A 115,343-nucleotide genomic window follows, 5' to 3' on the forward strand; every position below is an offset into this window, starting at 1 on the left:
GCGTCTTCCGGAATCGTTGTCCACCAACGATGTCGACGCGTTCCTGGCGACACTGGCAACGCACCGGGACCGGGCGATGGTGCTGGTGATGCTACTCGGAGGGCTGCGTTCGGCCGAGGCGCGTGGCCTGCTGCTCGCCGACGTCGATATGGGCCGGCGCCGGCTTCGGGTGATCGGCAAGGGCGGCAAGGAACGTCATGTCCCGGTCGATGCGGCGTTCTTCACCGAGCTCGCCGCCTACCTGCGATGGGAGCGGCCGCCGGGGTTGGCGACGCCGCAGTGCTTCGTAGTGCTGCGCGGCCCGACGACCGGTGCACCGGTCAGCGAGGCCGGGCTGCGCAGCCTGTTCCCGTCGGCACCGGGAGACCTCTGGCGCCACAAGAAGTCCGCCCGCACCGTTTACGGCATACCTACGGCACCGAATTGTCGGCGGCCGGAATCGATCTGCTGGCGTTGCGGGCGTTGATGGGGCATGTCTCGCCGGAAGACCACGGCCCGCTACGTGCATTTGTCGATCGAGCAGCTCGCCGCCGAATACGGTGCTGCTCGTGCGACGTTGGCCGGAGCCCGGCAGTGACCACGGTGTTGGTCGGCCAACCCGTAGGCGCCGACGAGGGTGGTGGCGGATTATCTCGACCACGTCGCCACCCTGGGTTTGAGCGGGCGGGCGGTACCGCGACCGGATTCGGATCGCTCGCGACTTCACCGCACGCCACCGCGACCTGCACGCCTGGATGACGCTGCCGGCAGCCGAGCGGATCGCCGAGATAGTCGGACAACCGGGCGTGGCCGCTGATCCTGTCACACGATCGGCACCGGCGTTACGGCTGGACGTCGAGCTGGCCGCGGTCAAACAGTTGACCGGGCTGGGCCGCGCAGTGGAGGACCGGGATCCGAGCGGATTCGCCGCGTTGCGGAATGCGGGAATTCGGTTGGGCTGGAGGAGTTCCTGGGTCGAGACGGTCCTCGGCGAATGTCTGGCGGTAGTGCTGGCACACCACGGCGGAATGGTCGCCGACCTGACCGGCGACGCGCTCGACGACTTCGACGCCGCGCTGTCACGTACCGTGGTGCCCCATCGTCGCGGCGGGCATACAGGGGGCGGCTGGCCAGCCTGCGGCAGCTGTTGTTCGAGACCGCGGTCATCGACACCGCGCCGAAACGCCGGCGGTGGGCCCGTAGCCTCGAGCAGCGCTTCACCGAGGTGGAGATGCCCGACCCGATCCGTCAGACGTTGCTGCGCTACATCGGCGTGCGCGCGGCGGTGCTGCGGCCCAAATCGGTCGAGTCGCTGATCAACGACCTGCTGCCCTTCGCCGAATACCTCACCGCTCACCATCCCGACGTCATCAGCCTGCGTGAACTCGACCGGAGCTGCATCGAGGGCTACCTGAAATGGAATCGCACCCGGGGCTGGCGTGGTCAGCGCGCCGCCGCGGGCGCCGGGCGCACCGTCTCGGCCGCGGTGGCCCAGTCGGCAGTGCTCAGTCTGCGCAACCTGCTCGACGACATCACCGCCTGGGGCTGGGCGCAGGCCCCACCACGGCGGTTGGTATTCGCCGCCGACGTCCCCAAACTCGACCAGCCGTTGCCACGCGCGCTAGCACCCGATGTGGACGCGGCAGTGATGAACGCCGTTGCCCACCTGCAGGATCCGTTCGCCCGCATCGGCCTGACCGTGCTGCGTGGTGCCGGCCTGCGGGCGGGGGAACTGCTCGACCTCGAACTGGGCAGCATCATCGACTACGGACCGGCCGGAACCTGGCTGAAGGTGCCACTGGGCAAGCTCGCCACCGAACGCATGGTCCCGCTCTCCGCCGCGACCCTCGCCGCGCTCGACGAGTGGGTCGCCCTCCGCGGCACGCACCGGCCGCTGCCGCACCCACGCACCGGCGTGCTCACCGACTTTCTGTTCACCCGGCACGGACGCCGCCTGGGCTACACCCGGCTGCGCAACGGGCTGCTCACCGCCGCTGAATCCGCCGGGTTGCACCGTCCCGACGGCGGCGTCCTGATGGTCACTCCACATCAGTTGCGCCACACCTGGGCCACCGAACTCGCCAACGCCGGGATGAGTCTGCAGGCCTTGATGTCCTTACTCGGGCACGTCACTCCACAAATGACGATCCGCTACGCCACCCTGGCCTCGCCCACCCTGCGCGCGGCCTACGACGAAGCGATGGGCAAGATGCGCCGCCAGTTCACCCTCACCCCGGTCGGCAAACCGATCCTGCCCGACAAGGTCGGCTGGCTGCACAGTGAAATGCTGAAAACCCGCGTTGCACACGGATACTGCGCTCGCCACGAATCCGCGGGCGCGTGCCCTTATGCCAACATCTGCGAAACCTGCGACAACTACGTCACCGCCCCGAATTCCGCGACACGCTCACCGACCAACTCGCCGACGTCCAGGCCTCAGAACCGACGCGAGTGCCGCGGCTGGACCGACGAAGCCGCCGCCACGACCGCGTCGCCCACGCCCTTACCGACCACCTCCAGCGCCTCGATCGATGAACATCCCACCCCGACGGGTTGACCCGCCCCCGAGGGCCGGATAAAGGAGCGGCTCAACAAGGAGATTCGCCGGCGCACCGACGTCGTCGGGATCTTCCCCGACCGCGACGCCCTGATCCGCCTCGTCGGCGCCGTGCTGGCCGAACAGCATGACGAATGGGCCGAATCGCGGCGCTACCTCGGCCTCGACGTCCTCAGCAAATCCCGCGCCGACCACACCCCATCAACAGAGCAGGAGGACACCCCCGCGGCACTAACCGCCTGAACCATCACCCCGAAGAATCACACGACGACGACGTACACCACGTCCCTGGACTTGACCTGGGGCGCAATTACTCAGTGTGACAACATGTTTCGCGATCTGTTTCTCGCGCGGACCATCGGTCCGACCAGGCCCGTGCGGACGTTTCAACGGCCCCGGGGATGGTTCGACACTGCAGTTGAGTGGGTGTTCGGCTGCCCAGTTTCGACCGATTATGCGATGCCTTCTCTGACCATCTGCTCGGCGCAACGCCACGTGTGCTCGAGACGCATCGGACCTCGACCACGTCACAGATCCGGTCACGCCGGAAGTCCCGCAGTGGGTGGCATTGGTAGCCCCCTCGCGCGGCGGGCCGCGGAATCGGCGTTTACCACACGATCAGCTGGGCTCACCCGTAATCAGCCGCTCGATCTGATCCACCGATTTATCGATCAGATGGCTGAAGATGGTGGCGTTCACCTCAGACAAGATGGCGCAATCGTTACCTGAGCAGATTTTGTATTTCGTGTCGATTTTGGATACTTCGATTTTCGGGGCGAATCCTTGCTTGGCAAGGTCGGCGCCCAGACGGCCAGATGCGAGGTCCGAACGCGCCGTCGTGGCCCAGTCCCAAATGAGATACTTTTCGGCCAACTCGAAATTCGACAGTTTGGCAGCCGCGTTGCGGCGCTGCCCACGGTCATTAACCGTATCGACTACCCACCAAGTTTGTTCTTCACGGACGTGGACAGAATAGTCGGTACTTGTGAAGCGAATTGCACAGTCTTCGCAGTCTGTGGTGACGCCGATATTACCGCCACCTATTGCGGGCCCCCAACGATGCCAATTGACTGACAAGCGCGAGAAATCGACCATTAGTTAATCCTTCTCAAGTAGCCCCACCTGACCAATTCCGCGACATCGCCCGTCGCTCCCTCTTCGTTAATAATGCGGTACTGCTGACCGCCGCCGGGCTGATGAAACCACGGCGCCACCTCCGACTGCTCAATGTGCCACCCGGGCGGAAGGCGGGTCGGGTCGTCGACCACATATTGAAAGTACGGCTTGCCGGCGCTTCCTGGTGGGAGGGCCAGTTCGGCGAACGGTGTTCCTTCGGGGGCCAGGTATCCGCCACCGGGAAACCCGAATCGGCTCAGAACTGTCCCAGCCGACAACTGAGCATCCGGGACGACCGTCCCGGGTACCGCGTACGGCTTGGTCGGCAACGTGTCGTCGGGATATCGCAGGCTGCCGTCGGCGTTGGTGAATTCCGGGCCGGGATCGATCGGATGGTATCCCTCGAAGAGCGGATGGTCCGAGGCAAGCGGGGGTGGCGGCGGCTGTTCCGGCGGTAAAGGCGGCGGACTGTCGGGCACGGCGACGTGCGGCCCACCGGGCGCATGTTCGACGGGTGCATCGGCCGGGGGAGTGTGCTCCACGGGAGGAGGCTCAAGCGGATGGGTACTGGGAACGGGCTCGCCGCCGATGCCGCGCGGGTACTCGGCCTCAGCGAGCGCCGCACGCACCTCAGCCCCCGTCATCGCCCGGGAGATAACGTTCTCGCTCGTCAATCCCTCCAACATCTCCCGGCTGAATAGCGTTTTCAGGCCTTGCCAAGCGGCAGTACCGCCCACCTTGAGTCCGTATCCGCCTACCGCGGTCGTGATGGCGGTCCACAACGGCTCGGAGGTGGCTTCCACCTTCCCCGGATCGGGCGTGCGCATTCCGGTCAACTTGCCGCCGTTGAAGATGTAGTACGTGCCGGTGGCCTGGTCGAAGAATTCGCCCGTCCCGTTCTTGAGCTGGCCGACAACCTGTACGGGCTGCCCGTTGACGTTGTAGGTGAACATGAAGTGGCCATCGGGCGTGACATTCACCGACGCGGGGTCGACGCCGGTGTAGTCGGGAATCTTGCCCAGGTCGTCGAGCGCATGGGCGAGATCGGCCTTGAGCTTGGGTAGCTGGGCGCTGGCGGCCTCGCCTTCCGGCGAGCCGGGCCCGTGGGCATAGACGTCGGCTATCGCCTTGTCCAGAGCCCGCTGCGCGGCACGCACCTTGGCCATCTGGTCCAGGACGGCCTGATTGGTGGCCCGGCGAATGTCATCCAAGGCGGCCTGTTGGGCCGGAGAGGCCGGGGCGACGCCGTCGGCGTCGACACCATGGAGGGGCGCGCCGTCATACCCTTCGGCGTGCAGGCTGTTCAACGACTTTTGCAGCCCATCGGCGTAGCCGTTGCGGATCGCTTGCAGATCAGCCAGGGCCGCCTTGGTGTCGCGCAGGGCGTCGTCCTCGCATGTGTTGATGAGGGCATGCAGCGCATCCCGGTCAGCCGGACTGAGGCTCTTGTCGTTCAATAGGGCGACCGCCTCGACCACCAGGTCGGAAATGTTCTTCAACTGGGCATCCAGAGTGGCGATCCGCGCCGCACCCGCTTTCTGCGCCTCGGCCAGCGCGGCGGCAATGCCTTCCAGGTCGGCGCCGATCTTGGGCAGCTGCAAGGACTGGGCCCCAAGGGCTTTCGTGACGCGTTGCACTTCCTCGGAGTCGTTGATGGGATGATCGCCGTCCTGGTGATTCCAGGCCGCGTCGAATCGTGACCGCGCCTGCTGGAACGCGTTGTCGGCTTCCTGCGTGCAGCGGCCCGCGCGGTGGAAGGCCCCGGCCAGGTTGGATATCTGTGACGGGCTGCCCGCCTGCAGGCTCGCATTGATCGCCCACGGGTCACCGCCGGCTTCGGCGATCAGCGCCTGCTTATCTATGTACGGGAGTCCCATGGCACCTTCGCGGCCGAGCGCTCATCGCCACACCGGCGCCGCGTGCTGACGCGCATCTGCAACCCTCCCGAACTGCTCATGAGGGTACTGGCGCGGGCGCACCGGTCAATTCACTACAGCCGAACAACCGCCGGGTCGGCCGAAAACCGTCCGCTCAGCCCAGCAGTTGGCGGCGCACCTCGAGTCGCCTGAGTTTGCCCGACGACGTGCGCGGCAGCGACCCCGGCGGCATCAGCACGACGTCCGCCGGTGTCACCCCGCAGACCGAGATGACCCGCTTGATGACGGCGCTGCGCGTCACATCACGGTCCGCTCCGACGAACTCGGCCGCGATCAGCAATCGGGATTGCGCCGCACCGGATTTGGATCCCACCGCGACCACGCCGCCGTGCCGCACGCCGTCCACTTGCGCGGCCACCTGTTCGATCTCGGTGGGAAAGATGTTGCGGCCGGCAACAGTGATGACCTCTTTGGACCTACCGCAAATGACCAGCGCGCCGTCGACCAGATAGCCGATGTCCCCGGTCGGGAACCAATCACCGTCGGATCGGCCCGTCGTGTCGCCCAAATAGCCGGTCATCATCGACGATCCGCGGATCTCGACCTCCCCGACGCCCTCGCCGGACGGCTCGTCGGTCGCAGCTATGCGTAGCTCCATCCCGGCGATGGCGCCGCCCAGCAGGGCATACCGTTGGCGGACACCGGATTCCGTTCGCTCGTCGATCTGCAATCCCTCTCCGCAGAAGGGCATCGTCACCGCACACGTCGCCTCGGCCATCCCGTAGGCCGGAGTGGCGGCCGCTGCCCGAAAGCCGGACGGCGCCATCGCCGTTGCGAACCGCTGGAACCCCTCGCAATCCACCGGTTCGCCCCCGTTGATCGCAATCCGCAGCGCCCCGAGGTCAACGTCGCGCACCCTCCCCGAGTAGCGGCCGATCATCGAGTAGCCGAAATTGGGGCCGGCGGTGAACGTTGCCTGGCTGTCGGACAGCCACTCCGCCCAGCGCAGCGGCGCCGCCGAGAAGACGCCCGTCGGCGCCTGCCACAGTGGCATGCCGCTGAGCACGGAGGTGAGCAGGAACGCCAACCCCATGTCGTGGTAGAGCGGCAGCCACGAACATGCCCGATCCGAAGCACCGTCGAGCCGCAGCGGCTCGATGAGGCCGCGCATATTGCTCAACACCGCGGCCGGCGACAGCACCGCCGTGCGCGGGTTCCCCGTCGAGCCCGCCGTGCCCTGCAGGATCGCAACGCCCGAATCATCTTGGTACTCAAGGCCGGTCGACGACGGGGTGCGAGCCGCCTGGGCCAGGTCGCAAACGGAAACGGCGGAGTCGGCGGCGGCCAGGGTGCGCAGCACACCGCCATGACTCAGCACCGTGTCGACGCCGATCCCGCCGAAGCGCTGCAGGGTGCTGTGCGCCCATTCCGACGGGTCGGCGCCCCGCCGCGGCCGGGGGAGAAGGGACACCGCGACGCCGGCCAACCACGCGCCCTGGATGGCGGCGATCAGTTCGACGGTCGGCTCACCGACGAGGCCCACGGCTCCCAGCCGGTCCCGCTGAAGCAGACGCGCGGCGATGCTTTCGGCCATGCCGTGCACCTCGGGCCAAGGGCAGGACCGCCATGTGTCGGAGTCTTTGTCCAGGACCACCAGGTCGTGCGGTGATCGGGTCATCGCGTCGCGTATCGCGGCGGCGAGGACGTTCATGCGTTGACCCTGGCGGCGATCGCGGACTGCAGGTCGCCGACGGTTGTGCAATACAGCAGGTCTTCCTCGCTCAACTGCGTACCGAAGCGTTCTTCGATGGCGACCAGGCTGACGGCGAACGCGACCGAGTCCATTCCCCGGTCGTCGATCAGACGCGTTGTGGGACTGAGTGATTCGAACTTGAGGTCCAGGTCGTCGCGAAGGATGCTGACCAACCGATCATCGACGGCGCGGGGCAGTGGTGGATTGGAGGAGGTCATTACCCGGACCATATCCACATGATTTAGGTAAGGCTACCCTCAGCACACGGGTGTGGTGTGTGTCACCGCCAACCACGACGCGGCGCGCCGGCCGTCGCCCAAGGCCAAGACCAAACCAAGACCAAGACGTGCCCAGACCGGCGTGACTTGCCCACGGCGCCAACCACTTCGGAAGCGGTCGGCTGCTCACGGCGCTCGGACGCCCGGCGACCAGGTCTGCCATCATGTGCTGGTGACCGATCCGTGCCGGGAATGCGGTTTCGCTTACGACCTGCGGCAGGCCCCAACCGCCGGCGATGACGTCCGCGCGCGAGTGGCCGAGGTCGTCACGATCTTGTGCGACAACACAATTGACGTTCGCTCTCGGCCACGTGATGGTGTCTGGTCGCCGCTCGAGTACGGTTGCCACCTGCGGGACGTATTGCTGGTGCAGCGCGAGCGGGTGCTCGCGGCGCGGCGGACGAATGGGGTCGACTGCGTCTCGATGGGCCGCGAGGACCGCGCCGTTCATGATGGATACAACGAGCAGGAACCCGGCACCGTGGCTCGCCAACTCGCCGACGCCGCATTGCTGTTCGGCAATGTGCTGGCCCGGTTGACGACGGCGGACTGGGACCGCACCGTCGTCTACCACTACCCGGTGACCGCCGAGCGGTCGCTCCGCTGGGTCGCGGTGCACACCGCACACGAAGCCCAGCACCACCTGCTCGACATCCGTCGCCAACTATAACGGGAGGCCGCGCGCACGCCCGCGCCGCCGATCCCCGGACAGCACGAAGGTCACGACCTCTTTCGAGGCCGTGACCTTTCGTCGAACCGCTCAGTGTGGGCGAAGGGGGACTTGAACCCCCACGTCCCGAAGGACACTGGCACCTGAAGCCAGCGCGTCTGCCATTCCGCCACTCGCCCGGAAAAACAACCGATGGACCATACCACTGTAATGGCCCGATTCCCGAACCGCCGCAGTGGGGCCGTGGCCCGCCGTCCATTATGCCCAACCCCGCGGGCGCGCCCCTGAACTGCGTGGATGCGGTTCTCACGATTTCGGAAGTGCCGCGGCGTCGTGCTGTCCCGATACCATGCGGGAGTGAACCAGCACCCGGGTGATTCGTTTGCCGCGCACCGGCAATACCTGAGGGCAAGTGCGGGCGAACGGTAGAACATGAGTAGCCAACGGGGGCTGGTTGCGCGGATCGAGCGCAAACTCGAGGCGACGGTCGATAACGCGTTCGCCCGCGTGTTCGGCGGGCCCATCGTCCCGCAAGAGGTCGAGGCCCTGTTGTGCCGCGAGGCCCGCGACGGTGTCCAGAAGCTGCACGGAAATCGCCTTTTGGCCCCCAACGAATACATCATTACCCTCGGTATGCACGACTTCGAGAAGGTCAGCGCCGATCCGGATCTCACGTCGAGCGCTTTCGCGAGGTACTTGGCTGACTACATCCACGAACAGGGGTGGCAAACGTATGGTGAGGTGGTCGTTCGGTTCGAGCAGTCGTCGAGCCTGCGCACCGGCCAGTACCGCGCCTGTGGCGCTGTCAACCCTGATGTCCAGCCCCGCCCGACGGTCGACGACCCCGTCCGGCCACAATCAAATAACGCGTTCGGCGAAGAACGAGGAGTAGCACCAATGACTGACAATTCGAGCTACCGCGGGGCCCAGGGGCCGGGACGGCCCGGCGACGAGTACTACGACGAGCGCTACGGGCGTCCCCAGGACGACGCGCGCGGTGGCTCGGAGCCGCAGGGTGCGCCGGACCAGCGCGGCGGCTACCCGCCTGAACAGGGCGGCTACCCACCCCAGCAGGGCTACCCGCCGCCCCGCCACCCCGAGCAGGGCGGCTACCCCGAGCAAGGCGGCTACCCGCCGCCGCAGAGCTACCAGGAGCACGGCGGATACCCCGACCAGCGCGGCGGCTACCCCGAGCCGGGCCAGGCCGGCTACCCGCCCAGCAGCACGGCTATCCCGACCTGCGCGGCTACCCCGAGCCGGCGCAGGGCGGCTACCCGCAGTCCTACGAACAGCGTCCGCCCGCACCGCCGGGATACAGCGGCCAGGGCTATGACCAGGGCTACCGCCCACCCGGCGGCGGCTACCCCCGCCCGGCGGCCAGCCCGCCGGCGGCCCGCAGGGCTACGGCGGTTACGGCGACTACGGTCGCGGCCCGGCCCGCCCGGACGAGGGCGGCTACGCCCCGCCCGAGCAGCGGCCCGCCTACCCGGAGCAGGGCGGCGGCTACGACCAGGGCTACCCGCAGGGCGGAGGATACGGCCGCCAGGACTACGGGTCCGCCGAGTACACGCAGTACGCCGAGCACGCCCAGGGCGCTACCTACGCCCCACCGGGCGGCGGCTACCCCGAGGCGCCCGGCTCCGAGTACGAGTACGGCCAACCCGCCGACTACGGCCAGCAGCCGGAGTACGCCCAGCCGGCCGAGTACGGTCAGCCCGCCGACTACGGGCAACAGGCCGGCGGCTACGGCGGTTACGGCCAGGGCGGCTACGGGTCCACCGGCACCACGGTCACCCTGCAGCTCGACGACGGCAGCGGCCGCACCTACCAGCTGCGCGAGGGCTCGAACATCATCGGCCGTGGCCAAGACGCGCAGTTCCGGTTGCCCGACACCGGCGTCTCACGGCGGCACCTGGAAATCCGCTGGGATGGACAGGTGGCGCTGCTGTCGGACCTGAACTCCACCAACGGCACCACGGTGAACAACGCACCCGTCCAGGAGTGGCAGTTGGCCGACGGGGACGTCATCCGGTTGGGCCACTCGGAGATCATCGTCCGGATCCACTAGGCCACTGGGCTCACCGCTGCCGTGCTTCGCCCCGTGTCGACCACCGTCCAAGTATCGTGACGTAGCCGATGTGCTCGGAGTCACGGGCGCCGGAGACACGACGCTAGGACGGAAAGGACGCCAGATGCAGGGACTGGTACTGCAGCTGACGCGCGCCGGATTTTTAATGTTGCTATGGGTATTCATCTGGTCCGTGCTGCGAATCCTGCGGACCGACATCTATGCGCCCACCGGTGCCGTCATGGTGCGTCGCGGCCTGGCGCTGCGCAGCACCCTGCTGCCGTCCCGTCAGCGCCGCCACGCCGCCCGCTATCTGGTGGTGACCGAGGGCGCGCTGGCCGGCGGGCGCATCACCCTCAGCGGGCAGCCGGTGTTGATCGGGCGTGCTGACGACTCGACCCTGGTGCTCACCGACGACTACGCCTCGGCGCGGCACGCCCGGCTGACTCAGCGCGGCTCGGAGTGGTACGTCGAGGATCTAGGATCGACCAACGGCACTTACCTCGACAGGGCAAAGGTGACCACTGCGGTACGAGTTCCGATCGGAACGCCGATTCGAATCGGCAAAACGGCGATCGAGTTGCGCCATGACCGCCCCTACGGCGATGACACCGGCTCGGCGGGTTCGCCCGCCGGGATCAAGGAGCAACGCCCGTGACCCTGGTCCTGCGGTATGCCGCGCGCAGTGATCGCGGCCTGGTGCGCTCCAACAACGAAGACTCCGTCTATGCCGGCGCCCGGCTGCTCGCGCTGGCCGACGGGATGGGCGGCCACGCCGCCGGCGAGGTGGCTTCCCAGCTGGTGATCGCCGCCCTGGCGCACCTCGACGACGACGAGCCCGGCGGCGACCTGCTGGCCAAGCTGGACGAGGCGGTGCGCGCCGGCAACGCCGCGATCGCCGCCCAGGTGGAAGCGGAGCCAGAGCTGGAGGGCATGGGCACCACCCTCACCGCGATCCTGTTCGCCGGCGACCGCATCGGGTTGGTGCACATCGGCGACTCCCGCGGCTACCTGCTGCGCGACGGCGAGCTCACCCAGATCACCAAGGACGACACGTTCGTCCAGACCCTGGTCGACGAGGGCCGCATCACCCGGGAGGAGGCGCACAGCCACCCGCAGCGCTCGTTGATCATGCGCGCGCTCACCGGGCACGAGGTCGAGCCGACGCTGACCATGCGCGAAGCCCGCGCCGGCGACCGCTACCTGCTGTGCTCGGACGGGTTGTCCGACCCGGTCAGCGACGAGACCATCCTCGAGGCCCTGCAGATCCCCGACGTGGCCGAGGCCGCCTACCGCCTCATCGAGTTGGCGCTGCGCGGCGGCGGCCCGGACAACGTCACCGTCGTGGTCGCCGATGTCGTCGACTACGACTACGGCCAAACCCAGCCGATCCTGGCCGGGGCGGTGTCCGGCGACGAGGACCAGCTGACCCTGCCCAACACCTCCGCCGGGCGCGCCTCGGCGATCCGGCCGCGCGACGAGTCCGCGAAACGCGTTGCGCCGCAACCGGAAACACCCAGCCGGCCGCGGTGGTCGCGGCGACGGCTGTTCATCGTCATCGCCCTGGCGGTGATGCTTGTGTTGGCCGGCCTCACCGTGGGGTGGTGGGTCATCCAGCGCAACTACTACGTCGCCGAATACAACGGCCGGATCTCCATCGTCCGCGGGATTCAGGGCAGCCTGCTGGGGGTGCCCCTGCAGCAGCCCTATCTGGTGGGCTGCCTCAACGCGCGTAACGAACTGTCGCTGATCAGCTACGGGCAGTCCGGCGGCTCCAACTGCCAGCTGATGACGCTGCAAGACCTGCGCCGCCCCGGGCAGGTCCAGGTGCAAACCGGGCTGCCCGGCGGCAGCCTTGACCAGGCCGAATCGCAGCTGCGTCAACTGCTGGCCGAATACCTGCTGCCGCTCTGTCCGCCGCCGCGCGCCACCTCACCGCCCGGGGCGCAGGCCACCCGCAGCCCTGTACCCGAAACCGGCGGCCCCGCGTCGCCCGCACCACCGACCACCAGCGCCAGCCCCACTCCCAGCACCAACGCCACCCCCGGCCCGGCGAGCTCTTCGCCGGCAGGCCCGACCACCACGTCGCAGACGTTGACCGCGCTTCCCGGGCCCCCTCTTCAACCGGGCATCGACTGCCGGACGGTGGCATGACCACACAACTTCAGCCGCCGGTCGCGGTCACGCCCCCGCTGCCCACCCGGCGCAACGCCGAGTTGTTGCTGCTGGGCTTCGCCGCCACCATCACCGTGGCCGCGCTGCTGATCGTTGAAGCCAACCAACAACACGATCTGCGCTGGAACGCGGTCAGCTACGGACTGGTGTTCCTGGTCGTCTTCGGATCCGCGCACGTGGCCATCCGGCGATTTGCGCCCTACACCGACCCCCTGCTGTTGCCAATTGTGGCATTGCTCAACGGACTTGGGCTGGTCATGATTCACCGGCTGGATCTGGTGACCAATCAGCTCAGCGGCCGTCACCACCCGAGCGCCACTCAGCAGATGCTGTGGACCCTGATCGGTGTGGTGACCTTCGCACTGGTGGTCACCTTCCTCAAAGACCATCGACAGCTCGCCCGCTACGGCTACATCTGTGGACTGGTCGGCCTGGTATTCCTGGTGATTCCCGCTCTGTTGCCGGCCTCGCTGTCCGAACAGAACGGCGCCAAGATCTGGATTCGCTTCCCGGGGTTCTCGATTCAGCCCGCCGAGTTCTCCAAGATCTTGCTGCTGATCTTCTTCTCCGCGGTGCTGATCGCCAAGCGGGGCCTTTTTACCAGCGTCGGCAAGCATTTCATGGGTTTGACCCTGCCGCGTCCGCGCGACCTCGCCCCGCTGCTGGCGGCCTGGGTGATCTCGGTCGGCGTGATGGCCTTCGAAAAAGACCTTGGCACTTCGCTTTTGCTCTACACCTCGTTTCTGGTGGTGGTGTATCTGGCGACTCAGCGGTTCAGCTGGGTGGCCATCGGCCTGGTGCTCTTCGTCGCGGGAAGCGTTGTCGCGTATTACATTTTCGCGCACGTCCGGGTGCGGGTGCAGATGTGGTGGGACCCGTTCTCCGACCCCGACGGCAGCGGCTACCAGATCGTGCAGTCGCTGTTCAGCTTTGCCACCGGCGGGATCTTCGGCACCGGGCTGGGCAACGGTCAGCCCGACACCGTGCCCGCCGCGTCGACCGACTTCATCATCGCCGCCTTCGGTGAAGAGCTGGGGCTGGTGGGGCTGGCGGCCATCTTGATGCTCTACACCATCGTCATCGTGCGTGGTCTGCGCACCGCGATCGCCACCCGGGACAGCTTCGGCAAGCTGCTGGCCGCCGGCCTGGCGTCCACGCTGGCCATCCAGCTGTTCATCGTCGTCGGCGGGGTCACGCAGCTCATCCCGCTGACCGGGCTGACCACCCCGTGGATGTCGTACGGGGGTTCGTCGTTGCTGGCGAACTACGTGCTGCTGGCCATCCTGGCGCGGATCTCGCACAGCGCCCGCCGTCCGTTGCGCACCCGCGCCCGCACCGAGCCGTCGATCGCGGCGGCCAGCACCGAGGTGATCGAGAAAGTATGAACGCCTCCCTGCGCCGGATCTCGGTGACCGTGATGGCGTTGATCGTGCTGCTGCTGCTCAACGCCACGATGACGCAGGTCTTCGCGGCCGACTCGCTGCGCGCCGACCCGCGCAACCAGCGGGTGCTGCTCGACGAGTACTCCCGCCAGCGCGGCCAGATCGTGGCCGGCGGCCAGCTGCTGGCCTACTCGGTCGCCACCGACAACCGGTTCCGCTTCCTGCGGGTCTACCCCAACCCCGCCCAGTACGCGCCGGTGACCGGGTTCTACTCGCTGCGCTACTCGAGCACCGGGTTGGAACGCGCCGAGGACCCGCTGCTGAACGGCTCCGACGAGCGGCTGTTCGGGCGCCGGCTGGCCGACTTCTTCACCGGCCGCGACCCGCGCGGCGCCAACGTCGACACCACCATCAGGCCGCGGGTCCAGCAGGCGGCGTGGGACGGCATGCAGCAGGGCTGCGGCGGCCCGCCGTGCAAGGGCGCGGTGGTCGCCCTCGAGCCGTCCACCGGCAAGATCCTGGCCATGGTGTCGTCGCCGTCCTACGACCCCAACCTGCTGTCCTCGCACGACCCCGAGGTGCAGGCGCAGGCGTGGCAGCGGCTGCGCGACGATCCCGACAACCCGATGACCAACCGGGCCATCTCCGAGACCTACCCGCCCGGCTCGACGTTCAAGGTGATCACCACGGCGGCCGCGCTGCAGGCCGGCGCCAGCGACACCGAGCAGCTGACCGCCGCGCCGTCGATACCGCTGCCCAACAGCACCGCGACGCTGGAGAACTACGGTGGGCAGGCGTGCGGCAACGACCCGACCGTGTCGTTGCAGCAGGCCTTCGCCCTGTCCTGCAACACCGCGTTCGTCCAGCTCGGCATCCTCACCGGCGCGGACGCGTTGCGCAGCATGGCGCGCTCGTTCGGCCTGGACAGCACGCCCAGCGTCATCCCGCTGCAGGTGGCCGAATCGACCATCGGCATCATCCCGGACGCCGCGGCGCTGGGCATGTCGAGCATCGGTCAGAAGGATGTCGCGCTGACCCCGTTGCAGAACGCCGAGATCGCAGCGACCATCGCCAACGGCGGGGTGACCATGCAGCCCTATCTGGTCGACAGCCTCAAGGGCCCCGACCTGACCACGATCAGCACCACCACCCCTTATGAGCAGCGGCGCGCGGTGTCGCCGCAGGTCGCCGCTAAGCTAACAGAGCTGATGGTCGGCGCCGAGAAGGTCGCACAGCAGAAAGGGGCCATTCCCGGCGTGCAGATCGCATCCAAGACGGGTACCGCAGAGCATGGCAGCGATCCGCGGCACACACCGCCGCATGCGTGGTACATCGCTTTCGCGCCCGCACAGACCCCCAAGGTCGCCGTGGCGGTGTTGGTGGAGAATGGCGCCGACCGCCTGTCCGCGACGGGGGGTGCACTCGCCGCGCCGATCGGACGGGCTGTGATCGAGGCCGCGCTACAGGGAGGACCATGAGCCCGCGAGTTGGTGTGACGCTGTCTGGCAGGTACCGCCTGCAGCGCCTGATCGCCACCGGCGGCATGGGTCAGGTCTGGGAGGCGGTCGACAACCGGCTGGGCCGGCGCGTCGCGGTCAAGGTGCTCAAACAGGAGTTCTCCCAGGACCCCGAGTTCATCGAGCGGTTCCGCGCCGAGGCGCGCACCACGGCGATGCTCAACCACCCGGGCATCGCGGCCGTGCACGACTACGGCGAGAGCCAGCTGGACGGCGAGGGCCGCACCGCCTATCTGGTGATGGAACTGGTCAACGGTGAGCCGCTGAACTCGGTGCTCAAGCGGACCGGCCGGCTGTCGCTGCGGCACGCGCTGGACATGCTCGAGCAGACCGGCCGCGCCCTGCAGGTCGCGCACGCCGCCGGCCTGGTGCACCGCGACGTCAAACCGGGCAACATCCTGATCACCCCGACGGGGCAGGTGAAGATCACCGACTTCGGTATCGCCAAGGCCGTCGACGCCGCGCCGGTGACCCAGACCGGAATGGTGATGGGCACCGCCCAATACATCGCGCCCGAGCAGGCGCTGGGTCACGACGCCACCCCCGCCAGCGACGTGTACTCACTGGGAGTTGTCGGCTACGAGGTGGTTTCGGGCAAGCGGCCGTTCAGCGGGGATGGGGCGCTGACGGTGGCGATGAAACACATCAAGGAGCCTCCGCCGCCGCTGCCCGCGGAGCTGCCGCCCAACGTGCGCGAGCTCATCGAGATCACCCTGGTGAAGAACCCGGCGATGCGCTACCGCAGCGGGGGGCCGTTCGCCGACGCCGTCGCCGCGGTGCGCGCCGGTCGCCGGCCGCCGCGGCCGAGCCAGTCCCCGCCGCCCGGGCGGGCGTCACCGGCGGCCATTCCGTCCAGCCCCACCACCCGGGCAGCAGCCGTGTCCTCCGGGCGCACCGCCGCGCCGCGGCGGACCCGGCCGGCCACCGGCGGCCACCGCCCGCCCCGGCCCGGCGCACCTTCTCGTCCGGCCAGCGCGCGCTGCTGTGGGCCGCCGGGGTGCTGGGCGCGCTGGCGATCATCATCGCGGTGCTCATCGTCATCAACTCCCGCGCCGACCAGCAGCAACAGCCCCCTACGGTCACCGACACCGGAACCCCACCCGCCTCGGCGCCGCCGCCGACCAAGACGCCGAGCGGCTCCGGGGCCCACCCGGGCCTGCGGCTGGACTGGCCGGATGACGGCACAATTGGGGCGTCTGGATTCCGCGACGGACCCGCCCGACACTGGACATCGCAATGACCACCCCGCAACACCTGTCCGACCGCTACGAACTCGGCGAGATCCTCGGCTTCGGCGGCATGTCCGAGGTTCACCTGGCCCGTGACGTCCGGCTGCACCGCGACGTCGCGGTCAAGGTGCTGCGCGCGGACCTGGCCCGCGATCCCAGCTTTTACCTGCGCTTCCGGCGCGAGGCGCAAAACGCCGCCGCGCTCAACCACCCGTCCATCGTCGCCGTCTACGACACCGGCGAGGCGGAGACGCCCTCCGGGCCGCTGCCCTACATCGTCATGGAGTACGTCGACGGCGTGACGCTGCGCGACATCGTGCACACCGACGGGCCGTTGCCGCCGCGGCGGGCCATCGAGATCATCGCCGACGCCTGCCAGGCGCTGAACTTCAGCCACCAGAACGGCATCATCCACCGCGACGTCAAGCCGGCGAACATCATGATCAGCACCACCAATGCCGTCAAGGTGATGGACTTCGGCATCGCCCGCGCGATCGCCGACAGCGGCAACAGCGTCACCCAGACCGCGGCGGTGATCGGAACCGCGCAGTACCTCTCGCCCGAGCAGGCCCGCGGCGACGCCGTCGACGCGCGCTCGGACGTCTACTCGCTGGGCTGCGTGCTGTACGAAATCCTCACTGGCGAGCCGCCTTTCACCGGCGACTCGCCGGTGGCGGTGGCCTACCAGCATGTCCGCGAAGACCCGGTGCCGCCGTCGCAGCGGCACGAAGGCATCTCCGCCGACCTCGACGCCGTCGTGCTCAAGGCGCTGGCCAAAAACCCGGACAACCGCTATCAGACCGCGGCCGAAATGCGCGCCGATCTGGTCCGGGTGCACAACGGCGAAAAGCCGGAAGCGCCAAAGGTTCTCACCGACGCCGAGCGCAGCTCGCTGTTGTCGTCCGGTGCCGGGGCCGCGGGTCCGTCGCGCACCGATCCGCTGCCTCGCCAGGTGCTCGCGGACAGCGGCGAGGACCGCACGGTGGGTTCGGTGGGCCGTTGGATCGTGGCGGTGGCCGCGCTGGCGGTCCTGACCATCATCGTCGTCATCGCGTTCAACACCTTCGGCGGCGGCGCCCGCGACGTCCAGGTGCCCGACGTGCGCGGGCAGGTGTCCGCCGATGCCATTGCGGCGCTGCAGAACCGCGGCTTCAAGACCCGCACCCTGCAGAAGCCGGACTCGGCCATCCCGCCCGACCACGTCATCGGCACCGACCCCGGCGCCAACGCGTCGGTCAGCGCGGGCGACGAGATCACCATCAACGTCTCCACCGGGCCGGAGCAGCGCGAGGTGCCCGACGTCTCGTCGCTGAGCTACTCCGACGCGGTCACCAAGCTCAAGGCCGCCGGGTTCAGCAAGTTCAAGCAGGCGAACTCTCCGTCCACACCCGAGTTGTTGGGCAAGGTGATCGGGACCAACCCGCCGGCCAACCAGACGTCGGCGATCACCAACGTCATCACCCTCATCGTCGGCTCGGGGCCGGAGACCAAGCAGGTGCCCGACATCGCCGGGCAAACCGTCGACATCGCGCAGAAGAACCTGACCGTCTACGGCTTCACCAAGATCACCCAGGTGCAGGTGGACAGCCCCCGCCCGGCCGGCGAGGTGATCGGCACCAATCCGCCCAAGGGACAAACGGTTCCGGTGGATTCGGTGATCGAACTGCAGGTGTCCAAGGGCAATCAGTTCATCATGCCCGACCTGTCCGGGATGTTTTGGACCGATGCCGAACCGCGGCTACGGGCGCTGGGCTGGACGGGGATCCTGGACAAGGGTCCCGACGTCGACGCCGGCGGCGCCCAGTCCCACCGGGTGGTGTATCAGAACCCGCCGGCCGGGGCCGGGGTCAACCGGGACGGGATCATCACGCTGAAGTTCGGTCAGTAGCGGCCGGATCGGCCGGGAGATACGGTCGCACCGCGGCGTGGACGTCGTTTTCCAGCCGGCGCACCAGGGTGTCGTCGCGCACCCAGCCGCATTCGGTGAGCCAGTTCGCCAGCATGCGATGACCACCCTCGGTCAGGATCGACTCCGGGTGGAACTGGACGCCGTGGATCGGTAACTGCGTGTGGCGCACGCCCATGATCACACCGCTGTCGGTGTGAGCGGTGACCTCGAGCACCGGCGGCAGCGACTCGGGCAGGATGGTCAGCGAGTGGTACCGGGTGGCCGTGAAGGGGTCCGGAAGCCCTTGCAGCACACCGGCATTCGTGTGGTGCACGCTGCTGGTCTTGCCGTGCAGCAGTTCCGGAGCGCGGTCCACGGTGGCGCCGAATGCCACGCCGATGGCCTGGTGGCCCAGGCAGACCCCCAGCAGCGGGGTGTGCTCGGCGGCGCAGGCGCGCACCATCGCGATGGAAGCGCCCGCGCGCTCGGGGGTGCCCGGCCCGGGACTGAGCAGCACCCCGTCGAACCGGCGGGCCACGGCGTTGTGGTCGGCGAGCCGGCTGTCGTCGTTGCGCCAGACGTCGGCGTCCACACCCAGTTGCCCGAGGTACTGCACCAGGTTGAACACGAAGCTGTCGTAGTTGTCGACAACCAGGATCCGCATCGTGCCAGGTTACCGCCCGCGGACGCTCGCGCCGCCGGTCAGTCGGCGTCAGTAGCCGATCGGGCCGTTGGGCTGGGCGAAATGCAGCCGGTCGGGCTCGAAGTGGCCGACCACCTGCACATCGGAGCGGACCTCTTCCTGATAGCCCAGGCCGAACCGGACCGCGTACTGCTTGTACAGCGTCACCAGGGGAGCCGCGGCCAGGGCGGCCTGCATGGCGGCGGCGTTGCCGATCGCGGTGATCGTGTAGGGCGGGCTGTAGGTGCGCCCGTTGAGCAGCAGCGTGTTGCCGACGCAGCGGGGCACCGACGTGGCGATGATCCGCTGGTCCTGCATCTGGATCGCCTCGGCGCCGGCGCTCCACAGCGCGTTGAGCACGGCCTGGATGTCCTGCTGGTGCACCACCAGGTCGTCGGGCGACGCGTCGCGGGGGAAGCGACCGTTGGCGTCGCGCTGCGCATCCTGCAGGGTGACCACCAGGCCCGGCCCGTGCACCGGGCTCATCCCGGCCTCGCCGGCGAGCTGCGCGGAGCGGCGCAGCATCGCGGCCAGCGCGGCATCCGACGAGCGGCCGTGCGCGGCGTCGATCTTGGCGGCGAGCTGTTCGCGCTGGGCACTGAGCCGGTTCACCGACGCCTGCGTCTCGCGCACCAGGTCCACCAGCCGGGGTGCGTCGCTGCGGCGTATCTCGGCGCCGCCGGACACGCCGTGCGTGGCCGCGAGCAGCAGTCCGGCCAGCAGGCAGACCAGCGGGACGCCGAAGCGCCATGGCGACTGGCGCGTCTGGACCATCGACTCTCCGTTTTCCTGGCCACCGCGGCCGGTGCGTTAGTCTCGTAGCCAAGCTCTGGGTGCGGCTGCGATGTCCATCGTCGCACTCCGTCCCGCTCACCGTGTTGTTGAGGTAATCCGCGAGGTAATCATGCCCAAGTCCAAGGTCCGCAAAAAGAACGACTTCACCGTCAGTGCGGTCAGCCGCACGCCGGTGAAGGTCAAGGTGGGACCGTCCAGCGTGTGGTTCGTCGCGCTGTTCATCGGGCTGATGCTGATCGGATTGGTGTGGCTGATGGTGTTCCAGCTGGCCGCGGTCGGCAGCCAGGCGCCGACCGCCCTCAATTGGATGGCCCAATTGGGGCCGTGGAACTACGCAATCGCGTTCGCTTTCATGATCACCGGTTTGTTGCTCACGATGCGCTGGCACTGAGCGTGCCCGCGTACGAAATGAATTCATTTTCGGGATGATTCGCACCTGCGCCAGCAACTTCCCGACCACCCAATCACACGCGTGTGATTTATCCCCACTGTTGATAGAGATTGTGGATAACTGCATCGGCCGTGGTGGGAGGGGCTAAGCAGCGCATGCAGCAAACACGGTGGGAGCCGCATCCGGCGGGAATCGCTGGTTGTGGAGTTGCGGGCGTTCTGATGGCTATCGCGGCTGTGACCGTGGTCACAGACCCGCCGGGGCGTGTTCTGGCCGGCGTTGCCGCGGCGGGTCTGCTCGTGTTTGCGGGGATGTCGTGGCGCGCGCGCCCGAAGCTGGCAATCACACCCGACGGGCTGGCCGTCCGCGGCTGGTATCGGACGCAGGTATTACAACGCCCCGACATCAAGATCATCCGGATCATCGAGTTCCGCCGCTACGGGCGCACGGTGCGATTACTCGAGGTGGAAAGCGCTGACGGAGGCCTGGTGGTGCTGTCCCGCTGGGATCTCGGGGCGGACCCGCTCCAGGTGCTCGACGCGCTCACCGCCGCCGGTTACGCGGGCCCGCGACAACGCTGAGAGGCCGCGTGCTACGAGATGGTGATCGACTCGATCACCACCGGCTCGGACGGGCGGTCGTTGCCGTCGGTGCTGGTCGTCGAGATCGCGTCGACGACCTTCTGCGACTCCGGGTCGACGACCTCGCCGAAGATGGTGTGCCGCCGGTTCAGGTGCGGGGTCTTGTCCACGGTGATGAAGAACTGCGAGCCGTTGGTGCCCGGCCCCGCGTTGGCCATCGCGAGCAGGTAGGGCCGGTCGAACTGCAGCTCGGGGTGGAACTCGTCGGCGAACTTGTACCCCGGACCGCCGCGGCCGGTGCCGGTCGGGTCGCCGCCCTGGATCATGAAGCCCCGGATTACCCGGTGGAACACCGCGCCGTCGTAGAACGGGCCCGAGGAGCCGCCCGACGCGTTCTGGGTCGAGTACTCCTTGGTGCCCTGGGCCAGGCCGACGAAGTTGGCCACGGTCTTGGGCGCGTGGTTTCCGAACAGGGCGACCTTGATGTCACCGCGGTTGGTGTGCAGCGTGGCGGTAGCAGTCTGAAAGGGGCTGTTAGTCACGGCATCAGAGTCTGCCACTACGCCCCGGCGTGCCCGCACGCGGCTCCGCCGATGTCCCTATGCTGGCAGTCTGTTCGGTGAACTGCGGGCTCGACAGAAAGGCGACCGATGCGCGCTAAGGCGGAAGACCGGCTGACCCCGCGAGAGCGACTGGCCCGCGGCCTGACCTACTCGACACTGGGACCGCTGGACCTCACCCGGGGAGTCGCCGGCCTGAGCGTGCAGTCCGCGCGGTCGACGGCCGAGCAGCTGCGGCGCCGGTATCGGGAGGGGCGCCTGGCCCGAGACCTCGCCGCGGCCCAGGAGACCCTCGCCCAGGAACTGGCCGCCGCTCAGGAGGTGGTCACCGGTCTGCCCCAGGCGCTGCAGGACGCGCGGCGCGCACAGCGACGGGGCAAGCGCCCGTGGATCATCGCCGGTGTCGCCGTCGCCGTTCTCGCCGGGGGCGCCGCCGCGTTCAGCATCGTGCGCCGCTCGGTGCGCGAGAAGCCGCAGGAACCGCAGTCGCGGCCGCCGAGCGTCGACGTGCAACCGCGGCCGTAGCTCAGCGCACGGCCAACCCCAGCCGTTCCCGGCGCCGGACCAGGATGCTGGGCAGCCAATCCCCGACGTCGGTCGCGTCGATCCAGCTGGTGCGCTCGAGCAGCCGGCGCAACACGATGTGGGCTTCCAGCCGGGCCAGCGCGGCACCGACGCAGAAGTGGACGCCCTTGCCGAAGCTCAGGTGGCTCTTGGCGGCCGCGCGGTCGAGTCGAAACTCGTTGGGATCCTTGAAATGCGTCGGGTCGCGGTTGGCCGCTCCCCACATCAGCAGCAGGTGTGCGCCCTCGGGCAGCTCGATCCCGCCCAGCGTGGTGTCGCGCCACACGTGGCGGTAGTGACCCCGAAACGGCGCCTCGAAGCGCAGCGTCTCTTCGATGAAAGTGCTTAGCAACTCCGGGGTTTCGCGAAGCTGCCGTTGGATCGCCGGCCGGTCGGCCAGGATCCAGGCCGCGCTGCCCAGCAGCGACGCGGTCGATTCGCCGGCCGCGCTGAACAGCGTGAGCATGATTCCCAGCGCCGGCAGCTGCTCGAGTTCGCCGGCGGCGCAGCGCGCCGCAAGATCGGCCATCAGGCTGGATTCCGGCTTCTCGCTTGCCTTTTCGAAATGCTCCAGCACGTAGCCGGACAGTTCGATGGCGGCCATGCCGGCCTGCTCGAGCTGTTCGGGGGCGACGATCCCATCCAGCAGTGTGGTGGTGGCGTAGCCGAGCCGGATGAGTTTGTCGACATCGTCATCGGGCAGACCCAGCAGCCGGCAGACCACCATCATGGGCAACCGGTTGGCGATGGCGCTCATCCACTCGATCCGGCCGTCGGACAGGTTCTCGTCCCACAGCCGGTCGGCGGTCTGGGTGGCGAACTCCTCGATGATCCGGATTCGCTTCGCCGAAAGGTGCGGCAGCAGGATCTTGCGGTGCACCGCGTGCACGGGGTCGTCGGCGGTGGCCAGCGCGTGCATCGGGGCGCCCGGCGCGCCCATGTCGAACGGGGTGACGGTGCCGTCCTCGTGGAAGACCATCGTCGCGGTGAGGTTGGACGAGAAGTCCTCGACCCGCTCGATGGCCTCGTGCACCGCGTCCCACCCGCACACGGCGTAGAAGACGGAGTCGCCGATCCGGTGCACCGGCGCCTCGGCGTGCATGCGCTCATACAGCGGGTAGGGATCCTGTATCGCCTCGCTGCCGAAGAACCGGGTCGCGCTGTCCAACACCGCCATGCGTTTCAGGCTCGACGCGCCGTCTCGCGGCGTCAACGGGCCGCGGCGAAGTTGAGGAGCGACGACGGCCGGGGACGGCGCCTGCGGATGCGGGTGACCCGCCGCAAGCAGGCGGTTCCGGTGAGAGATTTCGTCACAAAATTCTCACGCTGCGAAAGCGCTTTGCGCGTCGTGCAGCGTGGTGGAGCATGGGTGGATGGCGCGGGACGACTGGTTGGTGGGCCGGGATCGGCGCAGCGCGGCCGCCGAGCGGATCTACGCCGCGGCCGCCGACCTCATCGCGCGCCGCGGCTACGACGGGTTCACGATCGAGGCGCTGGCGGCCCGGGTGCACTGTTCACCGGCGACCATCTACCGGCACGCCGGCGGCAAGGCGACGATCCGCGATGCCGTCGTCGGTATTCAGGCGGCCCGCATCGTCGACACCACGCGGGAGGCCATCAAAGACCTGCGCGGCCCCCAGCGGGTGGTGACCGCCACGATCATGGCGCTGGAACGGCTGCGCTCCGATCCGCTGGCTCAGCTGATGCGGTCGATCCACGCGGCCCCGGTCAGCGACTGGGTGATCAACTCGCCCACGGTGACGGCCCTGGCCGCCGAGATGCTCGGGCCCGGCCACGACGACCCGCTGGCGGCGCAGTGGCTGATCCGCGTCTTCCTGGCGTTGTGGGGCTGGCCGCTCAAGGACCCGGCCGCCGAGCGCGCCCTGGTGCACCGCTTCCTCGGCGCGTCGTACCGCCCGGGCGGGGAGAGGGATTCGATTTGTGGAGCCTAGGGGAATCGATATCTCTAGGTGGCGAGTGGGTGTCGTTGACGTCCGCGACGGCGCCCCAGCGTCGGGTGGCCATGTCGTCGTGGTCGGGTTATCTCTAGGAAGTCGTCGACGGAGAGACGGTGCCCCGCATAGTTATCTGGGGTTGGATTCGAGTGTTTACGACTGTTTCCGCTTAGGCCTAGGGGCCCGCATTCACCTAATCGGGAACGGCGAGGTCGGGCATGTTTCCGTATTCAGTTCTGCCGCGGCTCTTCCTTCGGCGGCTCGCGCGAACGCAATGCGAAGCCTTCACTCATGGCGGCATCGGTACTACAGTGTGTAGTAGGCGTCTTGTAGACGGCGGAGCTCCCGTAGACCACGTCATGTGGCAAGACGAGTAGTCCGGCCTTGTCACTCGCTTTGGGGCCAAACGCCTTGGTGGTTACTTCGTCGCTTGGGGTTTATCGGTCAGCTGGGTTTCTCGATCGAGAGCAAGTTCGCAACGGAGGGAACTGCACAGATGAAGGTGGTCATCGCGGGGGCGGGCCTCGCAGGTTTGACAGCTGCAACTCGGCTGCTCGCGGCTGGGCACGATGTCGCAGTGTTGGAGGGCCGTGACGAAGTCGGCGGCCGGAGTCGCTCCCGCCGGGTGGACGGCGATGTCATCGAACTTGGCGGGCAGCACATTTCACGTCATCACCACCGCATGCGGCGGCTTGTCGCCGAGGCGGGACTTCATATCCAGCGCGACCGCTATCTCCCCGGCCCGGTGAACTGGCGTCGCCCGCACGACCCGGCCGGCCGACTGATTCCCCGCGTGACGCCACGCGAGGTGCTGGCACTTAGACGCCTCTTCTTGGGGTCACGCAACATCTGGTCGATCAGCGCCGTAGTCCGCTCGCAACAACGACGCGACGAAGTCGACGCCCTTTCGGTCGCTGATTGGTTCGATCAACTCAAACTTTCAGGTGCAGTGCGCCATCTTGTCGAGTGCTTCGTCGCTGACGGTGGTGGCGGTGTTGATCCGCGTGACATATCACTGCTTCAGTTCGCTGACTTCCTCACCCGAGAGAGCAGCATCGCACGATTCGCGCTCACCGGCATGGGACTGCACGGCCACATCACCGAAGGCACCGGCGCACTGTGCGGCTACCTGGCTGACCGGATCGGCCCACGCTTGCGGTTGTCCACGATGGTGACCGCCGTCGACCAAGACGACCGTGGCGTCGCTGTGCACACCCACGACGGAGACACCGTTCATGGCGATTATCTGATCCTCGCTATTCCCACCCCGGTCCTGGGCGACATTAGGTTCACTCCCGAAGTGCCTGAGCCGATCCGCAGTGCCAATGCCAACGTGCGTTACGGACAAGGCACCAAGGTCGCCGCCGTCGTGAGTGCACGGCGCCCACAACAAGCCAAAGGCTTTATCGGCGGAACGATTGTGCGCGCTGGATGGCGAACCGACCGCGTGCTCTACGGATTCGCCAGCACTACACGTGATGAGCCCAGTTCGGCTGTGCTGATAGAGGATCTATGCCGCGCATTTGGCGTTGATCCCGACGCGGTGCAGCGCATCGAGCTTATGGCGTGGTCACACGACCCGTTCACGCGCGGAACATACGTCTACTTGCCGCCAGGCCGGTACGCCTGCTTTCGCAGATCCTTGCCGCAGAACTACCAGCGAGTGCGTTTCGCGGGCGCTGAACGCAGCAGCTGGCCCACGTGGATGGAGGGCGCAGTGGAAAGTGGAGAAGACGCCGCCAACGCCATCATCGCCTAATCTAGCTATCGGGCGCGATCGTGGGCTGGAACCGCACACCGGTCCGCGACGAGCAGTGGAGGGCGCCGGTCCATTGGACTAAGCAGGGGCAAGCTCTTGAGCAGGACCGCGCCGCAGGCGGCCGCCATCACCGCGTGGTACGCGACAGCGCACGAGCGCTCGGACGGGTGGTCCTCCAACGCAGAAACCGGCGTCTGTACGCCGAACTGCGGTGGCAGACCAACAACAAGCAGTACAGCCAGTACCTCTGCGAGGTCTCCGCCAAGAACCGAACCGCCAACCTCGCCGTCGCCTGGCGACACGCACACAGCAATGGCCTGACCGAAAGCCCCCCTCCAGCGAGAGACGCAACGTGATTGTCACTGTGAGTCTCGACATCACGCCTTGGGCGACTCCCGCTGACCGGAGGCCTCATAGACGATCCAGGTTCGGTCAAGTATGTGGTCACGGCCCACTGGCTGCATGCCGAGCTTGGTCAGGACCCGTTGCGAGGCCCGGTGTTGCGGGTCAACGATTGCCACGACCCGTTCAGTCCTGTTGGTTAACGCCCAGCCCAGGCACGCGGAAGCGGCTTCCGTGGCATACCCGTGTCCCCAATACTCCCGAGCAAAATGAAACCCAAGTTCCAGATCCGGTCGCCCAGGCAAGAACTGCAATCCGCAGTCACCGATCAGAACGCCCGAATCACTCAGCGTCACAGCCCATTTGCTCACTCCATAACACTCATGGTGGGCGATCAAGTCGATGACACGTTGGCGCGTTCCGGCCGCGTCGCGCACCCCGCCGGGGATGAACCGCGTGACCGCGGGGTCGGAGTACACCACATGCATGGCCTCGACGTCGATTAGCGTCAGGGGCCGAATGGTCAGCCGCGCGGTGCGAAAAGGTAAGGCGATTAACGGCCCCGATGATGCAGGATCGATAGCCATGACCTCGCTCCTTTGGGATCAGCACACCTGTCTGCCATTGCAGCCCGACGCCGACGTGGGCCTGCTGACCCGGTATCAGCGTGACGGCGGCGCATTCGTGTCCGTCAATGCAGGGTATTCGCCGCACAGCTTCAACGACACCGTGGCGCTGCTGGCGCACTATCGTGCCGCGGTCGCTGCGCACCCAGCGATGGAGCTGGCGGCCAGTTCCGATGACGTCGCGGCGATTACCGGCGCTGGACGTATCGCCGTGGTATTCGACCTCGAAGACTCACGACCCCTCGATAACAACCTCGACAACCTGGTCACGCTCTCTGAGCTCGGCGTGCGCACGTTGTTGCCGACCTACAACCACGCCAACCGCGCCGGCCATGGCTGCCTGGACACCACCGACGGTGGCCTCACGACGTGGGGCCGGGCGATCATCGCCGAAATGAACGCCGTCGGCATCGTTCCCGACGGTTCGCACTGCAGCCCTCGCACCGGGCTCGACATGTGCGACACCTCAAGCGGCCCGGTCATTTACAGCCACTCCTGCATGCGGGCAGTCTGGGATCACCCGCGCAACATCACCGATGACCAGGCTCGAGCGTGCGCCGCCACCGGTGGAGTTATAGGAATCACCGGCGTCGGTATTTTCCTGGGCCCCAACACGCCAACGCTGGAGGCGATGACACGCCACCTCGAGTACGCCGTCGACCTGGTGGGCATCGACCACGTCGGCATCAGCACCGACTTTTCATTCGACTACGCGGACTTCGTCGAAGAACTCACCCGCAACCCTCACCTGTTCGATGCCAGCTATACCCGGTGGGGAGCGATTCAGTGGATACCACCCGAAACGCTTCTAAGTCTTGGTGAACACCTGACGGAACGGGGTTGGTCCGACGAAGACATCCGGGCAGTCCTTGGAGGCAACTTCTATCGCGTAGCGCAACGCGCCTGGCAGGCCTAGCCCCAGCATCGCTCTCGGGTAAAGCGGTTGGAATCCTCGCAGCGAGCAGACCGACTCGCGGAGTGATCACAACTCCGCTAGGGCGACGGCGCGACGGAGGCGCTTGTTGGAACGTGCACGGAGGGCGTGCTCACCTCGGTCTGCGTCACCGGTGGAGGCTCGAGGTTCTCATGTGTACTTGTCGGCGCGGGACGGGTGATCGCAGCGGCGATCAGTACGCCGACCCCGAGAACGAGCATCGCGATGTAGAACGGAGCGATCGACCATGACCTCCAGACAGACCGCTCGGGCACGTACGCCTGCTTAAACTTCTGCCATTTCGTTTTCTCCGGAGTACCCTTCGGCGGTGGCTCGTCAGCATCAGTCGGATCGAGAGTGAACCGAGGGACCATTCGCTCAGCTCGCGCCACGGTGTTGTAAAGCTTCCGGAACGCCTTCTCGCTCCGCAAGTAGTTGGCGTCGAGGTACGCGAAGAGGATCACCGCGATTACCCCGAGAAGCGCGAGCGGCCACAGATGCTGGGTCAGTGCAAAGCCGAAAGCTGCGGTCGTGACCGGAAGGAGCCACCCTTTCGCGGACGACGACGCCGCGGACTGCCGCGTCACCACCGCCTGGATGTAGTCGAGATGCTTGCGTCGATCCTCGGGCGACAACTCCGGCCGCGCGGCTGGCGGTGCGGCCTGGACCGCGGCTCTGACGCGCCGCAGCGCCTCGTCCTTACTGGCCTCCGAGTAGTCCGTCTCGGGTGGCCATATCGGCCCCATCGCGTCCCCGCTGCGCCGGGGGACCAGGTGCACGTGAAGATGCGGAACCGTCTGGGTAGCGGCCTCGCCGTTGGACTGTATGACGTTGAGGCCCTCCGGCAGCAATGCCGAACGCAATGCGCTTGACAGGCGCAGAACCGCGGTCGATAGCTCAGCCGATTCCTCCGGTTCCAATTCCCAGATGTCTTCCATGTGCCGCTTGGGCACCACAAGAACATGGCCTATGACGGCGGGTTCCGTCGGAAAGAAAGCGACGACGTGCTCGTTCCGATACACCTCCCGAACATCGGGATCGTCGCCGGCGACGATGGCGCAGAACGGGCACTGCTCAGAAGTCACAGCAATCGAGTCTTGGCCTGCGCAACCCAGCTCTCCAGGTTGTTGGAGAGGTTCGCGTAGGTGGCCTTGGTGTCAATTTGTCCCTGCCAGTTCGTCTGGGTCGGGTCGAACACGGGAACACCACTCACAGCCGGAACCTTGGTGAACGGGTCCGCTCCGCGGCTGTCGACAGAGCCCATCGACGACAGGCCGTGAATCCGTACACCGACGAGCGGCTTCTTGTCCCTCCATGCCTTCTCGATCTCGTACAGCACCCACGGTCGGGACGCGGTTTCCTGACCGATCAGAACGACAACAGCGCGCTTGTAGGCCATCTGCTTGTCGATCCAGTCCTTGATCGCTTGCTCACCCTGCCGACGCACCGCCTCCCACTGCTGGGCGCCGAGAAGAGGCTGACCCTCCAGCGCTCCGATCTGCCGAACGAGCTGGACTCGGTGCACGTCGCGCTCGTAGTGGAAAGAGTAGAACACGGTCTTGGTTGCCATCGTTGGCTCCTCTCAAGGCTTCGGCGTCTTGCCGGAAGCACAGCTCGTTGAGGTTAGCTCCGAGGGGTGACACGAACGTTCCGTGTTCCAGGCACACTCGGCGGGTTCACGCAATCGGACTACATGGAGAATGATCGGGGCGCCCGGAGAATGACGAAACCCCCTTGCCAAATGCGCATCCGTGGTACTCCACGGATATGACACTTTTTCGTGTCGGCAAGGAGGTTCTCGATCTGAAGTTATCCGTTCTTCGAAAGTGGAGCCACGGGGAATCGAACCCCGATCTGAGCCTTGCAAAGGCCCCGTTCTACCGTTGAACTATGGCCCCGTCACGGACATGACCATGACGGTGTCACCGCTGGTCATCCCCACTTCGAACTCCCTCTCCTCCAGATAACGCGCGAACCCCTGACACCCGCCTTGCAAAGGCGGTGCTCTACCAACTGAGCTAAGGCCCCGCTACCGTGACCCCTCATTGTGGCCCAGGGGCTGACCGGAATCCTGCACGGCCACGTGCCAGACCTCCACCCCGCGCCGTGACCACGCCACCGCCGCCAACACGGCGAACAATCCCAGTGGCAGCGCGAGTCGTACGCAGCGTCGTGACGGGCACATGGTGGTGGGCCTAGGAGGACTCGAACCTCCGACCTCTTCGTTATCAGCGAAGCGCTCTAACCGCCTGAGCTATAGGCCCGTACTGGCGTACGGCCGAGCGACGAGATTACCGCACCGGCCGCCCGACTCCCAAAAGCACAGCATCCACGCTAGTCGCGATCGGCCAGGGTGACCTCGATGCCGCCGATCAGATCGGTGGCCAGGTTGTAGATGAACGCCGCGATGGTCGCCATCGCGGTCAACAGCACGATGTTGACCAGGCCGATCAGCACGGCGCCGCCGAAAATGGTGCCGCTGGACACCAATTCGCCGCTGCTGCCGCTGGTGTTGTTCAGCAGGTCCCCGACGTTGCTGTTCAACTTCGACCACACGCCCATGCCACCGAGCACCAGGTAGAGGAACGCGACGGCGATCATCCAGACGAAGAACAGCGCCACCGAGAGCAGCAGCGACACCTTCAGGGTGCTCCACGGGTCGATCCGGCGGATCTGCATGCTGGCGCGAACCGGCCCGCGGGTGCGCCGCGACACCTGCACCCGGTCCCGGTTGTCCCGGCCCTCGCGGCTCTCGCCGCTCACCGGACGGCCACCGCCTTGCCCGCCGGTCGCCTCGGCACCGCGCTCGGCGGCCGGCTTGCGGTGCGGGCCGCGCGGCACCGGCCCCGACAGGTCGGGCAGTTCGCTGGCGTAGGCCTCGGCGGGGGGCCCCTCACCGCGGTCCGGCTCCTTGGCGTGCGACGCGGTGCCCGGTGCCGCGGTGCCCGAGATGAAGCGGTTCAGCCGGGCCTCGGCCCGCCGCCGGCGGACCGCTTCTCGGTGGGCGGCTCGTTCTGGCGCGGCGGGGGCTGCTGGGGCCGGGAGCCGCCGCGCTGCCACGGCGGTCCGTCGCCGGCCTCGGGGCGCGGCCACCCGGCGCCGGCGGCGTCGCCCGCCGCACCCCGGCCCGCTCTGCCGAACCGTCCCCGTTGGGGGTTTCCCCCTTCTTGGGTGCGCCCGGCTCGTTCGGTGAACTCACCCCGACTCCTTAAGTCTCCTAGCCGGCCGCCCAGGGCAGTGGCAGTCGCGTTATGTGTGGTCCGGCTGAGTCTATTGCCCGGACCCGGTGGCCCGGTACCGGCTAGCTGTCCGACCCCGCGGCACCGTCGCTCTCCTCGACGGCCTCGTCCGCGGCTTCCTCGGCGTTGCGGGCGATGGCCAGCAGCGTGTCGCCCTCACCCAGATTCATCAGCCGGACGCCCTTGGTCTGCCGTCCCGCCTTGCGGACCTGGCCCGCCGCGGTGCGGATGACACCGCCGCCGGAGGTGATCGCGTACAGCTCGCTGTCCTCGTCCACAATCAGCGCACCCACCAGCCTGCCACGGCGGCGGTCATACATCACGGTCAGCACGCCCTTGCCGCCGCGGCCCTGCACCGGATACTCCTCGATCGCGGTGCGCTTGGCGTACCCGCCGGACGTCGCCACCAGCAGGTAGGTGCCCTCGCGGACCACGTTGAGCGACAGCAGGTAGTCGTCGGCGTTGAAGCGCATGCCCTGCACACCGGAGGTGGCGCGGCCCATCGGGCGCAGCGCCTCGTCGGTCGCCGAGAACCGGATGGACTGGCCGTTGGCCGACACCAGCAGCAGATCGTCCTCGGCCGAGCACAACACCGCGCCCACGAGTTCGTCGTTGTCGCGCAGGTTGATCGCCACGATGCCGCCCGAACGGTTCGAGTCGAAGTCGGTCAGCTTGGTCTTCTTCACCAGGCCGTTGCGGGTGGCCAGCACCAGGTAGGGAGCGTCCTCATAGCTGCGGATCTGGATCACCTGGGCGATCCGCTCCTCGGGCTGGAACGCCAGCAGGTTGGCCACGTGCTGACCGCGGGCGGTGCGGGACGCCTCGGGCAGTTCGTAGGCCTTGGCGCGGTAGACCCGACCCTGGGTGGTGAAGAACAGGATCCAGTCGTGCGTCGAGCACACGAAGAAGTGCCGCACGATGTCGTCCTGTTTGAGGCCGGCGCCCTGCACGCCCTTGCCGCCGCGCTTCTGGCTGCGGTACAGGTCGGTCTTGGTGCGCTTGGCGTAGCCGGTCTCGGTGATGGTGACGACGACGTCCTCGCGGGCGATCAGATCCTCGTCGCTGACGTCGCCGTCGGCGGCCACGATCCGGGTGCGCCGCGCGTCGCCGTGCTTTTCGACGATCTCGGCGAGCTCGTCGCGCACAATGCCGCGCTGCCGTTCCGGCTTGGCCAGGATGTCCTCCAGGTCGGCGATCTCGGCCTCGATCTTGGCCAGGTCGTCGATGATGCGCTGCCGCTCCAGGGCGGCCAGCCGGCGCAGCTGCATGTCCAGGATCGCCTGCGCCTGGATCTCGTCGATGTCCAGCAGCTCGATCAAGCCCTGCCGCGCGATGTCGACGGTTTCCGACGCCCGGATCAGGGCGATGACCTCGTCGAGCGCATCGAGCGCCTTGACCAGACCGCGCAGGATGTGGGCCCGCTCGTTGGCCTTGCGCAACCGGTAGGTGGTGCGCCGGACGATGACGTCGAGTTGGTGGTCGACGTAGTGGCGGATCAGCTGGTCGAGCCGCAGGGTGCGCGGCACCCCGTCGACGATGGCCAGCATGTTGGCTCCGAAGCTGGTCTGCAGCTGGGTGTGCTTGTAGAGGTTGTTCAGCACCACCTTGGCGACGGCGTCGCGCTTGAGCTCGATGACGATGCGCAGCCCGACCCGGTCGCTGGACTGGTCCTCGATGTTGGAGATGCCGGCCAGCTTGCCGTCGCGCACCTGCTCGGCGATCGAGGTGATGAAGTTGTCGTGGTTGACCTGATACGGCAACTCGGTGATGACCAGCGAGGTGCGGCCGCGCGAATCCTCTTCCACCTCAACGACTCCGCGCATCCGGATGGAGCCGCGGCCGGTCTTGTAGGCGTCGGCGATGCCCTGCGTGCCGACGATCAGGCCGGAGGTCGGGAAGTCGGGTCCTTTCACCCGTTCCATCACGGCGGCCAGGGTGGCCTCTTCGTCGGCCTCGTAATTGTCCAGCGCCCAGAACACCGCCTCGGCGAGCTCGCCGAGGTTGTGCGGCGGGATGTTCGTGGCCATGCCGACCGCGATGCCCCCCGACCCGTTGGCCAGCAGGTTGGGGAACCGGCTGGGCAGCACCGTCGGCTCTTGCACCCGGCCGTCGTAGTTGGGAATGAAATCGACTGTCTCCTCGTCGATTTCGCGCAGCATCTCCATGGCCAGCGGGGTCAGCCGCGCCTCGGTGTACCGCATCGCGGCCGGCGGGTCGTTGCCCGGCGAGCCGAAGTTGCCCTGCCCGTCGACCAACGGGTAGCGCAGCGACCACGGCTGGGCCATCCGCACCAGGGTGTCGTAGATCGAGGCGTCGCCGTGCGGGTGGTAGTTGCCCATCGTCTCGGCGACCGACCGCGCCGACTTGGCGTGGCTGCGGTCCGGGCGGAAACCCGAGTCGTACATGGCGTAGAGCACCCGGCGGTGCACCGGCTTGAGGCCGTCGCGCACCTCGGGCAGCGCGCGGCCGACGATCACGCTCATCGCGTAATCGATGTAGCTGCGCTGCATCTCCTGCTGGATGTCGACCGGTTCGACGCGGTCGGCGGCGTCACCGCCGGGTGGCAGCGTGGTGTCAGTCATCTATTCCTCGTTTAAACGTCTAGGAAGCGAACGTCTTTGGCATTGCGGGTGATGAAGCTGCGGCGCGCGTCGACGTCCTCTCCCATCAGGATGGAGAACAGCTCGTCGGCGGCCGCGGCGTCGTCCAGCGTGACCTGGCGCAGCACCCGCACGGTGGGATCCATTGTGGTTTCCCACAATTCCTTGGCGTCCATCTCGCCCAGACCCTTGTAGCGCTGGATACCGTCGTCCTTGTTGATCTTCTTGCCGGCCTTCAGGCCGGCCTCGAGCAGCCCGTCCCGCTCGCGGTCGGAGTAGGCGAACTCGGGATCGCTGCGCTGCCATTTCAGCTTGTACAACGGTGGCTGAGCCAAGAACACGTGCCCGTGTTCGATCAGCGGCCGCATGAACCGGAACAGCAGCGTCAACAACAGCGTCGAGATGTGCTGGCCGTCCACGTCGGCGTCGGCCATCAACACGATCTTGTGGTAGCGCAGCTTGGTGATGTCAAACTCGTCGTGAATCCCGGTGCCCAGCGCGGTGATGATCGCCTGCACCTCGGTGTTCTTCAGAACCCGGTCGATGCGGGCCTTTTCGACGTTGATGATCTTGCCGCGCAGCGGAAGGATGGCCTGGAACATCGAGTCCCGGCCGCTTTTGGCCGAGCCGCCGGCCGAGTCACCCTCGACCACATACAATTCCGACTTGCGCGGGTCGGTCGACCGGCAGTCGGCGAGCTTGCCGGGCAGCCCACCCAGGTCGGTTGCGCTCTTGCGGCGCACCAACTCTCGCGCCTTGCGGGCGGCGATGCGCGCCTGCGCTGACGAAACCGCCTTGTTGACAATGACTTTGGCGTCTGCGGGGTTGGCTTCGAACCAGTGGGTGAGCTGTTCGTTGCACACCTTCTGCACGAACGACTTCACCTCGGTGTTGCCCAGTTTGGTCTTGGTCTGGCCCTCGAACTGCGGTTCGCTCACCTTGACCGAGATCACCGCGGCCAAACCCTCGCGGATGTCGTCGCCGGTGAGGTTGGGGTCCTTCTCCTTGAGCAGCTTCTTGTCCTTGGCGTACTTGTTGACCACGGAGGTCAACGCGCTGCGGAAGCCCTCCTCGTGGGTGCCGCCCTCGTGCGTGTTGATGGTGTTGGCGAACGTGTGCACCGATTCGGAATAGCCGCCGTTCCACTGCATCGCGATCTCGACCTCGTGGCCGGGGCCCTTCCCACCGAAATCGATGATGCTCTGGTGGATGGGGTTTTTGGTGCGATTGATGTGTTTGACGAAGTCGACCAGGCCGCCGGGGTAGTGGAAGGTGCGGTGCTTGACCTTATGCGGCGCAGCCGATTCCGCCGCCTTCTCCTGCGCCGATTTGGGTGCGTCGGCAGTGTCGCTGACCACCTCGTCGACGACCTCTTCGTTGGTCACCCGCTCGTCGGTGAGGTTGATGGTCAGGCCCTTGTTGAGGAACGCCATTTCCTGCAGCCGTCGGGCCACCGTTTCGAAGTCGTACTCGGTGGTCTCGAAGATGTCGGGGTCGGCCCAGAACCGGATGGTGGTGCCGGTGCGCTTGGTGGCCTCGCCCTGCTTGAGGGTGCCGGGCACGGCGTGGTCGTAGTACTGCGACCACTCGTAGCCGTCACGGGCGATGTTGACCTCGAGCCGGGTGGACAGCGCGTTGACCACCGAGACGCCGACGCCGTGCAGACCGCCGCTGACGTTGTAGCCGCTGTTCTCGCCGCCGAACTTGCCGCCGGCGTGCAGCTGCGTCATCACCACGTCGACGGTGGGGGCGCCGGTCGCGTGCATCGCGACGGGGATGCCGCGGCCGTTGTCGGCGACCTCGACGCTGTCGTCGTCCAGGATCCGCACGTCGACCCGGTCGGCGTAGCCGGCCATCGCTTCGTCGACCGAGTTGTCGACCACCTCCCAGATGAGGTGGTGCAGACCTCGCTCGCCGGTGGAGCCGATGTACATGCCGGGGCGTTTGCGGACCGCCTCCAGCCCTTCCAGGACGGTGATCGCTGAAGCACCGTATTCGTCTTGCGCCTTCTTCTTCTGGGCAGCCACGGTCGGAAAGCTCTCCTTGGGGTTTCATGCGGGCGGTTCCTGATCACCGCAACAATCGCATCCTGCCAGTCTACCGTGACGAGCGGTCCGCACCGATTTTCTGGGCGCGTTTCTACCCAGCTAACCGCGCCGTGCGCTTATTTTCTTCGTTTGTGCCGCGTCCCGACGTGCGTCAAGGGGATACGCGTCGTCCTGGCGGCTTTCAGCGCCCTGTTGAGGAAGGCCGCGGTGGGGATGCGGCCGGGCTAACGACCGGGCCTAACCATAGGTGTCGCGCGGCCCGCGCCCGGCGATGTGCCGCGGGCCTTTGCGCCACGACGGCGCGGCCGGGCCGGTGATCTTCAGCGAGGTCACCACGCCGTTGCCGACCGCGGCGGCGATCTTGGCCAACAGTTGCGCCTGCATCATCCGCAACTGGGTGGCCCAGGCCGTCGACTCGGCGGACACGCTCAGCACACCGTCGCGCAGACCGGTGGGGACCGCGTGGTCGGCGATCTGGTGACCGACCACCGAGGTCCAGTTCCCCAACACGGTGCCCTCGGCGACCTGGGCGGACCATCCCCGCTTCCTGGCCAGGTCCCGCGCCAGCCGGCCCAGCGGTTGCGGGTCGCGAGCGTCCGGTCCCGGTCCCGACCAGCTGCGCCGCTGGCCCGCCACCCGGCGCGGCGTGGGTGCTGCGGCGCGCCCGCGGCCGGCGTCTTTTCCCTGTGCCCGGGCCGCGGCCCGGGCCTCCTCGAGGGTCCGCCGCACCAGGTCCATCGCGCTCGGTTCTCCCGAGGGGGAGGGCGACTGGTCGTCGCTCATGGGCGCAGCTCCGATACCCGGCCCGCGTCGGTGTCGCGCAACTCGACGAAGAGCCGCCGAGCCTGCCAGCCCGCCGGGATGTCTTCGAGCACCGCCGCGGTGACCAACACCTGCTCGGCGGATTCGGCCACCGCGGCCAGCGCCCGGCGGCGGGCGGCGTCGAGCTCGGCGAACACGTCGTCGAGCAGCAACACCGGATCGCTTTCGTCGGCCCGCAGCAACTCGTAGGCGGCGAGCCGAAGGGACAGCGCCAGCGACCACGATTCCCCATGGCTGGCAAAGCCTTTCGCCACCTGCTCACCGAGCCACAGCTCCAGGTCGTCGCGGTGCGGGCCGACCAGGCACATGCCCCGTTCCAGTTCGGCGTCCCGGCGGGCCGCCAACCCGGCCAGCAGCGCGGCCTCCAGATAGTCGCGGTCGCCGTCGTTCACCTCGGCCGAGGCCGCCACGCCCAGGCTGGACCGGTAGCCGATCGATGCCGCCCGCGATCCCGGGGCCAGCAGCTGATAGGCCTTCTCCACCTCCGGCGCCAGCTGGTTCACCAAATCGATTCGGGCAGCCATCAATTGGGCCCCGTATTCGGCCAGCCGGCTGTCCCACACATCGAGGGTGTCCAGCGCGCCGCGGTCGCCCCGGTGGCGGGCACCGGACAGCGATTTGAGCAACGCGGTGCGCTGCCGCAACACCTTGTCGTAGTCGGCGCGCACGGCGGCGATCGCCGGGCGCCGCAGCGTCGCCAGGTCGTCGAGGTAACGGCGCCGCTCGGAGGGATCCCCGCGCACCAGGGCCAGGTCCTCGGGGGCGAACAGCACCGCGCGCAGCACGCCGAGCACCTCGCGGGTGCTGCGCACGGGTGACCGGTTCAGCCGCGCCTTGTTCGCCCGGCCGGCGGCGATCTCCAGATCGACCGCGCATTCCCGGCCGTCGTTGACCACGATGGTCGACACCACGGCCCGGTCGGCGCCGGCGCGGATCAACGGCGCGTCCGTGCCCACCCGGTGTGACCCCAGCGTGCTCGAATACCACAGCGCCTCAAGCAGATTCGTCTTCCCGAAGCCGTTGGACCCGATGAAGACCGTCCGACCCGGCTGCAGTTCGAGGTCGGCGTGTGCCCAGGACCGGAAGTCACGCAGTCCTAAATGCCGGACGTACACCTAGCCTGGCAACCGCACGGGCATCAGCAGGTAGACGTAATCGGTGGGCAGCGCGCTGAACGGCCCGCTGCCGCTCGGCGGGCTGTCGTCGTCGGACGCCGGGCGCAGCAGTGCGGGCTTGCCCGGGGTGGTGAAGCCGAACGACACCCGTTCGGAGCGCACCGATCCCAGTCCATCGGTCAGATACGTGGGGTTGAACGCGATCGTCAGCGGTTCGCCGGCGAAATCCACGGCCAGATCCTCCTCGGCCCGGCCGACATCGTCGGCGCCGGCGGACAGCCGCAGCGACCCCTCGCTGAATTCCATCCGCACCTGCGCACCCCGGTCGGCCACCAGCGCCACCAGCTTGATGGCCTCGGTCAGCTCGGCGACGTTGATGGTGGCCACCGCCGTGTGCTCGGCCGGCAACAGCTGGCGGAACTTCGGGAATTCCGCGTCCAGCAGGCGGGTGGTGCTGCGCTTGCCGTTGCCGCTGATACCCAGCAGGCCATCCTTGCCGACACCTGCGCCCGCCCCCAGCGACAGCCGCACGTCGGAGCCGTCGATGCCGGTCCGCGCCGCCTCGGCCAGCGTCTTGGCCGGCACCAGAACCGCCGCTTCGATGTCGGGGGAGGCCGCCGACCAGGTCAGCTCGCGAACCGCCAACCGGAACCGGTCGGTGGCGGCCAAAACCACCGTGTCCCCGGAAATCTCAACCCGGATTCCGGTCAACATGGGCAAGGTGTCGTCGCGGCCGGCCGCGATCGCGACCTGCCCGATCGCCTCGGCGAACAGATCGGCCGGCAGCGTCCCGGTCTCCTCGGGCAGCGTGGGCAGCGTCGGGTAATCCTCGACGGCCATCGTCGGCAGCGAGAACCGGGCGCTTCCGCAGTTCAACGCCACCCGATTGCCGTCGACGTAGAAGTCGATCGGCTTGTTGGGCAGCGCCCGAACGATGTCAGACAGCAACCGCCCGGATACCAAAACACTTCCCGGAGAAGCGATTTCGGCCGCCACCTGTGCTTCGGCGGAAACCTCGTAGTCGAATCCGGAGATGGTGAGCCCCTCGTCGGTGCCGGACAGCAGCACCCCGGAGAGCACCGGCACCGCGGGTCGCGACGGCAGGCTCTTGGCCACCCACGACACCGCGTCGGCGAAAGACTCCCGCACCAAACGAAACTTCAAGTCGCTGAGGCCAGCCGTTGTCGTCGCCGCGTCCATAGCGTCCCTTCACCTACTCAGCGTTGTCGGATCCATTGGCTAGCCTCCCCCCGCTAGCACGGGGCCCGTCACGGCGCCGGCGACACGCAAGGCGTCGACGACGACCGCAACGGCAGTCGAAGAACAACCGTAGATCCTCTGGGGCCATCTTGAAAGCTAATCGCAAAGGCCGACAAACCGGGCTGACGACGGCCGCGACGCAGGGTGTGCACCGAACGTCCCCAGGGCTGTATTTCAAAGAAGAACCGATGAAGAGATCTCAGTAACAGTAATAAGGCTTGTGGATTTTGGGGACAGCGGTCTCCCGCCGCAGCTCGCGCGGTGCGCCGGGGTGTGGATCACGGTGGGGGCGGCTGTGGGTGACATGTTGAGCCGATGGGGACGAACGCGGGCTGTGCACGCACGCGGTGGTACTACACCGCTGCCTCCCGGTGTTGTGCACAGCTCTGCGCACATGCCCTGGGTGTGACCGGTGTGACACACGGGTGAGAAGTTTCTCGAAAAAATTCCGGGCCGGGGTTGAAAAAAACCGGGCCGGGGGCCGGAAAGGCCGGGGCCGCGGCGTGATTCAGCGCTTGGAGCGCTGACGAATGCGAGTGGTGAGCTCCTTGACGTGATCGAACACCTCGCGTCGCTCGGCCATCTCGGACAGGATCTTGCGCTGGGCGTACATCACCGTGGTGTGGTCGCGGCCGAAGGCCTGCCCGATCTTGGGCAGCGACAGATCCGTGAGCTCGCGGCACAGGTACATCGCGATTTGGCGGGACTGGGCCAGCGCCCGGGTCTTGCCCGGCCCGCGCAGTTCCTCGACGGTGGTGTCGAAGTATTCGGCGGTGGCGGCCATGATGGTGGCCGCGCTGATCTGCATGGTGCTGGCGTCGGCGATCAAATCGCGTAGCACGATCTCGGCCAGCGACTTGTCGATCGGGGTCTTGTTCAGCGAGGCGAACGCGGTGACCCGGATCAGGGCTCCCTCGAGTTCGCGGATGTTGCGCTCGATGCTGCTGGCGATGAGTTCCAGCACGTCGTCGGGCACCGCCAGGCGCTCCATCTGTGCCTTCTTGCGCAGGATCGCGATGCGGGTTTCGAGTTCGGGGGGCTGCACGTCGGTGATCAGGCCCCACTCGAACCGGGTTCGCAGCCGGTCTTCCAGGGTGGCCAGCTGTTTGGGCGGCCGGTCGGAGGAGATGACGATCTGCTTGTTGGCGTTGTGCAGCGTGTTGAAGGTGTGGAAGAACTCCTCCTGGATGCCTTCCTTGCCCTCGATGAACTGGATGTCATCGACCAGCAGCACGTCGACGTCGCGATAGCTGCGCTTGAAGGCGACCTTGCGGTCGTCGCGCAGCGAGTTGATGAAGTCGTTGGTGAATTCCTCGGTGGAGACGTACTTGACCCGCATGCCGGGGAAGAGCCGCTGCGCGTAATTGCCGGCGGCGTGCAGCAGGTGCGTCTTGCCCAGACCGGACTCGCCCCAGATGAACAACGGGTTGTAGGCGCGGGCCGGTGCTTCGGCGATGGCCAGGGCGGCGGCGTGCGCGAACCGGTTGGACGCCCCGATCACGAACGTGTCGAAGGTGTAGCGGCGGTTGAGGCTCGTTCCGGCGGCGACGGCAGGATCGATGGCGTGCGGCCGCTCGGTGAAGTAGTTGGGCCAGCCGAGCTGGGTGTCGGTGACCGGCTCCCCGTTCTCCACCGGCTCGCCGTCGGCGCCGTCGTCGGCGGACAGGGCGGCGTCGGTGTCGGGGAACGGCTCGGCCGGCGGGATGAGCGCATCCTCGACGTCGTCGGGTGGGGGAGCGATGCGGACCCCCAGCTGGATCTGCTGACCCAGGCGGCGGCTGAGCGCGTCGGTGATCGGGGCGCGCAGGTGCCGTTCGATCTCGTTCTGCACGAAACTGCTCGGCACCGACAGCAGAGCAAACCCCTCGACGATGGTCAGCGGGCGGACCAGATTGAGCCACGCTCTTTGCTGAGGGGTGAGGGGAGTGACCAGAGTCGTGCGGTTGGCGGCACCGCCGTCGGCGACGGGCTCGCCGTTTAGCTCCGAAACGACCGCATTCCACACCGTGGTGAAGCTTGAACCGGGGTCATCGGCCAACGACGCATCTCCCTGGTTCTCGAACGTCCCGGGTCGAAGTACAACTCACGCTTGGCGACAAAACAACTGTCCACATAGTTATACACAGGTGTGGACAGGATGATCGTATGCGAGCCACAACCTACCGGCGACGGCCCGCGATCTCCGCGCTGGAAGAAAACCCGAAAAAGGTTGTCTAGGCAGCTAGTTGATCTACCATCCTCGCTTCGTTGTCGAGCGCTGTTCGTAGTCTAAAACGACTTGGCAGAAGCTAACAGTTTTCCGTGCGGCTGCCAACCGTTCCGCTGTACTCCAATCCGGTCGTTTAGGGTGACTGGGGCTTGCTTCGGCTCGGTAGGTTAGTTGACCCGAGTGGCCGGCGGGAGCGGAATGCGAAATCTCGGTACCGGCCGGCGCGGCTGCGTTGCGGCAGGCCAGGTTTGACCAGGCGAAGGCTCGTCAGTACCCTCAAACAGTCGCCCGAAAGTCGGCGATACGGCTGCGACCCAGCACCACTTGGGGACCGCGCCGGCCAGGAGCAGCAAGACCACCCTCCGGTCGAACCGCAGACGAGCCCGAAGCGAACCGTCTGAGCGGCCGGACGGCAAACAACGAGGAGAACGTCGTGGCCAAGGGCAAGCGGACCTTCCAGCCGAATAACCGGCGCCGAGCCCGCGTGCATGGCTTCCGGTTGCGGATGCGCACGCGCGCCGGGCGCGCGATCGTGTCCGGTCGGCGCCGCAAGGGTCGCCGCGCGCTCTCTGCCTGATCGCACGTCAGGTCTTTCGCGGTGCTTCCCGCACGCAACCGCATGACGCGGTCAACCGAGTTTGACGCGACGGTGAAGCACGGAACCCGCATGGCGCAGCCCGACATCGTCGTCCACCTCCGGCGCGACTCCGAACCCGACGACGAATCCGCGGGCCCACGGGTCGGGCTGGTCGTCGGGAAGGCCGTCGGGACGGCGGTACAACGACACCGCGTGGCCCGCCGGCTGCGTCACGTGGCCCGGCCCCTGCTCGGCGAACTCCAACCATCCGACCGGCTGGTGATTCGCGCGCTGCCCGGCAGCCGGACCGCGTCGTCGGCGCGCCTGGCGCAGGAACTGCAGCGGTGCCTGCGACGCATGCCGGCGGGAACCGGGCCGTGACCGGACCGGCGCGGTCGGGCGCGGCCATTCGCGGCGCCGGCCGAACCGTCGCCCGCGGACTGATTTTCCTGATTCAGCTCTACCGGCATATGGTGTCGCCGCTACGTCCGGCGACCTGTCGCTTCGTTCCGACCTGCAGCCAGTACGCGGTGGACGCGCTGGACGAGTACGGCCTGATCCGGGGGAGCTGGCTGGCCGCGGCCAGACTCGCCAAGTGCGGACCATGGCACCAGGGCGGCTGGGACCCGATCCCCGAGCGCCCCGGATGCCGGGTGAATTGCCAAGATGCCAGCGACGCTTGGGCGGTCCGAGCGACGCGAGGGGAGAGTGGATCTCTTGTTTGATTTCTTCAGCCTCGACTTCGTCTACTACCCGGTGTCGTGGATCATGTGGGTCTGGTACAAGTTGTTCGCCGCCATGCTCGGGCCGTCGAACTTCTTCGCCTGGGCGCTGTCGGTGATGTTCTTGGTGTTCACCCTGCGGGCGCTGCTGTACAAGCCGTTCGTGCGACAGATCCGCACCACCCGGCAGATGCAGGAGCTGCAACCGCAGATCAAGGCGCTGCAGAAGAAGTACGGCAAGGACCGGCAGCGCATGGCGTTGGAGATGCAGAAGCTGCAGCGCGAGCACGGGTTCAATCCGATCCTGGGCTGCCTGCCGATGCTGGCCCAGATCCCGGTGTTCCTCGGTCTGTATCACGTGCTGCGGTCGTTCAACCGAACCACCGGCGGGTTCGGGCAACCGCACCTGTCGGTGGTGCAGAACCGGCTGACCGGAAACTACGTCTTCACCCCGACCGATGTGGGGCACTTCCTGGACGCCAATTTGTTCGGCGCACCGATCGGCGCGTTCATGACCCAGCGCACCGGGCTGGACGCGTTCACGTATTTCAGCCGCCCGGCGGTGATCGCGGTCGGCCTGCCGGTGATGATCCTGGCCGGCGTCGCGACGTACTTCAACAGCCGGGCGTCGGTGGCACGCCAAAGCCCGGAGGCCGCCGCCAACCCGCAGACGGCGATGATGAACAAGCTCGCGCTGTACGTGTTTCCGCTCGGCGTGGTGGTCGGTGGGCCGTTCCTGCCGCTGGCCATCATCCTGTACTGGTTCGCCAACAACATCTGGACGTTCGGTCAGCAGCACTACGTGTTCGGCATGATCGAAAAGGAAGACGAAGCCAAGAGGCAGGAAGCGATTCAGCGCCGCGCGGCCAATGCCCCGGCGCCGGGCGCCAAGCCGAAACGCAGCCCCAAGGCGGGCGCGGGCAACGGTGTGGATGCCGACGCGGCGCAGCCGGACGCCCGCGCCACCGAGGGGCAAGCCGGCGGGGGCAGCGACGGGCCGAGCCGTACCCCGCGTCCCGGGGCGCGACCGAAAAAGCGCAAACGCTGATCGGGGCGGACAAGCTATCGGGGCCGCCCCGGCAGGGCGACCCTAACTGGGCTGCGGCCCATGGATGAGGGAGATAAAGACATGGCAGACGCCGACACCACCGAACGCGAGCTCGACACCGCAGCGCCCGCCGAGCCGGAACCGGCCGACGGCGACGAGGCCGACGACCTGGAGGAGCGGTTGGTCGCCGAGGGCGAGATCGCCGGCGACTACCTGGAGGAGCTGCTGGACCTGTTGGACTTCGATGGCGACATCGACTTGGACGTCGAGGGCAGCCGGGCTGTGGTGAGCATCGACGGCAGCGACGACCTGAACAAGTTGGTGGGCCGCGGCGGCGAGGTTCTCGATGCGCTGCAGGAGCTCACCCGGCTCGCCGTGCACCAGAAGACCGGCGTGCGGAGCCGGCTGATGCTCGACATCGCGAGCTGGCGTCGGCGGCGCCGGGAGGAACTCGCGGCGCTGGGCGACAAGGTGGCGCGGCGGGTGCTCGAATCGGGGCAACGCGAAGAGCTCGCGCCGATGACCCCGTTCGAGCGCAAGATCGTGCACGACGCGGTCGCGGCGGTGCCCGGGGTGCACAGCGAAAGCGAGGGCGTCGAGCCGTCGCGACGCGTGGTCGTCCTGCACGACTGACGGCCCGAAGTTACAGCAGTGTAGTTCGCTGCCGTGTGGCGGTCGTCCGAACGTTGAAGGTGCACGCGCCAACTAGGGGATGTTTCACGTGAAACATGTCGGTCCGGTCGAGCCGGCTGCGGGCGGTCCGGAGGTGCCACCCGCCACGGAGCTCGGTGCCGCACCCGAGTCCGCCGCGGCGCTGTTCGGGCCCCGCCTCGCGACCGCGCAGCGGTACGCGGAAGTCCTCGGCACCGCGGGTGTCGAGCGGGGCCTGCTCGGCCCGCGGGAAGTCGACCGCATCTGGGACCGCCACATCCTCAACAGCGCGGCGGTCGCCGAACTCCTGGGCCGCGGTGATCGGATCATCGACATCGGCAGCGGGGCGGGGCTGCCCGGCATCCCGTTGGCCATCGCGCGACCCGATCTCGAGGTGATATTGCTGGAGCCGCTCTTGCGGCGCAGCGAGTTTCTCATTGAGGTGGTGGACGAACTAGGGTTAGCCGTCGAGGTGGTGCGCGGGCGCGCGGAAGAGCGGCCCGTGCGGGACCGGTTCGGGGAGAGGGACGCGGCGGTGTCGCGGGCGGTTGCAGCGTTGGACAAGCTGACGAAGTGGAGTATGCCGTTGCTACGCCACGACGGCCGGATGCTCGCCATCAAGGGGGAGCGGGCGGCGGAGGAAGTTGACCGATACCGGCGTGTGATGACAGCATCGGGCGCCGCTGATGTCAGGGTGGTGACATGTGGCGCGAACTATTTGCGTCCCCCCGCAACCGTAGTTTCAGCGCGACGCGCAAAGCCGCCGCACCCCAAGTCGGCACGGACCGGGAAGGCCGGAACCCGATGACTTCTTCAGGAGATTGGCCGGTGGCTTCTTCGGAGGCGCGGGAGGGCGCGGCGACGCCCGGGCCGGACGCGCCGAGCGCGACGCACACCCCGGCGGCACCCATTGGGCCGGGGGCCCCGTCGGGCACGCCGGGGGCGTCGGCGGTTGAATCCCCGCCGCCGACCGCGACCACGGCGCCGCCGTCATCCGCCGCCGCGCCCGCCCCGCCGCCGGCCAATGTTTCACGTGAAACAGCGGATGAATTCGACACCCCGATCGGCGCGGCGGCCGAGCGCGCGATGCGGATCCTGCACACCACCTATCCGCCGCTGCGCCGGCCCAAGCATCGCCGCGTCTTCACCGTCGCGAACCAGAAGGGCGGCGTGGGCAAGACGACGACCGCCGTCAACCTCGCCGCCGCGCTCGCCCTGCAGGGACTCAAGACCCTCGTCATCGACCTTGACCCGCAGGGCAACGCCAGCACCGCGCTCGGGATCACGGATCGGCAGTCGGGTACGCCGTCGTCCTACGAGGTCCTGCTCGGCGAGGTGTCGGTGCACGACGCGTTGCGGCAGAGCCCGCACAACGAGCGACTGTTCTGCATCCCGGCGACCATCGACCTGGCCGGCGCCGAGATCGAGTTGGTGAGCATGGTGGCGCGGGAGAACCGGCTGCGGACCGCGCTGGCCGATCTGGACAACCTCGACTTCGACTGCGTCTTCATCGACTGCCCACCGTCGCTGGGGCTGCTGACCATCAACGCGCTCGTCGCCGCCCCGGAGGTGATGATCCCGATCCAGTGCGAGTACTACGCCCTCGAGGGCGTGTCGCAGCTGATGCGCAACATCGAGATGGTGAAGGCGCACCTCAACCCGCAGCTCGAAGTGAGCACCGTGGTGCTGACCATGTACGACGGCCGCACCAAGCTCGCGGACCAGGTGGCCGAAGAGGTGCGCCGCTACTTCGGCAGCAAGGTGCTGCGGACGGTGATCCCGCGCAGCGTCAAGGTGTCCGAGGCGCCCGGCTACAGCATGACCATCATCGACTACGACCCCGGGTCGCGCGGGGCGATGAGCTATCTCGATGCGAGCCGCGAACTCGCCGAGCGTGATTGACCACCACCCGTGAAGGCATCCGTGAAGGGACGACCATGACGCAGCCGTTACGTAAGAAGGGCGGCCTCGGCCGGGGCCTGGCTTCGCTGATTCCCACCGGCCCCGCCGAGGGCGACGCCGGCCCGGCGACGCTGGGTCCGCGGATGGGCGACGCCGCCGCGGACGTCTTGATCGGGGGACCGGCGCCGCAGGAGGCGTCGCCCGTGGGTGCGGTCTACCGCGAGATCTCGCCGGCCGACATCGAACGCAACCCCCGACAGCCGCGGCAGGTCTTCGACGAGGAGGCGCTCGCCGAACTGGTGCACTCCATCCGCGAGTTCGGCCTTTTGCAGCCGATCGTGGTGCGGGCCATCAAGGAGTCGGCCAGCGGCGCCCGCTACCAGATCGTGATGGGGGAGCGGCGCTGGCGTGCGGCCCAGGAGGCCGGGCTGGCCACCATTCCCGCCATCGTGCGCGAGACGGGTGACGACAACCTGCTGCGCGACGCGTTGTTGGAGAACATCCACCGGGTGCAGTTGAACCCCTTGGAAGAGGCGGCCGCCTACCAACAGCTGCTCGACGAATTCGGCGTCACCCACGACGAACTCGCCGCCCGCATCGGCCGCTCCCGGCCGCTGATCACCAACATGATCCGGTTGCTCAAGCTGCCGATCGCGGTGCAGCGGCGGGTGGCCGCCGGGGTGCTGTCCGCCGGTCACGCCCGGGCGCTGCTGTCGCTGGAAGCCGGCCCCGAGGCGCAGGAGGAGCTCGCCACCCGGATCGTCGCCGAGGGTCTGTCGGTGCGCGCCACCGAGGAGGCGGTCACCCTGGCCAACCGGGCCGGCACGACGACTCCGACGCCGCCGCGGCGCAAGCCGATCCAGATGCCCGGCCTGCAAGACGTTGCTGACCGGCTCTCCACGGCCTTCGACACGCGGGTCACGGTCAGTCTGGGCAAACGCAAGGGCAAGATCGTGGTCGAGTTCGGGTCCGTGGACGATCTACAGCGAATCATCGACGTGATGGCCCCGCCGAAGCCGTGACCTAGGACCCAGTGTAATTACGTCACTGTGACGCCGCGACCGGTGCGGGCCCGAATCCGCCCGGCCGGTGCCGGGTGACTCGGCGAAATCGCATGTGCACCAACAAATTTCGAAATCCGACAGGGGCTGATCCGTCCCGGGCGGCGGTCCGCCGGCGCCGGGCCGGGCGGCCGGGCCAAAGCTAGCCCGATCATCGCCACCTCTCCTATCCTGGAGGGGTTGCCGGTGCAGATCGCTGCAGTACCGCACAGGAGCCAGGAGGCTAGTGTCCGCCCGAATCACGCCGCTGCGGCTCGAGGCCTTCGAGCAGCTTCCCAAACACGCCCGCCGGTGCGTCTTCTGGGAGGTCGATCCCGCCGTCCTCGGTAACCACGACCACCTCGCCGACGCCGAGTTCGAAAAGGAAGCGTGGCTGTCGATGGTGATGCTGGAGTGGGGGTGCTGCGGTCAGGTGGCGACGGCGATCCCCGACGAGCGAAGCCAGGCCGAGCCGCCGTGTCTGGGCTATGTGTTCTATGCCCCGCCGCGAGCGGTGCCGCGGGCCCAACGTTTTCCGACCGGACCGGTGTCCGCGGACGCGGTGCTGTTGACGTCCATGGGAATCGAACCCGGGCCGGCCGCCGACGACCTGCCGCACGCCTTGCTCGCCCGGGTGATCGACGAACTGGTCCGTCGCGGGGTGCGCGCCCTCGAGGCGTTCGGCCGCACCCCGGCCGCGTCGGAGCTACAGGATCCGCGCCTGGTGGGTCCCGATCTGCGTCCGGTGTTGGAGGCTGTCGGTGATTGCTCGGTGGACCACTGCGTGATGGACGCGGAGTTCCTCAAAGACGCGGGATTCGTTGTGGTAGCGCCACATACGTACTTCCCGCGGTTACGGCTCGAGCTCGACAAGGGTCTCGGGTGGAAGGCCGAAGTCGAGGCGGCGCTGGAGCGTCTGCTGGAGAGCGCCCGCCTCGAGCAGCCGGTCGGGGCCGCGTCCACGCCGGCGAACGCATTGAAAACCGCCCCGCCCGACTAGCGGCCGGTGCGGTTCAGGATCCGCCCATCTGGCTGGTGCGCTCCACCGACAATTCGTGGGCCAGTAACTCGGCGAAAGTGAATGTGCCTGTGGGACGGTCCTTTTTGCCCAACAGGTAGAGCCGCTTGACCGCGGCGAGGATTCCCTCGGCGATCGCATCGCGGGTCTGGGTGGACACCAGCATCGCGCGGTCGTGCGGGTTGGTGACGTAGCCGACGTCGACCTGAACCGTGGGCATGCGGGTCAGCCGCAGCAGATCCCACGTCCGGCCGTGCGTTCGGCAGTCCCGTAAACCGGTGCGGGCCACCACTTCTCGTTGGATGAAGTCGGCGAGGTTGCGCCCGATGGTGGATACCGAGCCGTGCGAGTTGCCGAAGTGAAAGGATGCCACCCCGTTGGCGGCGGGGCTTTTTTGAGCTTCGCAGCGCAGGCTGATCATCAGGTCGGCGCCGACATTGTTGGCGGTGGCCGCGCGTTCGGCATCCAGCGGGCTGCGGTTGACCGGCCGCGACAGGAAGGTCTCCATGCCGATCGCGGTCATCCGGCCCTCGAGCCGGCTTGCCAAGTCCCACAACACATCTGCTTCGCTGATCGGGCCGGACGGGCCCTGCATGATCATGCCGTGGTCGGCGCCGCCGCGGCCCGGGTCGATGATGATTCGCTTGCCGGACAGTTTGGGACCCGATCGGCGGACCAGCTCCTCCTCGCGCAGCGCGTGCGGCGATCCGCCGGTGACCCGCGAACTCAGAAAGTACAACGAGCGCAACGTTTCCGGGCCGCAGATGCCGTCGGCGGACAACCCGTACTCGCGCTGATACGACATCAAAGCGTTGTGGGTCTGCAACCCGAAGTAGCCGTCGACCAGGCCGGTGTAGAAACCGAGATCCTGCAGCCGGGCCTGCAGCGTCGCGACGTCGTCGCCGTAAAGCGGCGCGCCGAATTGGTGATACAGCGTACGGGCGCCGAGCCGGTAGGACGCCTCCTTGAGCGCCCGGTAGGTCGCTTCCCCGACGATGCCGTCCACCAGCAGGCCGCGATGCTGTTGAAAGGCGCGGACGGCCTGGTCGAGCTCGGCGTCGAAGAGTTCCAGGGCCACGTGCCGGCCGGTGCTGAGATCCTCATCGGCGCTGGCCAGCAGCCCTAACGAGGCGAGCGTGGCCCGGATCTCGGTCACAGCAGCGCTGCGGTCACCACAGCGCAGCGCGTCGCCGTATTCGCGGCGCGGACTCGACATACCAAGGGCCCTCCGGGACAAACTGACTGGCTCGCATAGCGGCAACAGCTAACCGTATTGTCGCAGACGCTTCGTGAATTCGGGAAAACCCCAGGCCATCCGCGGGGCGTGGTGCGACGAAATGAAAAGAAGATCAGCCGAGGTTGGGAACCGCGTCGGAAAGCTCACGCAGCAGCGCCGCCTTGCCCTTGGCGCCGACGATCCGCTTCACGGGCTGGCCGTCCTTGAACAGGATCAGGGTGGGAATGGAGACCACCTGGAAGTTTTGGGCGGTTTCCGGGTTGGCGTCGACGTCGAGCTTGGCGACGGTGAGGTGATCGCCGCGCTCGCTGGCGATTTCCTCGAGCACCGGCGCAACCATCTTGCAAGGACCACACCATGTCGCCCAAAAGTCAACCAGCACAGGCTTATTGCTGGCCAACACATCGGTGGAAAACGATGCGTCGGAGACTTCTATTGTGGCGCTGGCCTTTTCGGCGTCGGTCATTGCGGTGCTCCAATCAATGTGTCGGTACTGCCCGGGAATTCGGTGGCATCGCCTTGCGCGGCCGCACTGGACTCGGCATGTTCGGCGAGCCAGCGTTCGGCGTCGATAGCCGCCGCGCAACCGCTGCCGGCGGCGGTGACGGCCTGACGGTAGGTGCGGTCCACCAGGTCCCCGGCGGCGAACACCCCCGGAATCGAGGTGGCCGTGGTGCGGCCCTGCACCAACACATAGCCGTCGGGGTCGGTGTCCAGCACGTCGCGCACCAGCTCCGAACGCGGGTCGTGACCGATCGCCACGAACACCCCGGTGACCGCCAAAGTCGACGTCTCGCCGGTGACCGTGTCGCGCAACCGCAAACCCGTTACCGTCTCCGAGCCCTCCACCGCCTCGACCGCCTTGTTGGTCACGATGGTGATCTTGTCGTTGGCGCGCGCCCGCTCCAGCATGATCCGCGACGCCCGGAACTCCTCGCGGCGGTGCACCAGCGTGACGCTGCGGGCGAACCGCGTCAAGAACGTGGCCTCCTCCATCGCCGAATCCCCGCCCCCGATGACCGCGATGTCCTGGTCCTTGAAGAAGAACCCGTCGCACGTCGCACACGAACTGACACCGCGCCCCAGCAGGTCCTGCTCGCCGGGCACACCGAGATACCGCGCGGCGGCGCCCATGGCCAGGATCACCGCCCGCGCCCGCACCGTCTCACCCTCGGCCGTCGTCACCGACTTGACCGGACCGGCCAGCGAGACCGACTCGACGTCTTCCATCCGCAGATCGGCGCCGAACCGCAGCGCCTGCTCACGCATCTGATCCATCAACTCCGGGCCCGTGATCCCGTCGCGGAAACCGGGGTAGTTCTCCACCTCGGTGGTGGTCATCAACGCCCCGCCGAACGAGGTCCCCTCGAACACCACCGGCGCCAGCTGCGCCCGCGCCGTGTACAACGCGGCGGTGTAGCCCGCGGGACCCGAACCAATGATGATCACGTCGTGGACAGTGTTGGCGGTCATGAAAACCTTTCGAGCGATGGTCTCTGGATCGGTATAAACGCCAGGGTAGGGATGGCTGTTCCCCGCTGTCGCGAACAACACGGCCGGCACCCCTTGCACCACATTAGGGGCGGGGCACTTCGGTGTTGGCCAACAGCCCGGTGTCGGCGGCGCTGCAGTTCGGCGAGACCGCGTAGACGGTCAGGACGTGCGGGCTGTCGCCGGGGATCACCAGGACCACGCCGGGGCGGGCGTTGATGGCGACCGGACGCGCCCCCAGCACCGGCGTGGACGCCGGGTAGCCCAGGCCGGTCAGGCACGACGCGCGCCGGGCCGGGTCGCTGAGCGGCCCGAAGTCGGGGCTGCGGTCGAGCAGGCCGAGGATCTCGGCGCGCGAGAGCGGGATCTGCATCGGCGGCGTCGACACCGTGATGTGCTCGATGTCGGTAGGGGTGCTGGGGGCGGGTGCGGGCGTGCGCAGCAACGCCACGGTGCCGACGCCGATCGCGGCCAGCGCCGCGCCCAACCCGGCGACCGCGGCGATGGCGCGGGCCGGGCGCAGCGGCGGGCGGGCCGAATGAGCGGCCCGCGGGGTGGCCCCGACGGGTTCGGCGGAGCGCAGCGCCGCGGCGACGCGGGCGGTGACCTGCGGGGGAGGGTCGGGTGGCGAGGCCGGATCGGCGCCGAGGGCGGCGACCTCGCGGCGAACCCGGTTCAACGCGTCGAGCACATCGGCGGCGCGCGGGTCGGCGCGGACTCGTCGGCGGACCCGGGCGGCGGCCGCGTCGTCGAGCACGCCGGCCTGCAGGTCGGCCAGAAGCTCGGCGGTCAGCGGAGGGTCGGATTCCGCGTTGCGGTGATCCGCCGCGTCGTTGCCCGCTGTAGCCATCGGACCCAGTGTCCGTCATGGCCGCAGCGATCGCCACGGACGGCCAGTGCGGGGCCGCCGTCAGGCCTGGCCGGCGGCGCCCTCGGCAGCGGCGTGGGCCCCGGCATCGAGATAGCCCAGCAGTTCGGCGAGCCGCACCCGGGCGCGGGCGCACCGGCTCTTGACGGTGCCCTCGGCAACACCGAGCAGCCGCGCGGTGTCGGCCACCGAATAGCCCTGCATGTCGACGGCGACGATCGCCGCGCGTTGTTCGACCGGCAGCCGCATCAGGGCGCGCTGTACCGCCAGCGTCGTCTCCACCTGGGCCGTGCGATCGGCGACCGGATAGATGTCTTCCAGCGGGACCGTCGGGTGGGCCTTGGTGCGGCGCAGCCGGTCCAGGCAGGCGTTCACCACGATGCGGTGCAGCCAGCTGCCGACGGCCGCGTCATGCCGGAACGCGCCCGCGCCGCGGTGTGCCGAGAGCATGGCGTCCTGCAGCGCGTCTTCGGCGTCCTCGGGGCTGCGCGTCGTAAGCCGGGCCAGCCGGTGCAGGTGGCGCTGATGCCGGCCGAACAGCTCGCCGAAGGCGTACCGGTCGCCGGCCACGTGGGCTGCCAGCAGCTCGGCGTCGCTGCGGTCACCGTTGCCGTCTCTTCCGAAGCCCACGGCCGGACAGTAACCAATCGGGTATCCCGCGGCACTTCACTCGCCGGCGCTCATGTGAGTGCTTGCGACGGGCCGGGATTCAGGACGCGGCCTGGACCGTGATCTCGGAAAATCCGGCCTGGCTCTTGCCGTTGGTGGTGCCCAGCGTCGAGATCCACACCAGCAGATTCGACGTCGGCGAACCGGCCCGCACCGGGATGACGTTGTGGCCCGGCTTGAGGGTGAAGGCCGGGGCCAGCACGGTCGTGTCGTTGAGGCCGGCCGGTGTCGGGGACGACGCCGCCCGGATCTCCACCTTGGTCCCGGTGCTGGGCGTGTCGATGCTGACCTGGCCGACCACGGTCGGGCTGGGCAGCTGCAGGATCAGGCCCTCGCCCTGTTTGAAACTGGGGAACGGCACGGCGTCGGTGTAGACCTCGGTCGCCCAGGCGGTGGAGGGATCGCCGTCGATCGCCTGGCCGGCGGTGCCCGGGTTGTCGGCGTCGCCGTCGGGGGAGAAGACGCTGGCCCGGGTGGGTTTGACGACGCTGCCGGCGGCCGCGGACGTGGTGGTCTGCGGCGCCGACGTGGACGACGAGGGCCCATTGAGGCCCAGCTCGTCCTTGTTGAGGCCGCCGCCGACGTTGCCGAAGATCTTGCTCACGATCGACGCCAGCACCAGCAGCGCCGCGACGAGGACGGCCAGGCCGGCGCCCACCCCGATGAGCACGTTGCGCCGCCGCCGCGCGAAGGTCGCAGGATCGTTCCCGGGCGAGATGAGCGCCGTCGACGGCGAGGGCGAATCGTCGATCGGCCCGAGCACCTCGGTGCGGTCGGCGACCGCGGTGGCCTGCTGAAGCAGGTTCAAAAGCGTTGAGGCACTGCGGATTCCGCCGTCATCCTGGACCGCCCGGACGGCGACCGCGGAGATCTGGAAGGGAATGTCGCGGTCGATGGCCATCGGTTCGACGGGGTTGCCCGAGGAGTCGCGTTCGGCCGGTGCGAGCCCGCTGCGCACCCCGCTCTCGGCCAGCGGCCACCGATTGACCAGCAGCGCATACAGCGCGGCCCCGATGCCGCGGATGTCGTCCTGCGGGTTGGCGTCGGGCATGGTCGCCGGGTAGGCCAGCACCACGTCGCCTTCGATGCTGACCCGCACCCGGCTCGGGTGATCGATCGACAGGGCGACGCCGGCGCGGTGCGCCGCGTCGGCGGCGGCGGCCAGCGACTGCATGGCCCGTACGGCGCCCACCGGTGACGGCGCGGTGTCGGCGACCTCCTGCAGCGATCCGCCGCGGATCCACTCGGAGACCACCAGGCCGCCGGAGCCGGTGTGCACCACGTCGAGCACCCGGGCGATGCCGGGCTTGTCGATGCGGCTGAGCCGCAGCGTGCGGGACAGGATCTCCTGCAGCACCTCGTCGGGCAGGGCGCGGTCGGGATCGACGAAGGTCAGCGCGACCTGCCGGTCCAGGGCGGTGTCGAGGGCCTGCCAGAACTGCAGCGGCGGGGCGCCGCCGTGGAACACCAGCAACCGGTACCGGCCGCCGGCGATGCGGGCGCCGGGGACCAGGTGGACGTCGTCGGTCGACGAGTCGGCGGCGCGCTCGCGGGCACGTCGAACGGGCCGCGGCGGGTCCCGGCGTCGCCGTTTTTCTGGTCGGCGGCCGCGGGTCGGCCTTGCGGGGCGGTCGGGCTGGTCGGCGGGAATGTCGGGCTGGAAGTCGTCGGCGACCGGCCGCGGAGCACCCGACCCTGTGCCGGGCCCGGCGCTGGATGCGGCGCTCTCCATCGGGCGGTCGGTCACCTCCGGTCCTTTCACTAGCCGGGCTCGGTTTGCCCGCTCCGGAGGCCTGCGCCGGATCGGCTCCTGGACCGCATTTACCCCAGGCGGGGACGAATTCCTCTGCTCAGGGTACGTGACCGGGCGCCGGTGAGACGATCGATCCGGCGCAGCGGGTTTGCGGGGCCGCGGTCCCCGGCCCGTGATGCGGAAGCGGACGGCGTCCAGGGCGGCCCGGGCTTCGGGAACCTGCGCGCGCAGCATCACCGCGGCCGTGATCGGCACCATGATGAGCGCCAGCACCAGCAGGCGCAGCAGCGAGCCGGCGCCGCCGCCGTGCGCCGTCAGCGCGCCCAGCCCCAGCAGCCGGTCGGCCACGTGCGCGACCAGTCCGGCCAGCATGGCGGCGGTCAGCGTGACCAGGATGGTGCGCACCTCGCCGACCCCGATCAGATGGCCGCCGCCCGGCAGCAGCGTGCGGCGCAGCAGGACGTAGCCGATGACCGCGCCGGCCAGGAAGCCGACGCCGTTGGCCAGACCGAGGAAGCCGGCCACCAGCTTGGGGTCGCCGGTGAGGTGCGGCGCCAGCACCGAACCGAGGATCTTGACCGCCGTGATGACCAGGATGATCACGATCGGGGTCCAGGGCTGTTCGCGGGCGTAGAACACCCGCAGCTGCAGCAGCACCAGGCCGTAGGGGATCAGGGTGAACGCGGATAGGGCGATCGCGGCGCCCAGGTAGCCGGCGTCGACGTCGCCGAAGTGGCCGTAGGCGAACAGCGCGCTGCCCATCGCGGGGCCGCCGACGGTCATGAACGCCACGATCGGGATCAGCGTGATCAGGGTCAGCCGGGTGGCCAGCGACAGGTCGGCCAGCACGGCCCGGGTGTCGTCGGCGGCGGCGTTGCGGCTCAGCCGCGGCATCACCACGGTCAGCACCGTCACGCCGATCATGCCGAACGGCAGCATCAGCACCAGCCAGGTGTAGTTGTAGATCGCCGGGCCGGAAGCGGCTGCGGTGCTGGCGATCTGGTTTCCGACCACCAGGCCGAGCTGGCTGATCAGCACGTAGAGCACCATGGCGGCGGCCATGGTGCCGAATCGCTTGAGCCGCTGGTCGATTCCCCACAGTGGACGCAGGTCCACGTGCTGGCGGCGCAGCGCCACCACCAGCACCCCGGTCTGGGCGAACACGCCCAGCGTGGTGCCGACCGCCAGCACCAGCAGCTTGGCGTTGCCCATCCGCACCGGATCCACCGACAGCTCGCCGGGCACCAGCGCGTACACCGCCAGGGTGGCGAGGGCGACGACGTTGTTGACCACCGGCGCCCACGCTGTCGGCCCAAACACGTTGCGGGTGTTCAGGATTGCCATGAACACCGAAGTGAGCCCGTAGGCCAGCACCTGGGGCAGCAGCAGGTAGGCGAAGGCGACGGTGAGCGGCTCGTTGACCTGCGGGGTGCGGCCCAGCATCAGCCGTACCAGCAGCGGGGCGGCCGCCACCGACAGCGCCGTCGCGACGATCAGCAGCGCGGTCGTCAGCGTGACCAGGCGCCGCACGAACGCCGCGCCGCCGTCGGGGTCGCTCTGCTCGGCGCGGGCCAGCACCGGCACGAAGATCGCGGTGAACGTCGCCTCCAACACCAGGGCCGCCACCAGGTTGGGCAGCTGATTGGCCACCGAGAACGCGCTGGATAGCGCCGCGCCCAGGATCGCGGCCAGCAGCACCACCCGGGCGAAGCCGGTAAGACGGCTGACCAACGTCGCGAACGCCATCGCCCACGACCGCGACACCAGCGCCGAGTCCGACAGCTCCGGGCGGCGCCGGTCGATTCCGGCGGGGACGGGCGGCAGCGGCCCGGTCGGCGGGGAGCCCGGCATGCGGGGACGCCGCGGCGGCTCGGGCAGGCCGCGGTGGTGCGGTGCGGCCTGCCGGTAGGCGGGGTTCATACGCGGTGCTCTTGTTCGACGCGCGGGTCGGCGAGGTCGGGCTGGGCGGCGTGCCGGGCATCGGGGGGATCGGGGCGGTCCAGGTCGGCGCGATCGGGCTGGCCGCGGAAGCGGTGCCACAGCCGCCGGCCCGCCAGCAGGACCAGCACCGCCGCGGCGGACAGGGTGATGGCGAACAGCACCTTGCCGTAGGCGTTGGAGTGCACCGACAACCGCACCGGCTCGCCCAGCCGCATCCCGTCGGCGGTCCGCAAGGTCACGTCGACCGCGACCCGCTGGGTGAAGTTCACCTCGATCGGGATCCGCAGCGGCAGGTACCCCGGCGGCAGCTCGATCACCCCGACGTCGGTGACGTTCATGCCGGGCGGGGCGTCCACGTGCACCCGCACCCGGATCGGCACGGCCAGGCCGTTGTGCAGCGCCAGCGGCAGCGGACTGTGCTCGGTGGCCAGGGTGTAGGAGCCGCCCGGGTTGACGATCGTCACGGCGCCGAACAGGTCGTTGATCGTCTTGCCGACCACCGCCAGCCGCTGCTGGGCCAGCCCGTTGCGGCTGTCCGGCGGTTCGGATTGGCTGAGCGCGCGCAGCATGTCCTCGCGCAGCGGCGCGGTGTACTGCACGCCGGTCAGCCCGGTGCGGTCGTCGGTCATCAGCGCCGACGTCAGCCCCCACAGCCGGCCGACCTGACCGGTGATCGCGCCGGTGACGTCGTCGTTGAACTGCCCGCGGGTCGAGCCGTCCGCGCTGACATGGTTCGCGAGTGGGGCGCCGGTTTGTGCGGCCTGGGTGGCTTCGCCGATCACCGCCGGCAGCGGGCGCGGCACCGCCAGACCGGAGCGGATGCTGGTGGTCAGCGCGGTCAAGATCACCTGCGCATCGTCGGCCTGCAGATTCCAGGTCGCCGGGGGGACCAGGAGCTGGGTGCGGGGGGTGTCGTCGTGGCGCAGCGCGTGCCAGAACATGGAGCCCAGCGCGTCCTGGCGGCGGGCGGTCACCGAATCGTGCGCCAGCCGAACGGTCAGCGACGAGTCGAGATAGGTCGGAACTTCGGGGTTGACGCCGGCGCCGGCCAGCGCGGCCCCGACGGCCGGGTCGAACGGCGCCGCCACGACCTGCGGGGACACCCGCCGCGGCGCGGTGTCGACGCTGGTCTCCGAGGAGCTCTGGGCGTCGCCGGCCGACAGGTCGGCGGCGGTGACCGCGACGGTGGTCTGGTTGGCGCCGAGCAGTTTGACCGCCCGGCCGGTCAGCCGCCCGTCGGGCATCAGCGTGGCGCCGCGGGTGGAGGGGACGTCCAGGATCTTGTCGACGATGCTGTTGACGCTGGTGAGGGCGGTGTTGCTGAGGCCCGGGTCGTTGACGCGCTGCAGGGCATCGAGGTCGGCCTGCGCGTAGGGCAGCGGGGCCACGCAGGTGCGGTGCGCCAGCGCCCGCAGCCGGTTGAGCCATTCGGTCGCGGTGGCCTGCCCGGTGCCCGGGTGGGTGGGGGTGCCGGGCAGTTGGGCCGGCCCGTCGGGGGAGTCGGAGACGACGTAGCCCGCGGTCATGGCGTTGACGGTGACCAGCAGATCCGGGTCGACCGCCAGGCACAGCGCGCGGCTGACGGCGCCGTCGGGGTCGACGTCGTGGCTGGTGGCGACCTCGGCCGCGGCCAGCAGGATGTCGAGCCGGCCACCGCTGGCCAGCGAGGTGGCCAGGTCGTCGTCGACCAGGCGGACGGGGATGGTGCCGCCCGGCACGCCGGGGGCCAGCCGGGGCCGGTCGGCCAGCGGCCACAGCATGGTGATCCCCACCGGTTTGGAGGTGTCGGGTGCGACGGCCGAGCCGAGGTCGTCGGCGCGGTCCGGCGGCACCCCCACCACGGGCAGCAGGAAGCGCGCGTTGTCCAGCCGCGCGGGCGCGCCGTAGTCGGGCGTGCCGTTGACGTTGACCAGGACGGGGTAGATGCCGGGCTTCTCGACGCCCAGCGACTGCTTGGTCAGCGCGCGCAGCGGTGCCGACAGGGTGAAGCCAACCTCCTGCCCGCGCTGCAGTTCGGGTGCGACGGTGAGAAAGTCGGCGGCGGCCTGGTACTGGTCGGTGTCGCCGTCCAGGCTGGTGCGCAAACCCGCCGACGCGGTGACCGGGCCGGCGTGCTCGAGGCGGACCATGACGTCGCGGACGGGCCGGTCGCCGATGTTGGTCACCATGCCGCTGACCGTGACGACGGGCGGGCTGGTGGTGGTGACGACGTCGGGGGTGACCTGGTCGATGCGCACCCGGACGAACGGCGTCACACCCGGCTCGCCGGCGACCGCGCGCGGTGTCACCGGCCCGGTGAGCACCGCAAGCCCGGCCAGGACGCCGAGCACGGCGGCGATGCGCAACCAGCCGGCCCAACACAAACGCGGCGCCGTCACGGCCCCGGTCCGTGGCCGTTCTTCCGGCCGGTGGCCGGTTTGTCCGAATGCCGCGTCTCCGAATGCCGCGTCCGGGAATGCGTCTGTGGGCGGCGGCGCGGGGAGCTGGGCGGCAGCGGCGGAAGCGCGGCCGGGCCGTCGCTTTGCAGCTTGTCGATCAGCTCGTCGGCGACCCGGGCCAGCCGGCGTTCGTCGGCGTAGGCCAGCCGGGACGGCAGCTCGCGCATCGGCACCCAGGCGACCTCGGCGACCTCGAGGTCCTCGTCGGAGAGTTCCCCGCCGGAGAAGCGCATTAGATAGTGGTGCACGGTCTTGTGCACGCGCCGGCCGTCGGTGACGAACCAGTAGTCGATGCGGCCCAGCGCGGCCAGCACGCTGCCCCGGATGCCGGTCTCTTCGGCTACCTCTCTGATCGCGGTTTGTTCGGCGGTCTCACCGAGCTCGATGTGCCCTTTGGGCAGCGACCACAGCATGCGGCCGCGCCGGTCGATGCGCCCGATCAGGGCGGCGACCTGCGATTCGCGCGGCCCGTCCAGGCCGTCGATGACCAGGCCGCCGGCGGAGGTTTCGTGCACGGTGCGCAGCCGATCCGGTGCACGGCGAGCGGCACGGGATCGGCGGGGCTTGGTGGCGGTCGAGTCGCCGGTCAGTTGACCGTTGGTCTGTTTCTCCGACGACGTTGCAGCACCACGACCGCGGCGCCGCCCCCGGCGCCGACGTGGTTTGCCTTGTTCGCCGTCCGACACCCAAGCGATAGTAGCTGGCACGGCATGTTCTCCTGGACATACTCGCCGCTGGGTGGGCGCGGGAGGACCCGGCGGAAGGCGTCTCGTCAGATCGGGCCGATCGCTTGGGCAATGAGCCAGACTGGAACGAAGATTAATACCGACAACGGCGCCGAGACGCTACCCCAAAGCATCCCGCGGCCGATCTGGCCGGTCTTGCCGCGGCCTCGCGCAACGAAGGCACCAATTACCGCATACGCAAGCAATACAGGTACCGCTACAAGAACCAAGATCAGCCAGGGCATGAAAAGCCAAGTTGCAAAGTCGATCACGAGGATATGCGCAAGGGTGACGAGAAAACTGAGCGGCCCGTAACGGCCATTCAATTGGGCAGAAGGCGCTCCATCCACCGGCATACCCCTTTCATCGCATGGTCAGGTAGGCGTAAAGGACGCCGCCGACGAGTACAAGAGCGGAACAGCCGGCGAGGCTGAGCGAGATACCGCGACGCCGTGAGGACGGCGTCCACGCCAGTGGGACGCTGATTGACAAAGACACCGCCGAGGCGATCAGCGACGCAGTCACCATCCAGGCGCGTTCGCCCGCGTACGCACTATGCGTTTTGAACGGCCCCTCACCCAACAGCCATAAGGTGAGCATCAGCAACGCCAAGACACCTTGCACGACAAATGGTGCAGATACGGTCGCTATACGCCACGCCTCAGCATCGAAGAATGGCTCGCGAGCCGAAGAGCGCATAACTAGTCGTCCTCACTTCGTGATCAAGCGGGAACTGCACTGCCTGTGGGCAGAGGGGGCACAGAAGGGATGTCGGTGATTGGTCCAAAGTCGGTGGCAGGTAGGGGAGTCGGCACATCGTACTTTGGATTCCATCGGCCGGTGTCGAACGGCGCGAATGCCTTACCGCCGAGCGGACCTACGTCGTGGTGCCGGGGCAAATTCAACAGCGGTCCGTCTGAGCTGCCGGATCGCGCCGGGTCGGTAAGCACCGTGTGCGTCGTGCCGCCTGGCCGATCTTGATACACCTCCAAGGAGGGGTAATTGCTGCGCGTGCCATTCACCTGCACACCTTCCGGCCCCGGGGTGAAGACCAGGTCACCGTTGACCGTGACCGTGTGGTCCATAAGGGGTCCCTTGGGATCGGCGGAGATGCCTGGCGCGAAAGGATTGCCGGCGTCGTACTTAATCCGGACCGATCCATCGGGAAGCTGCGTAACGCTGCCTTTCGGAATGCCGACCTTCACGGGGCCTGGCCCGCCTGTCGAATTCTCTTCGACGGAAGGATTCTGCCTCAAGACAACGATGCCATTTTCGTAGTCGATGTATGTGGTTACCTTGGTGTCCTCTGGGTCGAAATTGGGATTGGCCCCGCGGTTGTTCCCAAGATCTCGCTTCCAAGGCGGAAAGCTTCTTACATCGCGTTGTTCGATCCACTGCGAGACACGGACCACCCCCTGCCCGGGTACCGGGCGGATCCTGACCACCCGGATCTCCGATTTGGCGCCGTTGAACTTGGAGTCATAGGTCTGCGAATCCAGCGCGGCAGCGGTCTCCCAGTCTGCGGCCGAAGATGGTTCACGGCCAAAGACCTGTTTGAAGGCCTCGATCTGGTTGTGACGACGTTGGTCCTGCGAGGGCGATTCCGGAACGTCGCCGTCAAATGCCTGGATTGGCGGGTCGTAGCCGTCCTGCTCACGCAGGTTGGCCATAGAAGTGTGCAGCTGCTGAGAATATTGATCGTGGATTCGCGTCAGATTGGCTACTGATGCCTTGGTGTCATCGATCGCATGCTTCTCGAGTCCGTCGATGTAGTGATCCAGCAAATGCCTCTCCGAAGCCGTCAACTGAGGGTTCTTCTCCAGCTCGACCGCCTCACCGACTTGATCGTCGAGATCTCGCAGCGCGCCTTCGAGCGAGGAAATCTCGCCCCTTCCCGACCGTTGGGCCTCGGCCAGTGCCGCCGCGACCTTCTCCAGATCGGCTCCGATTTTCGGTAATTGAGCTGCTTGTACCCCGAGTGAGGTCGTAGCCCGTTGAACCTCGGCCGAGCCGTTGATCGGATTCTCGCCGTTCTCGTGTGTCCAAGCCTGCTCGAAGCGACCCCGCGCCAGGTTGAACGCGGCTTCGGCTTCTCCCGTGGATCGTCCGGCGTCATGAAACGCTTTTGCAAGGTTCGAGATCTGGGCCGGCCGGCCGCTCTGCAATGTGGCGTTGATCTTCCACGGGTCTCCGCCCGCGAACATAATCAGCGCGGCCTTGCTTATGTATCGGAGATGCACCGCAACGTCCCGCCGTTCACCCTTCTCGCTGCGCGTAAGGCTACTGACGCTCCGCGCCGGGTCAATTCACCATTGATCCCGTGCGAGGCTCCTCACACCGGCTTTTGGTGCAGGTCCGACTAGGCTGATCGAACGTGCCTGACGCCGCCCAGGATGCCGAGCTGCTGACCGCCGCCGCGGTCGCGCTCAACAAGCATGCGCCGATGCTGCGCGAGCTGGGTTCTGCGTTCGACGCCGCGGGCCACCAGCTCTACCTCGTCGGCGGTTCGGTGCGCGATGCCCTGCTGGGCCGGTTGAGCCCCGACCTGGATTTCACCACCGACGCGCGCCCCGACCAGGTGCAGCAAATCCTGCGGCGGTGGGCCGACAACCTGTGGGACACCGGAATCGAGTTCGGCACCGTCGGGGTCGGCAAGGGCGACCGCCGCCTGGAGATCACCACGTTCCGCGCCGACACCTATGACCAGGTGTCCCGAAATCCCCAGGTGCGCTTCGGTAATCGCCTCGAGGACGACCTGGTGCGCCGCGATTTCACGGCCAACGCCATGGCGGTGCGGATCACGCCCGACGGGCCGGGCGAATTCCTGGACCCCCTGGGCGGATTGGCGGCGCTGCGCCAGCGGGTGCTGGACACCCCGGCCACACCGGAGGAGTCGTTCGGCGACGATCCGTTGCGGATGCTGCGCGCGGCCCGGTTCGTGTCGCAGCTCGGCTTCACCGTCGCGCCGCGGGTGGGTGAAGCGATCGAGCGGATGGCCCCGCAGCTGGCCCGGATCAGCGGGGAGCGGGTGGCCGCCGAGCTGGACAAGTTGGTGCTCGGCGACGATCCGGTGGCCGGGATCGATCTGCTGGTGCACAGCGGAATGGGTGAGGTGGTGCTGCCCGAGATCGGCGGCATGCAGATGGCCATCGACGAACACCACCAGCACAAGGACGTCTACCAGCACTCGCTGACCGTGTTGCGTCAGGCGATCGCCCTCGAAGACCACGGCCCGGATCTGGTGCTGCGCTGGGCCGCGCTGCTGCACGACATCGGCAAGCCCGCCACCCGACGCCACGAGCCCAACGGCGGCGTGAGTTTTCACCACCACGAGGTGGTCGGCGCCAAGATGGTCCGAAAACGGTTGCGCGCCTTGAAGTATTCGAAGCAGATGGTCGACGACGTCTCGCAGCTGGTGTACCTGCATCTGCGGTTCCACGGCTACGGCGACGGCAAGTGGACCGATTCGGCGGTGCGCCGCTACGTCACCGATGCCGGGCCGCTGCTGCCGCGGCTGCACAAACTCGTGCGCGCCGACTGCACCACCCGCAACAAGCGCCGGGCCGCCCGGCTGCAGGCAAGCTATGACCGGCTCGAGGCGCGCATCGCCGAGCTGGCCGCCCAAGAAGACTTGGCGCGGGTGCGCCCCGATCTGGACGGCAACCAGATCATGGAGATCCTGGGCATCCCGGCCGGCCCTCAGGTCGGGGAGGCGTGGCGGTTCCTGAAGGAGCTGCGGCTGGAGCGGGGACCGTTGGATCCCGACGAGGCGACCGCAGAACTGCTGTCCTGGTGGCGATCTCGCGGGAACGGGTAGCCGCGGCCGCGCGTCCGACAATTTGTGGACTATTGCTTGGCAGGCGACGGCGGCGCGGCCGCGATCTGGCACGGTCAACCCGACCTCGACCTTGACGGCGACGGCCGTTTCGAATCGATCGGGCTGGACTTCGACCACGACGGGCTGCGCGACGATGCACTGGCGGATCTGGACGGGGACGGCCTCGTCGATCACGCCGTGCTGGATCTCGACAACGACGGCACGCCCGAGGCCTATTTCACCGACGACGGTTCGGGAACGTGGGCGGTGGCCGTGGATCGCAACGGGCAACTGCGTTGGTTCGGCCTCGACGGCGTCGAGCACACCGGCGGGCCCATGGTCGACTTCGACGGCCACGGCCGCCCCGACGCCCGCCTCGTCGATACCGACGGTAACGGGCTGGCCGACCGGGTGCTGCGCACCGACGAGACCGGTGTGACCGGATACGTCGACACCGACGGTGACGGCAAATGGAACGTCCGGCTGAGCGATACCGACGGTGACGGTCTCGCCGACGGCGCCAGCGCGCTGTGAGTACGGGGTGGTGATCTGACGCGGCGTCGCGCCGGGGATACAGCCGATGCAGCTGCGCCACTTGAGCATTCCGTTTCTGGTCGCCGAGGCCGGCGGTGATCCGTGGTCGATCGACTCGGGCCTGCAGGCTGGCCGTCCGGCGCAGATCGCCTACCTGGCCCGGGCGTTTCATGACGCGGGGATGAGCACCGCGGAGGCCGACGTCGCGTTTGCGGCGGCCCGAGGTCGTTTCGAGGCGTCGTGGAATCGCCGAAACGGCGCGCTGCCGATCAACGACTCCGCCGAGGTGCAGCGGGTCACCCAGGCGTTAGCCGTGGAGGGCCGGCAATTGCCGCGGATTGCAACCGATTTGGAGACCATCGCCGCGGTGCTGGCCGAATCCCAACGCACGTCCACGTGGTACATCGAAGCGCTGGAATATGACCTCGCGGCCATCGACGACGAGATCGGCCAGGCCCTCGAGGAGGCCGATCACTGCGCGGCCGAGGAGCTGCGCTACAGCGCCGTCACCGAGACCAAGGCAATCACGTTGGTGCTCAGCCAGGTTCGGGAGAGTTATTCCCGGCTACTGCACAGCGCGCTGGCACGCCTGCAGGCCGATGGTGTCGACCCGGCGGACGTCAGGGGCGTCGACGAGTTGTCGATCCCGCCCGCCGACACCAGCCCTGAGCAGGTGAAGTGGTGGTGGGATTCGCTGAGTGACGCTCAGCAGCGTTTGTTGATCGATCAGCATCCGCAGGAGTTGGGCAATCTCAACGGTATTCCCGCCGAGGCGCGTGACTCGGTCAATCGGGCGACGATGACTGACGACCTGAGCAAGGTCGAAGCCGTCGCCCGGGTGCGGGGTGTATCGGTTGAGGCGCTGCGCGACAACGCGCTCCGCAACCGGGACGCCGACATGTTCAGCGACCCGGCGTCCTACGGGCTGTGCGCCACCGACATCGTCCGGTACCAGAACGCGGTGAAGACCAACGACTGCCTCAACAAGGCGTGTGACCCCGGGTTGCCGCTGATGCTGTGGGCCTACGACCCGCTGGCGTTCGCGGGCAAGGGCAGGGCGGGCATCGCCATCGGCAACCCGGACAAGTCCCGCAACACCGCGGTCGTCGTGCCGGGCACCAATAGCAGCGTGCGCGGCGGCTGGATGTCCGACGGAGCCGACGACGCCATCAACCTCTACACACAAGCGCAGCGGGCCGGCCCCCACCACACCACCGCGGTGCTGGCCTGGATGGGTTATGACGCACCGGAATTCGACGATTCGCACTGGGAGCAGGCCGTGACCGACCCGGCGAGATTGGAACAGGTCGGCACGCCCTGGAGGGCGCGGCAGGCCGGTGTGCTGTTGGCCGGCGACGTCAATGGGCTGGCCGCCACACACGACGCGGGAAGCCGGGCTCATGTGACGGTCATCGGCCATTCCTACGGGTCGACGACGGTGGCCGACGCATTCGCCAACAGCGGTATGCGCGCCAACGACGCGGTGCTAACCGGTTGCCCGGGAACGGATTTGGCGCACAGCGCCGCGGACTTTCACCTCGACGGCGGCAGGCTGTATGTGGGTGCGGCGTCAACCGATGCGATTAGCTGGATCGGCGAGTCGGGTCGCGGTCTGCCCAATGGGCTCAACGAGACGCTGGGCGGTCCGCTGGGTCCGCTGGCCGGGCTGGGCACCGACCCGGCGCATGCCGGTTTCGGGGCGGTGCGGTTCCGCGCCGAAGTTGCCGGTTCGCACAGCGTCATGCCGTGGTTCACCGACCACTCGCACTACTACGACGTGGGCAGCGAAGCGCTGCACAACATGACCGAGATCGTCACCGGCCGCGGCAACGAGTTGGCGGCCGAGGGCATGCTGGCGCCCGACCGAGACGCGGCGCGGGTGTCCATTCTCGGCCGGGTGCACACTCCGTTGGGGACGCTGTCGCTGCCGCGGGTGGAGATCCGGATGCCGGTGGTGGTCGATCCGGAATGGGAGCGGCCGGCGCGCTCGGTCACCAATGGGCACGGGTTCTAGCGGCCGTTGGCCGTTGGGCGGGGTGTCTGGTGATGGGGTGAATTGACCGCCCGGTGCGCCGCGTTTAGCCTGATCACAAGGCTTAATGCAAAGGTTCGACGCAGGGAAGGAGTGCTGATGTTCGTCGATACCGACCTTTTGCACTCCGGAGGAAACCAGTCCCATCGCGCGGGCGGTCACGCCCGGGATGGGGCCGATCAACTGGCGGGCGGGACCGTAGCGTCCGGGATGTTCGGTGACTTCGCCGCCGCCGACGCATTCCATAGTGCCGTCGCGGTCGCGCACGAACAACACGTCCAGAACCTGCAGGCGCACAGCGAGACGCTGACCGGTGTTGGCACCAAGGCGCACCACGCGGCCAATAGTTTCACCAACATGGATCAGCAGAACGCGACCGAAATGCGGGCGCTGCGACCCAGTTCCAGCCCGTCGCCATCGAACGCCTAAACGTTGGTGTGGAGGCCGATCCTTTATGTGATCGGCTCAACCATTGTGCGCCTGAGGCACTAAAAGCCTTACAACGCTTGCCTGTTCATCGTGCCACTGGGATCGGTGGGGACCCATGCACCGTCAACCACTGACCGCGTTCGCACCGCGAATCGGCGGCAGCGACGCTTTCGCGGCTGGTAGTTCGCCACCACCGGGAGTCGCGGTGATTGCTCGTTACGCCGTTAGCTGTTCAACTATTGGAGCCGAGTATTCGGGATACGGTCTCGAAGGGCGATTGCAGACACTTAGGAGGAAGCATGGTGGGGGATTTGCCGCCGGCCCCTGGGCAGGGGCCAATGACGGGGCCGCCGAATCCAACGCAGTGGGCGCCAGCTTTTCCTCCTCAGCCGTCTCGTTCGAGGACATGGCCGGCGGTCGCCTTGGCCGCGGTGGCCGTTCTGCTGGGCGGTGCGGCTCTGGTGGTCGCGTTGACACGGCCTACCGGTGGTTCGTCAACGGTTTCCTCGACCACCTCAACGACGCCCTCGTACACGGCAGAGCAGACGGCGGCTGCGCATCAGAAGTTGTGCGACAGCTACAAGCTGGCTGCGCGGGCGGTGCAAATAGAAACGAATGGGAGCAACCAGGCCTTTGCAGGAATCGCGACGGTCAACGGCGCAGTGATGCTGGAAGAGGCAGTCAACACCAATCCCGGACTTCCTCAGAGCGAACGTGCAGCCGCCCTCGCCCTGGCCGAGGCCTATAGCAACGTTGCAGCCACGTCTAGCCTGGCAGGAGGCCAAGACCCGGCATGGCAATCTGCGCTTGACGATGCCAACGCTAAGGACGCAGCGATGAAAAAGGTATGCGGGTAGTGGGGCGTTTCCCTTCACGCGGTTGGCAAGAGCGTATGGATAGACTCCGCCTCTACGCGGATCACGTTACTCGAAGGTGGTTCTGGGCCGTAACAGGTATTAGTTGCGCACGACAGAGGCCGCCGGGGATTCTTAGGAGCACTCCGGATGGGGTCGCAGATTCCCAAAAGTGGTCCGAACTTCACCAACTCGCTCCGTCGAGGCTGCAGGGCAGAAGGGGAACAACCGTTACACCTGGCGAGTGAATTGCTCGCTCGCGGGTCGCCTGTTCCACTAGAGCCGTGAGCCTCAGATGAACTTGTAAGACGTGCAGCAGCCATTGACCGCGAGAAGGGAGTGCAAGATGGGGGGCCCGCCCTCGCTCCTTGGTCATGGGTCGTCCCCAAAGCGGCCCGGAAATTGGTTGCCGATGCATCTGGGGCAGCGTGCATCGCACCCGAACCCCCGGTTGGCGAAGGCGGTTTCTGTCACCGCGGCAATGACTGGCGTTGCGCTGGTTAGCGCGCTGGCCCACCAGGATGCTTCGAATCGATCAGTGCCCAAACACCGGCTTGCAGCTTCGGTATTGCTATTCGCATGCGGAAGAAACGTTCTAATTGGAAACCATGTAGTCGTTGCCGAAGTACGATCTGAGCCGTTGCTCAATGACATCGCCACATTTGATCGCATCGCGGTTAACGACGCCTTGATGAAAAGCGGGTCTGCGAATGGTCGCAGCTGATCTCCCGCCCGGTACGTGGACAGCCGCGTTAATTGGACCTTGGTGGCCGTCACCCTCGACGGCACTACGCGCTGGTGCCCAACATTGGAGCGAGGCGTGCGTAGAACAGCAGGCATATTCGGAGATCCTCCATGCCCAGTGGACGCTATTCGCGGCACACAACCAGGGCCATACGGCGGACGACCTCATAGATCGATTCCAGCAGGGTGAAAAGTTCCACCTCGATCTTGCAGAAAAATACAAGGCTAAGGAGTCGGCATTTAACTCTGCCGCCGACGCGAACGATTATCTACGCAGCCGATTGTCGGATATAGCGAGTACGGGGAACAACGAGATCAACCAAATCCTCGCATCGAAAAAACTACCTCCAGAGAAGCTGGCTGAAATACAAGCTGTGCAGGCGCGCTGCAATGCAGATGCCGCAAATGCCAGTCGGAACGCCGTCGACAAGATGATGGCAGCAACCCAAAAGATCCTCGACATTGAAGGCATCGGGGCCGATGCACGAAGCTGGGCACGCGCAAACGGCTTCAATGCAGAAGACGCGTCGCCCCCGCGCCAGTTGACGGATGCGGACTTGCATACCTCCGGAGCTGCACCGGCCAAGACGCCAGCTGTCGGTGGGCATGGAGGCCATGGTGAGGGCGGTGTGTCAACTGTAGTCAGAGGCCATGATGGCGGTGTGTCAGGCGAAGGTGGTAGCCATGGTGGCTCTGCCATCAGCGGCTTGCAAGGACACGGCATAAAGCCGGCAAGTGGCGGTAGTACGGCAACTGGGCAAGCACCAGATGGGCCTGCGGTAGGCGGTCTGGAGGGCCATGGCGTTCAGTCCGCACCTGCGCCGCCGACGGCACCAGCATCACCGGCGCCCGCTGGCGCCCCGTCGTTCTCCGCCGCCTCGGGAACTGTCCCGTCGGGCGTCCCTGGCGTACACGGCGCGCCTACGGCGATGGCGCCGTCGGGGCTGGGCCTCGGCCAGGGCGGGCAGCCCAACCTGGCGCAATCGTTCGCCTCCGGATTGGCGACCGGCCAGGCGACAGGGCCTGGCGGACAAGCCTTTTCGGCGAACACGCTGCAAGCGATGGAGACGGGGGCACCGCAAACCCCGGCGGGCACACCGCCGGTAGCACCGACCGTCCCCAGCGCAGGCGCCTTCATCGCGGCAACGCCTCCCGTCGACGCGCCGCCGGCCGCCGCGCCGGCCCCGTCGGCCGCAGGCGGCGCCGCTCCGGTCGCACCGGCGGTCATGACGGGTGGCTCGTGGTCGTCCGCGGCGACCGGCGGGCCGTCGGTTCCCTCCGGATCTTTGCCCGCCTACGGTTCCGATCTACGCCCACCGGTCGTGGCGGCGCCATCGGTGCCATCCGCGCCCACCGGCCCGGTCTCCGGCGCGCCGGTGGCCCCTCGCCGGCATCGTCGCCATCGGCGGGCGGCACGCTGGTCTCGCCGGTGGAGCGCAGTGCCGCGTCGGCCGCGGCCGGCCAGGCCGGCGCGGGCTCCTCGACGCTGGCGAACGCATCGGCGGTATCGGCGGCCGCGGGCGCGACCGCCGGCGCCGCATCCAGTCGGGCGGCCGAACAGCAGCGGCTACAGCGACTCGTCGACGCGGTAGCCCGGCAGGAACCCCGCCTGTCCTGGGCGGCGGGGCTGCGCGACGACGGCACCACCACGCTCCTTGTCACCGACCTAGCGAGCGGGTGGATCCCACCGCACGTCCGGCTGCCCGCCCACGTAACCTTGCTCGAGCCGACCGCCCGCCGCCACGACGCCAACGTGGTGGACCTGCTCGGCGCGGTTACGGTCGCGGCCGCCCATCACGCCAATACCTATGTGGCCGAACCGGATTCGGACGAGCCGACGCTCAGTGGCGATCGGCCGGCCCGCTCGGCCGCACCGCAGGTAGACGAGCTGGGCCCCACGCTGGTGGACGCCGTCCGCCGTCGCGACGGCCTGCCGCGCATCGCCCAGGCGGTCGCGGCACCGGCGGTGCGGAAGACGGGTGTGCTAGAAAGCGAAATCCGGATGCTGCGCGAATGCACCGCCGAAATTCAGCACGCGGTATTAACGGCATATCCCCATCACGACCTTGCGGCTGTCGGAGACTGGATGCTTTTGGCGGCCATCCAGGCGTTGATCGACGGCCACGAGTACCTCGCGCACTATCACCTGGCCTGGTTCCAGGCAATCAACCACCGCGCCGGCTCGTAGCCCGCATTCCTCGGTGAATACCGTTATCGGCGCGCTGTGACAAAATGGCGATACGAATGATCGCCAGCGCTTGGATAAGCGTCGAACGAGCGGGGTGGAGGTGAGGTCGTGGGTGGTCCCGGGGGAATTATCAAAAATGATCTGCCGACTACTACGGCGATAGTCGGGGGACCGCCGGCGTCGATTCCGCGGCCGTTTCCGGTGCCGCCGGGCGGTACGTCACCCGCCGACGCCGGGCAGGGCATGGTCGGCGGGGCCGGCAACGCCAACGTCCCCAAGGACGCCGCCGACGCCGCCGCCGCCGACGCGGACCGCAAGGCCCGTGCCGCCGACGCCGCCGCGAAGTTCCCGGCCAACGAGGCCAACGGCTCGCAAGAGATGCAGATGCTGCAGCAGATGCTGTCCAGCGTCACCGGCGCCCTCGGCGGGGCGATGGGCGGCGTCATGGGACCGCTCACCCAGCTTCCCCAGCAGGCGATGCAGGCCGGCCAAAGCGCCCTGCAGCCGCTGATGAGCGCGGTTCAGGGCGCCCACGGCGCGGCGTCGCTGGCCGACAACGCGCATCTGGTCGACAGCGTCGGCGGCGCCGGATCCGGCCTGGGCGGCGGTGCGGGCGCGGGTGGCGGCGGCGCCGGCTTGGGCGGGGGCGGCACGGTTCCGACCAGCTCGCTGGGCCCGCCGCCGGTGCCGACGTCATCCCCGCCGACCACCCCGGCCGGCGCCAAAGCCGCGATGATGCCGCCGACCGCGGGATGCCCGCCATGCCCGGACAAACCGGCATGACGGGCATGCCGATGATGCCGCCGGGCGCGATGGGCGCCGGCGGCGAAGGCGGCAACAAGGACAAGCCGGTCGAGAAGCGGGTCACCGCCCCGGGCGTGCCCAACGGCCAGCCGGTCAAGGGCCGCTTGACGATCCCGCCCAGCGCTCCGGGCAGCAAGCCCGGCGAGGCCAAGCCGACCGTGGTCACCAACCGGCCCAACCGCCGGATCGTGATCATGCCGTCCGACGACGAGCCCAAGGAATAGTCCACCCCGAAACCAGAGGTGAGTGGTCGGGTGGGTCCCACCGCAGTAGGGTCGCTACGTAATCGCGGCCGGCCGATCCCAACGATTCCCATGCGCGGGTCAGCCCGGATTGCCCGTTATTGACAGCAGAACTGTCGATACGTGCATGCTATTGGTAGGTCTGCGGCGTTCGCGGCCAGGAGGGTGTGGGAGTACTAGCTCGAGTGTCCGGTAAGGATGCGGCGCCGCCACGGCGCGCAGGTGGATCGGGGTGGGGAAGCCGGTGACCGATCCCCTGAGAATGCAAGCGGTCGCGGCGTTGTCGCGCGGCCACGAACTGTTCGCCGGCGCCCCTACCCGCGACCCCCTCGGTGCCCCGACGGCCCGGCCCCGCACCACGTCACCGTCCACGCTTCCGGCCGCCGTTGTCGCCCGGTCGGGTGCCTTGACGCAACGGCTGGCGCAGTCGGACGACGCCGACCGGGTGCTGCGGACCGCCCTGGCGGCGGCGCGGGCCGATCACGCGCACGGCCGGGCGGCGACGGGCACGGTGCTGGACGCCGCGCTGGCCGACGCGGCACCGGCCGCCGATACCCCGCTGGGCCGGCGCGAGGCCATGGCCCGCATGGCGGCGCGGCTGCGCACCCAGCACCGGCACATCAGCCGCTCGCGGCGGCGCGCGCGGCTGCTCGCGCTGCGGCTGCGACGCCTGCACTACCGCCACCGCCGTCCGGCCGCCGGGTCCGCCAACCAGCCCGGCGGACGCCCCGCGGTGCTGGCCGCCATCCGTAAAGCCTTGGATATCAAGGGCATTCACGACCCGGCGGCGCGGGCCCGCTGGGAGCGCGGCATGGACCTGGTGGCCCGTCGCGAATCGAACTACAACGCCGGCGCGGTCAACGACTGGGATGCCAACGCCGCGGGGGGCACCCCCAGCAAGGGCGCCTGGCAATTCATCGAACCAACCTTCGCCGCCTATCACCAGCGCGGCACTTCGCGCGACATCCACAACCTGGTCGCGCAGGCGTGCGCGTTCATCAACTATGCGATGGGCCGTTACGGGGTTGCCGCCGACGCGTCGAATCTCGCCGATCGGATTCAGCAGGCCGATCCTCGCCGATCACCCAAGGGGTACTGAAGATGCCGCTGAGTTTGTCTAACCGCGACCAGAACTCCGGGCACCTGTTCTACAACCGGCGGCTGCGGGCGGCGACCACCCGCTTCTCGGTGCGCATGAAGCACGACGACCGCAAGCAGACCGCCGCGCTGGTGCTGTCCATGGTGCTGGTGGCCATCGCCTCCGGGTGGATGATGTTGCTGAACGTGCTGAAACCGACTGGCATCGTGGGTGATTCGACGATCATCGGGGACCGTGACTCCGGGGCGCTCTACGCGAAGATCGACGGGCGGCTCTACCCGGCGCTGAACCTGACCTCCGCGCGGCTGGCCACCGGGACGGCGAACCAGCCGACCTGGGTGAAACCCGCTGAGATAGCGAAATATCCGACGGGCCCGCTGGTCGGCATCCCCGGGGCGCCGGCGGCGATGCCGGTGCACCGCGGCGCCATTTCAGCCTGGGCGGTGTGCGACACGGCGGGCCGCCCGCGCAGCCCGGAAAAGCCGGTGGTGACCTCGATCGCCGGTCCGCTCGAGGGATTCGACCGCGCGGCACCGCTGCGCGACGACGCCGGATTGCTGGTGACGTTCGAGGGCAACACCTACGTGATCTGGGGAGGCAAGCGCTCGCAGATCGACCCGGTCAACCGCGCCGTCACGCTGAGCCTGGGCCTGGACCCGGGAGTGACGCTGCCGGTGGAGATTTCGCGGGCGCTCTTCGACGCGCTGCCCGCGACCGAGCCGCTGGGTGTGCCCCCGGTGCCGCTGGCGGGCACCCCGTCGACGTGGGTGTCGGGTTCGCAGGTCGGTGCGGTGCTGCAAGCCCAGACCGCCAGTGGCGGCACCCAGTTCTACGTGTTGCTGCCCGACGGGGTGCAAAAGGTGACCAGCTTCGTCGCCGACCTGTTGCGCAGCGCCAACTCCTACGGATCGACGGCGCCGCGGGTGGTCACCCCCGACGTGCTGGTCAACATTCCCGAGGTGACCTCGCTGGCGGTGGACTACTACCCGACCAAGCGGCTGAATTTCATTGACACCGCGGCCAATCCGACCACCTGCGTCGGGTGGGAGAAGGGCTCGACGGATCCGCAGGCGCGGGTCGTCGTGTACAACGGCCGCGGGCTGCCGACGCCGTCGTACCTGGACAACCGGATCGTGCATCTGGTGCGCGACGACCGCGACCCGGCCTCGGTGGTCGCCAACCAGGTGCTGGTGCTGCCGGGCGCGGCGAACTTCGTGACGTCGACGAGCGGCGTGGTCACCTCCGATTCCCGGGAATCGCTGTTCTGGGTGTCCGACAACGGCGTCCGGTTCGGGATCGCCAACGACGAATCGACATTGCGCGCCCTCGGGCTCGATCCGGGCTCGGCGGTGCAAGCGCCCTGGCCGCTGCTGCGAACCTTCGCCGCCGGGCCCGCGCTGTCAAGGGAGGCAGCGCTTTTGGCGCGCGACACGGTGCCCGCGTTGGGCAAGGTGGCTGTGGTGACCACATCGGCGAAGCCGGGAGGCTAGAGAATGTCCAAGAAAGCGTTTCCCATCAACCGCGTCAAGATCGAGCCGCCGAAACCGGTTCGGGTGGCACCCGCCGCCCCCATCGCCCTGCCGGAACGCGAACCGCGCAACATCTGGGTGATGATCGGGGTGCCGGCCCTGATCGTCGCGCTGATCGGCACCATCGTCATGCTGTACGTCTCCGGCGTGCGCAGCCTGTCCACCGGTTTCTTCCCGTTGATGGGCATCGGCGCCTTCAGCATGCTCGCGTTCTCCGGTCGCTTCGGGCGGGCCCGCAAGATCACCTGGGGCGAAATGGAAAAGGGCCGCCGCCGCTATCTCCGGGACCTGGACAGCAACCGCGACGAAATCCAGAGCGCGGTGTGCGCGCAACGCGAATGGCAGAACTCGGTTCACTCCGACCCGCGCGGCCTGGGCGCCATCATCGGCGGCCCGCGCATGTGGGAACGCGGCCGGGGCGACGAGGACTTCCTGGAGGTGCGCCTGGGCACCGGCGTCCAGCATGCGCCGGACTCGGTGCTGTCGGTGACCTGGCCCGACATCGCCTCCGATGAGGAGCTCGAGCCGGTCACCGGGCAGGCCCTGCGCGATTTCATCTTGGAGCAGCGCAAGATTCGCGACATCGCCAAGGTGGTGAACCTGCGCTCGGCGCCCGGATTCAGCTTCGTCGGCGAGGACCTGGACCGGCTGCGGTCGCTGATGCGTTCGGTGCTGTGCTCGCTGGCGGTGTTCCACAACCCGCGCGACGTCAAGCTGCTGGTGGTGACCCGCAATCCCGAGGTGTGGTCGTGGATCGTGTGGCTGCCGCACAACCTGCACGACGAGCTGTTCGACGCCTGCGGGTGGCGGCGGCTGGTCTTCGCCACCCCGGAGGAACTCGAGGCTACGCTGGGCGCCGAGCTGCACATGAAAGGCAAGCGCGGTCCCTGGACACCGCTGGCGGCGGCCAGCCCCACCGCCATGGGCTCGGCGCTGGAAACCGCCACCGACACCGTCGATCTCGGTCCGCACCTGGTGATCGTCGACGACAACACCGGCAGCCCTGATGCCTGGGAGAGCGTGGTCGGCCAGGTCGGCAAGGCCGGAATCACGCTGCTGCGCATCGCATCCCGGGTGGGCACCGGAGTCGGCTTCGCCAAGGACCAGGTGTTCGAGCTCAGCGAGCGGCACAGCACACCCAACGGCTCGACCAACGGCGAAATCGCGTTGCGCCGCAACGGCTCGGACGCCGACGGCGAGGACGGCCGGCCGGCCCCGCTGCTGCGGGTGCGCAACAAGTTCTTCGCCCACGCCGACCAGCTGTCCATCCACCGCGCCTACCGGTACGCGCGGGCGATGGCGCGGTGGTCGCCGACCAGCCGCAGCGAGATCGACGACTCGGTCAGCGGCGCCACCGAACTGCTGCGGGCGCTGGGCATCAGCGACCCCCGGGAGTTGGACGTGGACCGGTTGTGGGCCGAGCGGCGGGGCCGCGGCGACGAACGCTGGTGCGAGGTCCCGGTGGGGGCGAAACCCAACGGCGAGCTGCAGAACATCATCATCCGGGCAAAAGACTTCGGCGGCTTCGGTTTCCACTCGGTGGTGATCGGCACCAGCGGCTCGGGCAAGTCGGAGTTCTTCCTGTCCCTGGTCTACGGCATCGCGCTGACGCACTCGCCGGAGACGTTCAACGTCATCTTCGTCGACATGAAGTTCGAGTCGGCGGCCCAGGACATCCTGGGCATCCCGCACGTCGTGGCCGCGTTGTCCAACCTGGGCAAGGACGAACGGCACCTGGCCGAGCGGATGCGCCGGGTCATCGACGGCGAGATCAAACAGCGGTACGAGCTGTTCACCTCGGTGGGCGCGCGTGACGCCAACGACTACGAGGAGATCCGGCTCGCCGGGCGCGATCTGCCCCCGGTGCCGGTCCTGCTGGTGATCGTCGACGAGTACCTGGAACTGTTCGCCAACCACGAGAAGTGGATCAACCTCATCATCCATATCGGTCAGGAGGGCCGCGGCGCCAACGTCTTCTTCATGCTGGGAGGCCAGCGCCTGGACCTGTCCTCGCTGCAAAAGGTCAAGTCCAACATCGCATTCCGCATCGCGCTGCGCGCCGAATCCGGGGACGACAGCCGCGAGGTGATCGGCTCGGACGCCGCCTACCACCTGCCGTCGAAGGAGAACGGCTTCGGTCTGCTGAAGGTGGGGCCGCGCGACCTGGAGCCGTTCCGGTGCTTCTACCTGTCCGCGCCGTTCGTGGTTCCCAAGACCAAGGAGGTCGCCGCCACCGTCGACATGACGTTGACCAAGCCGCGGCTGTACAACTGGCAGTACCAGCCGCTGGACGCCGCCGATGCGACCGCGCTGGAGCAGGCCGCCGCCGTCGACGCCGAGCCGGACGAATTCCTTTACTACGAAGACGGTTTCAAGCGCAAGAAGATCGTGGACGTGCTGCGCGAGTCGCTGCAGAACGTGCCGCACCGCTCGCCGCGGCGGCCCTGGCTGGAGCCGCTGGAGGATCCCGAACCCATCGATGTCCTGGTCGCCGGGTACCGGGGCAAGCCCTGGCACGTCGACTATGGGCAGAACCCGGGCCTGATGTTCCCGGTCGGTGTCATGGACATCCCCGAGGAGTCCAAGCAGGTGGTCCACGCCGTCGACGCGCTGCGCAGCAACGTGATCGTGGTCGGCGCCAAGCAGCGCGGCAAGACCACCACGCTGATGACGCTGATGTGCTCGGCCGCAACGATGTACAGCCCGGCGCGGGTGACGTTCTTCTGCATCGGCGGGGCGACGCTGGCCCAGGCCGCCTCGCTGCCGCACGTCACCGACATCGTGTCCCCGAAGGACGCCGAGGGCATCGAGCGGATCTTGAGCAGCATGGACGCGCTGATCGACGCCCGCGAGAATTCGTTCCGGCAACTCAAGATCGACCTCGACGGGTTCCGGGAGCGCCGCTTCGGTCCGGGCAGTGACGGGCTGGGCGGCACCGACGCCAACGACCCGTTCGGGGATGTGTTCGTGGTGGTCGACGACTACGACGACCTGTACTCCAAGGACACCGTGCTGGGTGACCGCATCATCTCGTTGAGCAGCCGCGGCCCCGAGTACGGGGTCCACGTGATGTGCAGCGCGGGCGGCTGGATCCACGGGCAGCGGCAGAGCCTGCTGCAAAACGCCACGGCGCGAATCCAATTGCGGCTGGCCGATCCGAGCGAAAGCCAGATGGGGCACTCGTCGCTGGAGTCCCGCGACGCGGCCCGGCGCACGCTGAACCGGCCCGGGTTCGGGCTGACCGACAGCCTGCACGAGCTGCGGGTGGGGGTGCCGGCGCTGACCGACCCCGCGACCGGCCAGATGGTCAGCATCGTCGACGTGGGTGCCCGCATCGCCGACGTCGCGGGCGTCACCAAGCACGCCACCCTGCAGCGGCTGCCGCAGCGGGTGGAACTCAAGACGATCCTGGAGTACCAGGCTGCACACCCGAGCGGGGACGACCTGTCGATCGCGTTCGCCATCGGCGAGCGGCACGAGCTGGGCCCGGTTCCCATCAACCTCCGGGAAAGCCCCGGGCTGATGATCCTGGGGCGGCAAGGCTGCGGAAAGACCTTGTCGCTGGTGGCAATCGGGGAAGCGATCATGAGCCGGTTCAGCCCCGAGGAAGCGCAGCTGACGCTGATCGACCCCAAGACCGCTCCGCACGGGCTGCGCGATCTGCACGGCCCGGGTTATGTGCGCGCCTACGCCTACGACCAGGACGAGATCGACGAGGTGATCACCGCACTGGCCCAACAGATCCTGCTGCCCCGGCTGCCGCCCAAGGGCCTGAGCCAGGAGGAGCTGCGCGCCCTCAAACCGTGGGAAGGCCCACGGCATTTCGTGCTCATCGACGACATCGGCGACCTGCGGCCCGATCAGAGCTACCCGCCCAAGCCGCCGGTGGGCGCGGCGTTGTGGAAGCTGATGGAGCGGGCCCGCCAGATCGGCCTGCACGTGTTCACCACCCGCAACAGCGCGAACTGGGCCACCCTGCAGATGGATCCGTGGATCAGGTTCCAGAACTCCGCGAAAGTCGCCCAGCTGTATATGGATAACGACCCGCAGAACCGGATCAACCGCAACGTCCGCGCCCAGGCGCTGCCGCCGGGACGTGGCCTGCTGCTCAGCGCCGACGGCGACGTCGAGGGCGTGCTGGTCGGGCTGCCGTCCACGGTCATCACACCGCAGTAGCGACGCGGACCGGTTGCGGCTCAACCGTTTTCACGACGCGTGCGACGCCGCGGCGGGGCAGGGGACTGGGCCACCAGAACCAGCGGCCCAACAGCGCCACGATGGACGGGACGATGAACGCCCGCACCACCAGAGTGTCCAGCAGCAGACCGACGGCGATGGTGGTGCCGATCTGGGCGATGCTGAGCACGCTGCTGGTCAGCAGCGCCAGCATGGTCAGCCCGAAGATGATGCCGGCGACGGTAACCACCCCGCCGGTGCCGCCGAAGGCGCGGATGATCCCGGTCCGAAGTCCCGCCGCCGCTTCATGTTTGATGCGCAACGCCAGCAGCAGGTTGTAGTCCGCGCCGACGGCGATCAACGCGATGAACGCGATCGGGGCGACCGCCCAGTGCAGCTCCTGATGCAGCAGGTGCTGCCAGATCAGCACGCTGGCACCGATCGCCGAGGCGTATGACGTGACGACGGTCCCGACCACCACCAGGCCCGCCACGGGGCTGCGCAGCATCGCGGTGACGATCAGGAAGATCAGCACCAGCGCGGCGCCCACCAGCAGCCGGGTGTCGTCGGCCACGAAGCGCTGCAGGTCGGCGGTGACCGGGCCGACCCCGGCGAGGTCGACCTCCACGGGGGTCAGGGTGCCTTCCTTGGTGGCCTCCTTGATGGCCGCGCGCACCTGCTCGGCCCGCTCGGCACCGTCGGCGCCCCACTCCGCGCCGTCGCCGTACACCAACAGGTAAGCGGCGCGGCCGTTTTGCGAGATCAGGTGGTTCAGCACGGCGGTGTAGCGCGGATCGGTGAGCGCGCGCTGCGGCAGGTAGAAATCCGCGGCGGCACTGCCCTGGAACTGGGTGCTGATCTCGTTGAGGTAGTCGGTCAGCTGGCGCATCTGCGGCCCCAGCGTGTCGGACAGTCCCAGCAGATCGCGCGTCGCCGAACGCGCCTGCACCAGGGCGCTTTTCATCGCGTCAACGTTCTGCGGCAGCCCGGCCATCGCGGTGGCGGCGGTGTTGGAGCCGGTGGTCAGTTTCGCGGCTCCGGAGCCGAGTTGCGCCGACGTCTGCACCAGGCTGTCGACCGGCGCCAGCACCCGGTCCACCGTCGAGCAGATCGGGCTGGCGGCGCAGTCGGGGGTCCGCCCGACGTAGTCGCGCAGCGGGTCGAGGTAGCCCGACACCGTGGTGACGTTGCGCTGCAGGCCGTCCATCCCGGCCCGCATGTCGTCGGCCGCGCCCGACATGTCGGCCAAACCCGCGCTGCCGCCGCGCAATCCGTTGCCGAGGCCATCCACCGCGTGCTGGGTCTGCGCCAGCGCGCCGTCCAGCTCGGAGACCCGCGCCAGGCGCTGGGTCAGCGAATCCACGGTGTCGCCGAACTGGCGGCCCAGCACCCCGGCCTGATAGCTCAACGTCGCCTGTTCGGGCACCTTGCCGTCCGGGCGGCTGGCGGATTGCACGGCACGCACGCCGGGGACGGCCATGATGTGCCGCGTGATCCGTTCGATGGCGATCAAGCCCGCCGGGTTGCGCAGGTCGTGGTCGGCCCGAATGGCGATGACGTCGGGCAGCAACGCGTTCTCCGGGAGATGCCGGCCGGCGCTTGCGTATCCGCGGTTGGAGTCGGTGGACGACGGCGTGGCGGCGGGCTCGTTGAAGCCGATCCGCATGCCGGCCAGCGGCAGGGCGACCAGCAGGGTCAACCCCAACGCGGCGACCAGGATCGGACCGGGCCAGCGCGCCACGGTGGTGCCCACCCGGCGCCAGCGCCGCGCGGTGCGCGACGGCCGCGGTTCCAGGTATCCGCGCCGCACCGCCAGGCTCATCAGCGCGGGCGTCAACGTCAGCGCCGCCACCATGGTGGCCAGAATGCCGATAGCGCAGGGTAATCCGGCGCTGCGGAACGATCCCACGTGGGCGAAAACCAGGCAGGCCAATGCCACCGACACGGTCAGCGCCGATCCGATCACCACGGGCGCGATGGAACGGTAGGCCACGGTCAGCGCCTGGGCCGGCGCGATGCCGCCGCGCCGCGCTTCGTGGTAGCGGCCCACCAGGAAGATCGCGTAATCGGTGCCGGCGCCCAGTGTCATGGCGGCCATCAGCGCAACCGAAAACAGCGACACCTCAACCACATTGGCCTGCCCGAGGGCGGCGACGACGGCGCGGGCCAGCGCGAGGGCGAGCCCCACCGAGATCAGCGGGATCGCCGCGGCGACCGGCGACCGGTACACCACCAGCAGCAACAGCAGGATCAGGCCGATGGTGGCGGCGGTGATCCCCAGCATCTGCCGGTCGATCGCGGAGAATTCGTCGACGATGGTGGCGCCGGGGCCGGTGACATGGACCTGCAGGCCGGCCGGCGGGCCGAGCTTCTGGGCGGTGGCGCGCACCGCGTTCACCGAATCGCGGGCCTGGGCGGTGCCGAGCATGCCGGCCAGCCGGACCATCACGCTGACGGCCTGGCCGTCGGTGCTCTGGGCGCCGGCCGCGGTGGCGGGCTGCGACCACAGGTCGGTCACCGCGTACACGTGCCGGTGGTCGGAGCCCAGCGCCGCCGTCAACGCGTCGTAGAACTGCCGATCGCCGGCGCCCAGCCGCTGATTGCGTTCCAGCACAACGTAAACGAAGTTGTTGCTCGGCGTCTGGTCGAACAACTGGGCGGCCCGGGCGGCGGCCACCGCGCTCGGGGCGCTCGGCGGCATGAAGGACCGGGCGTGGCTGTCGACCACCCGTTCCAGTTGCGGCACAGCCACATTGGCGACGGCCGCGGCCAGCACCCACAGCGCCACCACCAGCAGCGCGTACCGGCCGGTCAGCCGCCCGAGGATGCCCGGCCGGTCAGGCAACGGTCTGCCGATCGCCCGAGGGCCCGCCGAACAGGCTGACGGCGACGTGCTCACCGCGCGCCATCGACCGCATCCGCAGCGAGCGACGCGCGCCGATGGTCACCAGCGCGTGCAGCCCGGGCGAGGCGGCCTCGAGATCGGCCCGCACCTGTTCGGCCGACGTGCCCTCGTGGGCCGCCTGGTCGAGCTTGGCCACCAGCGTGGTGATCCAGCGCTGGCCGAGCGACAACATCAATCCCTCTGCGTCGCCGAACAGCTCGGGCACCCTGGGGGAGTTGTCGATCAACGCGAGCGCCGCGGACGGGTCGGTCTCGGCGGTCTTGATCACTTCGGCCATGAAGGCCATCCGGTCGTGCAGCAGTGCCCATGTCATGACTCGACGCTAGGAAAGTGCAAGCCCTCGCGCGTCGTGCCGAAGTGCAGTCTTTGCCTCCTACCACGGGCGGAGCCGGGTGCCGACCGCGGGATGATGTCGCGGCCGGCGGGGCTCTTCTAGGATTGGACGATGTTGCGCGCCGCAATATGTCACCTGCGCGAACAGCTTCGCCGCCGCGGCGAGCTGATTCCCGTCGGTCTTACGTGGGCGTCGCTGATCGCCGTCGATGCGGCCCTGCTGCTCGGCGGCACCATCGGGACGCTGCAGCGGCCCGCCGCCGACCTGCCCGTGTCGCTGACCGCGTTCGCCATCGCGCTGTCGCCCACGGTGGCGTTCTTCGTCTTCAACATGAAAATGACCCCGGGGCCGTTGTGGGCGACCTGGACGGCGTCGACCGCGCTGACGCTGTTCGGCACGTCCACGCCCATTCGCGCCGATTTCGCGCCGGCCCTGTTGGTCCTGATGGTCCTCGTCGTCGCGACGCTGGCCTCGGTGGTGGGCGGCCTGCTGGCCGCCGCGTCGGCGGCCGCGCTGTTGCTCACCGCGGCCGCGCTGCACCGCCTCGACGCGATCGTGTTGTACCTGGGGTTCATCGTGGTGGCCTGGCTGCTGGGCTACTTGATGCGCACCCAACGGTTGCTGGTGGCCGAACAGATCGAGGCGCAGCAGATGCTGGCCGAGCACGCCGCCGCCGACGAGCGGCGGCGCATCGCCCGCGAGGTGCACGACGTCATCGCGCATTCGCTGAGCATCACGCTGTTGCACGTGACGGGGGCGCGGCGGGCGTTGCAGCAGGATCGCGACGTCGACGACGCGGTGGAGGCGCTCGAGCAGGCCGAACGGCTGGGCCGCCAGGCGATGGCCGACATCCGCCGCACCGTCGGGCTGCTGGACAACTGGCCCACCAAAGCCGCGCCGACCACCCCCGAACCCGGCCTCGACGACGTCGCGTCCCTGGTCGACGGCTTCCGCCGCGCCGGCCTGGCCGTCACGCTGTGCGTCGAGGGACCCACCGATCACGTCTCGCCGGCGGTGGGGCTGGCGCTGTACCGCATCACGCAGGAGTCGCTGGCCAACATCGCCAAGCATGCGCCCGAGTCGAAAGCCGGTGTGGTGCTTGATATTTCCCCGGCGTCGGCGCGGCTGGCGGTCACCAACATACTGCCGGCGGCGGTGGTGGCCGCGCGGTCGCCGGAGGGGCGCGGCGTGCGCGGCATGCGCCAGCGCGTCGAGCTGCTCGGCGGTGCCATCGACGTCGGCCCCACCCGGGACGGGTGGTCGGTGTGCGCCGAGATCCCGCTGCAGGAAAGCGACGGCTCCTGGCGACCGTGGTGGTGTGGTAAGGCGTGACCGACCCGGCCCCCGAGATCACCGTGCTGCTCGTCGACGACCAGGACCTGGTGCGTTCCGGGCTGCGCCGGATCCTGCGCCGCAAGGACGGATTCGTCATCGTCGCCGAGTGCGCCGACGGCGACGAGGTGCCCGCCGCGGTCGCCGCGCACCGGCCCGACGTCGTCGTGATGGACCTGCGGATGCGCCGCGTCGACGGCATCGAGGCGACCCGCCGGCTGGGCGGCACACCACCGGTGCTCGCGCTGACCACCTTCAACGAGGACGAGCTGTTGTCCGGGGCGCTGCGCGCCGGCGCGGCGGGCTTCGTGCTCAAAGACTCCTCCGCCGAGGAACTGATCCGCGCGGTGCGGGCGGTCGCCCGGGGCGAGGGCTACCTCGACCCCGCGGTGACCTCGCGGGTGCTCACCACCTACCGCAAGGCCGCGCCCGGCCCGCGCGGCGCCGCGATCGCCGAACTGACCACCCGCGAGCTGGACGTGTTGACGTTGGTCGGAAAAGGCTTGTCCAACAGCGAGATCGCCGACGAGCTGTGCATCTCCGGGGTCACCGTGAAAAGCCACATCGGCCGGATCTTCGGCAAACTCGATCTGCGCGACCGGGCCGCCGCGATCGTCTACGCCTACGACAACGGCATCGTCGCCCCGCGCTGACGAGCCACCGGGGGCCTACAGGGGCGCCGCCGGCTCCGCGAGATTGAGCAGCAGGTAGGCCATGCACATCAGGAAGTTGATCACCACCATGATCAGCCCGGCGAACATCAGCGAGCGGGCTCCGCGCTGCCTGAGCCGCCGGTACCGGGCGACCCGGGCCTCCCGGTTCAGCTGGATCGCGATCAACGCGAAATTCACGTTGATCACTTCATGAGCGGCCAGTGGCGCGCCCGCCAGCATTTCCCGCAGCCGCTCCGGCGCCGTCCGAACACCCACCCGTTCGAAACTGTGGCACAGTCGCCGCGCGCGCCGCCGGCGAAGCGTGTGATACCGCAGCCGTAGTTGCTGCGCCAGTTGCCCTCGATCGTCCCCCCAGGGGTAAGACGGGGTCATCACAAGCGGGATTCTAAATCGCCGGGGGCCGCTTTGGCGTTGTGTACACGGATTCGGCGGCCGGCGGTCACGTCCCGGCACCGCCGCTCATCCGCTGTGCGGCGGGTAGGTCCAGGTAGCGTTCCAGGTTGCGGTGCATGTTGATCACCCGCCGCTCCTCGCTGGACAGCACCAGATGCGTGAAGCCGGGCTGGTGCATGCCGCGCTGCAGGCCGGCGAGCACCGCGATGTCCTGGGTGAGCACCAGCCCGGGCTCGGCTTCCCCGGCGCTCATCCGGACATCAGTCGGCTTGGTGCGCGGCGCGCCCGGCGGCATCCGGGTGGTCAGGAACATCACCAGCTCGCCCTTGTCGGGCGCGGCGGCCGGGTCGGGCGCGGGCCGCGAGCACATGACGGTGAGGTGGTCGGCGTTGGTCAGAAACGTCATGTTGGGAAAGACGTTGTACTGGTGCAGCCGGGTGATCCGATCGGTGTCGGCCCAGCCCAAATCGACGCCGCGGGTCGCGGCGAAGGCCCGGGTGCGGTCCGCGATCAGGTCGGCCACCGTCTGCCCGGGCCGGCGGTCGGCGGCGGGAAACGGCGTGCCCTCGGCCGCACCCATCAGCGCGCCCTGGGTGGAAACGTAAGCGTCCCAGACCTCTTCGTCGCTCAGCGCACCCTCGAAACGTGGGCTCGGCACGCCGTAGGGCTGATCGGACTTCCCGGTGTGACCCCAGATCTGTTGCGGCGCATGGATATCGTCCACGCAGCGCAGCAGCTCGGGATGCAGCGTCTGGATGTGGTAGGTCTCGCTGTAGCCGTCGGCGATGGTCTTCCAGTTGGCGTCGACCTCGACAGTGAGCGTGGCGTAGCAACGGAATTCGTCGAGCCGGCACCAGGCGGTGTCCTCGGGTATCGCCTCGAGGTATTCGGGCAGCGGCATCGCGTCGGGGTCCAGGTTGACGAAGACCAGGCCCGCCCAGGTGTCGACCCGGGCCGGGATCAGCGGATAGTCGGACAGCCGCAGCGTGCCGAAGCCCTTGCGGTCGGGCACCCGTTTGAGCGCGCCGGCCAGGTCCCAGGTCCAGCCGTGATAGCCGCATTTGAGCTCCCGCAGGCCCGAACCCGAGCCGCTGCACAACGAGTTGCCGCGGTGCCGGCACACGTTCTGGAACGCCCGCAGCGCGCCGTCGTCGCCGCGGACGATCAGCACACCGTATGGCCCGCAACGGTATTCGAAGTAGTCGCCGGGGGCCGCGACGTGATCGACCATGCAGGCCAGTTGCCACACCCGCGGCCACATCCGCTCCACCTCGAGCGCGGCGAAGGCGGGGGAGTAGTAGCGTTCGGCGGGCACCAGGGTCGGGCCCGGCGGCGGGGTGCCGATGGCATCCTCGTCGCGGGTGCGCGCCGGATTGCCGGCCGCCGCAGCCATCGCCGCGGCGCCCCTCAGCGCGCCCCGCGGACCAGGCGGCCGGGCCGGGCCCCGGTGTCGACGTCGTTGCGGCGGGTCACGGTCCCGCTGACGATGGTCGCCGCATAACCGCTGGCGCCCTGCAGGATCCGGTTGCCGCCGGCCGGCAGGTCGAAGGCCATCGCCGCGGGGTGCAGCCGCAGCGCGTCCATGTCGATCACGTTGATGTCGGCCTTCTTGCCGGGCTCGATCGTGCCACGGTCGGTGAGCCCGAACAGGTGGGCGGTGTCGCGGGACTGCTTGCGGATCACGTACTCCAACGCCAGCTTGTCGCCGCGGCTGCGGTCGCGCGCCCAGTGGGTGAGCAGGAACGTCGGGTAGGAGGCGTCGCAGATCATGCCGCAGTGCGCGCCGCCGTCGGAGAGCCCCAGCACCCCGGCGGGATGCAGCAGCATCTCGCGGATGGCGTCGCAGTTGCCGTCGGCGTAGTTGAACAGCGGCAGCATCAGCATGTTGGTCGCGTCGGCCTCGAGCATCAGGTCGTACAGGGTCGCCAGCGGGTCCTCGCCGCGCGCCTCGGCGATGGCCGCGACGGTGCGGTCCGGGGTGGGCTCGTAGTCGGGCCGGTTGCCCAGCGCGTAGAGGCGGTGCAGCGAGTGCTGCACCAGCGCGAACATCCCGTCGAACAGCAGGGTCGGGTCGACGGGCAGGTCGTCCTCGCCGAGGATGGCCGCCTTGACCGCGGGGTCGGCGAGGCGTTGCGCGAGCTCCTCGCGGCTGCACTCGGCGGCCAGCCGGCGGTAGGTGGGCCGGTGGCTGAAACCGTGATGGCCCTGGAAGCCGATCATCATGCCGAACGGGCGCGCCGCGATCTGCGGGTACAGGCGGGCGCCGGCCGCGTGCGCGTCGGCGGACAGGTCCAGCATCTCGCGCCACAGGTTCGGATCGGCGTCCACCTGGATCAGCGCGAACGACACCGGCCGGTCGATCTCGCCGCTGAGCCGGCGCATCCAGTCCAGCTCCTTCTTGGGCCCGATGATGTCCTCGCCCGCGGCCCCCTGCGGGGCCAGCTCGAACACCGCCTGACCGCCGGCCGCCATGGCGCGGCCCAGACCGAACAGCTCCTCCTCGGCGGCGAACGTGCCGGGCACGGGCTCGCCGTCCATCGCGCGGTGGCCCATCGTGCGCGACGTGGAGAAGCCGAGCGCGCCGGCCTCGATCGCCTCGCGGACCAGCCGGCCCATCGCCTCGATGTCGTCGGGGGTGGCCGGCTCGTTGCGGGCGCCGCGCTCGCCCATCGCGTAGGCCCGGATGGCGCCGTGCGCGACCTGGCTGCCGACGTCGATGGCGAACTTCTGCTTGCCGATCGCGTCGAGGTATTCGGGGTAGGTCTCCCACCCCCAGGTGATGCCCTCGGTCAACGCGGTGCCGGGGATGTCCTCGACACCCTCCATCAGCTCGATCAGCCACTGCTCGGTGCCCGGCCGCACCGGGGCGAAGCCGACCCCGCAGTTGCCGGTGACCACGGTGGTGACGCCGTGACCGCTGGACGGCTCGAGCAGGCTGTCCCAGCTCACCTGGCCGTCGTAGTGGGTGTGGATGTCGACGAAGCCGGGGGCCACGATTTTCCCTGTGGCATCGATGGTTTCGGCGGCCTCGGCGGTCGCCAGGCCGCCGGCCTCGGAGCCGTCGGCGCGGACGACATCGACGATCTTGCCGTCCCTGATGCCGACGTCGGCGCGATAGCGTTGCGCGCCCGTCCCGTCGACGACGGTTCCGCCGGTGATTTTCAGGTCGAACATGAGACTCCTCTTCGCCGCCGCGGGCTGTCTCGGAGGGCTGGGGCGCCGCACGCGCCATATTTCGCTACGGTAGGTAGCGTAACTCGTGGCGCGGCGAAGGCAATAGCTTCGGCGGAATTTCGGTGCCGCCGGGCGGGGCCGCCAGAGCTAGAGCGAACTCTTCAGGGCGGCGACGGTTTCCAGGTCCTCGAGCGCGGCGACGCCGCGCCGCAGCCCTTCCATGGCGATGTCCTCGACCTGCATGCCGCCCATGCCGGCGGTGATCAGCGGGGCGGCGTAGGCGTACAGCGCGGCCTGGCGAAACCGCAGCCACAGCTCGTCGCGGTCCAGCTGCGGGCCGCCGGCCGCGGCCAACGCGCGGCGGTAGTCGTCGAGCAGGTCGCGCTGGGTGGCCCGGCGATCCTCCGGCGTCAGGCTGGTGATCAGCGTGTAGGCCAGCTCCCGGGACGGATGCCCGCGCCGCACCGCCTGCCAGTCCAGCAGCCCGGCCTTGCCGCCGTGGAAGTACATGTTGCCCGGATGGGCGTCGCCGTGCATCACGGTGTGCGGGGCGGTGTCGATGAGGGCGGCGACGGCGCGGTAGTTGTCGGCGATGAAGACGCCGTCGCGCACCGGGATGCTGGTGCGCTCGGCCAGCCGCTTGATCGAGCTGTGCATCAGCGACCGGGTCAGCAGGGACGTAACGTCGCCCGACGGCGTGTAGAGCCAGCCCAGCGGGCCGCGGCCGTCGCGGGGCAGCCGGTTCCAGAAGGTGGCGTGCAGGTCGGCCAGCAGCTCGACGACGAGGCCGGCCTGGTCGGCGGAGAGCGGGTGCAAGGTGTCCGGGAACTCGCACGCCTCGGCCGGCAGATCCTCCAGCACCAGCAGGTAGCGGCCCGTCCAGGCGTCGAACGCGGCGCCGTAGCAGTAGGGGACGCCGACCACCTGCGGCGCCAGCTGGCGGTAGAACCGCACCTCGGTGCAGCCGAGCCGGCCGAGCTCACCCATCAGGCGGGTGGCGGCGGTCTGGGCCGCGACCTTGACGAACACCGAGTCGGGGACGTTCTTGCCGGTCAGCACGAGCCGGGCCCGCGAGGACGTCCCGGCGTCACGGCTGAGCACCCGCACCGTCCGCACCGTGGTGCCCATCACCCGGGACAGCACCGCCGGGTCGATCTCGTCGACCGTGCGCGGCAGGCCGAACCGGCCGCCCAGCACCGCGTCGACGGACACCCGGCCCGCGCCGCGACCCAGGTGAGCCGCCAGGCCCAAGAATGAGAAAGCTTGTCCCACAGGGTTTTTCATGTCTAACCATCCTGGTTCGCCGACCGGTTGCGGTGCTGCGTGCTGAACACCGGCGTCCGGGAGGAAAATCACTCGAACGTCTGGACATCAGACAATATACGATTATTGTCTGATCTGTGGCACCAAGGCCCGCACCACGAACTGCTCGACGAACCGGCGCTTGTCGGCGTGCGGCCGATATCGCCAGGAGGGCGCCAGCAGGAACAACGTCGCGGTGTGCAACCACTGCACGACGGAGCGGAAATCGACGTCCGGGTAGAGCAGCCCCGCCGCCTTCCAGCGCTCCAGCAGCGGGCCGTAATGCCGCAGCAGCAGTTCGACCAGTGGTTCGGAGCCCTTCTGCAGCGCGCTGGCCATCGCCGTGCTCTCGGCGGCGAACAACGCTTCGTTCAGCGGGTTGCCGTCCACCGATTCCACCCGCGCCAGCACCATCCGCGGCACCGAGCGAACGGGGTCCTCGGGGGCGGGCAGCGAGCGCACCGACTCCGCGAGGGCGTGGTCCACTCGGCGCAGCATCAGGCCCAGCAGCACGTCGTCGCGGCCGGGGAAGTAGCGGTAGACCGTCGACCGTGACACGCCCGCCTCGTCGGCGACCTCGCCCATCCGGAACTGGGTGTTGCCGCGCCGCACGATGCAGCGGCCGGCGGCCTCCAGGATCCGTCTGCGGGCCTCCTCGTCGTCGAGGATCGCGCGGTCGTCGCCCCACCGCCGGCTCGGTTCCATGGCGGCGATGTTACGGGATGCGTTGTGCGGCTTGGCTATCGGATCCTCAGCAGCGCGGACAGGGCCGGACCTGTTGACGAAATACCTTGCTGCGCAACCGTATTGCCAGCCCAGAAAGGCCGATTGATGGGGTATTCCGCCGCCGACGAGTCGTTCACCCACCAGCTTCCGACCACCTTCGACCAGGTGCACGACGCCGACCCGACCTGGTCGGATCGCTGTTATTTCTTTGCCGCGGCACCGGACGGCACCATGCTGTTGGCCAGCGGCTACGGTAACAACCCCAACACCGCCAGCGGGCTGGGCTACGTCAAGGTCAGCCTCGCCGACGGCCGGCACTGGGACCTGCTGTCCGGGCGGCCGGTCACCGGCGACGACAGGGGTGAGCTGCGCGCCGGGCCGATGCGCTGGACCTGCGTCGAGCCGCTGAAGAAGTGGCGACTCGACGTCGGGCCCAACAACTCCGGCATCGAATGGGAGCTCTACTACGAGCCCACCGCCCCGATGTGGGAGCTGTTGCCGATGAAGGTGTCCGGCCCGGACGGCCGACTGCTGGCCGACATGTACCACATGAAAGAACCGGGGCGCTGGAGCGGCTGGGTGCGCATCGACGGCCAACGCGTCAGCGTCGACGGCTTCCACGGCGGCCGGGACCGCACCTTCGGGGTGCGGGTCTCCGACCGGATCGACTTCTGGTTGTGGCTGGACGCCGGGTTCGGCGACCACGCCATCGAAGCGTGGGTCATCGAATCCTGCGACGGCACAGTCCTTTACGTCGACGGCGGCATCACCTATGCCGACGGGACGCTGTCCAAACGGTTCGTCAAGATCGAGCACGAGGTGGAATTCGACGGCGAGCGCAAGCGGCCCGTGCGCGCGGTGCTCGTGTTCACCGACGAAGACGGCCGGGCGCACCGGGTGGTCGCCGAGGCGCCCCATCCGCAGGTCAACGCCTACTACGGGCTGCCGATGGCGCACTGCCACTACGAAGACCTGGGCGGCGGCGCCTACTTCATCCATTTCGCTTGGGACAGCAGCGATCCCGAGCAGCTGAGCGAGACCGAGGACAAATCGATGGCGGTCGACCAGCTGATGCGGTTCGAACGCGACGGCCACACCGGTTGGGGCATCTTCGAATTGCTGCTCGGCGGGCGGGGCTATCGTCGCTACCCCAATTGGAGGGCCATGGACATGTCCGCGTTCACCCAGGACAAGACGCCGGTGGACCGTCTGCCGGCCGACGGCGACGGGGCCGACCGGTGACGCTGGGCGCCGAGCGGGAACGACGGCTGACCGGCTGGCTGCGCGGCGTGCTGCCGGACGCCGACGACGTGCGGGTCGAGGGCATCGACCGGGTCAGCTTCGGGCACTCGGCCGAGATGATGACGATGAGCGTCATCGCGGCCCGGCGCGGCCGCGACGAGCGGCGCGACGTCGTGTTGCGGCTGCGGCCCAGCCCGCCGGCGCTGCTGGAGCCCTACGACCTGGCGCGGCAGTTCGGCATCCTGCGCGCCCTGGCCGACACCGACGTCCGGGCGCCGCGGGCGCTGTGGCTGGAACCCACCGGAGACGTGCTCGGCCGGCCGTTCTTGGTGATGGAACGGGTCGCCGGCGAGGTCTACGAGATGCAGCCGCCCGCCGATGCGTCCGATGACACCGTGGCCCGGATGTGCGAGAGCCTGGCCGAACAGCTGGCCGCGATCCACGCCGTCGACCTCACCCGGACCGGACTGGCCACCCTCGACGACGGCGCCGGCCACCTGGATCGCGAACTCGGCCACTGGGCCGCCGAGATGAACCGGGTCAAACGCGGGCCGCTGCCCGCCCTGGAGCGGCTGCACCGGGCGCTGCTTGCCGGTAAGCCTGCGCCGTGCCCGCGCATCACGCTGGTGCACGGCGACGCCAAACCGGGCAACTTCGCCTTCACCGGCGGCGAGGTCAGCGCGGTCTTCGATTGGGAGATGACCACCGTCGGCGACCCGCTCACCGACATCGGCTGGCTGGAGATGCTGTGGATGCAGCCGGTCGGGATCAACAGCCATCCCGCGGCGCTGCCCATCGACGCCCTGCTGGCGCACTACCAGTCGGCCAGCGGCATCGAGCCGGTCAACCGGCCCTGGTATCGGGCCTTCAACGCCTACAAGATGGCGGTCATCTGCCTCATCGGGGCGATGCTCGTCGAGGACGGCCACAGCGACGACCAGAAGCTGGTGCTGGCCGCCTACGGCACCGGGCTGCTGACCAAGGCCGGACTCGCCGAGCTGGGCATCGACGAACCCCTCGACGACGGCCCGGTGCTGCCGCGGCAGGAACGCATCCAGCAGGTGCTGGCCCGCGCCCAGTGATCAGGCATTCGCGTCCGCGCGAACCGGGACCGGTCATCGATCAGCCCCGGCGCGGCTCACGCACCGGACAGGGCGCTCAGCGCGTCGTTCAGGCTCGGGTAGAGCGAGAGCACGCTGTCGATTCCCATCAGTTTGATCGGCCGGCTGGTGGCCGAGCCGTCGGCCACCACCGCGAACTTCGTCGGTGGCTGCAGCTCGGCCTGCGTGGTCACCAGCACGGTCATCCCGGCCGACGCCAGAAACCCGACCTTGGACAGGTCGACGATCAGCGCGGCCGGTTTGGCGGCCAGGGCGGTCTGAATGGCCTCGGCCAGCATCGGCGAGCTGAGCATGTCCACCTCGCCGGAGACGGTGAGCACGACCGCCTGATCTACCTGGTGTTTGCCCACCTCGAAGGGGGTAGGGTCGGCGAGATCGCCGGGTTGTTCGCCCATGGTCCATCACTCACATTCGGTCCCTGCGGGGGACACCGCTAGCTATCGAAAACAGCCACTGCCATATCCGGGGGCTGTTGATTCAACCCCACGGGAACTCGCTCGCCTGCGGGGGAGACGCACCCCGTCGATCTGCGCTGCGAGTGCAGATCCAGCTAACACGCGTTTAGTCAATGGTAGGACACGCGGCGTAGCACGCCCAAAATGCCGGACGGTTTGCGGGCGCCGTCGCCCGATGCCGGGTCCGCCGGCCGCCGGCGCCGACGTTTACCGGACCCGCGGCAGCGGTACCCTCCCGCACGCTCGTCCGGGATGCGGCGAATATGATCGGCACGATCCAAGCTCGAGCGCGCGCGGGCATCTCAAAAGTCGGAGGCCGGGTGCGCCGCGCCGGCGCGGACCATGTGCGGTGTGCCCGTGAGGGCCATGAGGAAGTGGGAGAGTTCAATGTCGAACCAACAGCAAGCGGAGCGGATGACATCGGGCAAAGGGTTCATCGCCGCGCTCGACCAGAGCGGCGGCTCGACGCCCAAGGCGCTGCGCCTGTACGGCATCGAAGACAGCGCGTACTCCTCCGAGAAGGAGATGTTCGACCTCATCCACCAGATGCGGTCGCGGATCATCACCTCGCCGGCGTTCACCGGCGACCGGGTGCTGGCGGCGATCCTGTTCGAGCAGACCATGGACCGCGACATCGAGGGCAAGCCGTCGACCACCTACCTGTGGGAGACCAAGGGCGTGGTGCCCATCCTCAAGATCGACAAGGGTCTGGCCGAAGCGTCCGACGACGTGCAGCTGATGAAGCCGATCCCCGGGCTCGACGAGCTGCTGCAGCGGGCCGTGAGCAAGGGCGTGTTCGGCACCAAGGAACGGTCGGTGATCGGCGGAGCCAACCCGGCGGGCATCGCCGCGGTGGTCGCCCAGCAGTTCGAGCTCGCCCACCAGGTGCTCTCCCACGGGCTGGTGCCGATCATCGAACCCGAGGTCACCATCTCGATCGCCGACAAGGCCAAGGCCGAGGGCATCCTGCGCGACGAGATCACCAAGCAACTCGACTCGGTGCCCGACGGGCAGCGGGTGATGCTCAAGCTGAGCCTGCCCACCGAGGCCAACTTCTACCGCCCGCTGATCGAACACCCCAAGGTGATGCGGGTGGTGGCGCTCTCGGGTGGCTACTCCCGCGAGGAGGCCAACGAGCTGCTGGCCAAGAACGCCGGCCTGATCGCCAGCTTCAGCCGGGCGCTCACCGAGGGCCTCACGGTCGACCAGTCCGACGAGCAGTTCAACGCGACGCTGGACAAGGCGATCCAGTCGATTTACGACGCCTCGGTCGCCGGCTGAGTTAGTAGCGGTGCCGGGCCATCCGCCCGGCGCCGGGTCCGCCGTCGTCGGACACCAGCGCGGGCACCATCTCGCTGGTGACCAGGCCCTCGGCGCCGGTCAATTCGTCGATGACGGCGAAGGATTCGGCGATGTGGGCCGGCGTGTCGACGACGATGGTGACCACGGGCACCCGTCGGGTCAGCGCGAGCAACCCGTCCCCGTGCGGCGGGTGGTCGCCGTGAAAACCCCAGACGCCGCGCAGCACGGTGGCGCCGTCGGCCGCCGTCGCCTGACGCAGCCGCGCCACGATCGCGCGGTGAATCGGCACGCCGCCGTGCCGCGCGGATTCGGAGGTGTACACGGTCAGCTGCTGGAACAGCGGCAGCCCGCGCTCGTCGACGCCGGGCAGGGCGTGCGGCGGCTCCAGCAATCGGCCGTCGCGCTTGCATACCCGGACCCGTTCCAGCGTGAACAGCGGCCGGCGCAGCAGCGCGGCGATCTCGGGCAGCACCCCCCCGATGTGCGCGCCGGATCCGACCACCACGATCATCATCGGCACGTCGACGTTGCGGCCGAAGAAGCTGGCGCGGCGGCGTTCTCCGTGCACGACACCGTCGACGCCCAGCAGCACCGTGGCGCCGGCCAGGCCGCGTCGGTGCAGCAGATCGCAGACCCCGATGTAGGCCGGCGCCCCGTTGACGCGCTGCTTGCGGCCGAGGTAGACGGTCAACTTGACGGCGTCACCCTCGGGCGGCCGCGCCGCGCCGACGTCGGCGTGCAGCAGCCGGGCCCGCTCCAGGGTGACCAGGCCGCGTTGTTTGACGGCCAGCACCTCATCGAGCAGCGCCTCGATCTTGGTCCTGGTGTCGGTCGCGACGATGGCTACCGGGGGATCCTCCGACAGGGTGAGGGACTCGTCGCTGCGCAGCCGGTGGCCGGTGCCGAACCCGCCGATGCCGCGGAGCAGCACCGCGCACTCCACCCGGTGGCGGGCGTACAGGTCCAGCAGGACGTCGGAGACGAAGCGGTTCCCGGCCCGTCTCCGCTCGGCCAGGTAGGTGGTGAGTTTCAGGCAATCGTCGTCCACCGCAGCTCCCGTCGCCTCAGCGCAACGCCTCGGTGGGTACCCCGTAGCGGTCCTGATAGGCGCGCACCCGCTCACGCACCGCACCGGCGTCCAGCCCGGTGTCCGACCAGGTGTAGCGGCTGCGCCCACCGTCGGAGGGATGCGACGCGAGGAATTCGCGCATTCTCTGCTCGGCATCGGGCCGCAGCTCGCGGTCCAGCCGCTCATAGATGTCTTTGATCGTGGTCCACGGGTCCTTCATGAAATCGGCGTACCGCACGTCGATCACGCGCCCGGGCGGCACGGCGCCCCGGTCGCGCAGGGCCATCTCGCGGTCCAGGCCCACGACGATCTCCTCGTAGGACTGCGCCGCGCACTCGGTGATGCTGGACTCGTCGCTACACATCCCGCGCAGGTGATGGGTCAGCGCCGCGATGGAGGAGATGACGTTGAGCGGATCGCGGTGGGTCTGCACGATCAGCGCGTCCGGGTACTCGGCCAGCAGCGCATCCAGCTGCCACAGGTGCGCCGGGGATTTCAGCAACCACTGCCCGGGCACGCCGGACTGCAAGTGCTGCAGGAAAATTCGGTGGAAGCGGTAGGCGCCCGCGTGGTCCGCCTCGTACAGCAGCCAGCGGTAGTAGTTCGGCAGCCGGTACTGCACAGAGAAGATCATGCTGACGAACTCGGCCGCGGTGATGCGCACACACTCCTGCCCGACCAGCGCGCCCATCGGGTGAAAGGCCAGGAACCCGGGCATGATCTGCTCGGACAGGTCGATGCCGGCCTGTGTCCGGGCGATGCGCGGATCGTCGTGATAGGTCTCGGGCCGCGGCACCGGACAGGGCTCGTCGACCTCCCAGGTGAGCGGCGCGCGCAGCGCGGGATCCTGGGCGAGCAGGTCGTAGAGGATCGTCGTCCCGGTGCGCGGCTGGCCGACGATGAAGATCGGGGCGCTGATCTTCTGCTCGGCCACCTCGGGATGTGCTTTGCGCCAAGCGATTACGTTGAGCCGGTTCTTCAGCGCCCGCATGATGTCCAGGTGAGCGATCTCGACGCCGATGTCGGACAGCCGCGCGTCGTTGATCAGCCCGTCGGTGAGGCGGTGCAGCCCGGGCCGCCAGCCCTCGGCGCCGAAGTCGTCGCTGCCGGCCTCCTCACAGGCGGCGGCGATCAGCCGTTCCGGGGCGAACCGGTCCTGCAGGCTCACGGTCGCTCCCGCGCTTCGCGCACCGACACCGCGACCTCGGGCGGGCTCGGGTTGTCCAGCCAGCGCAGCACGACGAAGCCGCGATGCCGGCCGCCGGTGTCCAGCCAATGGCCAAACCCGAAGTCCCGCGCGGAGATCGCGATGCGCACCCGTCCGTCCGCGTCCGGCCGCACGCCGCGGTTCGTCACCGAGCTGTGCCGGCGGCGCGGCTCCAGGCATTCGTGCCAGATGCTTTCCAGCGTGACGTTCCAATACCGGGTGTCGGGCGGCGCGATGTCGAGCACCAGGGCCTGGCCGGGGTCGAGCCGGAAGGTGCCCATCATGTACAGGTTGTCCGGGGTGGTGTCGGCCTCGCCCAGGTCGGCGGCCTGGGCGGTCAGCAACGTGTTGGGGGATTGCAGCAGTTCGGGTTTGATGGTGCGGTGCAGCGTCGCGAGCTTCATCAACGACCATGCCATCGCGGTGAACTGGTCGGCGAGCTGCTCGTCGGTGAGCGGCGTCAGCGGGCCGGGGTCCAGCGCCTCGATGCGCAGGGCGGCCAACTGCTCGGCGGCCCGATCGCCGATGTATTCCCGGACCACCACCGACGACGCATCCGGCGGGATCTTCACCCACTGGGCGCCGGCCGGATCCGACGGCTCGTCGGCCGACAGCAGCAGCGCGAATTCCCCTGCCTCCGAGGCCAAGTCGGCGTCGCTGAGATAACCGGCCATCCGCCGCGGGGTGAGCCCGGTGCCGGCCAGGATCTGAAAACCCAGGTACGCGCTGGTTCCCCGGGTGCCGGTGATCCGGTAGCGGCGGTCCCCGCGGATCATCGCCAGGTAGTAGTTGCCGTCCGGGTTGGGGCCGCCGACCATCCGGTTGTCCGAACACATATCGAAGAACGACGGCCGCTCCGGGTCGGCCTCGACCGTCATCTGCGCACACAGTGACGACACCCGCGCCACCACGCGCAGCCCCTCGGCCAGTTCCCGTTCGGTCTCGGCGTCCTCGGTCACGATCGCGGTGACGTCGGCGAGCATGCGCTGGAAGAACTGCCACGCGTCGCGCGCCTTGGGAGCGGCCTGATCGGGCGAACCGGGGGTGTGGACCACCGCCTCATGCTAGGACCATTCGGTTGCGGCACACGCCGGATCGGCGAATCCGCCGCGCCGCCAAGGCCGTCCGGGCGTCAGCCTGCGGTCAGGGCGGCCACGATGAGCCGGGTGGTGTGTTCCGCCCGGCGGCGCGAATAGCGTTGCGCGCCGGACAGAATCGGATACACCACACCACCGACGATGGCGTCCGCGGCCGATTCGGCGGTGGCCGCGTCCACGCCCTCGGCCAGCAATCGGGCCCGCACGCTGTCGTGCAGCGGCGCGCTGAACCCGGCGCGCAGTTTGACCGCGGTGTCCTCGTGCTCCATGCACGCCACGGTCAGGGTGCGCAGCATGGCCGAACCGCGCGGCGTCGTGAGGCTGGTGACCAGCTTGCCCACCCAGCCGACCAGGTCGGCGGCCAGATCGCCGCTGTGCTCGACGGACGCGAGCAGCCTGTCGGCGTCTTCCAGCATCACGTCGGCGACCAGTGCGGGACGGGTGGGCCACCAGCGGTAGATGGTCTGCTTGCCCACCCCGGCGCGGGCGGCGACCGCCTCGATGGTCAGCCCGTCGAACCCCCGCTCCAGCAGCAGTTCCCGGGTCGCGGTGACGATCGCGGTGCGCGACTTCTCGCTGCGTCTCCGCGGCGCGGCGGGCCCGTTGGGATCGGTTGGCATCTGGTGGTCCTCGCTTCTGCGGATCCGCAGTCGGCGCCCGCTCGCCGGGGATCGGGCGCGCTTTACATATCCTGACCCGCCCCGGTAGTCTGCCACAAGACGAGACGGTCCGTCTTGCGAAAGGTGCGGCGGGTCGCCGCCAGCGGAGTCGAGAGGAATCGGTCGGTGCGGCCATCGCCAGTGACAGTGCGGCCGTCCTCATGACCCTGGGGTTGAGTCCGGAGCAGCAGGAGCTCGGCGACGCCGTCGGGCAGTTCGCCGCCCGCAACGCTCCCATCGCCGCCACCCGGGACAGCTTCGCCGAGCTCGCCGCGGGCCGGCTGCCGCGATGGTGGGACAGCTTGGTCGCCAATGGTTTTCACGCCGTGCACCTGCCCGAGGAGCTGGGCGGTCAGGGCGGCCGGCTGATGGACGCCGCCTGCGTGCTGGAGTCGGCCGGCAAGTCGCTGTTGCCCGGTCCGCTGCTGCCGACGGTGGCCGCCGGCGCGGTCGCGCTGCTGGCCGACCCGGCACCGGCCGCGCGGTCGGTGCTGCGCGACCTCGCCGCCGGCGTCCCCGCGGCCGTCGTGCTGCCCGGCGACGGTGACCTGCATGCCGGGGCCGGCGACGGGCACTGGCTGCTCAGCGGCGCCTCGGAGGTCACCGCGGGGGTGTGCGCGGCGCGCATCGTCCTGGTCGGCGCGCGGACCCGGGACGGCGAGCTGGTGTGGGCGGCGGTGGACACCGAAAAGCCCACGGCCACAGTCGAACCTATTTCCGGGACCGACCTCGTCGCCGACGCCGGGGTGCTGCGGCTGGACAACCACCGCGTCCTGGACTCCGAGGTGCTCACCGGCATCGACCCCGAGCGCGCCCGCTGCGTGGTCCTCGGGCTGGTCGCCGCCACGACCGCCGGGGTGATCCAGTGGTGCGTGCAGGCCGTCACCGCCCACCTGCGGATCCGCGAGCAGTTCGGCAAGGTGATCGGAACCTTCCAGGCCCTGCAGCACAACGCGGCGATGCTGTTGGTCAGCAGCGAGCTGGCCACCGCGGCGGCCTGGGACGCGGTCCGCGCCGGCGACGAATCGCTCGACCAGCACCGCATGGCCGCCGCCGGCGCGGCGGTGATGGCGATCTCGCCCGCCCCGGACCTGGTGCTCGACGCGTTGACGATGTTCGGCGCCATCGGCTTCACCTGGGAACACGACCTGCACCTGTACTGGCGGCGCGCCATCAGCCTGGCCGCCTCGATCGGGCCGGCCAACCGCTGGGCCCGCCGGCTCGGCGAGCTGACCTGCACCCGGCAGCGCGACATGGCGGTCAACCTGGGCGACGCGGAATCGGAGTTTCGCGCCAAGGTAGCCGAAACCCTCGATGCCGCATTGGAATTACGCAACGACCAGCCCGGCCGCCAGGGCGACTACCCGGAATTCGAGACGGGGCCGCAGCGCACGCTGATCTCCGATGCCGGCCTGATCGCGCCGCACTGGCCCAAGCCCTGGGGTCTGGACGCCGGCCCGCTGCGCCAGCTCATCATCGACGACGAGTTCGCCAAGCGGCCCGCACTGGTTCGGCCGTCGCTGGGCATCGCCGAATGGATCCTGCCCTCGGTGATCCGCGCCGCGCCGAAAGACCTGCAGGAGAAGCTGATACCGCCGACGCTGCGCGGCGAGATCGCGTGGTGCCAGCTGTTCAGCGAACCCGGCGCCGGCTCGGACCTAGCCGCGCTTTCCACCCGGGCCACCAAGGTCGACGGCGGCTGGACCATCAACGGCCACAAGATCTGGACGTCGGCCGCCCACCGGGCCGACTACGGCGCCCTCCTGGCCCGCACCGACCCGCAGGCCGGCAAGCACCGCGGCATCGGCTATTTCGTCGTCGACATGCGCTCCGCCGGGATCGAGGTCCAGCCGATCAAAACCGCCACCGGTGACGCGCATTTCAACGAGGTGTTCCTCACCGATGTCTTCGTGCCCGACGACATGCTGCTGGGCGAACCGACCGGGGGCTGGAACCTCGCAATCGCCACCATGGCCGAAGAACGCTCGGCCATCAGCGGTTACGTCAAGTTCGACCGCGCGGCCGCACTGCGCCGGCTGGCGGCCCAACCGGGGCCGGACCGCGACGACGCGCTGCGCGAGCTCGGCAGGCTGGACGCCTACACCAACGCGATCAAGGCGCTGGGAGTGCGCGAGACCATCCGGCTGCTCGACGGCCAGGCGTCCGGGCCGGCGTCCAGCATTGCCAAGGTGGCGATGAATGTGCTGCTGCGACGGACATTCGAGGCCACGCTGCAGCTGACCGGGCGACTGGCGATGGCTGCCGACTCCGACCCCGCCGTCGTCGAGCCGTATCTGCATCTGCCCGCCGAACTGATCGGCGGGGGCACCCGCGAGATCCAGCTCAACATCATCGCGCAGATGATCCTCGGACTACCCCGAAAGTAGGTTGCGCACATGGGATTACGCGGGGAAGCCGCGATCGTCGGATATGTGGAGCTGCCGCCGGAGCGGCTCAGCAAGGCCTCGCCGGCGCCGTTCGTGCTGGAGCAGTGGGCCGAGCTGGGCGCGGCGGCACTGCAGGACGCCGGGCTGCCCGGCGAGGTGGTCAACGGGATCGTCGCCTCGCACCTGGCCGAGTCCGAGATCTTCGTGCCCTCCACCATCGCCGAATACCTGGGCGTGGGCGCACGATTCGCCGAGCACGTCGACCTGGGCGGGGCCAGCGCCGCGGCCATGGTGTGGCGCGCGGCCGCCGCGATCGAGCTCGGCATCTGCGACGCCGTGCTGTGCGCACTGCCCGCCCGCTACATCACGCCGTCGTCGAAGAAGAAACCCCGGCCGATGGTCGACGCGATGTTCTTCGGCTCGTCGAGCAACCAATACGGTTCTCCGCAAGCCGAATTCGAGATCCCGTACGGCAACCTCGGCCAGAACGGCCCGTACGGCCAGGTGGCCCAGCGCTACGCCGCGGTCTACGGCTACGACGAGCGGGCGATGGCCAAGATCGTCGTCGACCAGCGGGTCAATGCCAACCACACCGACGGGGCGATCTGGCGGGACACGCCGCTGACCGTCGAGGACGTGCTGGCCAGCCCGGTCATCGCCGACCCGCTGCACATGCTCGAGATCGTCATGCCCTGTGTCGGCGGGGCCGCCGTCGTGGTCGCCAACGCGGACCTGGCCAAGCGGGCGCGTCATCGCCCGGTGTGGGTCAAGGGATTCGGCGAACACGTGCCGTTCAAGACCCCGACCTACGCCGAGGACCTGCTGCGCACCCCGATCGCCGCGGCCGCCGACACCGCGTTCGCCATGACCGGCCTGAGCCGTGCCCAGATGGACATGGTGTCGATCTACGACTGCTACACCATCACGGTGCTGCTGTCGCTGGAAGACGCCGGCTTCTGCGAGAAGGGCAGGGGCATGGAGTTCGTCGCCGACCATGACCTCACCTTCCGCGGCGACTTCCCACTCAACACCGCCGGCGGCCAATTGGGTTTCGGCCAAGCGGGTTTGGCTGGCGGCATGCACCACGTCTGCGACGCCACCCGCCAGATCATGGGCCGCGCCGGCGCGGCGCAGGTCCCCGACTGCAACCGGGCCTTCGTGTCCGGCAACGGCGGGATCCTGTCCGAGCAGACCACACTCATCCTCGAGGGAGACTGATCGCAATGACCACCTTCGAGCGGCCGATGCCCGTCAAAACGCCCACCACCGCGCCGTTTTGGGATGCGCTGGCGCAGCATCGCATCGTCATCCAGTACTCGCCGTCGCTGCAGTCCTACGTGTTCTACCCGCGGGTGCGCGCGCCCCGCACCCTGGCCGACGACCTGGAATGGCGGGAGATCTCCGGGATGGGGACGCTGTACTCCTACACGGTGGCCCACCGGCCGGTCAGCCCGCACTTCGCCGACGCGGTGCCGCAGCTGCTGGCCATCGTCGAATGGGACGAGGGCCCAAGGTTTTCCACCGAAATGGTGAACGTTGACCCGGCCCAGCTGCGGGTCGGGATGCGGGTGCAGCCGGTGTTTTGCGACTACCCCGAGCACGACGTCACGCTGCTGCGCTACCAGCCCGCGGACTGAGCTTCAGGTCGACGATCGCACCACCAGACGCGCGATGTCGGTCAGCTCGGGCGAGGGCGGGGTGGCATGCCCCAGCCGCTCGAAGACCGCCGCCAGCGCCGCGTCGGCCACCGCGCAGGGATCGAATTGCACGGTGGTCAACGGCGGCGTGCTGACCATGCCCATCGGGCTGGCGTCGACGCCCATCACCGCCACGTCGCCCGGGCAGCGCAGCCCCGCCTGATGGATGCCGTACAGGACGAGGCAGGCGATCTCGTCGCTTTGGGCGCACACGGCGGTCACCCCGTCGCGCACCCAGGCGCTGACCACCGACGCGGCGGTGTCCAGGGTGACCTCGTCGGCGCGCACCGGCGGCAGGCCGCGCAACCGCGCCGCCCGCGATACGCCTTCGAACCAGTAGTCGCCCAGCGGCCGCCAGCGGGCAATCCCGGTGTAGGCGAACGCGATTCGTCGATGCCCTCGCTCGACGAGGTGCGCAATCCGCATCTCGCCGACCGACAGGTGCGGGTCGTTGAGCGCGGGCAGGGTGCCGATCTCGATGTGCGGGATGCCGGCTTCGGTCACCGCCCGGCGGGCCGCGGCGCTCAGGGGGAACAGGCTGGTGACCGCGACGGGGTCCAGGTTGGCGATGGCGTCGACCACGTGCTGGTCGTCGTCGGTCTCGAAAACCTGCACCTGCAGCAGACCCTCGCGGGCCAGGGCGGTGGTCATGCGACTGCCGGCCTGCATCGGCATCTCGCCCACGGCCACGTGCGGGACCACGTAGAGCACCACGCCGCTCTTGCCGCGCGCGAGGTTGCGGGCGGCGAGGTTGGGCCGGTAGCCGAGCAGTTTGGCGGCCCGGTACACCGCGTCGCGGGTGTCGGGCGAGATGCGGCGGCCCCGCGCGTTGTTCAGCACGTAACTGACGGTGGCGGTCGACACGCCGGCCAGCCGGGCCACGTCGGCGGTGGTCGGACGCGCCGCCTTGTTGCTGCTCGAATTTCCGTTACCTTGCGGCCCGGTCATGCCTCATGGTGGCATGCCCGGGCGCCCGCGCGGCGCGGCCTGCCGCGACCGCCCGCCAACGTGGGGACTAATAGTCCCAAAGATGACGGGCCTGCGCGCTCCCGGCCGACCCGCGGGCGCGCCGCCGTTCCGGCGGAAATCGCCGGCCCTGCCGGGCGATACGGCGGCGCGTTGGGAGGCGTGACGCGACGGCCGCCGTTGACACTGCGAGCGGCGCCATTGTCTACTAGTCATAGTCGGTGACCGAGGAGCACGGCATGAACAAGGACGATCTGATCCTGATCAGCGTGGACGACCACATCGCCGAGCCGGCCGACATGTTCGACGCCCACGTCCCCGCCAAGTACAAGGACCGCGCGCCGCGGGTGGTCGTCGAGCCCGACGGCATCCAGCAGTGGTACTACGGCGACATCCGCGGACGCAACATGGGCCTGAACGCCGTGGCGGGCAAGCCGCGCGAGATGTACAACATCGACGCCAGCCGCTACGACGAGATGCGGCCGGGCTGCTTCAACGTCGACGAGCGGGTCCGCGACATGAACGCCGGCGGCCAGCTGGCGGGCCTGAACTTCCCCAACTTCACCGGGTTCTCCGGCCAGGTGCTCAACCAGGGCCCGGACCGCGAGGTCAACCTGGTGATGATCAAGGCCTACAACGACTGGCACATCGACGAGTGGTGTGCCGCGTACCCGGGCCGGTTCATCCCGTGCGGCATCCTGCCGCTGTTCGACGTGGCCGAGGCCGCCAAGGAGGTCAACCGCTTGGCCGCCAAGGGATGTCACGCGGTGACGTTCTCGGAGAACCCGGAAGCGTTGCAGATGCCCAGCATTCACACCCGGTATTGGTACCCGTTGTTCGAGGCGGTCTGCGAGAACAAGACGGTGCTGTGCACCCACGTGGGCTCGGCGTCGCGGTCCCCGCAGGTGTCGACCGACGCCCCGCCCAGCGTGCAGATGACCGCCTCGTCGATGATGAGCATGTTCACCTTCACCGAGCTGATCTGGGCGCAGTTCTGGGCGGACTTCCCGGAGCTGAAATTCTCCCTCACCGAGGGCGACGTCGGCTGGATACCGTACTTCCTGTGGCGGGCCGAGCACGTCTACAACCGCCATTCGGGCTGGACGCTGGCCACCTTCCCGCCCGGCTACAGCGGCCCCACCGACGTGTTCAAACGACACTTCTACACCTGCTTCATCAGCGACAAAGTCGGTGTGCGCAACATGGATTGGTTCAACGAGGACATGCTGTGCTGGGAGTCCGACTTCCCGCACTCCGACAGCAACTGGCCGTTCGCGCCGGAGGACGTCATCGACACCATGGGCCACCTCGACGACGCGGTGATCAACAAGATCACCCACGAAAACGCCATGGCCGCCTACTCATTCGACCCGTTTCGGCACATCCCGAAGGAGCAGGCCCGGGCCGGTCACCTGCGCGCCCAGGCGACCGACGTCGACGTGGTCACCCACGTCGGGCACCGGGCCAGCCAGCGCGACCGCGACGCGTGGACGAGGATGACGCAATTCGCCCTGCAGGCCCAGGCGTCGGCCCAGGCGCCGGTGACGGTCGAGGCGGCCGGGATCGCCGGCCGCGCCACCACATTGGGCAACTGAGCGTGGGCCCGGCGCCGTTCGCGCACTGGCGCGTGCTGGAGTTCAGCAACGGCCTGGCGGTCTCCTACTGCGGCAAGATGTTCGCCGACGCCGGCGCCGACGTGGTGAAAGTGGAGTCCCCCCAAGGGGATTCGATGCGCCGCTGGTCGGCGGGCGGGCCGCCCGGGGCGCTGTTCGGCTATCTGGCTGCCGGCAAGAGGTCGGTGGTCGGCCGCGGCCGGGCCGAGGTCGCGGCGCTGCTGGCCGGCGCCGACCTGGTGCTCACCGACCTCACCGACGGCTGGACGCTGGACGAAATCACCGGGCGCACCGGGCCTTCGGCGGTGGTAATGGCAATCACCCCGTTCGGCACCACCGGCCCCTACGTCGACCAGCAGGTGGTGGCCAACGAGTTCATTCTGCAGGCGCTGTGCGGGTCGATCGCCGGGCGGGGCTGGCCGGGCGACGAGCCGGTGCAGGCCGGCGGCCGGCTGGGCGAATGGCTGGCGGGCACGTTCGCCGCGGCGGCCGCGGCGGCGACCGCCCGGCATGCGGCCCGCACCGGCCGCGGCGAGGTGATCGACGTCTCGACTTACGAGGCCATGGTGATCGCCATGGGCGGTCTGTCCGCCATGTCGGCGAGCGTGCTGGGGGCCGATTCGCTGCTGCACGAACGCAGTTTGGAGCTGCCCTCGATCGTCCCCACCGCCGACGGCATGGTCGGCTTCTGCACCATCACCGCCCAGCAGTTCCAGGATTTTCTGGTGATGATCGACCGCGCCGACCTCGTCGACGACGCCGAGCTGGCATCCTTCGCCGGCCGCGTCGCGCGCCGCGACGAATTCCTGGACATGGTCAGCGGGTGGACCCGCACCCGCACCACCCAGGAGATCGTCGACCTGGCGGTGGCGTTCCGAATCCCGGTGGCGCCCATCGCCACTCCCGAGACACTGCCCAAGCTGGACCACTTCGTGCAACGCGGCGTGTTCGTCGAGTCCCCGGCCGGTGTGCTGGCGCCGCGGGTGCCCTACCGCAGCGACGCCATCACCACCCGGCCGCCGTCGGAGCCGCCGGCGTTGGGCGCCGACAACGGGCGGGTGCACTGGCCGCCCCGGCCCGAGCCGGCCCGCGGCGAGGACGCCGGCACCCTTCCGCTGTCCGGCATCCGGGTCACCGACCTCACCGCGTTCTGGGCCGGCCCGGTCGCCACCCAACTGCTGGGCGCCCTGGGCGCCGACGTGATCAAGATCGAGGGAGTGCGCCGGCCGGACGGCATGCGGTTCTCCGCGGGCCGCCCGCCCGACTGGGACCAGTGGTGGGAGTGGGGCCCGGTCTTCCTGTGCAGCAACAACAACAAGCGGGGCATCAGCGTCGACCTGGGCACCGAGGCGGGACGGAGCATCGCGCTAGGGCTCATTGCCGCAAGCGATCTCGTCGTCGAGAACTTCTCGCCCCGGGTGATGGCGAACTTCGGCCTGGAATGGGACGCGGTGCGCGCGGCCAACCCGCGCGCCGTCATGATCCGGATGCCCGCCTTCGGCCTGGACGGCCCGTGGCGCGATCGGGTCGGATTCGCCCAGACCATGGAGCAGGCGACGGGCATGGCCTGGATGACCGGACACCCCGACGGCCCGCCGGTGATTCCGCGCGGCGTCTGCGACCCGATCGCCGGCCTGCACGCCGCTTTCGCGGCAGTGGCCGCGCTGACCGTCCGCGACCGCGAGGGCACCGGCATGCAGGTGGAAGCGACCATGGTGGAGGCGGCGCTGAACGTGGCGGCCGAGATGCTGGTCGAATACTCGCGCAACGGAATCGCGCTGCGCCGCAATGGAAACCGAGGACCAGGCGCCAGCCCGCAGGGCGTGTACCGGTGCCGCGGTGACGACGCGTGGGTGGCGCTGGCGGCGCTGGACGACACCGCCCGCGCGTCGCTGGCCCGGCTGCTGGGCCGCGCGGAGCCGGGCGACACCGGCTGGGACGAGCACGCCGACGACGTCGACAAGCTCATCTCGGACTGGGCCGCGGGCCGTACGGTGGCCGACGCGGTGGACGCGCTGCGCGCCGCCGGGGTGGCCGCCGCGCCCGTCACACCGGCCGCGGCGCTGCTGGCCGACCCGCAGCTGCACGCCCGCGGCTTCTGGGAGACCGTCGATCATCCCGTCGCCGGCTCCTTCCTGTGTACCGGAATGCCTTTCGCGTTCCTCGGCAAACCGCGGCGCTGGCTGCGCCGGGTGCCGCCGCGCTACGGCGAGCACACCGCCGAGGTGCTCACCGAGCTGCTGGGGCACAGCGACGCCGACCTGGCCGAGCTGCGGGCGTCGGGAACCATCAGCGACCGGCCGGCGGGCCTGTGACATGGCGGTCAGCCTGTGCGTGCCGCCCCGCGCCGGCGAGTTGTGCGCAGCGGTGCGCTTCCTGGTGCGCCGGGACTCGGTGGTGATCGAGCTGACTGCCCGGCACCGCATCACCGGCGTCGAGTGGGACCCCGATGAGCGGGCGGTGGCGATGGTCGTCGAGATCACCGACCCGCAGACGGCCCGACCGGTGGACGTGCGGATCGACGTCCTGGCCAAGGGCGCGCCCCGAGCGGATTCCCGCTGCACACTGATCGGCGAAATCGACCGCGACGGAACACGATTCGACGTCGTGGGCACCTATCTCGGAGTGGTGGCGGATGAGAACTAGACCGGCGAAGCGCACCGCGGCGATCGTCGGCGTGCACAACACCCGGCAAGGCCGGCGCCTGGACGGGGAAACGTCACGCAGCCTGGCGCTCAAGGCCATTCGGGGCGCCCTCGACGACGCCGGGCTGTGCCTCGACGACGTCGACGGGATCAGCGCCGGCCCGCTGTCCACCGCGCTGATCTACGACCTGCGACTGGGCCCGGCGTGGCAGGGGCTCGGGTTCGGGGTCGGCATGATCACCGAGGCGGCCACCGCCATCGAGCACGGCATGGCCGAGGTGGTGGTGCTGGTCGCGGCCCAGGCCGGTGAATACCGCGACCACGAGGCCACCGCGCCGTGGACCCGGCCGGAGAACGAATTCGTCGCCCCCTGGGGCATGTTCACCACCGCCGAGTTCGCGCTCATCGCGCGCCGGCACATGCACGTCTACGGCACCACCCGCGAACAACTCTCGACGGTGGCGGCCACCATCCGCAACAACGGGTCACGCAACCCCGAGGCCGTCTACTACCGACGGGGCCCGTTCACGCCGGACGACATCACCGCGTCGCGGCCCATCGCCGACCCGTTCCACCTGCTGGACTGCGCGACCACCTCCGAGGGCGGCTGCGCGCTGGTGCTGGCCAACCTCGAAAAGGTCGACACCGCAAGCCAACCCATCTACGTGCTGGGCAGCGGCGCGGACTTCCACGGCCCGTCCTACCAGCACCCGCCGGCCTACGACCTGGCGGCCGGCGCGGCGGCGACGTGAACGGCGTGGTGGGCCGGCGGGCCGCCGACTGCGCCTTCGCCCACGCCGGGCTGCGCCGCGACGACGTCGACGTGCTCGAACTCTACGACCCGTTCTCCTTCGAAATCATCCGCCAGCTCGAGGCATTCGGGTTCTGCGGGGACGGTGAAGGCGGGCCGTTCGTCGCCGACGGGCACATCGCCCTCGACGGCAGCCACCCGGTCACCACCGACGGAGGAACCATGTCGTTCAGCCACGCGGGCTCCAATCCGCAGATGATGCAGCGGGCGATCCGGGCCGTGCAACAGCTGCGCGGCCAGGCCGGCGAGCTGCAGGTCCCCGACGCCCATATCGCCTTGTGCAGCAACGGGGGAGCCGGTGCACTGTTCACCACCGTGCTGATCCTGGGGGACGAGCCGCGGTGACCGCCGAGCCGTTGCGGCCCCAGACCGGGCCGGTGCCGCACGCCAGCAGCCCGCTGAGCGTGCCGTTCTGGGAGGGCTGCCGGTCACGGCAGCTGCGCTATCAGCGGTGCCGCGCTTGCGATCTGGCCAACTTCCCGCCGACCGAGCATTGCCGCCAGTGCCTTTCGGACGACATCGGCTGGCAGCAGAGCGGCGGCCGCGGCGAGATCTACAGCTGGACCGTGGTCCATCGGCCGGTGACCGCGGAGTTCACCCCGCCCTACGCGCCGGCCATCATCACCCTGGACGAGGGCTACCAGATGCTCACCAACGTCGTCGGCGTGCCGCCGGGCGACCTGCGCGTCGGGCTGCGGGTGCGGGTGCAGTTCCACACCGTCGCGGCCGACGTGACGCTGCCGTACTTCACCGCCGAGACGGACGGTTCGTGAGCCCCCGAACCAGCAACGGGCTGCCGGTCACCGCCTACCTGGTGCTCGGCGTGCTGGCGGCCAACGACGAGCGACTCACCGCCGGTGAGATCAAGATGCGCGCCGAACTGTCGGTCGGCCACTTCTACTGGTCGCCGTCGGTCAGCCACGTGCGCCGCGAACTGACCCGGCTGCTGGCCCGCGGCATGGTCGCCCAGACCGGCGCGCAATCCGGCAAGCGGGCCATCACGTTGTACGAGACCACCGACGCCGGGCGCGACGCGCTGCGCCGCTGGGTGCAGCATTTCCCGGGGCAGGACCAGGTGGTGATCAAACACCCCGTCATCCTCAAGACCTGGCTGGCCCGCGGCGAGGATCCCGAACGCATCGTCGACACCCTGGAACGGCATCTGGACGCCACCCGGGCCCGGCTCGACGAGGCGCTGTGGTCGCGGCGGCGGTCGCAGGAACTCGGCATCACCGAGGACCCGGAGCAGCGGTTCTCCTTCGCCGTGCTGGACTACGCGATCCGCGGGCTGTACGCCGAGATCTCCAACATCTCCCAGCTGCGCGACGAGATCGCCGGCGGCACCAACCGCGACCCGGTCAAACGGGTGCGACGGTCGAAGGGGCAGATCCGTCGCCGGGCACCCCGCAGTCCGGGCTAGCCACCACCGTGTAGGCGGTGCCGCGCGGCTCGCGCTCCCAGAGCACCTCGCCGGCGGCTACCGCGGTGCCCTGCGAGATCAGTTGGCGTTTCAGCACTTTGTGGGTGGCGGTGCTGGGCAGGTCGGCGGCGATGCGGACATAGCGCGGCCGGGCCTTGGGGGACAGGTCGGGCTGTGCGTCCAGGAACGCCTCGAACGCGGCCGGGGTCAGGGTTTCCCCGTCGTTGAGGACGACGGCGGCCATCACCTGATCGCCGACATGCCCGTCCGGCACGGCGTACACCGCGACACGGTTGATCGTGCTGTGCCGCAACAGGATTCGTTCGATGGGGGCGGCCGCGAGGTTCTCGCCGTCCACCCGCATCCAGTCGGCGGTGCGGCCGGCCAGGTAGATCCAGCCGTCGGCGTCGCGGTAGGCCAGGTCGCCGGACCAGTACATGCCGTGCCGCATGCGCTCGGCGTTGGCGTCGGGGTCGTTGTAGTAGCCGGTGAAGAAGCCGGAACCGGCGGTGTTCACCAACTCGCCCACCGCTTCGTCGGCGTTGATCAGGGCGCCGTCGGCATCGAACCGGGCGACAGGGCATTCGGTGACGGTGTCGCTGTTGTAGATCGCCACCCCGTCGATGCCCCGGCCGATCGAGCCCCTCGGCGTGCCGGGTTCGCGGATCACGATGACGGCGTTCTCGGTCGACCCGAAGCCGTCCTCGACCTGCACACCGAACCGGCGGCCGAACTCCTCGATGTCCTTGTCGTTGGCCTCGTTTCCGAACGCCACCCGCAGCGGGTTGTCGGCATCGTCGGCGCGCTCCGGGGTGGCCAGCACGTAGGCCAGCGGTTTGCCGACGTAGTTCATGTAGGTGGCGCCGTAGCGGCGGATGTCGTCGAGGAAGTTGCGCGCCGAGAATTTCGCCGGCACGATCGCGGCCCCCGAGCACACCGCGGGCGCCCATCCCGCGACCACCGCGTTGGAGTGAAACAGCGGCATCGACACGTAGCAGGTGTCGTGTTCGGTGAGCCCGAAGCGCTGCACCAGATTGCTCCCCGCGAACACCGCCATCAAATGGGATACCTGCACCGCCTTAGGGTTTCCGCTGGTGCCCGAGGTGAATATCATCATGAACGGGTCCATCGCGGCGACCTCCCGATGCGGGGTCAGCTCCCCGGCGGCGTCGACGAACCCCGCCCAGTCCGGCGTCGAGGTGTCCAGGATCTGCGTGCCGGCAAGGTCCAGTCCGTCCAGCAGCGGCCGGTGCTCGGCGTCGGTCACCACGAACTGGCAGTCGGCCCGGCGAACGTCGGCGGCCAGCGCCTCGCCGCGCCGGGTGGTGTTCAGCCCGCACAGCACGTAGCCGCCGAGGCCGGCCGCCGCCATCTGGCTCAACATCTCGGGGGTGTTGCCCAGCAGGGTGCCGACGTGCATCGGCCGTCCCGGGTCGGCGGCGCCCAGCAGGGCCGCGGCCCGGGCCGCCGCGCCTCGCAGATACTGGGCCCAACTCCATTGCGTGTCACCGTATTTCACCGCGACACCGGGGTCGGACCACCGTTTGCGCAGCAGCGCCTGGATCGTGTCCTCAGCCATCGGTCGGCCCCACCTTCACTATGCCTGCCCTGCGAGACGAGACGGTCCGTCTTATAGTAGCGGCCGAGCGGCGGCGGGCGGGCGGGCTATCCGCCCACCATCATCAGGCCGCCGTCGACGGCCAGCAGTTGTCCGGTGATGAAGCCCGACCCCGGCCCGGCCAGGAACACCAGCATCGGCCCGAGGTCGCGGGCCGGCTCGCCCAGCGCGCCACCCAGCGGGATCATCATCTGCATCTGCTGGTCGATCAGCGCGGCGGCGTCCGGGCCGAGGAACGCGCGGAGCCGGTCGGCGCCCGGCGTCTGCACCGCCGGGGCAAGGGCGTTGACGGTGACGTGGTCGGCGGCCCAGGCCTTGGCCGCCGAGCGGGTCCAGGCCTGCACCGCACCCTTGGTCGCGGCGTAGACGGCCGAAATCGGGCTGCCCATAACGGCTTCCGAGGAGCCGAAGTTGATGATCCGGCCGCCCTTGGGGTCTTGGGCCTTCATGGCGGCGTGGGCGGCCTGATTGGTCATGATGGTCGCCTTGACGTTGGTGTCCAACAGAAACGAGATGTCATCGGCGCCGATGCAGCCGGGTATCCCCGGCTGCCACAGCCCCGCGGCGTGCACCAGCACATCGAGCCCACCCAGGTGCTCGGCGGCCCGGTGGACCAGGACCGAGACGGCGTCGGCGTCGCGCGCGTCGCACTGCAACCAGTGCGCCGTCAGATCCGGCGGCGGTGGCGTCGCGTGATAGGTCGCGACGACGTCGGCGCCCGCGTCGGTGAGGACGCTGACGGCGGCCGCGCCGATACCGGTGGCGGCGCCGGTCACCAGGATCCGCCGGCCCCGCAGCTCGTCTGTCACGCCCGCGAGCGTAACCCCACGGCGAAAATCCCGACGAGATTTCGCCGTGGGGTTACGGTCGCGAACCGCAATGCCTCAGGTGCGCACCGCAACCGTCGACAACAGATCGGCGAGCCGGTCGGGCTGATCGACCATCGAGAAGGTCCGCGCCCCCGCGATGACCTCGTGGCGGGCGTTCGGGATCGTCGCGGCCAGCCGCGCGCCGTCCTCCTGCGCGAAGAACACGTCGTCGGCCGACCATGCGATCAGCGTGGGCTTGTCGAAGTCGTACAGCCGCGACGCCGCCGCCGTGGTCACCTCGGTGCGCAGCGACAGGGTGAACCGGCGCAGGTCCTCGGCGACCGCGGGGAGCGAGAGCGCCGGGCGCACCCAGAGCTCGGTGAGCGCGTCGATATTGCTGTGCGCCAGGCCGTCGAACGCGCGCTTGCGCACCGCGGGTGCGCGCATGGCCTGGGCCACCGCGCGGAACGTCGCCTTGGACTTGGCGGCCAGGATCACCGGCCGCAGGACCGGGGGTGGAAAGTGTTCGAACGCATCGCAACTCGTGAGCACCAGCGCGCCCAGCCGCTCGCGGTGGTGCACGGCCACCAGCTGGCTGACCACCCCGCCGGTGTCGTTGCCGACCAGCACCACGTCCTCGAGGTCCAGCGCGGCGAGCAGCTCGGCGACCATGGCGGCCACCCCGGTGATGGTCCGGTCGGCGCCGCGGCGCAACGGCTCCGGGTGCGCGCCCATCGGCCAGGTCGGGGCGATGCAGCGCAGCCCGCGGCCGGCGAGCCGGTCGCTGACCTGACGCCAGAGTTGGCCGCCCATCAGGTAGCCGTGCACGAACACCACGGGCCTGCCGTCCGCGGGTCCGGTTGCTTCGTAATGGATGGTTCCGGCACTAATGTCGATCGTCGACATGGAGGACTCCTAGCTCAGAGGAATGTAAACTTACAAACAGGCTGTCTGTTCGTAAGTTACCAACAGACTGTATGGAAAGCAAGAGACGGACCCAGGAAGAGCGCTCCGCGGCGACCCGCGACGCGCTGATCGCGGCTGCCCGCAAGCTGTGGGGGCTGCGCGGCTACACCGAGGTCGGCACCCCCGAGATCGCCGCGGCCGCCGGGGTCACCCGGGGCGCGATGTATCACCAATTCGCCGACAAGGCAGCGCTTTTCCGCGCGGTGGTCGAGGCCGTCGAGCAGGATGTGATGGCGCGGATGGGGGTGGTGGTGGCCGAATCCGGGGCGAGCACGCCCACGGACGCCATCCGGGCCGCGGTCGACGCCTGGCTGGAGGTGTCCGCCGATCCCGAAGTGCGGCAACTTATCCTGCTGGACGCACCGAGCGTGCTGGGCTGGGCCGAATTCCGCGATGTCGCGCAGCGCTACAGCCTGGGCATGACCGAGCAGCTGCTCACCGAGGCGATCCGGGCCGGCGAGTTGGCCGAGCAACCGGTGCGTCCGCTGGCGCACGTGCTGATCGGCGCGCTCGACGAGGCGGCCATGGTGATCGCCACCGCCGACGATCCGGACCGCGCCCGCCGGGAGACCCGGCAGGTGCTGCAGCGGCTGGTCGACGGGATGTTCGACGCACGCTGACCGGCGCGCGAGCCGAATGCCTTGTCGGACACGCGGTTTCGTTTACGCACCGCGGACGTGGGCGACGCCGGCGATGACGCCCTGGATGAGCCGGTCGAGTTGCCCGGCATCGTTGACGGCCGGCTGGCCGTCGACGAAGGTCAGCATGATCCCGTTGATGAACGCCAGGGTGGCGGTCGCCTGGTCGTCGACCAGCGCCGGGTCCGGCGCACTGCCGGCCGGATGCCACTGGGTGACGACGTTGCGGGCCAGTGCGTAGAGCCGGTCCGCCGACTCGCCGAGCGCGGCGGCCAGCTCCGGGTCCCGGCCGGCCAGCAGCGCGAGTTCGTAGCGCGCCTTGGCACGGGTCAGCCACGGCTCGCTGTTCACGTACATGACGATGCGGGCCAACCCGGCGGTGCCGGCGAACTCGGTGGCGTGATCCTCGGCGAGCTCGGCCATCATCGAGAAGTCGGCGACGTCGAGCTCGGCCAGCCGGCCGGCCATGGCGTGCACCAGCGCCTTGCGGGTGCGGAAGTAGAACGACGTGGTGCCGGCCGGGACGCCGGCGCGGTCGTCGACCTTCGGGTGGCTGACACCGTGCAGCCCGTTGCCGCCCAGCAATTCGATTGCGGCGTCGGCGAGTTGGCGGCGCCGCTGCGCGGCGTTGTGCTTTCTGCGGGCAGCGATACACCCCAGTCTAAAACTGGCCGCAGTTGGGCGCGGTGGGTTCTCCGCGGAAGCGGGCGGCGATCCACTGCATGGCCGGCTCGCCGTCGACCAGCATCGGCAGCGCGTGGTTGATGACGAGCTTGTTGAGGAAGGGCGGCTCCTCGTTGGTGCGGAACTCCACGTCGGCGCCCTGGGCGCACCAGTCGCGGCCGAGCTGATTGGCGGCCGTCCACGGCACCAGCGGGTCGTAGCGGTTGCTGTTGATCAGCACCGGCGCGTTGGGTTTGTAGCGCCCGATCCGCTGCGCCTCGAACAGGCTGTTGAACGGCTCCTCGTTGACCAGTTGATTGATGTCCTCGGTGAAGTAGGGCTGAATGTGGCGAAACATGAAGTCCAGCAGGGTTTGTCCGACGCACTGGCGGGACACCGATTCCAGCATCGCCAGCCCGCGCGGCGTCATCTTGGAACGGATGGCGTCGGCGAATTCCGGGTAGGCGGCCATCACGCTGTTCAGCGCGTACCCGACCACGCCGACCAGCGCGCTGCCGTCCGCGTAGGGCAACAGCTCCTTGAGGTCGGCCGGCGGCGCGCCGGCGTAGGTGCCCACGATGTGCAGGTCGGGCGCGTATTGCGCGGCCAGTTCGGCCGCCGACGCGGTGGCGCCGCCGCCTTGTGAATAACCCCAAAATGCCACCGGCCCATGCGGATCCAGCGAGGTGCCGGGCAGTCGCATCGCGGCCCGGGCCGCGTCGAGCACGGCCTGCCCCTCGGCCACCCGGCCCACGTACGTGTGCATCGACGGCGTGCCCAGGCCCTGGTAGTCGGTCATCACGATGGCGAAGCCGCGGGCCACCATGGTGGCCACGAACAGTTCCTCGTAGTTGAACATGATGTCCCAGCCGCCCGAATAGTGGATGCCCTGGTTGAACATTCGCGACGGGGCGCACTGATTGCCCTGGCCCTGAGTGCCGGGCGCGTAGCTGATCAACGGCCGCGGCCCGCCGTACGGCCAATCGTTGTAGGGCTCGAAGTAGGTGCCGGTGACCGCGATCGGGTTGCCGCGGGTATCGGTGCTGCGGTACATGATCCGGGTCCCGGTGGCCATGATGGCGCCGAGCTGGCCCGAGGGCTCCAGCACCAGCCGCGACGGCTCGGTGCGGATCAGGTCGCCCGGCCGCCCGGGCGGCAGCGGATCGGGCGGGGTGTAGAAGTCGGCGTATTGCGGCTCGTCGCCGTCGGCCCGCGCGATCGCGGGTCCGGTCAGGGTGCCCGCCATCAACACCAGTGCTGCGAAAACTCCCGCGACGCGGCGCATTACGGAACGGTAACAATCGCGCACGACCAGCGGAAGACAAATCTCTAATTTTTTAGAGATTGGCCGCTCGCTAACGGTGATTACGGGCGAAGAATTGCCAGATCGTGTCGGTGGCGTCCAGCGCCGTCGACGGCGCCGGAATTCCGGCCACCTTTTCCGCCAGGGGGCTGGGCGCCCCGCCGGGCCATTGGTGGCCGGCCCCCGCCACCGAGATCAACTCCACCGTGCGGCCGTCCGCGCAGCCGGCGGTCTGGGTGGTGACATCGCCGGCGGTGGTCGAGCTGGGCGGCCCGCAGGCGTCGATGGCGCGCCAGGTGGCGTTGACCGATTCCACCGACGGCCCGTCAACCCGCGGGGAGCCGTTGAGCGCGAACGCCTTTCCGGGTCCGCCGGCATAGGGCACCCGGTCGTCGGCGGTGCCGTGGATCTGCAGCACCGAGGCCGGCCGGGCCGCGGAGCAATCGGTGAGCAGCGTGCCGGCCACCGGGGCGATCGCGGCGAAGGTATCGCTCTGGCAGCCCAGCCGCAGCGCCATCATGGCGCCGTTCGACATGCCGGTGACGTAGACGCGGGCACGATCCACCGGGATCTGCGCCGCGATGGCGCCGACCACGGCGTTGACGAATCCGACGTCGTCGGTGCCGGCGTGTGCCGGCTCGCCGCAACAGGTTCCGGCGTTCCAGGCGCGGCCCAGGCCGTCGGGGTAGGCGACCAGGAAATGCCCGGCGTCGGCCTCGGCGTCCCAGTGGTAGGCGCGCTCGGCCTGCTCGCCGTTGCCGAAGCCGCCGTGCAGCATCACCACCAGCGGGGCCGCCTCGCTCAGCCCCTGCGGCCGGTACAGGTGATAGGTGCGGGACGTGCCGCCCGACTGCAGGGTGTGGGTCGATGGCCCCACCGGAATCGATTGGGAGTCAGGCGTTCCCAGCGCATGCCCGCCACCGAGGCGGCCGGCGAGCACGACGACCAGAACCGGCAGCAGACCGAGGCTGACCGCCCGGGCGCATCCGAATTGCATAGGGCCATGGTGGCAGCCCGCGGGCATTTTGACAAGTAACTTGTCAATCTGTCCCGGGGTGGCAGACTGATCGGCATGCGAGAGGGAGCGCGCGGCGGGTGGGAGCCGACCGTGCCGGCGCTGGTGAACCTGGTCGCCGCCGCCGGCGCACCGCGGCTGCGCGCCGCGTTCGCCGAGGCCGGCCTCGACGGGATCCGCCCCGCCCAGTCGCTCGCCCTGGTGCCGCTGGCCGCGGGCGGATTGCACGCCTCCGATCTGGCCGACCGGCTGCGGGTGAGCCGGCAGGCGGTGGCCCAGGCGGTCGCGGCCCTGGAGCGGC

At 68.8% G+C, this 115,343-nt stretch carries 91 protein-coding genes, 3 tRNA genes and 9 pseudogenes (1 of these 103 running past the window's edge); 52 read left to right on the plus strand and 51 right to left on the minus strand.

Annotated elements, in window-relative coordinates:
- The 3 genes and pseudogenes from NF20_RS22285 to NF20_RS22295 form a co-directional block, all read left to right on the plus strand.
- Positions 1-577 (plus strand): annotated as a pseudogene (locus NF20_RS22285) (tyrosine-type recombinase/integrase); the annotation flags it as partial.
- 549 nt (positions 578-1,126) lie between these two features.
- A complete protein-coding gene (locus NF20_RS22290) occupies positions 1,127-2,536 on the plus strand; it encodes a tyrosine-type recombinase/integrase (RefSeq protein ID WP_255343501.1) in 1,410 nt (469 codons plus the stop codon).
- 24 nt (positions 2,537-2,560) lie between these two features.
- A pseudogene (locus NF20_RS22295) lies at positions 2,561-2,779 on the plus strand (transposase); the annotation flags it as partial.
- A 375-nt stretch (positions 2,780-3,154) separates the two neighbouring features.
- On the opposite strand, the gene NF20_RS28815 reads toward NF20_RS22295, so the two are convergent.
- The 4 genes from NF20_RS28815 to NF20_RS22315 form a co-directional block, all read right to left on the minus strand.
- Entirely contained in the window at positions 3,155-3,409 is a 255-nt protein-coding gene (locus NF20_RS28815) for a hypothetical protein (RefSeq protein ID WP_016705393.1), read from the minus strand.
- Between the two features lie 221 nt (positions 3,410-3,630).
- Positions 3,631-5,529: a TNT domain-containing protein gene (locus tag NF20_RS22305; RefSeq protein ID WP_023882262.1), complete on the minus strand. Its 1,899-nt coding sequence runs from the start codon at positions 5,527-5,529 to the stop codon at positions 3,631-3,633.
- A gap of 154 nt (positions 5,530-5,683) precedes the next feature.
- On the minus strand, positions 5,684-7,240 hold the full coding sequence (gene mbtM / locus NF20_RS22310) for a long-chain-fatty acid--ACP ligase MbtM (RefSeq protein ID WP_033717512.1): 1,557 nt from the start codon (positions 7,238-7,240) through the stop codon (positions 5,684-5,686).
- The gene (locus tag NF20_RS22315; protein WP_033711384.1) at positions 7,237-7,500 is read right to left on the minus strand and encodes an acyl carrier protein; all 264 of its coding nucleotides are present in this window, start codon (positions 7,498-7,500) and stop codon (positions 7,237-7,239) included. Before NF20_RS22315 ends, mbtM begins: the two co-directional genes overlap by 4 nt.
- A gap of 226 nt (positions 7,501-7,726) precedes the next feature.
- On the opposite strand from NF20_RS22315, the gene NF20_RS22320 reads away from it, so the two are divergent.
- Entirely contained in the window at positions 7,727-8,230 is a 504-nt protein-coding gene (locus NF20_RS22320) for a DinB family protein (protein ID WP_033711385.1), read from the plus strand.
- A gap of 96 nt (positions 8,231-8,326) precedes the next feature.
- Here the strand turns inward: NF20_RS22320 and NF20_RS22325 are convergent.
- Positions 8,327-8,409: transfer RNA gene (locus NF20_RS22325), tRNA-Leu, on the minus strand.
- A 283-nt stretch (positions 8,410-8,692) separates the two neighbouring features.
- On the opposite strand from NF20_RS22325, the pseudogene NF20_RS26870 reads away from it, so the two are divergent.
- From NF20_RS26870 to pknB, 7 genes and pseudogenes are all read left to right on the plus strand, one after another.
- Positions 8,693-10,298, plus strand: a pseudogene (locus tag NF20_RS26870) (FhaA domain-containing protein).
- Positions 10,299-10,422: 124 nt separating this feature from the next.
- Positions 10,423-10,884: pseudogene (locus tag NF20_RS22345) on the plus strand (FHA domain-containing protein FhaB); the annotation flags it as partial.
- Positions 10,885-10,952: 68 nt separating this feature from the next.
- Entirely contained in the window at positions 10,953-12,452 is a 1,500-nt protein-coding gene (locus NF20_RS22350) for a protein phosphatase 2C domain-containing protein (RefSeq protein ID WP_011723287.1), read from the plus strand.
- Positions 12,449-13,858, plus strand: coding sequence for an FtsW/RodA/SpoVE family cell cycle protein (locus NF20_RS22355; protein WP_011723286.1), 1,410 nt, complete (start codon positions 12,449-12,451; stop codon positions 13,856-13,858). Before NF20_RS22350 ends, NF20_RS22355 begins: the two co-directional genes overlap by 4 nt.
- Positions 13,855-15,333, plus strand: coding sequence for a D,D-transpeptidase PbpA (gene pbpA, locus NF20_RS22360; RefSeq protein ID WP_003876791.1), 1,479 nt, complete (start codon positions 13,855-13,857; stop codon positions 15,331-15,333). Before NF20_RS22355 ends, pbpA begins: the two co-directional genes overlap by 4 nt.
- A pseudogene (locus NF20_RS22365) lies at positions 15,330-16,612 on the plus strand (serine/threonine-protein kinase). The gene pbpA and the pseudogene NF20_RS22365 overlap by 4 nt, the downstream one beginning before the upstream one ends.
- Positions 16,609-18,489: a Stk1 family PASTA domain-containing Ser/Thr kinase gene (gene pknB / locus NF20_RS22370; protein WP_003872101.1), complete on the plus strand. Its 1,881-nt coding sequence runs from the start codon at positions 16,609-16,611 to the stop codon at positions 18,487-18,489. The pseudogene NF20_RS22365 and the gene pknB overlap by 4 nt, the downstream one beginning before the upstream one ends.
- On the opposite strand, the gene NF20_RS22375 is transcribed toward pknB, so the two are convergent.
- Together NF20_RS22375 and NF20_RS22380 are read right to left on the minus strand one after the other, a co-directional pair.
- The gene (locus tag NF20_RS22375) at positions 18,467-19,153 is read right to left on the minus strand and encodes an aminodeoxychorismate/anthranilate synthase component II (protein ID WP_009974170.1); all 687 of its coding nucleotides are present in this window, start codon (positions 19,151-19,153) and stop codon (positions 18,467-18,469) included. The genes pknB and NF20_RS22375 overlap by 23 nt on opposite strands.
- A 48-nt stretch (positions 19,154-19,201) precedes the next feature.
- Complete coding sequence (locus NF20_RS22380) at positions 19,202-19,945, minus strand: DUF881 domain-containing protein (protein WP_003876787.1); 744 nt, start codon at positions 19,943-19,945, stop codon at positions 19,202-19,204.
- A 130-nt stretch (positions 19,946-20,075) separates the two neighbouring features.
- Here NF20_RS22380 and crgA point away from each other — a divergent pair, with 130 nt between their 5' ends.
- Positions 20,076-20,357, plus strand: coding sequence for a cell division protein CrgA (gene crgA, locus NF20_RS22385; protein WP_003872098.1), 282 nt, complete (start codon positions 20,076-20,078; stop codon positions 20,355-20,357).
- Positions 20,358-20,512: 155 nt separating this feature from the next.
- Positions 20,513-20,938: a PH domain-containing protein gene (locus NF20_RS22390; RefSeq protein WP_033711389.1), complete on the plus strand. Its 426-nt coding sequence runs from the start codon at positions 20,513-20,515 to the stop codon at positions 20,936-20,938.
- A gap of 11 nt (positions 20,939-20,949) precedes the next feature.
- Here NF20_RS22390 and NF20_RS22395 read toward each other — a convergent pair whose 3' ends face one another.
- Positions 20,950-21,498, minus strand: coding sequence for a peptidylprolyl isomerase (locus NF20_RS22395; protein ID WP_009974159.1), 549 nt, complete (start codon positions 21,496-21,498; stop codon positions 20,950-20,952).
- Positions 21,499-21,588: 90 nt separating this feature from the next.
- On the opposite strand from NF20_RS22395, the gene cwsA reads away from it, so the two are divergent.
- On the plus strand, positions 21,589-22,023 hold the full coding sequence (gene cwsA / locus NF20_RS22400) for a cell wall synthesis protein CwsA (RefSeq protein WP_019732995.1): 435 nt from the start codon (positions 21,589-21,591) through the stop codon (positions 22,021-22,023).
- A gap of 1 nt (position 22,024) precedes the next feature.
- Here cwsA and NF20_RS22405 read toward each other — a convergent pair whose 3' ends face one another.
- The gene (locus NF20_RS22405) at positions 22,025-23,239 is read right to left on the minus strand and encodes a cytochrome P450 (protein ID WP_033711391.1); all 1,215 of its coding nucleotides are present in this window, start codon (positions 23,237-23,239) and stop codon (positions 22,025-22,027) included.
- A 196-nt stretch (positions 23,240-23,435) separates the two neighbouring features.
- Here NF20_RS22405 and NF20_RS22410 point away from each other — a divergent pair, with 196 nt between their 5' ends.
- Positions 23,436-24,014, plus strand: coding sequence for a TetR/AcrR family transcriptional regulator (locus tag NF20_RS22410; protein ID WP_019732849.1), 579 nt, complete (start codon positions 23,436-23,438; stop codon positions 24,012-24,014).
- Positions 24,015-24,513: 499 nt separating this feature from the next.
- Positions 24,514-25,776, plus strand: a complete 1,263-nt coding sequence (locus tag NF20_RS22415) for a flavin monoamine oxidase family protein (protein ID WP_137987427.1) — start codon at positions 24,514-24,516, stop codon at positions 25,774-25,776.
- Positions 25,777-26,153: 377 nt separating this feature from the next.
- On the opposite strand, the gene NF20_RS22420 is transcribed toward NF20_RS22415, so the two are convergent.
- Complete coding sequence (locus NF20_RS22420) at positions 26,154-26,705, minus strand: GNAT family N-acetyltransferase (RefSeq protein WP_023900532.1); 552 nt, start codon at positions 26,703-26,705, stop codon at positions 26,154-26,156.
- Here NF20_RS22420 and NF20_RS22425 point away from each other — a divergent pair.
- Positions 26,704-27,660: a dipeptidase gene (locus NF20_RS22425; protein WP_019732852.1), complete on the plus strand. Its 957-nt coding sequence runs from the start codon at positions 26,704-26,706 to the stop codon at positions 27,658-27,660. The genes NF20_RS22420 and NF20_RS22425 overlap by 2 nt on opposite strands.
- 77 nt (positions 27,661-27,737) lie before the next feature.
- On the opposite strand, the gene NF20_RS26880 is transcribed toward NF20_RS22425, so the two are convergent.
- The 11 genes and pseudogenes from NF20_RS26880 to dnaA form a co-directional block, all read right to left on the minus strand.
- Positions 27,738-28,763: an HIT family protein gene (locus NF20_RS26880; RefSeq protein ID WP_081759558.1), complete on the minus strand. Its 1,026-nt coding sequence runs from the start codon at positions 28,761-28,763 to the stop codon at positions 27,738-27,740.
- Positions 28,760-29,248 carry a TIR domain-containing protein gene (locus NF20_RS22435; RefSeq protein ID WP_019732854.1) on the minus strand — a complete coding sequence of 163 codons (489 nt, stop codon included), beginning with the start codon at positions 29,246-29,248 and terminating at the stop codon, positions 28,760-28,762. The genes NF20_RS26880 and NF20_RS22435 overlap by 4 nt, the downstream gene beginning before the upstream one ends.
- 257 nt (positions 29,249-29,505) lie before the next feature.
- Positions 29,506-29,576, minus strand: a tRNA-Ala gene (locus tag NF20_RS22440).
- Between the two features lie 289 nt (positions 29,577-29,865).
- A tRNA-Ile gene (locus NF20_RS22445) sits at positions 29,866-29,942 on the minus strand.
- Positions 29,943-30,012: 70 nt separating this feature from the next.
- Positions 30,013-30,877, minus strand: a pseudogene (locus tag NF20_RS22450) (DUF3566 domain-containing protein).
- Positions 30,878-30,979: 102 nt separating this feature from the next.
- Complete coding sequence (gyrA, locus tag NF20_RS22455) at positions 30,980-33,499, minus strand: DNA gyrase subunit A (RefSeq protein ID WP_019733263.1); 2,520 nt, start codon at positions 33,497-33,499, stop codon at positions 30,980-30,982.
- Positions 33,500-33,510: 11 nt separating this feature from the next.
- Positions 33,511-35,544: a DNA topoisomerase (ATP-hydrolyzing) subunit B gene (gyrB, locus tag NF20_RS22460; RefSeq protein WP_019733262.1), complete on the minus strand. Its 2,034-nt coding sequence runs from the start codon at positions 35,542-35,544 to the stop codon at positions 33,511-33,513.
- Positions 35,545-35,802: 258 nt separating this feature from the next.
- Complete coding sequence (locus NF20_RS22465; RefSeq protein WP_019733261.1) at positions 35,803-36,348, minus strand: DUF721 family protein; 546 nt, start codon at positions 36,346-36,348, stop codon at positions 35,803-35,805.
- A complete protein-coding gene (gene recF / locus NF20_RS22470) occupies positions 36,345-37,502 on the minus strand; it encodes a DNA replication/repair protein RecF (RefSeq protein WP_033712214.1) in 1,158 nt (385 codons plus the stop codon). The genes NF20_RS22465 and recF overlap by 4 nt, the downstream gene beginning before the upstream one ends.
- On the minus strand, positions 37,503-38,702 hold the full coding sequence (gene dnaN, locus NF20_RS22475; protein ID WP_003874371.1) for a DNA polymerase III subunit beta: 1,200 nt from the start codon (positions 38,700-38,702) through the stop codon (positions 37,503-37,505).
- Between the two features lie 568 nt (positions 38,703-39,270).
- Positions 39,271-40,800 carry a chromosomal replication initiator protein DnaA gene (gene dnaA / locus NF20_RS22480; protein WP_019733258.1) on the minus strand — a complete coding sequence of 510 codons (1,530 nt, stop codon included), beginning with the start codon at positions 40,798-40,800 and terminating at the stop codon, positions 39,271-39,273.
- 604 nt (positions 40,801-41,404) lie between these two features.
- Between dnaA and rpmH the strand changes: the two genes are divergently transcribed.
- The 9 genes from rpmH to NF20_RS22515 all read left to right on the plus strand — a co-directional run bounded on the left by rpmH (position 41,405) and on the right by NF20_RS22515 (position 47,911).
- Positions 41,405-41,548, plus strand: coding sequence for a 50S ribosomal protein L34 (gene rpmH, locus NF20_RS26885; RefSeq protein WP_003874369.1), 144 nt, complete (start codon positions 41,405-41,407; stop codon positions 41,546-41,548).
- 21 nt (positions 41,549-41,569) lie between these two features.
- On the plus strand, positions 41,570-41,929 hold the full coding sequence (rnpA, locus tag NF20_RS22485) for a ribonuclease P protein component (RefSeq protein WP_019733257.1): 360 nt from the start codon (positions 41,570-41,572) through the stop codon (positions 41,927-41,929).
- Entirely contained in the window at positions 41,926-42,273 is a 348-nt protein-coding gene (gene yidD / locus NF20_RS26890; protein WP_003876776.1) for a membrane protein insertion efficiency factor YidD, read from the plus strand. The genes rnpA and yidD overlap by 4 nt, the downstream gene beginning before the upstream one ends.
- Complete coding sequence (gene yidC / locus NF20_RS22490) at positions 42,257-43,318, plus strand: membrane protein insertase YidC (protein WP_019733256.1); 1,062 nt, start codon at positions 42,257-42,259, stop codon at positions 43,316-43,318. The genes yidD and yidC overlap by 17 nt, the downstream gene beginning before the upstream one ends.
- 81 nt (positions 43,319-43,399) lie before the next feature.
- Positions 43,400-43,951 (plus strand): protein jag, encoded by a 552-nt coding sequence (locus NF20_RS22495; protein ID WP_003876775.1) that lies wholly within the window; start codon positions 43,400-43,402, stop codon positions 43,949-43,951.
- Between the two features lie 79 nt (positions 43,952-44,030).
- Entirely contained in the window at positions 44,031-44,777 is a 747-nt protein-coding gene (rsmG, locus tag NF20_RS22500) for a 16S rRNA (guanine(527)-N(7))-methyltransferase RsmG (RefSeq protein ID WP_019733255.1), read from the plus strand.
- Positions 44,774-45,871 (plus strand): ParA family protein, encoded by a 1,098-nt coding sequence (locus NF20_RS22505; protein ID WP_224189014.1) that lies wholly within the window; start codon positions 44,774-44,776, stop codon positions 45,869-45,871. The genes rsmG and NF20_RS22505 overlap by 4 nt, the downstream gene beginning before the upstream one ends.
- Before the next feature lie 35 nt (positions 45,872-45,906).
- The gene (locus tag NF20_RS22510) at positions 45,907-46,893 is read left to right on the plus strand and encodes a ParB/RepB/Spo0J family partition protein (protein ID WP_003874362.1); all 987 of its coding nucleotides are present in this window, start codon (positions 45,907-45,909) and stop codon (positions 46,891-46,893) included.
- A gap of 265 nt (positions 46,894-47,158) precedes the next feature.
- Positions 47,159-47,911 (plus strand): hypothetical protein, encoded by a 753-nt coding sequence (locus tag NF20_RS22515; protein WP_003874361.1) that lies wholly within the window; start codon positions 47,159-47,161, stop codon positions 47,909-47,911.
- Between the two features lie 13 nt (positions 47,912-47,924).
- On the opposite strand, the gene NF20_RS22520 is transcribed toward NF20_RS22515, so the two are convergent.
- From NF20_RS22520 to NF20_RS27455, 11 genes and pseudogenes are all read right to left on the minus strand, one after another.
- Positions 47,925-49,145 carry an N-acetylmuramoyl-L-alanine amidase gene (locus tag NF20_RS22520; protein WP_033717515.1) on the minus strand — a complete coding sequence of 407 codons (1,221 nt, stop codon included), beginning with the start codon at positions 49,143-49,145 and terminating at the stop codon, positions 47,925-47,927.
- 133 nt (positions 49,146-49,278) lie between these two features.
- A complete protein-coding gene (trxA, locus tag NF20_RS22525) occupies positions 49,279-49,632 on the minus strand; it encodes a thioredoxin (protein ID WP_003874359.1) in 354 nt (117 codons plus the stop codon).
- Positions 49,629-50,639, minus strand: a complete 1,011-nt coding sequence (gene trxB, locus NF20_RS22530) for a thioredoxin-disulfide reductase (protein ID WP_033712217.1) — start codon at positions 50,637-50,639, stop codon at positions 49,629-49,631. Before trxB ends, trxA begins: the two co-directional genes overlap by 4 nt.
- Positions 50,640-50,742: 103 nt before the next feature.
- The gene (locus NF20_RS22535) at positions 50,743-51,507 is read right to left on the minus strand and encodes a hypothetical protein (RefSeq protein WP_033712220.1); all 765 of its coding nucleotides are present in this window, start codon (positions 51,505-51,507) and stop codon (positions 50,743-50,745) included.
- Between the two features lie 60 nt (positions 51,508-51,567).
- Positions 51,568-52,155 carry an RNA polymerase sigma factor SigM gene (gene sigM, locus NF20_RS22540; RefSeq protein WP_019734360.1) on the minus strand — a complete coding sequence of 196 codons (588 nt, stop codon included), beginning with the start codon at positions 52,153-52,155 and terminating at the stop codon, positions 51,568-51,570.
- 79 nt (positions 52,156-52,234) lie between these two features.
- Positions 52,235-55,798: pseudogene (locus NF20_RS22545) on the minus strand (lipid II flippase MurJ).
- 65 nt (positions 55,799-55,863) lie between these two features.
- Entirely contained in the window at positions 55,864-58,266 is a 2,403-nt protein-coding gene (locus NF20_RS22550) for a hypothetical protein (protein ID WP_033712223.1), read from the minus strand.
- Positions 58,263-59,012, minus strand: a complete 750-nt coding sequence (locus tag NF20_RS22555) for an NUDIX hydrolase (protein WP_003878297.1) — start codon at positions 59,010-59,012, stop codon at positions 58,263-58,265. Before NF20_RS22555 ends, NF20_RS22550 begins: the two co-directional genes overlap by 4 nt.
- Before the next feature lie 86 nt (positions 59,013-59,098).
- Positions 59,099-59,407, minus strand: a complete 309-nt coding sequence (locus NF20_RS26895) for a hypothetical protein (RefSeq protein WP_080576332.1) — start codon at positions 59,405-59,407, stop codon at positions 59,099-59,101.
- Positions 59,408-59,414: 7 nt separating this feature from the next.
- The gene (locus NF20_RS22560) at positions 59,415-59,663 is read right to left on the minus strand and encodes a hypothetical protein (protein WP_224111707.1); all 249 of its coding nucleotides are present in this window, start codon (positions 59,661-59,663) and stop codon (positions 59,415-59,417) included.
- A gap of 110 nt (positions 59,664-59,773) precedes the next feature.
- Positions 59,774-61,291: a hypothetical protein gene (locus NF20_RS27455; RefSeq protein WP_172975552.1), complete on the minus strand. Its 1,518-nt coding sequence runs from the start codon at positions 61,289-61,291 to the stop codon at positions 59,774-59,776.
- A gap of 134 nt (positions 61,292-61,425) precedes the next feature.
- Between NF20_RS27455 and NF20_RS22570 the strand changes: the two genes are divergently transcribed.
- The 10 genes and pseudogenes from NF20_RS22570 (at position 61,426) to NF20_RS22610 (ending at position 77,499) form a co-directional block, all read left to right on the plus strand.
- The gene (locus tag NF20_RS22570) at positions 61,426-62,868 is read left to right on the plus strand and encodes a CCA tRNA nucleotidyltransferase (RefSeq protein WP_023900774.1); all 1,443 of its coding nucleotides are present in this window, start codon (positions 61,426-61,428) and stop codon (positions 62,866-62,868) included.
- Positions 62,869-62,892: 24 nt separating this feature from the next.
- Positions 62,893-63,402, plus strand: a complete 510-nt coding sequence (locus NF20_RS22575) for a hypothetical protein (RefSeq protein WP_019733524.1) — start codon at positions 62,893-62,895, stop codon at positions 63,400-63,402.
- Positions 63,403-63,448: 46 nt separating this feature from the next.
- Positions 63,449-65,416 (plus strand): alpha/beta hydrolase, encoded by a 1,968-nt coding sequence (locus NF20_RS22580; protein WP_033712226.1) that lies wholly within the window; start codon positions 63,449-63,451, stop codon positions 65,414-65,416.
- A gap of 117 nt (positions 65,417-65,533) precedes the next feature.
- Positions 65,534-65,863 (plus strand): DUF2563 family protein, encoded by a 330-nt coding sequence (locus tag NF20_RS22585; protein WP_033712318.1) that lies wholly within the window; start codon positions 65,534-65,536, stop codon positions 65,861-65,863.
- A 209-nt stretch (positions 65,864-66,072) separates the two neighbouring features.
- A complete protein-coding gene (locus NF20_RS26905; RefSeq protein WP_019733521.1) occupies positions 66,073-66,720 on the plus strand; it encodes a hypothetical protein in 648 nt (215 codons plus the stop codon).
- 2,170 nt (positions 66,721-68,890) lie between these two features.
- A complete protein-coding gene (locus NF20_RS28575; RefSeq protein WP_081759562.1) occupies positions 68,891-69,649 on the plus strand; it encodes a DUF5631 domain-containing protein in 759 nt (252 codons plus the stop codon).
- A gap of 243 nt (positions 69,650-69,892) precedes the next feature.
- Positions 69,893-70,677: pseudogene (locus tag NF20_RS22595) on the plus strand (hypothetical protein).
- Between the two features lie 262 nt (positions 70,678-70,939).
- Complete coding sequence (locus NF20_RS22600) at positions 70,940-71,794, plus strand: transglycosylase (RefSeq protein ID WP_369798130.1); 855 nt, start codon at positions 70,940-70,942, stop codon at positions 71,792-71,794.
- Between the two features lie 2 nt (positions 71,795-71,796).
- Positions 71,797-73,284 carry a type VII secretion protein EccB gene (gene eccB, locus NF20_RS22605; protein ID WP_009979957.1) on the plus strand — a complete coding sequence of 496 codons (1,488 nt, stop codon included), beginning with the start codon at positions 71,797-71,799 and terminating at the stop codon, positions 73,282-73,284.
- Between the two features lie 3 nt (positions 73,285-73,287).
- The gene (locus NF20_RS22610) at positions 73,288-77,499 is read left to right on the plus strand and encodes a type VII secretion protein EccC (protein WP_023860871.1); all 4,212 of its coding nucleotides are present in this window, start codon (positions 73,288-73,290) and stop codon (positions 77,497-77,499) included.
- On the opposite strand, the gene NF20_RS22615 is transcribed toward NF20_RS22610, so the two are convergent.
- Together NF20_RS22615 and NF20_RS22620 are read right to left on the minus strand one after the other, a co-directional pair.
- Entirely contained in the window at positions 77,486-80,344 is a 2,859-nt protein-coding gene (locus NF20_RS22615) for an RND family transporter (protein WP_033712234.1), read from the minus strand. The genes NF20_RS22610 and NF20_RS22615 overlap by 14 nt on opposite strands.
- Positions 80,337-80,717, minus strand: coding sequence for a hypothetical protein (locus tag NF20_RS22620; RefSeq protein WP_003874340.1), 381 nt, complete (start codon positions 80,715-80,717; stop codon positions 80,337-80,339). Before NF20_RS22620 ends, NF20_RS22615 begins: the two co-directional genes overlap by 8 nt.
- 132 nt (positions 80,718-80,849) lie before the next feature.
- Here NF20_RS22620 and NF20_RS22625 point away from each other — a divergent pair, with 132 nt between their 5' ends.
- Together NF20_RS22625 and NF20_RS22630 are read left to right on the plus strand one after the other, a co-directional pair.
- Positions 80,850-82,070, plus strand: a complete 1,221-nt coding sequence (locus NF20_RS22625; protein ID WP_023880692.1) for a sensor histidine kinase — start codon at positions 80,850-80,852, stop codon at positions 82,068-82,070.
- Entirely contained in the window at positions 82,067-82,723 is a 657-nt protein-coding gene (locus NF20_RS22630; RefSeq protein WP_033712237.1) for a response regulator transcription factor, read from the plus strand. Before NF20_RS22625 ends, NF20_RS22630 begins: the two co-directional genes overlap by 4 nt.
- A gap of 15 nt (positions 82,724-82,738) precedes the next feature.
- Here NF20_RS22630 and NF20_RS22635 read toward each other — a convergent pair whose 3' ends face one another.
- From NF20_RS22635 to NF20_RS22655, 5 genes are all read right to left on the minus strand, one after another.
- The gene (locus NF20_RS22635; protein WP_003878281.1) at positions 82,739-82,999 is read right to left on the minus strand and encodes a hypothetical protein; all 261 of its coding nucleotides are present in this window, start codon (positions 82,997-82,999) and stop codon (positions 82,739-82,741) included.
- A 184-nt stretch (positions 83,000-83,183) separates the two neighbouring features.
- Positions 83,184-84,530 (minus strand): aromatic ring-hydroxylating oxygenase subunit alpha, encoded by a 1,347-nt coding sequence (locus tag NF20_RS22640; protein ID WP_033712240.1) that lies wholly within the window; start codon positions 84,528-84,530, stop codon positions 83,184-83,186.
- Positions 84,531-84,544: 14 nt separating this feature from the next.
- Entirely contained in the window at positions 84,545-86,311 is a 1,767-nt protein-coding gene (locus tag NF20_RS22645; RefSeq protein ID WP_033712243.1) for an N-acyl-D-amino-acid deacylase family protein, read from the minus strand.
- 147 nt (positions 86,312-86,458) lie between these two features.
- The gene (locus NF20_RS22650; RefSeq protein ID WP_023882469.1) at positions 86,459-87,595 is read right to left on the minus strand and encodes a phosphotransferase; all 1,137 of its coding nucleotides are present in this window, start codon (positions 87,593-87,595) and stop codon (positions 86,459-86,461) included.
- A 102-nt stretch (positions 87,596-87,697) separates the two neighbouring features.
- The gene (locus NF20_RS22655; RefSeq protein ID WP_003874331.1) at positions 87,698-88,318 is read right to left on the minus strand and encodes a TetR/AcrR family transcriptional regulator; all 621 of its coding nucleotides are present in this window, start codon (positions 88,316-88,318) and stop codon (positions 87,698-87,700) included.
- Positions 88,319-88,444: 126 nt separating this feature from the next.
- Between NF20_RS22655 and NF20_RS22660 the strand changes: the two genes are divergently transcribed.
- Entirely contained in the window at positions 88,445-89,581 is a 1,137-nt protein-coding gene (locus NF20_RS22660; RefSeq protein WP_033712247.1) for a hypothetical protein, read from the plus strand.
- A complete protein-coding gene (locus tag NF20_RS22665) occupies positions 89,578-90,663 on the plus strand; it encodes a phosphotransferase family protein (protein ID WP_033712250.1) in 1,086 nt (361 codons plus the stop codon). The genes NF20_RS22660 and NF20_RS22665 overlap by 4 nt, the downstream gene beginning before the upstream one ends.
- A 56-nt stretch (positions 90,664-90,719) precedes the next feature.
- Here NF20_RS22665 and NF20_RS22670 read toward each other — a convergent pair whose 3' ends face one another.
- A complete protein-coding gene (locus NF20_RS22670; protein WP_003874328.1) occupies positions 90,720-91,097 on the minus strand; it encodes an STAS domain-containing protein in 378 nt (125 codons plus the stop codon).
- A gap of 447 nt (positions 91,098-91,544) precedes the next feature.
- Here NF20_RS22670 and NF20_RS22675 point away from each other — a divergent pair, with 447 nt between their 5' ends.
- Complete coding sequence (locus NF20_RS22675) at positions 91,545-92,438, plus strand: fructose bisphosphate aldolase (protein WP_011726574.1); 894 nt, start codon at positions 91,545-91,547, stop codon at positions 92,436-92,438.
- A gap of 1 nt (position 92,439) precedes the next feature.
- On the opposite strand, the gene NF20_RS22680 is transcribed toward NF20_RS22675, so the two are convergent.
- From NF20_RS22680 to NF20_RS22695, 4 genes are all read right to left on the minus strand, one after another.
- Complete coding sequence (locus tag NF20_RS22680) at positions 92,440-93,507, minus strand: DUF190 domain-containing protein (RefSeq protein WP_011726573.1); 1,068 nt, start codon at positions 93,505-93,507, stop codon at positions 92,440-92,442.
- A 16-nt stretch (positions 93,508-93,523) separates the two neighbouring features.
- Positions 93,524-94,696 carry a sulfotransferase family protein gene (locus NF20_RS22685; protein WP_011726572.1) on the minus strand — a complete coding sequence of 391 codons (1,173 nt, stop codon included), beginning with the start codon at positions 94,694-94,696 and terminating at the stop codon, positions 93,524-93,526.
- Positions 94,693-95,790 carry a DUF1214 domain-containing protein gene (locus NF20_RS22690; protein WP_023884885.1) on the minus strand — a complete coding sequence of 366 codons (1,098 nt, stop codon included), beginning with the start codon at positions 95,788-95,790 and terminating at the stop codon, positions 94,693-94,695. Before NF20_RS22690 ends, NF20_RS22685 begins: the two co-directional genes overlap by 4 nt.
- A 77-nt stretch (positions 95,791-95,867) precedes the next feature.
- On the minus strand, positions 95,868-96,452 hold the full coding sequence (locus tag NF20_RS22695; protein WP_003874323.1) for a TetR/AcrR family transcriptional regulator: 585 nt from the start codon (positions 96,450-96,452) through the stop codon (positions 95,868-95,870).
- 200 nt (positions 96,453-96,652) lie between these two features.
- Between NF20_RS22695 and NF20_RS22700 the strand changes: the two genes are divergently transcribed.
- The 3 genes from NF20_RS22700 to NF20_RS22710 are packed head-to-tail and all read left to right on the plus strand — an operon-like array spanning position 96,653 to position 100,515.
- A complete protein-coding gene (locus NF20_RS22700) occupies positions 96,653-98,878 on the plus strand; it encodes an acyl-CoA dehydrogenase (protein WP_033712253.1) in 2,226 nt (741 codons plus the stop codon).
- 9 nt (positions 98,879-98,887) lie between these two features.
- Entirely contained in the window at positions 98,888-100,096 is a 1,209-nt protein-coding gene (locus NF20_RS22705) for a thiolase family protein (protein WP_003874320.1), read from the plus strand.
- Between the two features lie 5 nt (positions 100,097-100,101).
- A complete protein-coding gene (locus NF20_RS22710) occupies positions 100,102-100,515 on the plus strand; it encodes a Zn-ribbon domain-containing OB-fold protein (protein ID WP_009979933.1) in 414 nt (137 codons plus the stop codon).
- Positions 100,516-100,518: 3 nt separating this feature from the next.
- On the opposite strand, the gene NF20_RS22715 is transcribed toward NF20_RS22710, so the two are convergent.
- The gene (locus NF20_RS22715) at positions 100,519-101,523 is read right to left on the minus strand and encodes a LacI family DNA-binding transcriptional regulator (RefSeq protein ID WP_033712255.1); all 1,005 of its coding nucleotides are present in this window, start codon (positions 101,521-101,523) and stop codon (positions 100,519-100,521) included.
- Positions 101,524-101,780: 257 nt separating this feature from the next.
- Here NF20_RS22715 and NF20_RS22720 point away from each other — a divergent pair, with 257 nt between their 5' ends.
- From NF20_RS22720 to NF20_RS22745, 6 genes and pseudogenes are all read left to right on the plus strand, one after another.
- The gene (locus NF20_RS22720) at positions 101,781-103,136 is read left to right on the plus strand and encodes an amidohydrolase family protein (protein ID WP_031351906.1); all 1,356 of its coding nucleotides are present in this window, start codon (positions 101,781-101,783) and stop codon (positions 103,134-103,136) included.
- Positions 103,137-103,138: 2 nt separating this feature from the next.
- The gene (locus tag NF20_RS22725) at positions 103,139-105,469 is read left to right on the plus strand and encodes a CaiB/BaiF CoA-transferase family protein (RefSeq protein ID WP_050593713.1); all 2,331 of its coding nucleotides are present in this window, start codon (positions 103,139-103,141) and stop codon (positions 105,467-105,469) included.
- Between the two features lies 1 nt (position 105,470).
- Complete coding sequence (locus NF20_RS22730; RefSeq protein ID WP_011726565.1) at positions 105,471-105,800, plus strand: hypothetical protein; 330 nt, start codon at positions 105,471-105,473, stop codon at positions 105,798-105,800.
- Positions 105,790-106,955 (plus strand): annotated as a pseudogene (locus tag NF20_RS22735) (thiolase family protein). The gene NF20_RS22730 and the pseudogene NF20_RS22735 overlap by 11 nt, the downstream one beginning before the upstream one ends.
- Positions 106,952-107,383 carry a Zn-ribbon domain-containing OB-fold protein gene (locus NF20_RS22740; protein ID WP_009979923.1) on the plus strand — a complete coding sequence of 144 codons (432 nt, stop codon included), beginning with the start codon at positions 106,952-106,954 and terminating at the stop codon, positions 107,381-107,383. Before NF20_RS22735 ends, NF20_RS22740 begins: the two are co-directional and overlap by 4 nt.
- The gene (locus NF20_RS22745) at positions 107,380-108,030 is read left to right on the plus strand and encodes a PadR family transcriptional regulator (RefSeq protein WP_019733366.1); all 651 of its coding nucleotides are present in this window, start codon (positions 107,380-107,382) and stop codon (positions 108,028-108,030) included. Before NF20_RS22740 ends, NF20_RS22745 begins: the two co-directional genes overlap by 4 nt.
- On the opposite strand, the gene fadD1 is transcribed toward NF20_RS22745, so the two are convergent.
- The 3 genes from fadD1 to NF20_RS22760 form a co-directional block, all read right to left on the minus strand.
- Positions 107,969-109,609, minus strand: a complete 1,641-nt coding sequence (gene fadD1 / locus NF20_RS22750; protein WP_019733367.1) for a fatty-acid--CoA ligase FadD1 — start codon at positions 109,607-109,609, stop codon at positions 107,969-107,971. The two genes, NF20_RS22745 and fadD1, sit on opposite strands and share 62 nt — an antisense overlap.
- An 86-nt stretch (positions 109,610-109,695) precedes the next feature.
- Positions 109,696-110,457, minus strand: coding sequence for an SDR family NAD(P)-dependent oxidoreductase (locus tag NF20_RS22755; protein ID WP_019733368.1), 762 nt, complete (start codon positions 110,455-110,457; stop codon positions 109,696-109,698).
- A 75-nt stretch (positions 110,458-110,532) separates the two neighbouring features.
- Positions 110,533-111,363, minus strand: coding sequence for an alpha/beta fold hydrolase (locus NF20_RS22760; RefSeq protein WP_019733369.1), 831 nt, complete (start codon positions 111,361-111,363; stop codon positions 110,533-110,535).
- A 71-nt stretch (positions 111,364-111,434) separates the two neighbouring features.
- Here NF20_RS22760 and NF20_RS22765 point away from each other — a divergent pair, with 71 nt between their 5' ends.
- Positions 111,435-112,043: a TetR/AcrR family transcriptional regulator gene (locus NF20_RS22765; RefSeq protein WP_019733370.1), complete on the plus strand. Its 609-nt coding sequence runs from the start codon at positions 111,435-111,437 to the stop codon at positions 112,041-112,043.
- Positions 112,044-112,085: 42 nt separating this feature from the next.
- Here the strand turns inward: NF20_RS22765 and NF20_RS22770 are convergent, their stop codons facing one another.
- The 3 genes from NF20_RS22770 to NF20_RS22780 all read right to left on the minus strand — a co-directional run bounded on the left by NF20_RS22770 (position 112,086) and on the right by NF20_RS22780 (position 115,024).
- Positions 112,086-112,721, minus strand: a complete 636-nt coding sequence (locus NF20_RS22770; protein ID WP_255304211.1) for a TetR/AcrR family transcriptional regulator — start codon at positions 112,719-112,721, stop codon at positions 112,086-112,088.
- Between the two features lies 1 nt (position 112,722).
- A complete protein-coding gene (locus tag NF20_RS22775; protein WP_413540688.1) occupies positions 112,723-114,009 on the minus strand; it encodes a lipase family protein in 1,287 nt (428 codons plus the stop codon).
- A 70-nt stretch (positions 114,010-114,079) separates the two neighbouring features.
- Entirely contained in the window at positions 114,080-115,024 is a 945-nt protein-coding gene (locus NF20_RS22780; protein ID WP_019733373.1) for an alpha/beta hydrolase family esterase, read from the minus strand.
- A gap of 75 nt (positions 115,025-115,099) precedes the next feature.
- On the opposite strand from NF20_RS22780, the gene NF20_RS22785 reads away from it, so the two are divergent.
- Positions 115,100-115,343, plus strand: partial view of a MarR family winged helix-turn-helix transcriptional regulator gene (locus tag NF20_RS22785; RefSeq protein ID WP_019733374.1) — the 5' portion only. Its footprint extends 212 nt past the window's final position; only the first 244 of its 456 coding nucleotides appear in the window; the start codon lies at positions 115,100-115,102; the stop codon falls past the right edge of the window.

The organism is Mycobacterium sp. MAC_080597_8934 (assembly GCF_000523975.1).
GTDB classification, from domain to species: Bacteria; Actinomycetota; Actinomycetes; order Mycobacteriales; family Mycobacteriaceae; genus Mycobacterium; species Mycobacterium avium.

Bases quoted from the DNA above. Each gene is read 5' to 3' on its own strand.
- NF20_RS22305 (WP_023882262.1), bottom strand. From the start codon at position 5,529: ATGGGACTCCCGTACATAGATAAGCAGGCGCTGATCGCCGAAGCCGGC.
- trxB (WP_033712217.1), bottom strand. From the start codon at position 50,639: ATGACCGCCAACACTGTCCACGACGTGATCATCATTGGTTCGGGTCCC.
- NF20_RS22380 (WP_003876787.1), bottom strand. From the start codon at position 19,945: ATGGTCCAGACGCGCCAGTCGCCATGGCGCTTCGGCGTCCCGCTGGTC.
- NF20_RS22760 (WP_019733369.1), bottom strand. From the start codon at position 111,363: ATGTCGACGATCGACATTAGTGCCGGAACCATCCATTACGAAGCAACC.
- NF20_RS26895 (WP_080576332.1), bottom strand. From the start codon at position 59,407: ATGCCGGTGGATGGAGCGCCTTCTGCCCAATTGAATGGCCGTTACGGG.
- NF20_RS22465 (WP_019733261.1), bottom strand. From the start codon at position 36,348: ATGAGCGACGACCAGTCGCCCTCCCCCTCGGGAGAACCGAGCGCGATG.
- NF20_RS22505 (WP_224189014.1), top strand. From the start codon at position 44,774: ATGACTTCTTCAGGAGATTGGCCGGTGGCTTCTTCGGAGGCGCGGGAG.
- NF20_RS22715 (WP_033712255.1), bottom strand. From the start codon at position 101,523: ATGACCGGGCCGCAAGGTAACGGAAATTCGAGCAGCAACAAGGCGGCG.
- NF20_RS22670 (WP_003874328.1), bottom strand. From the start codon at position 91,097: ATGGGCGAACAACCCGGCGATCTCGCCGACCCTACCCCCTTCGAGGTG.
- pbpA (WP_003876791.1), top strand. From the start codon at position 13,855: ATGAACGCCTCCCTGCGCCGGATCTCGGTGACCGTGATGGCGTTGATC.
- trxA (WP_003874359.1), bottom strand. From the start codon at position 49,632: ATGACCGACGCCGAAAAGGCCAGCGCCACAATAGAAGTCTCCGACGCA.
- pknB (WP_003872101.1), top strand. From the start codon at position 16,609: ATGACCACCCCGCAACACCTGTCCGACCGCTACGAACTCGGCGAGATC.
- mbtM (WP_033717512.1), bottom strand. From the start codon at position 7,240: ATGAACGTCCTCGCCGCCGCGATACGCGACGCGATGACCCGATCACCG.
- NF20_RS22700 (WP_033712253.1), top strand. From the start codon at position 96,653: ATGACCCTGGGGTTGAGTCCGGAGCAGCAGGAGCTCGGCGACGCCGTC.
- NF20_RS22780 (WP_019733373.1), bottom strand. From the start codon at position 115,024: ATGCAATTCGGATGCGCCCGGGCGGTCAGCCTCGGTCTGCTGCCGGTT.
- NF20_RS22425 (WP_019732852.1), top strand. From the start codon at position 26,704: ATGACCTCGCTCCTTTGGGATCAGCACACCTGTCTGCCATTGCAGCCC.
- NF20_RS22640 (WP_033712240.1), bottom strand. From the start codon at position 84,530: ATGGCTGCGGCGGCCGGCAATCCGGCGCGCACCCGCGACGAGGATGCC.
- NF20_RS22315 (WP_033711384.1), bottom strand. From the start codon at position 7,500: ATGACCTCCTCCAATCCACCACTGCCCCGCGCCGTCGATGATCGGTTG.
- NF20_RS22520 (WP_033717515.1), bottom strand. From the start codon at position 49,145: ATGTCGAGTCCGCGCCGCGAATACGGCGACGCGCTGCGCTGTGGTGAC.
- NF20_RS22625 (WP_023880692.1), top strand. From the start codon at position 80,850: ATGTTGCGCGCCGCAATATGTCACCTGCGCGAACAGCTTCGCCGCCGC.
- NF20_RS22585 (WP_033712318.1), top strand. From the start codon at position 65,534: ATGTTCGTCGATACCGACCTTTTGCACTCCGGAGGAAACCAGTCCCAT.
- dnaN (WP_003874371.1), bottom strand. From the start codon at position 38,702: ATGGACGCGGCGACGACAACGGCTGGCCTCAGCGACTTGAAGTTTCGT.
- NF20_RS22660 (WP_033712247.1), top strand. From the start codon at position 88,445: ATGGGGTATTCCGCCGCCGACGAGTCGTTCACCCACCAGCTTCCGACC.
- NF20_RS22720 (WP_031351906.1), top strand. From the start codon at position 101,781: ATGAACAAGGACGATCTGATCCTGATCAGCGTGGACGACCACATCGCC.
- NF20_RS22415 (WP_137987427.1), top strand. From the start codon at position 24,514: ATGAAGGTGGTCATCGCGGGGGCGGGCCTCGCAGGTTTGACAGCTGCA.
- NF20_RS22710 (WP_009979933.1), top strand. From the start codon at position 100,102: ATGACCACCTTCGAGCGGCCGATGCCCGTCAAAACGCCCACCACCGCG.
- NF20_RS22610 (WP_023860871.1), top strand. From the start codon at position 73,288: ATGTCCAAGAAAGCGTTTCCCATCAACCGCGTCAAGATCGAGCCGCCG.
- NF20_RS22765 (WP_019733370.1), top strand. From the start codon at position 111,435: ATGGAAAGCAAGAGACGGACCCAGGAAGAGCGCTCCGCGGCGACCCGC.
- cwsA (WP_019732995.1), top strand. From the start codon at position 21,589: ATGCGCGCTAAGGCGGAAGACCGGCTGACCCCGCGAGAGCGACTGGCC.
- gyrA (WP_019733263.1), bottom strand. From the start codon at position 33,499: ATGACTGACACCACGCTGCCACCCGGCGGTGACGCCGCCGACCGCGTC.
- NF20_RS22510 (WP_003874362.1), top strand. From the start codon at position 45,907: ATGACGCAGCCGTTACGTAAGAAGGGCGGCCTCGGCCGGGGCCTGGCT.
- NF20_RS22420 (WP_023900532.1), bottom strand. From the start codon at position 26,705: ATGGCTATCGATCCTGCATCATCGGGGCCGTTAATCGCCTTACCTTTT.
- fadD1 (WP_019733367.1), bottom strand. From the start codon at position 109,609: ATGGCTGAGGACACGATCCAGGCGCTGCTGCGCAAACGGTGGTCCGAC.
- NF20_RS22580 (WP_033712226.1), top strand. From the start codon at position 63,449: ATGCAGCTGCGCCACTTGAGCATTCCGTTTCTGGTCGCCGAGGCCGGC.
- NF20_RS22375 (WP_009974170.1), bottom strand. From the start codon at position 19,153: ATGCGGATCCTGGTTGTCGACAACTACGACAGCTTCGTGTTCAACCTG.
- NF20_RS22410 (WP_019732849.1), top strand. From the start codon at position 23,436: ATGGCGCGGGACGACTGGTTGGTGGGCCGGGATCGGCGCAGCGCGGCC.
- crgA (WP_003872098.1), top strand. From the start codon at position 20,076: ATGCCCAAGTCCAAGGTCCGCAAAAAGAACGACTTCACCGTCAGTGCG.
- eccB (WP_009979957.1), top strand. From the start codon at position 71,797: ATGCCGCTGAGTTTGTCTAACCGCGACCAGAACTCCGGGCACCTGTTC.
- NF20_RS22705 (WP_003874320.1), top strand. From the start codon at position 98,888: ATGGGATTACGCGGGGAAGCCGCGATCGTCGGATATGTGGAGCTGCCG.
- NF20_RS22655 (WP_003874331.1), bottom strand. From the start codon at position 88,318: ATGGAACCGAGCCGGCGGTGGGGCGACGACCGCGCGATCCTCGACGAC.
- NF20_RS22435 (WP_019732854.1), bottom strand. From the start codon at position 29,248: ATGGCAACCAAGACCGTGTTCTACTCTTTCCACTACGAGCGCGACGTG.
- NF20_RS22405 (WP_033711391.1), bottom strand. From the start codon at position 23,239: ATGGCGGTGTTGGACAGCGCGACCCGGTTCTTCGGCAGCGAGGCGATA.
- rsmG (WP_019733255.1), top strand. From the start codon at position 44,031: ATGTTTCACGTGAAACATGTCGGTCCGGTCGAGCCGGCTGCGGGCGGT.
- NF20_RS22620 (WP_003874340.1), bottom strand. From the start codon at position 80,717: ATGACATGGGCACTGCTGCACGACCGGATGGCCTTCATGGCCGAAGTG.
- NF20_RS22675 (WP_011726574.1), top strand. From the start codon at position 91,545: ATGTCGAACCAACAGCAAGCGGAGCGGATGACATCGGGCAAAGGGTTC.
- NF20_RS22495 (WP_003876775.1), top strand. From the start codon at position 43,400: ATGGCAGACGCCGACACCACCGAACGCGAGCTCGACACCGCAGCGCCC.
- NF20_RS22650 (WP_023882469.1), bottom strand. From the start codon at position 87,595: ATGAAAAACCCTGTGGGACAAGCTTTCTCATTCTTGGGCCTGGCGGCT.
- NF20_RS22390 (WP_033711389.1), top strand. From the start codon at position 20,513: ATGCAGCAAACACGGTGGGAGCCGCATCCGGCGGGAATCGCTGGTTGT.
- NF20_RS22355 (WP_011723286.1), top strand. From the start codon at position 12,449: ATGACCACACAACTTCAGCCGCCGGTCGCGGTCACGCCCCCGCTGCCC.
- NF20_RS22775 (WP_413540688.1), bottom strand. From the start codon at position 114,009: ATGCGCCGCGTCGCGGGAGTTTTCGCAGCACTGGTGTTGATGGCGGGC.
- NF20_RS22695 (WP_003874323.1), bottom strand. From the start codon at position 96,452: ATGCCAACCGATCCCAACGGGCCCGCCGCGCCGCGGAGACGCAGCGAG.
- NF20_RS22645 (WP_033712243.1), bottom strand. From the start codon at position 86,311: ATGTTCGACCTGAAAATCACCGGCGGAACCGTCGTCGACGGGACGGGC.
- NF20_RS22535 (WP_033712220.1), bottom strand. From the start codon at position 51,507: ATGGCTACAGCGGGCAACGACGCGGCGGATCACCGCAACGCGGAATCC.
- NF20_RS22730 (WP_011726565.1), top strand. From the start codon at position 105,471: ATGGCGGTCAGCCTGTGCGTGCCGCCCCGCGCCGGCGAGTTGTGCGCA.